The following is a 115,343-nucleotide window of genomic DNA, read 5'->3' on the forward strand; positions in this document are numbered from 1 at the left end:
GGGATGGTCTGGCTATCCCTCGCAGCGTCCCCCTGGTGTTGTGACGATCGTCAAGGGTCTACAACGGTTTGAAGGCATTTTCTTAGGTTGGAAAATGACTTTCCCCTGACTTGTGTGTACACGGTAGCAGCGAGTGGGGAGAGACTGCTTCCCTATCAGCTCAAGTCGTTCCACGATCGGTTTCCATTCAATTGGGTTCCCCAGCGAGTGGGGAGCTAACGCGGTCAATCCCGTTTTCTGTACATCCAGCAACGTTTCCATTCAATTGGGTTCCCCAGCGAGTGGGGAGCAGATACCCAACTGTTGATTTTTTTACCCTTTGTACGTTGGTGTTTCCATTCAATTGGGTTCCCCAGCGAGTGGGGAGTTAAATCCTTTTGATTTTTCTCACATAGTCTTTACCTTGTTTCCATTCAATTGGGTTCCCCAGCGAGTGGGGAGTGGTTTGGCGGTTGGTTGTCAAGGGTGTCCGGTACGCTTGGGTTTCCATTCAATTGGGTTCCCCAGCGAGTGGGGAGGATGCCAACAACAACGTATTACTCGGGGCGTCATTTGCCCTGGTTTCCATTCAATTGGGTTCCCCAGCGAGTGGGGAGCTGAGCAAATCCCTGATCACCTGATCACAACATTGATTGGGTTTCCATTCAATTGGGTTCCCCAGCGAGTGGGGAGGGTACCCCTATTAAACCCAATCTCCATCGGACTTTCAACCCCCATTTGCGAACCTCAGCCAAAATCCCCTCCCAAACCCCGATCGACCCTCCAAAAAAATCCCCGAAACCCTTACCCCACAACCCATCGAAGCTCCCAACACAAAATCAACCTTTCAGCCCCCTTCCCCCCAGCGTCGCAACCCCAACCCCAGACAACGTAAAAAGTTGCATAGCTTCCGCAGCAACTCGAAATACCTTTGCCAAAATCAGCATACCGAACCGCATCACCCAAGCTGCCATGGCAAACCGATCGCAAGGCTTCCTCAAACTCGAATTCTACATCCGCAACGAACACCCCCAACTCCTCCAGGGCCTCGACCTCTGGCTCCAACTCGGCCTCCTCACCGAAGCTCAAATCCATAAATTCGCCCGCAACCAACTCACCTGCGATCGGCCTATCCCCGAACCCCAACCCACCCCCGATCGCAGCCCCATCCCCGCCGCCGATCTACGCGGCGAATTCATCCTCACCCCCTCACCCACCCACCCCCTTACCCCACCCACCCCCAAACCCCCCAGACCCCAAACCGGCCTCAGCCAACTCCTCACCCGCCTCATGGCCGAGATCGCCGTCGTCTGGCTCCTCTTCCTCGGCGTCTTCCTCGTCGTCATCTCCTCCGCCGTCCTCGCCGCCGCCCAATGGCAAAACGTCACCCCGATCGGCCAATACGCCATCCTCTGGGCCTACACGATCGCCTTCGGAGCCGTCGGCTGGTACACCGCCCAAAACCCCAGCCTGCGCCTCACCAGCCGCATGCTCCAAATCACCACCCTCCTAATCATCCCCGTCAACTTCTGGATGATGGACGGCTTCCGACTCTGGAATAGCCCCCCCGGCTGGGCCATGGTGATTTTCTCAGCCATCACCCTCTCGTTATTGCAATTTCAACTCCTCCGCACCAGTCCCCGTCTCACCTGGCTCAACAGCAGCCTCCTCAGTTGGCTCAACTGGGGCTGGGCCATCCCCGGCATCCCCCTCACCGCCACCTACACAGGCATCCTCGGCACCACCGCCCTCCAACTACGCACCCTCCCACCCTCATCACCCCCCTCACCCTCATCACCCTCTACCCCATCCACCCCCGACCTCGGCAAACTCACGATCGCCTTCGCCACCCTCCTCCTGATCGGACGCGCCACCCTCGCCGCCCAGATCCCCCTCAGCCACTTCGGCCTTGGCCTAGGACTCTGCGGCTGGCTGCTGATCCAACAAAACCGCAGCCTCCCCCGACCCCTCTGGGCCCAGGCAGGTGCAGGACTGCTCAGCTTCGGTTGGCTCGTCGCCGTCACCGATGGCCAACTCTGGCAAGCCCTCGGCTGTAGCCTCCTAGGACTCCTCCTGCTCTGGCAACGCCTTGTGCGATCGTGGCGCAACCAAGAAACCGTCGCCCTCATCATCGTCGGCCTGCAAACCTATAGCCTCCTGCGCGTCCTCTTTCCCCCCAGCCTGCGCAGTTCCATCCTCGCCACGATCGCCCGCTGGGCCAACCTCGAACTGGGAGCCTGGGAACTCACCGGCCTCGGCTTCTTCGCCAGCCTCCTCGGCCTGATCGCCTTCGCCCAATACCTCCAACGCCAAAACCAACCCCACCTCGCCCTCCTCACCCAAAAAATCACCCTCGCCTGGGGCATCACCCTCGCCCTCCCCGGCCTCTTCAACCCCCTCATCCGGGCCATCTACTTCACCCTCTCCGCCCTCTGCCTCGGCATTGCACTCTACCTACGATCGCGCCAAACCAGCCCCATCCCCCCCTGGAGAATCCACACCACCCACAGCATCAGCATTCTCGCGGGCCTCTCCTGGATCATCTGGGCCACCCCCAATCTAGACAGCACCGTCTGGGCCACAATCTTCCTCGCAGGCATGGTCGTCGAGTGGGCACTCTGCCTCCGCACCCAAGGCCCCTGGCAAACCAGCACCTGGTACATGGGCCTCGGCTTCGCTACGATCGGGTACGTCTTGCTGAACATTGCCCTTTGGACCGACGCCAGCAACCCCTACTGGAGCCTCAGTTGGCTAGCAGCTCCCATCATGCTCTGGCTCCTGGCCCGATCGCGCCGCTTCCCCCAACCCAGACAAGCCAGCGCCCTCAGCGTCCTCGCCCTCGTCCTAGCACCGGGACTCACCCGCTTCGCCCTCGATCCGTTCCTCCTCTGTACCGCGATCGTCACCCCCTTAATGGCCCTCAACGCCAAAATCCTCCGCAACCTCCTTCCCGTCGCCCTCACCCTCGGCGCAGCCATGACCAGCCTCAGTGCAGGCTTCTTTAAACTGAATATCGTCTGGTTTAACGACTGGCTCTTCGTGTGGTGCACAGCATTGTCGATCGGGCTGTGGCTCCTGCGGCAACTCTGTCTGCGATCGACCAGACGCGATCCCTCCACTAGCACTTCTACTAGCACTTCTACTAGTACTTCCGCCGATAATCCCACTAGCAATCCTAAAAGCACTTCTCCAAACACCATTCTCACCGTTTTCCAAACACCCCCAGGCCAACCCTTACCCGTTCTCTACGCCAGAGCCGCCAACGGTTGGGCGATCGGCATCACCGCCTTTGTCATCCTGATTTTGACCCTACTTGCAGCCTATGCCTTTACTGTGACCTACCCGCAAAGCATTCCCAACCAATTCCTCATTGCAACCGGATTAGTCCTCATCGGCATCGGACTGCGCCTGACCCAAGGCATCACCACCCTGGCTCTCCTGGGGTTGGGCTGGACGATCGAACTCGCGATCGCCTTCCTCGCCGAACTGACCCATGCGCCCCTCGAAATGCGGATTATTGGTAACCTCGCGATCGCCTGGGTCACGCAAATTGCCGGGGATGGAACCCTAGCCCTCCGCCGCGATCGCATTGCCCAACTAGCTTGGCGATCAGCCTTCCATTGGTTCCCCCTCAGCTTTGCCAGCTTTGCCCTGCTCCTTATCCACCTGCAATTCACCGAATTCACCGGACTGTGGACGATCGTGGCCACCATCCCATTCCTCAGCGTGGGTCGTCGCCAATCTTCCCTCAAAGCGCTGAGCTATCTCGGCATCATTGGCTTTTCCGTTGGAGCCTACGAATTACTGCTCTATCAAATCTCCCAAGCCCCTCCCGGCGGCCAAGTCGGAGACGCCGTCATTCTCCTCGCCGGACTCGCCACCACCCTGACGATCGGCTATCGACTCCTACTACGGCCCCTGGTCAACTACAGCCACCTCAGCAGCTCCGAAATCACCGCCCTGATGCATCTCCATTGGGGCCTCGGCACACTGTTGGCCATCCTGGCATTGCCCTTACCCCACAGCGTCACCGCAGGCTACGGCTGGGCTGGACTCATGGCCGCGCTGGCCGTCCAAGCCATCAGCCAAGGGCGACAGGTGCGAGACTGGACCTATCCCGGTGTCCTCCAAGCTTGGGCCGCGATCGGGTATCTTCTCTACCAGTGGTTGCCCGATGCCATCCTGTGGAATTGGGGTGGCGCGATCGCGACCCTCGTCGCGGCTGTGACCTATGCCATTCCCTGGCGGCGCTGGGGCTGGGACGATCGGCCATGGCAACACTGCGCCTTGAGTTTACCCACCGCAGTTCCATTGCTCACTGCGTTAACGATTAACGTGCCCAGCTTGTTAATCACCGGCGGTTTCTATGCCGGATTCGCCGCTGTCACCCAGCAAATTCGCGTGAGTTATCTCGGCTTACTCTTTGCCGTTTGGGGACTGTTTCGACTCTTCATGCAATGGCAATTCCAAGATCCGCTGTGGTACGTGTCCGTTGTGAGTTTGAGCCTGTTGTATATCGTGCAGGTAGACCCCAGCCTCCGATCGCAGGCGGACAAAGAAAAACGCCATTGGATTCGCTGTTTAGCCGTCGGCTTATTCTGTGCAACTGCCTTTTTACAATCGGAACAAAGTTGGCTAGAAGGCTTACTGACGATCGGCCTAGGGCTAGGACTGATCTTCGCCGGACTGGGCTTGCGGGTCAGAGCCTACCTCTACGTGGGAACGGTAATGTTTATGCTAAAAGTCCTGCGGCAACTTTGGCTGTTCATTAGCGACTATTCCCTCCTCCTCTGGGGCTTGGGCATTCTGGTCGGGTTGCTACTAATCTGGATTGCCGCCACCTTCGAAGCCCGTCGCAGCCAAGCGATCGCCTTTGTGCAATACTGGGTCAACGAACTCGATGCCTGGGAGTAGTCCATGATCCCCACCTTGCGTCTCTACGGTTTACTCATTTTTGGGGCAGCTATCACCACCCTATTCGCGCTACTTTGGCCGGGAAAAGGGGGCTTGGGATTGGCGTTACTGTTGCTGCTGCTATACGATGTAGCAATCCTAGCAGCCATGGTGATGGATGGTATTCGCAGTCGATCGCAGCGGGTTGAGGTAATCCGTCAGCCGATCTCCCGGCTCTCGATCGGACGGGATAATCCCATCACCCTAACGGTTTGTGCTAAAAATAGTGGCGCGATCGTGCAAATTCGCGATACCTATCCCCGTCAGCATTTCAGCGTTTCCCAGGCAACCCTAGAAGCCAGCCTCGCTCCCCAGGAAACCCTGGATCTCACCTACCAGGCCAAACCCACCTATCGCGGGTCTTACACCTGGGGCAAAATTGCTGTGCGACAACTGAGCGGCTGGAAATTGCTGTGGATGGATTGGACGGTGGCGGAATCGACCCCGGTGGAGGTCTTCCCAGATCTGATTGGGCTCCGATCTCTCTCAATTCGGCTGGCACTCCAGGCAACGGGCAACCTCCGGCAAAATCGCCGCATCGGCATGGGCACGGAATTTGCAGAACTGCGGGACTATGCCACGGGGGACGATCCCCGGCTCATCGACTGGAAAGCCACCGCACGGCGCGATCGCCCCTTGGTGCGCGTCCTAGAACCGGAGCAGGAACAAACGCTGATTATCCTGCTCGATCGGGGGCGGTTGATGACAGCCCAGGTGAATGGGTTACAACGCTTCGACTGGGGCTTAAATGCCACCCTATCCCTGGCGTTAACGGCCTTGAAACGGGGCGATCGGGTGGGCGTAGGCGTCTTCGATCGGGCCTTGCACACCTGGATTCCGCCGCAACGGGGCGATCGGCAACTCACGCAATTACTCGAACGACTCACCCCCATCCAACCGGATTTCATCGAACCCGATTATCTCGGCACTATCAACACCGTCACCCAACAACAACATCGCCGTGCCCTCGTGGTGATGATTACAGATATTGTCGATGAGATTGCATCAATGGAATTGCTCAATGCCATGGGACGGTTAGCCCCCCGATACTTACCCTTCTGCGTTGCGCTGCGGGATAGCCAAATCGATCGCCAAGCCCACGAATTTAGCAGCGAAGTCGCAGAAAACTATGCCCGTGCCGTCGCATTAGATCTGATCAACCAGCGGCAAGTGGCCTTTGCGAAGTTGAAGCAAAAAGGCGTATTAGTCTTAGACGCCCCAGCGGATCAAATAACCGATCAACTCATCGACCGCTACCTACAACTCAAGCTCCGTAATCAGCTTTAGTGCGATCGTGCTCGGTTGTCCCCGTGGCAAGAACGACACCCAATGACGACAACGTCCATCGCACAATCAAAATTAATCCTTACAATTCCTGCCGGATGGCTTGAAGATCAGAGTCAGTTCTGATATGCATGGATTACCAATTTAAGTGATTGCAGTGATTGCAGGAGTGTAGATCTCCATGAGTACCTTACGTGTCGGAGTTGCAGGCCCCGTCGGTTCCGGAAAAACCGCCCTCGTCGAAGTCCTGTGCAAACGATTGCGCGATCGCTATCAACTCGCCGTCGTCACCAACGATATCTACACCCAAGAAGACGCCCAATTCCTCGTCCGCAGCCAAGCCCTCAACGCCGATCGTATCCTCGGGGTCGAAACCGGGGGTTGTCCCCACACCGCCATCCGCGAAGACGCCTCCATGAACCTCGCCGCGATCGAAGACTTGGAACAACGCTTTCAAACCCTCGACATTATCTTTGTCGAGAGCGGTGGTGACAATTTGGCAGCAACCTTCAGCCCCGAACTGGTTGACCTGACCATTTATGTGATTGATGTCGCGGGTGGTGACAAAATTCCCCGTAAAGGTGGCCCCGGCATTACCAAATCCGATCACCTCGTTATTAATAAAATCGATCTTGCCCCCTACGTCGGCGCTAGCTTGGATGTGATGGATCGCGATGCCCGCCGGATGCGCGGTGACAAACCCTTCAGCTTTACCAACCTCAAAACCCAGGAAGGACTTGATCCCATCATTCAATTTATTACCTCCCACCTCCACCCCCAAGCCCTCTCCCCCACGATCGCGTGACCCGATCGCGGAACCCAAGCACAGAACCCGATCGCGGAACCCGATCGCCCATTGTTGCGGTCTTTCCAGAAATATTGCAGTAAGTCGCAATATTTCAATAAATGCAAAGTAAGGCTAGACAATTAACCGTACTTGCACAGGGGATACAGATCACAAACTCTCCGTGATTTAGGTTGCATTTCATACCAGAAACCTAGGGGTTTGGTGTACCTAGATACATTTTTGCAGGATATGCGGTTCTAGCATGTTGGAGATGCGACCTCGGTCAGTCATGTTCTGCATCTTGATTTCAATCCCCTTGTGAGGAGCAAGTTCAAACAATGACAAAGCAATTTGGGCGGCGTGAGTTTATCCTGTTTAGCTCCGCCACAGCAGGTAGTTTGCTGCTGAAAGCTTGTTCAGCCCCCACCACCACCACAAGCTCTACCACCTCTCCAGGAGCTTCCCCCGCAGCCAGTGGCAGTGGCAACACCATTAAAGTTGGCATCCTTCACTCCCTCAGCGGCACAATGGCCATCTCTGAAAAGAGCGTTGTAGATGCTGAACTGCTCGCGATCGAAGAAATCAACAAAGCCGGTGGTGTGCTCGGTAAGCAAATTGAACCGATCACGGAAGACGGTCAATCCACTTGGCCGACCTTTGCTGAAAAAGCCAAGAAGTTGATCGACCAAGACAAAGTGGCTACGGTCTTTGGCTGCTGGACCTCTGCCAGCCGTAAAGCCGTTCTGCCCGTATTCGAGTCCAAGAAGCACCTGTTGTGGTACCCGGTGCAATACGAAGGACAGGAATGCTCCAATAACGTGTTCTACACCGGAGCTGCCCCCAACCAACAGATCGAACCCTCCGTGGATTGGCTGCTGGAAAACAAGGGTAAAGACTTCTTCCTCGTTGGGTCTGACTACGTCTTCCCCCAAACCGCCAACACGATTATTAAGGCGCAACTGGCGGCTAAGGGTGGCAAGACCGTGGGTGAAGACTACATTCCCCTCGGCAACACCGAAGTCAAGCCTGTAATCGCCAAAATCAAAGCGGCCCTTCCCAATGGGGGCGTGATTTACAACACCCTGAACGGAGACACCAACGTTGCTTTCTTTAAGGAAATGCAAGCCGCAGGCATGGGGCCGGATAAATATCCCACCATGTCCGTCAGTATTGCGGAAGAAGAAGTACAGGCGATCGGGGTGTCCTACCTGAAGGGCCATTACGCTGCCTGGAACTACTTCCAAACCGTAGATACCCCCGCCAGCAAGAAGTTTGTGGAAGCGTTCAAAGCCAAGTACGGTGCAAACCGTGTGGTGAACGATCCCATGGAAGCGGCCTACATCATGGTCTACCTCTGGAAGCAGGCGGTGGAAAAAGCAGGCACCTTTGAAGATCTTGACAAGGTGAAGAAGGCGGCCTACGGTCAAACCTTTGATGCACCGGAAGGGAAGGTAACCCTGGAATCCAACCACCACCTATCGAAGTTTGTGCGGATTGGGGAAGTGGCGGAAGATGGTCTGTTCAAGATCGTCTTCGAAACCAAGGAAGCCGTCAAACCCGTGCCCTGGAACCAGTTCGTTGCGGAAACGAAGGGCTTCTCCTGCGACTGGTCTGATCCAGCGAAGGGTGGCAAATTCAAGGCTGCCTAATCGTCTGATGGGTTAGTCATGTGATGGATTAGTCATATGACAGGTTGAGCGATCGTAGTATTCGCTAAGCAAATGTATTGCAGGCATCTCTGCGATCGCTCAGATCCGTAAACAATAACGACTGATGCCTCTCTCCACTCAATTCCAAGCTAATTCGGAGTTGATATGGGAGGGGCATTCCAGTCTGCATCCAGTTCTTCCGTATCGAGTTCTTCCGTTTTGAGGAGGATAGGCTTTTGTTCTCTGGTTTGCTTGATGCAATTTTTGGTGGACTCAGCAATGGGTCAGTGTTGCTCCTAGCGGCACTGGGCTTAGCGATCGTCTTTGGCTTGATGGGTGTGATTAACATGGCCCACGGCGAATTGATGATGCTGGGAGCCTACACAACTGTGGTGGTTCAAAATGCATTGAAAGGAACCCCCCTATTCGATTTCTACATCTTTCCAGCCATCCTTGCTGCATTCATTGTTACCGCTTTGTTTGGATTGGTCTTGGAACGGGGTGTCGTGCGCTTTCTCTACGGACGACCGTTGGAGACCTTGCTCGCCACCTGGGGGGTCAGCTTGATTTTGCAGCAGTTTGTCCGCAGTGTCAGTTGGCAGTTTGTCATTGGCATTGGTGTCTTCTGCGCCGTTTTCTTTGGCATCCAACTGCTGTTTAGCAAAACTCCCCTCAGCGATCGGATGCTGCAAAATCGCCTGCTGTCGATCGGGGCCTTGGGGCTGGATGCCTTGCTATCTGCCGCCGCTGCGTTTGTGGTGACCCAACTGACGGGCGTCCTTGGGCTTCAGATCCTGCTCGCGATCGGCGTCTTGGTTTTGTTGGGCTATCGCAGCTGGAAAAGTTTGCCGCAACGGAACGAAGATTGGATCGGTGAACGCTTAAGTCGCATTGCCTTCATTGCCGCAGCGGCCTTGGCGTGGAATATTAGTGATTACTGGGGCAAAGTCCAGACCACCTGGGTTCGTCCTTGGTTTGGCAACCAGGGGCAAAACGTGACGGCTCCCACTTGGTTGCGGGGGCGTTGGGATATCCAAATCGGCGATATCCAATCGGGCTTACCCTACCGCGATGCCTTCATCATTGTCCTGTCCCTGGCAGCCTTAACAGCGGTTTATTTATTTCTCAATAAAACCGATTGGGGTTTACGCATTCGATCGGTGACGCAAAATCGGGGCATGAGTGCTTGCTTGGGGATTCCAACCGAGCGGGTGGATGCACTGACCTTTGCCTTGGGATCGGGCTTGGCGGGGATCGCCGGGTGTGCCGTCAGTTTGCTGGGTTCCGTCAGCGCGAACACTGGACAAACCTACATTGTGGATACCTTCATGGTGGTTGTGGTTGGTGGTGTTGGTAAGTTGGTTGGCAGTATTGTGGCGGCACTGGTGCTCGGGGTGTCTAACTACATCATTGGTTCCGGGAGTCTGGTCACGTTGTTTAAACCGATCGCGCCCGTTTCAGGATTCTTTGAGTTTTTCTCAACCATCAGTATGGCGAAAGTATTGGTCTTTGCCTTAATTATTGTCTTTCTGCAAATTCGTCCGGCGGGGCTCTTTCCCCAGAAAGGCCGAACGGTTGATGCTTAGACTGGATACCCAGACTGGATGCCAGACTGGATGCCAGACTGGATGCTTAGACTTCTATTGATGACTTCTTGGATGTAGCCGTGCAAACCATCGTTGAAAAATCACCGAAAACACCTCCTCCTGGCAAGTCTCGATCGCGGCTTTGGGTGGAAGCAGCCATTGTGGCAGGACTTGCGATCGCTGTTTTGGTTTTGATTCCAGGCATTTTAAACATTACGGGTCAGTCCTTCCGGGTGGGATTGCTGGGGCGCTTCATGGCCTTGGCGATCGCGGCACTGGGCATTGACCTGATCTGGGGCTATACCGGCATTCTCAGCTTGGGCCATGGGTTATTTTTTGCCCTAGGGGGCTATGCCCTGGCGATGTATTTGCAGTTGCAAATTCCAGCAGGCCAGTTGCCGGAGTTCATCACGCTCTACGGGGGGACGGAATTACCCCTGTTATGGAAACCGTTTTATTCGTTGCCGTTTACCCTGTTTGCGGTGATGGTGATTCCCGCCTTGTTAGCCGCTGTGTTGGGCTACTTGGTCTTCCGTAACCGGATTCGGGGGGTCTATTTCTCCATCCTGACCCAGGCGGCACTGATTGTTTTCTTCAATTTCTTTAACGGTCAGCAGAAACTGATCAACGGGACTAACGGATTAAAAACGGATACCGCCACGCTTTTTGGCCAAGTGGTCAGTTCCGCTCCGGTGCAAGGGACGTTCTATTTTCTAACCGTCGTCTTTTTAGTCGCTGCCTATGCCCTCTGCCGCTGGCTCACCAGTGGTCGCTTTGGCAAATTGCTCGTGGCGATTCGGGATGATGAGCCTCGGGTGCGCTTTTCGGGCTATAACCCCACGGCCTTTAAGGTCTTGGTCTTTGCGGTATCGGCAGCGTTGGCCGGAATTTCCGGGGCGTTGTATACCGTGCAGTCGGGGATCATTACGCCCAATGCCATGGACATTGGTTTTTCGATCGAAATGGTGATTTGGGTCGCCGTGGGCGGTCGGGCAACCTTAGCGGGCGCAATCCTGGGGACGTTGGTCGTCAACTTTGCCAAGAGCTTGCTCAGTGAACAATTTTCGGCAGTGTGGCAGTTTTTCCAAGGGGCGTTGTTCCTCTTAGTCGTGACGGCTCTGCCCGATGGCATTGTGGGCTGGCTGGTGACCCAAGGGCGCGACGGGTTGCGATCGCTGTTGGGCCGCACGGAAATCATGACCTATCCCAGTTTAGAAACCGATCCGGAAGTGCAATATGAGCGGGAAACTCTTGGAAATCGAAAATCTGACGGTTAGTTTTGATGGCTTCAAAGCCTTGAAAAACCTCAACTTCAGCATGGATGCTGGGGAATTGCGCGTGGTGATCGGGCCGAATGGGGCGGGTAAAACGACCTTTTTGGATGTGATCACGGGCAAGGTGCAACCGACCACGGGCAATGTCCGGTTTAAAGGTCGCGATCTGCGCAAAATGCCGGAATTCGCGATCGCCCAGTTTGGCGTGGGCCGCAAGTTCCAAACCCCACGGGTTTATCTCAACCTGTCCGTGCGGGACAACATGGAACTGGCCTACAACAAGCAAAAAAGCCTCTGGAAAACGCTGTTGGGTAAACCGAAGGTGGGCGATAAGGATGCGATCGCGCAACTGTTGGTAACCGTGGGGTTGCTGGCCAAGGCGAAGAGCCCAGCGGCATTGTTATCCCACGGAGAAAAGCAACGGTTGGAAATTGGCATGTTGGTGGCGCAGTCCCCTGACTTGTTGCTGGTGGATGAGCCGGTTGCAGGGCTGACCGATGAGGAAACGGAAAAGGTCGGTGATCTGCTTTTGGCTCTCTCCGCCCACCATTCCATTTTGGTCATTGAACATGACATGGAATTTGTCCGCCAGATTGCCCGCAAAATCACGGTGCTCCATGAGGGGACGGTGCTTTGTGAGGGGACGATGGATGAGGTGCAGTCCGATCCTCGGGTGATTGAGGTCTACCTGGGGAACCAAGAGGAAGACGAGGACTAGAAAGCCCCAGGACGGGTCAGGTCAAGCGCATTCGATCGCAAAGGAATGCGATCGCACAAGGTTCGATTGCAAGAGGAAACAATCACCATGCAAGCAGAGAGTCAGGTTTTAAGGAATGTGGGTCAGGCGGGGATCCCGCCCACGCTCCAGGTGTCCAATCTGAATGTTTACTATGGCGAAAGTCACATTCTGCGCAATGTGGATATGCGGGTGCAACCGGGCCAAATGGTCTGTCTGATTGGCCGCAATGGGGTGGGCAAAACGACGCTGTTAAAAACGGTGATGGGGGTGCTGAAGGCCCGCAGTGGTTCCGTTCAGTTTAATGGACAGGCCATTGGGCAAGCCTCGCCCGATCGCCGTGCCAGGATGGGCATTGGCTATGTGCCCCAGGGTCGGGAAATTATTCCGAAGTTGACGGTGAAGGAAAATTTGCTGATTGGCTTGGAGGCGTTGGGCGGTCGCTATCCCCGATCGAAGGACATTCCCGATGACATTTTTGAGCTATTTCCTGTGCTGAAGAAGATGTTGGGGCGCATGGGCGGGGACTTGAGTGGGGGCCAACAGCAGCAGTTGGCGATCGCGCGGGCGCTGATGGGTAGGCCGCAACTCCTGGTGCTGGATGAACCGACGGAGGGGATCCAACCCTCGATTATTCTGGATATTGAGGATGCGGTGCGTCGGGTTGTGGAAACGCGGGGGATTTCGGTGCTGTTAGTGGAGCAGCATTTGCACTTTGTCCGTAAGGCGGATTGGTACTACGCCATGCAGAAGGGGGGCATTGTGGCGTCTGGGCCGACCAGTGAACTGAGCAAGGCTGTGATTCAGCAGTTCCTAGCCGTCTAATGGGCCAGGACAGGACTGCTTCGCCCCAGGGGCTACCCTTTTGTATGGGGGGATGGGTTCTTGGGGTGAGCTGTGCTTGGGGTGGCCTGTGCTTGGGGGAAAATATGCTAGCTATCATAAAAAGCAATGGAAGATTTTCCGTACTGCATAACTCACTGGTTGTAGGTAGTAGATGTAGATCGAAGTTTAGATTCAACCTTTATGAAACGTCTCCCTACCCAGTTGTTGGCGCTGCTGTCCTTTGCAGTCATGGCGATTACCGTCAGTGAAGCGGCTTTTGCCCAGTCTAATCGGCCCACTCGCAAGCCGCCCACTCGCCCACCCGTTTCCGTCGATCGCCCGTTTTGTTACATTGAAATTCCGGGGCAGGGGATTCGGAGCCTCGATCGGGAGTGCAAGGTGGAGACTGGGTCGTTAAAGCTGATTGATCTGTCGATCGATCGAAATCAGGATGGCGTTTCGGATGAGCTATTGGCGGAGATGCGCAAGTTTGATCAAGATATGCGGAATGTGAAGTCTCCTGAAGATTTTGAGAGAACGATGCAACGGTTCGAAAGTCGCTTGCCCTATTCCAGCCAAGTGCGGCAGTTACAAGCCCAGCAACGCCAGCTTCAGCAGTATCTTGGAACGGTTCGTAGCGAAACACAAATGCAGTTGGTGTATCGTCAGTTGGAATCGATTCAACAACGCATTTATCAAGATCCGAGTTATACCCGAGTGCAACAGGCAATGAATAAGGTTTATTCTGTAATCCATAAAAGACGTTAATGGATTCAGCAATGGGAATTTATTCGAAGCGCATACACGGGTTTTAGCGATCGGGTTTTAGCGATCGGGTTTTAGGGACAGATAAACTTGGGAGACTGGAAGGCGATCGGGTACGGGTATCATTTGACACCCGATCGATTTTTGTAAATACGGATTGACAGGGGTCTGCTTTCTTCGTAATCTAGCTTTTCATAGCGGTTCCGTGGACATCCTTCTTTCAGTTTGGCTTACGATTGACGGTACGGTATGAAGCACGGGGCCGCTGGGATCCTGAAAATTTAGGGCACTACCCTTTGTTGTGGGAGCAACTCCGGGTAGCTATTCCCCCTCGCTGCGTGAACAGCAAGGAGGCTTGTTGAGAATTTTAACATTCGATCGAGCCACTCTTGTTTGTGATGTCAAACGGGGTGGCTCTAAATTTTTGGGCTTCTTTAGATGCCCTCATCCCCGGTTATTCTCCCGCAGGAGCAGGGAGAATGTGATCGGCTTCCCTCTACCTCTGGGAGGGGGTTAGGGTGAGGGCAAAGACTCACTACAAGGAGAAGCTCAGTTATGGCAAAAGGTTCTAGCGATCGGAGCGATCGTGAAGTTCAACCTGAGAAACAACGCTTGCAGATCCACTTAATTGGTCACAAGGAGTTCGTGCAGGATACGATTAATCAATTCCATGCCCATCGGATCGCCGATCGGATTCATTGGAGTCAACCGATGAAGATTGTGCATTCCGACGGGCAATACATCAGCATATTGAGTCGCGAACGGCTGCGATAACGGTTGCAGCATCAGTGTCCCGCAGGCTCATTAATGATCTAATGGACTGCGGACACCTCGGTCATCTCTCCGTCATTGATCTAAGGTACTTGAGTCAGAAGGTTTCCTAGATGCGATCAAACAGCCTGGGAAAATCAGGCATACATGACGCTAATCAGGAATGAAGTTGACTGGGTAGCACTACCTCTGAATCATAAGGGTGCCCAAAAGTTAGCTGTTAGAAACAGTAAACAGCCGGACAATATACCCGAACCGGAGTTATCTGTCTCGATCTAGGATAATAACATTACCCAGATTGGGGCGAATTAAATTGGATAACAGCTTATTTAGGTAGTTATCCGCTTAGAGCCATATATACTCATACTAGAAGTCCTTGGTAGGGACACAGCCAAAAGCTTGTCCGTCAATGTTTAAATTGAGTAAGCGTGTGATTAGTGAAGATGAATCTTTAAGGTTAGCAATGAAGTGATTGAGCGAGTCCTACTGAAATTATCTGGCACTGCAAAAAAGATACTGACAACGTTAGTGCTACATGGATGTTGGGAATCATAATTGCAGAAAACTTCTGCTATCTAGCAATTATCTGCAAGGCAACTATGGCTAAAAAGACTTATCAAGACAAAGATCGTGATTTGGAAGCTTTATTGAGAGACATTGAAGTCTGGTTCACTGGACAAGGCTATCAGACACAGACAAACAAAACAGACGGAACGTGGTTATTACAAGCTGCAAAAAATGAGACGTGGCGTAAAGCAGTTGGCGCATCCAGAGCATTCAACGTTCTGATTCAAGGGCAACCAAAAGATTTCTCAGTGGAACTCAGCACTGGTGAATGGGCATCGAATCTAACTGCTGGTGGTGTTGCGGCTGTACTGACGGGCGGAGCTACCTTGCTTGTTAGCGGGATTGCGGCAGGCTGGTCCAAGAAGATCGAAATCGATTTGTGGAATTTCATTGACCAGAAGGTCATGTTTGGCGAGAAATCTAAGTCTGTCCAGGAGCTAGCTGTTCTGAAAGCTCAAAGTTCTGCAGAAGAGAAACTCAAGCAGCTTAGTGATGCGTACAGCCAAGGTTTCATCGATGAAATTGCGTATAACGCAAAGAAATTAGAGCTCGAAGGTCAAATGCGGTCTACTCAGCAGGACGCTAAGACTGAGGAAAAATTGATGAAACTCAAAAGCTTGCTTGATGCAGGGATTCTGAGTCAAGGAGAATTTGAGATGAAGAAGTCTGAATTGATGCGAGAGTCTTCTAGTTCAGAATTGAACGCTCAAGTTTCCAAGCTCAATGCTGCCTTTGCTGCAGGAATTCTTACACAGGAGGAATATGAGAGCAAGAAGTCAGCAATTGAGAAAGAAGCCGAACTTACTAGCAGGATCAAACAGCTTGAGAATGCTAGAGATGCTGGTATTATTACCCGTGAGGAGTTTGATAAGAAGAAGCTAGCATTGTTAGTCTAGATGCCAAGGCTAAAATAAGTGTATTTGCGCTTACTCGTTTACTAACAAGTAAGCGCAATTGGATTAAATCCCTTAAAAGAGAATAACTCTGGGTTGTAGAACGCCCACATCTTAGAGGATGTGTTAGACAGAGTAAAACTAAAGAGGAAGCCCTTTCAAACATTAAGGAGGCTATCACAAGTATATTGCCACCTTAAAAGATTGTGCAGTCTCACGACCCTTCTACCGTAAAGGAAGCAATCAGTTGCCCATTCCGATAACCCGCAATTCTATTGATTCGTCCCTTGCGTCGCCCTGATTTGAGCCACTAAACCCGTTACCCAATTAGCCCATAGCCAGCAATACCATACTAGTTTCGCTTATCCATGGATAAGCGTACCATGGTCAAGCAGAGAGCATCTACTAACGTCTTTCCCAATCTACGTCCTAATTTTGCTAGCTTCAGCTTGAATTAATCAAACACTTCACAGACTTGATTTGATAGACTTGAGGCATCAATTAGGCTAAGTTGACCTATGACTATTGCAATTGATCCAGCAATTCAACAGAAGCCACTTAGCTTTGAAGAGTTTCTTGCTCGCTATGGCAGTGATAACCACTACGAGCTGATCGATGGCGAGGTATTTGATTTGGAACCCACAGGACTGCACAAAGAAGTTGCAGCCTTCATCACAACGAAGATCTGAGTCCAAATCGACAATGCAGGTCTACCTGGGTTCGTCCTTCAGCGGGGACTCTTGCGCCCCCATAAATAGGTAGCGCCGCTGACACAGCCCCTCACAATAACCCATCCCCTTCCGGCATCATCATTGCCCACTGGATTTTACAGAATCCTCTTTACTCGCTGGACTAGGACGCCGAAAACTCGCAATCAACAAACAAACAATCCCAATATTGATCATCATATCCGCCACATTAAACACCGGAAAATGAATCAACCGAAAATCTAAAAAATCCACCACATGACCATCAAACGCAAAGCGATCGATGCCATTCCCGATCGCACCACTAAACACCAAACTATAACCCGCCTGCTCCCAACGACTTAACCTCGGGCCAAAAAACGCCAACCCCATCAACCCTAAACTCACCGCCAGCGACAAAAACGGCAACCACCACGCCCCCCTAAAACTACTCCAAGCCGCCCCATCATTCCACACATGGGTCAAGTGAAACACCCCCGGAACGATCTCAATACTATGGCAAAACTCCAACGGCCAACCCTTTGGACATAACGGTAAATGATCCAATATCCACAACTTCGTCAGCCGATCGAGAATCAGACTGGAAATCGCTAGTAGCCAAAAGAACGGATTGCGCATAGGGACAGCCCATCAAAGGTTAGTAAAACACAGAACGGATTAGTAAAAGCACAGGTTAATAAAAGCACAGAGATTAGTAAAACATGGCACGACGAACCGCATAAGCCGCCAGAGCGATCGCGCAAACCACCGCCAACTGCCCCGGCAACAAATTCACCGAATAGGTCACGATTGCCTGCACGAACGGAACCTTACTCGCATCAGCCAACTTCAGACCATACACCGCACTGAGGTATAGCATCCCAGTTGCATGAATCGTTGCCAACCCACTCAAGCAACACACCGCCAACCATTCCAAACGTGGTGCCGCCCGAAACGCGAGATAGCCACAGAGCCAAGCCCCCGGCAGAAACCCCAACAGATATCCAAAGGTGGGTTCTCGCAGGTAACCAATGCCACCCCCATTCATAAAAAAGGGAAATCCCGCCAAGCCCAACCCCAGATAGGCAATTTGAGAAATCACCGCCGCATTCTTACCCCCCAAACAGCCCACCAGCAAAACAGCGCCAATCTGGTAATTCACACCCAAGAAATGCGCCGGAATGCCCTGCAAGCTCCAAGTCCAAGGCAAGCCCACGATCGAAGCCTTCAAAAAGTTACCCCCGATCGTCAGGAGCAACCCAATCAATGCCCATAGTAGTTCAGTCAACGTCACCACGAACCGTCACCACGCTTGTTCGTCCTAGGCTTACCCAAGCCCTCGGCAGGCCGGTAAAGCATTCTGTGCCCGTCCAAGCATTCTTCGCCTGTCAAAGCATTCTGTGAATTGTATCAGGCTAAGGCGGGCATCCGGTGCCCCAGGGGACAGAGTCCCCCCGCTCCCATAGCGGCTATTCCGTGGGCAAACTAGATCGCAAAATAGCCCTCGGAAATTCCTCTCGAGGTGACCCTGTCGCAGGCAATGTCGGGGACGCAGATCTGTATCATTAATTAGATTCATTTGGTACATCCTTTAGCGTCTTTACCTTGAAACCTATGGTTGCTGCTGCATCGTCCAAAACCCTCGATCGGATCCGTCAAATCTATTCCCAACCCTTGCCCGATTTGATGTTCGAGGCCCAGCAGGTCCATCGATCGCACCACGATCCACGGGCGATGCAACTCTGCACCTTAGGCAATATCAAAAGCGGAGCTTGCCCAGAAGATTGCGGCTACTGCTCCCAAAGCGTGCACAACAACTCCGGCCTCAAACCCGAACCACTGATGCACACGGACACCGTCTTGGCAGAGGCCCAGGCCGCTAAAGCCGCCGGAGCCACCCGGTTCTGCATGGGGGCAGCATGGCGGGAAGTGCGAGATGGAGCCCAGTTCGATCGCGTCCTCGACATGGTGCGACAGGTGGCAGCCCTGGATATGGAAGTCTGCTGCACCTTGGGCATGCTGCAACCCCACCAAGCCCAGCAACTCAAGGAAGCGGGCTTAACCGCCTATAACCACAACCTGGACACCTCCCCCAACTACTACGAAAAAATCATTACCACCCGCACCTACCAGGATCGACTCAATACGATTAAAGCGGTCAGTGATGCCGGAATTTCCGTCTGTTGCGGAGGCATTGTCGGCATGGGTGAGTCGGAAACCGATCGCTTGGAATTCCTGGAAGCCTTAACCACCTTGGATCCCACACCGGAGTCCATTCCCATCAACAGCCTGATTCCGATCGCAGGCACCCCCCTGGAAAACGCGCCCCCCGTCGATCCCATTGACCTGGTACGGATGATCGCCACCACGCGCATCCTCTTCCCCAAGGCGATCGTGCGCTTGACCGCAGGCCGTTCCCAGATGAGCGATGAACTACAAGCCCTCTGTTTCCTCGCCGGAGCCAATTCGATCTTCACCGGCCCCGTGTTGCTAACGGCCCCCAATCCTTCCCGCAACCACGACGCTGACCTGCTCGATCGCCTCGGCATGGTGCCTAGAACCCTTTAGATCGCTGTAAATTTAACTGGTCTGCCGATCGTTACGCTCCCGTCACCTGTTCAGCAATCCACTGGAGATAGGGTAGGGAGCCTGCCACGATCGGCAGCGCAATCACTTCCGGCACCTCATAGGGGTGGAGCGATCGCACCATCGCGTCAATCTCACCAAACCGCGCCAGTTCCGTTTTAATCAGCAGTTGCAACTCGCCCTCCTGCTGCACTTCGCCCTGCCAGGTGTAAATCGACGTGACGGGAAACAGACTGACACAGGCCGCCAGTTTCGCTTCTAGCAAGGCATGGGCGATCGTCTCGGCGATCGTTCCATTGGGTACCGTCACCAGAACGGTGCAGTATTGACTCGTCTCAGCCATCGTTCTCTTTCTATACTGAAGCAACTAGTGAATCAACGCTGGTCATCCAAGCTAGTCATCCACGCTGGTCATCCCAAAAATGATTAGCCGATCGAACAGCTTCATATTGCTACCCTTAAACCGAGACTCCTGGCAAGTTCCTATGCTACTTCGATCGATTTTTTTAGCAGTCCTGTGGATCGGTTTCGTTGGGTATGCCTTCCTGCTGGCTCCCCCCGATCGACCGGACACCCTCGACCTCATTCTTCGCCTTTCCACCGGAAAATTTGACGGCATTAATCCGTTGATCGTCAACTTGTTCAACATCATGGGCGTGTTGCCCTTAGCCTACGGCTGCCTGCTCTACAGCGATGGACGCGGCCAAAAACTCCCCGCCTGGGCCTTTTCCGCAGGATCCTTTGCAGTGGGAGCCTTTGCCCTGCTGCCCTACCTGATTTGGCGCAAGGATAACCCGCAATTTGTAGGGCCGAAAAACTGGGTGATTAAACTGTGGGATTCCCGCTGGCTGGCGATCGTCATTGCTCTCGCAGCGGTCACCATGATTTATCTAGGCTTCAGCAAAGGCGATTGGGCGGATTTTGTCCAGCAGTGGCGCACCAGCCGGTTTATCCATGTCATGAGCTTAGATTTCTGTCTCCTCTCGCTGCTCTTTCCCACACTGCTGGGGGACGACCTGGCACGGCGCGGCATCAGCGATCGCCGGATTTTCTGGATCGTCTCCTGCCTTCCCCTCTTCGGCACCTTGGGCTATCTGCTGTGGCGACCCCCCCTGCCGGACAATTCAGCTCCCCCCGCTAGCACTCCAGCCTAGGCGGCAGCGACGATAGCAACGACGATAGCAACGACCATGGCAACCGTACATCTTTGGCAAGCAGGACTCGACTGCGATCGCCGCCAACTGGCCCACTATGCCCAACGCCTGTCACCGGATGAGCAGCAAAGGGCCGATCGCTTCGTCAAACCCCGACACCGCGATCGCTTCATCACAGGGCGGGGCATCCTGCGGGGGCTGCTGGGGCAATGTCTGGGAATTGCGCCAGAGCGCTTGCAATTTTCCTACGGGGCCCACGGCAAGCCTGACCTAGCCTATCCCGCCAATTCTGGCTGGCAGTTCAATCTGGCCCATTCCGAGGATCAATCCCTGATTGCCCTCACCCAGGGGGCCGCGATCGGCGTTGACCTGGAAAAAATCCGTCCCATGCCGCAGTTAGAGCAACTCACGGCCCGCTTCTACGCCCCCGATGAACATGCCCAGATCCTGGCAGCCCCGATCGCCGATCGGGAAATGCTGTTTTTCCGCTATTGGACGTGCAAAGAAGCCTTTCTCAAGGCAACTGGGGAAGGCTTGGGCAAACTCCAGCACCTACAACTCGCCCTCGGTCGATCGGCCCAGGAGGAACCTGTCCGCATCATCACCCTCCCGGAAAGTCCTCCCACTGCATGGCAATTGCGGGAACTGCCGCTGACCAACGGGTTTGTCGGCGCGATCGCCGTGGCCCATGCTGAAGTGGCGATCTCCTTCACCTCTTTCCAAACCGGGGAGTTCCTATGCTAGTATTGTTAACTGCTGTCTAAAACTTAAAGCAAGGAAACGCAATAATCCCATGGCTTTGCTGCAAACTCGTAAGCAAGAAATCATTTCTGATTACCAAACCCACGAAACCGATACCGGATCCGCTGAGGTGCAAGTTGCCATCTTGACGGAGCGCATTAACAAACTGAGTGCGCACCTCAAGACCAACAAAAAAGATCATGCTTCCCGCATGGGGCTGTTGCGCATGATCGGCACCCGTAAGCGTTTGCTGGCCTATATCCAAGGCAAGAGCAATACCCACTACCGTGAACTGATTACTCGTCTGGGTATTCGCGGTTAAGAACCCTATTGGCAGAGTGCTCCCTATGTCGGCTGAACCGCAAAAGTCTAAGCAAGAATCCGCTTCTGAACGCCTTCCCTTTGAACCAGGTGCCTCGAAAAAAAAGGTAGCAAAGCCATCGGAGGCTCGGGCAAGTTCTGAGAACCAGAGTCAACCTGAAAAAGCCGAGCGATCGGCGAGCGCTAAGCCGGGTGGCATGGGGGTTCCTGAAGTTGTCAGTCAACGCATGGCTCGTCGGATGGCTTTCTTCAGCGGAGTTCCTACCTTTTTAGGCATGGCAACCTTTGTGGGCAGTTACCTACTGGTAATTCAACTCCACTACAAAATTCCGAATACAGCAGTTCTGCTCGTAAGTTTAGGGTTCTTTGGCCTCGGAGTTTTGGGCTTATCCTACGGTCTATTCTCTGCATCTTGGGATGAGGCTCGGGTGGGTTCTCTTCTCGGCATTGATGAATTTGGCACCAACACGGGTCGCCTGATTCAAGCCTGGAAGGAAGCCCGCGCCCAACAGTCAAAATCCCCGTCTTCTAAAGACCGATAATTTTTTGCACTCAGCATTCCACCCACTTGATACCGACTTGTGGGCTGGGCACAATCCAAAAGAGGTGTAGATCCTAGGATAATGACTAGGTCTGCGCCTCTAATTTTTTATGCAGAATTTCCCATTCTCGTTACGGCTAGCAGAAGACGCGGATTTACCCACGATCGCCCGTCTAAGCCGCTTTGCCTTTGTGCCCACCCAGTCCGACCAGCAGGTGCAAGAGGGTTGGTTCAGTCAAGGGGTGCAGTTGCCCGATCGACGGCGCTGGGTCGTCACGGAGGCCCAAACCGATCGCGTCGTCGCCACCTATGCGGAACTGGAATTGCAAATTGCCTGTTTAGGCAGCGTGATTCCTGCGATCGGACTAGGCGGAGTAGCCGTTGCGCCGGAATGCCGAGGCCAGTCGATCGCCCACTGGATGCTGACCCAGGCCATCCACCAAGCCCAGGCGCAACAAGTCCCCTTACTCATGCTCTATCCCTTCCAGCATGGCTTCTATCGCAGTTTGGGCTGGGGCTGGGTTGGGCAGGTTTATCAATATCCGATCGCGCCGCAGCACTTACCTAAATACCCACGATCGGGAACTGTCCAGCCCATTACCCCTAGGGAACGCCCTGCCGTCCAAGCCCTCTATCAACAGGTCGCACTGCAAAATAACGGTTGGCTGCTGCGATCCGATCTGCAGTGGGAGGCATGGTTTCAACCGCTTCCAGGCCAGGATTTCTGGGGCTATTGGGAGGGTGAGACACTCTTGGGGTATGTCCTGCTGGGGGTGGAACAACAGGCCATCTATGGCACAAAAGCGATCGCCGTCGTGCGGGAGTGGGTAGCAGTTAACCCAGCAGGGTATCGGGGTATTTTGGCCTTTCTGAGAAGTTTGCGCGATCAGTTTTCCCTCCTGATTTGGCATACCCACAGTGCGGATCCCTTTCCCCATTTACTGCAACAGCAGGATCGCGTCCTCCCCCAAGGGCACGATCGCACCTTGCTCCGGTTCAGCCATCGCCTAGGAGAAATCGGCAGTAGCTTCATGTGGCGTTTAGTAGACTGCCAAGCTGCGCTAACGTCCCGTCCAGTGCAACCCACCGCCCCGTTTAGTTTGGCCTTGCAAGTTCAGGACGCGATTTTAGGGAATTCTCAGTGGTGGGTTGACTGTGCCGATGGCCGCATGACTTGTACCCCGTTACGATCGCGGGCCGCCGCCCCGGCCATCCTCACCCTATCGATCGAACATCTCAGCGTTCTGTTTGCTGGAACCCGTACCGTTGAGGATCTGCTGTGGACCGAGGAAGTTCAATGGCAGGGCGATCGCACAATCCTCACTCACCTGACCCAAGCGTGGCAAGGTCCACCCCCCTTTTGTTGGGATTTTTTCTAGAAATCACCTGGGTTGGGACTGGTCTAGAAATCGACGCTAGGACAGATCCCGCTCTTCCTGTTGCCGCTTCAATTCCTTGAGACGGGTTAACTGATCTTCCACGGATTGGATTAACCGATCTAAATCCAGGCCATTGGTTTTGCCATCGGTGGAAGCGAGGTTAATCCGAGCACGATTGTGTAGCTCAGTAATTTTGTGTTGCAGTTCCTTGGCAATTGTCAACGTATCCCGGCTGAGATTCGTTAACTGTTGCTGCTGGTAGAACTTTAAGGCTGCACCGCGCAACACTTGCAGAGTTGCCTCTTCTCCCGTCGGTTTGGGAATGATGCGCAACCGTAGCAAAATGCGATTACGTTCATACAACCGTTCAATCTCGACCTGTAGAGGTTGATCGATCGGTTTCAACGGCAGACGCATCAAACGCTTGAGTTGAAACAATAGGCCATCAAATAATTCTTTGCTCAGGTTGTCTAGCATGGATTGGACAACGCCATTTTCACTCCAGAGAACGCGGCCTCCCGGAGTTTGACGCTCAAAATATAGCCGTCCAATGCCATTGTCTACAATGCGGCCCAACAGTTCCTGGATCAGTTGCTGGGGCGGCAGATGGCTGAGAATTTCTGGGGAACTGTCGAGGTATTGGGGAGAAATCTTGAGGGACGGTAGTGCGTTCTCTGGCCAAGGAAACGGCGGGACAGCCATGGCTTCCGAGACCCGATCGGGAAGTCTTAAATCCTGCCGAGGTTGGTCTCGATCGCCCTCTGGTTGGGCTAGCAATGCCTCATTAGAGAGTAATGACTCTTGGGATAGCTGAACCGCAGAAACGTCGCCGTTTTCTGGCCGGGGGAATGCCGTTGAATCCAATGCATCCAAGGCCGCTGGGTCGATCGTGCTGAACGGATTCACAGGAGACCCATTCGTGCGGGCCGCATTTGAGTCCAGCGGAGGGAAGGCAGGGTTGGAAAGCGGTTGAATTTCGGTGTGGGTGGCCCCCGATGCAGCGGACAAGTCCTCTTGAAGGCAGGTTTTGCCCTCTTGGGTGGTGGTATTCCGATGGAGCGATGGAATATTCCAGTCCGTTAATAGATCCGGACTTTCCAACACCAAAGTTTCCTTCAGCGATGCTGGATTAGCGGAGGCAGGCCGAGGGGCAGGGGCTTGGGAGCCCGCGTCTAAGCGGTTGAGGCTTGCTGGATCTAAATGTGCTGGCTTTTTGGCCCGGTTTTCCACCAAGTTTAAATAGGCAGACAGAACCTTATGGTGGGTTTCTGAGGTAATGGTTTGGGGGATCAGCGAATAATTGAGAAAAGCCAAAATGCGACGAACATAGTCCAACGCAGCAGCATCCTGTAGATTGACCATGCCCAGCCGCAACTTGCTCCCCTGAATCGAAAGGGGGAGGATTTGGTGGTACAAGCACGCTTCGAAGGGAAGAACTTTCCCAATCAACGTGAAAATGCTATCTAAATCAGTCTCTTGGTTCACCACGGCGGATGCATTGGGAGGGTTAGGGTGGTGGGGCGCTACTGCCGACGCAGAGCTTAATAACGGGTCAGCCTTAGGATCGATCGATCCATTAGACTGCAAAGAAGACTCAGAAGATGAAAAACTGAGTGGAGATGCTATAAACATAGTTCAACCAGAAACCCACTAGGTAGACCTAGTACCCTAGACGAAGGGATTGGTTGAGACTCCGGAAAAAAAAGATCTTTGTCCCCTATTCTATGCGGTTTGAGAAGGGGGATTCGAAAGATAAGCATTGCGGCTTAGTCGAACGCTGCATCTAACACTGAGCCAAACTAAGTTCTGTCAAACCCAGTTCCAGGGTCTTTCTATAGTAGAAGCACACAAGTAGAAGCACACAGGAGCACACCCTCTCTCAGGGAAGAACCTTTTGCAAATCGCCGTCACGATCGCCCAGACTTAGGGGCTAGCGAGTCAAATTCCAACGGTTCTACGACGAGTTGTCTAAATTAGCAATTTTGCCGAAGCGCCTTTTCTCTTGAGTTGACTAGACTGGAGAATAAGCTCTAAATAATAAAAAACCGACAGTCCTCTTAAGAAACCTGTCGGCCAGTCGTGTGTTCCCTGTTGATGACTCGGCTAAAGTTGAGTCCTCTTTATTATGTCTACATCAACCTATTACGCAAGAGATCGAGATCAGTGAAGTGCTGTGATCATGATCACATATAGTGGGTCGCCTTTCAGACTAGAAATGCGGCCAATCAATATTGAATAGTTACAACCGAAATTATACGGGTTCTTCCTACATTTTAGCCCGACATACTCAGTAATTCTACTGTGTTTTTTGAAAATGTAAATCTTTGAATCAGAAGAAATGATCTGAAATTGCGGCGAAGCTGCAAAACGATAAAGTCAAACCCCGTGAAAGTCAAACCCCGTGCTAGTTAGAGGGGGGAACTGAACAAAACGCTTCTACGCAACGAACAAATAATTCTACGCCCAGGGCAAGTGCCGTTTCGTCAAAGTCGAAGCGGGGATGGTGATGGGGATAGTTGAGCCCTTGGGCTGAATTGGCTGAACCCAGAAAGAAGTAGCACCCTGGAACTTCATTTAAAAAGTAAGACATATCTTCTCCCCCCATGGTTTGACAGTTGGGAACAACCCCTAAGGGGGATTCCACAACGGTTTCTGCGATCGAACTCACAAGGGCGGCCATGGTGGCATCGTTGATCACCGGTGGATAGAGCTTGTGGTAATTCAACTCATAGGTTGCGCCATGGCTTTGGCAAATCCCAGCAATCACCTGTTCCACCCGTTGCTCAAAGAAGGAGGCATAGTCTGGATTGAAGTAACGCACTGTCCCACTGAGCCGAGCGGTATCAGCAATGACGTTACAAGCCGTGCCCGCATGGAACTCGCCCACGGTCACGACCGCGGACTCGATCGGATCTACGTTGCGGGCGACGATCGTTTGTAACCCATTGACAATTTGGGCCGCCACAACAATGGAATCGATCGTCTGCTGGGGAATGGCCCCATGGCCCCCTTTGCCAAAAATGGTGCAGCGGAAGGTTTCAACGGCAGCCATCAGTGCACCACTGCGCACCCCCACTGTGCCAATGGGAAGCTGATTCCACAGGTGTAAGCCAATCACCGCATCCACCGTAGGATTTTGTAAAACACCGGCGGCGACCATGGGTGCAGCTCCGCCTGGGCCTTCTTCAGCAGGTTGAAAAATGATTTTGACCGTACCGGAAAAATCTGGATTGCGAGAGAGATAGTAAGCGGTACCGAGGGCGATCGCCACATGGCCATCATGGCCGCAGGCGTGCATTTTACCCTCATGCTGCGATCGATACTCAACTTCGTTTTCTTCTTGGATCGGCAAGGCATCCATATCGGCTCGGATGGCTAAAACCTTACCCGGTTGCTGGCCTACGATCGTGGCAACGATACCCGTTTCGGCAATGCCCGTTTGATGGGGAATGCCCCACTCTTGCAACTGAGTGGCGATGAAAGTGGCCGTTAATTGTTCTTGGAATCCCAGTTCTGGCCGTTGGTGCAGTTGTCGTCGCCAGTGAATGATCTGGGGATGGAGCGATCGAATGCCGAGGCGCACCTGTGAGAGTTGAGGAGAGGAAGAAACCAGTGGGGATGCAACCATACAGCAGTAATGACTTATCTATAGGGAATAACCAAAGGAATAACTAAACAGGGATAACCAAGCAGGAATAACCCATTAGCCCGAGCATTCTTTGATTTTGGCATCCCCAGAAAACTTTCGCTGAGTTCCGGCAGAACATCTCTCCCAAGACAGACTTCGATCAGACGGAATTGAGATAGGACGGACTGGAATTCCTTCAATCTGCATGAGGTGGAATGGGTGCGAAGCTATGGAATCCCTGGCGATTCTAGGCTGAACCGATCGTCAGAATTCCTGCAAGTTATGTACTTTCCTTGACGATCGATTTGGCGCTTTTCTAGGGTGGATACATCTTTTCGCCCGCTGATTGCTTCCTTTCATTGCTTCCCTTGGTTGGATATTTTTAGACCCACTTTACTAGACACACCATGAGCGTTCGATCGTGCCTTCGGGAATGGCCTATCTGGTTAGCAACCTTGACGGCTGGTTTCTTGATTTTGCTGAACTCTTGGCAGGGAAATGCGGTTGCCACCTTGCCTCCCAATTCTCCCATCGCCCAGGTTGGTGGACAGTTCCAAGTTGCCTACAGTCCTGTTAAGAACGCAGAATTCGCTCCCTTTCGGCAAGTGATTCAAGAAAGTCGGTTGTACGAAACGATCGCCGAAGAACTGAATAAAGGGTTGGTTTTGCCCACCGATGTCACGATCGCTTTAGCAGAGTGTGGTACCGAAAATGCGTTTTACAGCGCCGAGCACAAAAGCATTGTGATGTGCGATGAACTGCTGGCGTATTTTGGCAAGTTGTTTGCCCCCACTGCCACTTCGGACACAGACTTGGGAGAGTCTATGCTCTACACCAACTTATTTGTCTTTTTCCATGAACTGGGGCACGGATTAATCGATCTGTACGATTTACCCACGACCGGGCGAGAAGAAGATGCCGTTGATGAGTTTTCTACCATATTGCTCCTGGAAGCAGGCCCAGATGGGGAAAAAGCCGTGCTCAATGCAGCCCATTGGTTTGTCTTACAGAGTCAGCAACAGTCGGAGAATTTAGCCTTTTGGGATGAGCATTCCCTAGATTTACAGCGCTTTTATGGCATTGCTTGTCTGGTTTACGGCAAAGATCCCAACAAGTTTGCCGATCTGGTTAAAGATGGACTCCTCCCGGAAGCCCGTGCCCAGCGCTGTGGTCGTGAGTATACGAAAAAGTCACAAAGTTGGGAGAAGCTCTTGGCTCCCCATGGAAGATCGTAATGGGCGATCGTAACTTGCGATCGTGACATAGCCTGCGATCGTAACTTGCGATCGTGATATGGCCTGCGATTCAGGCTCCATCCCATCTGTTGTTGAGTCGGCGGATGGGATGGATAAAGCAGCTAGATCAGGTTAGGTGATCGAAGGTGATCGAGTCAGTTTAGGCGGAATGCAACGTCTTCCAGTGTTGTTGCAGATCCGCGATCGTAAACACGGCATCAAAGTTCAAGCCTTGCTCCGCATAAAACTCCGCACCGCCCTGTTGCCGATCGACCAAGGAAATCACACGATCGACTTGATAGCCCGCATCCCGTAAGCGATGTACTGCCTTCATTGCCGATTGCCCCGTGGTGACCACATCTTCCAACACCACAACGGGACTCCCCGCTGGTAACGTCGGCCCTTCAATGTAGGCTTGGGTGCCATGGCCTTTGGCTTCTTTGCGCACAATCAAGGCCGTCAGCGATCGACCTTCATAGGCAGCAACGACGCTTGTGGCCGTGACGATCGGGTCTGCCCCTAACGTTAGACCCGCAACCCCAACCGTATCTGCGGGAATGTAGGGTAACAAGATGCGCCCAACGCCCAACGCCCCCTGGGGATGCAGCGTGACTTGCTTGCCATTGATGTAGTAAGTGCTGCGCTGTCCAGACGAGAGTAGAAAATCTCCCTCCTTATAGGCGACTTCGCAAAACAAATCCAAAAGGGCTTGCCGGAGATCGGACAGGTCAGCACTTGCCCAAGCAAAGTTGGATTGAGTCATATTTTCTAGGGTCATCAGGGCAAACTAAAAACATTAATTGTGGGCACGATCGCCACCGAGATCAGTCGGCGTTCGATCAACTGGCAAACGATCAACAGACAAAACAGACCTCTAAACTTGATTCAAATTCACCAAATTCGAAGCTCACACTCAGGCGCTCACTTGAGTCAAACCAGTGCGTGAAACCAGTGCGTGAAACCAGAGTTTAGAACACCCGCTAACACTCGCGATCGCTGCGTGTTGAATCCTCCGAGCATTCCAGCATGGGATCTTGCCAAATTTGATCTTAGTCGGAAATGATCGGCTACCATGAATCGAAAACTTCGAATCACAAACTTCAAGGTCAATTTTTTATGGGCGCAAAGCTAACACATTGGGGTAGCTTGCTGCTAATGGCCACCGTTGGGTTATTCCCTATGGTTGCCGTACAAGCGCAAGAACCCACTGCTACAACAATTTATCGGCCCGATGAAACTATTCCTGATGCCATGGATCGGGAGTTTTTTGATCATGGCAAATCCTATGTGAATAGCCGTGACTTTCCGGCTACACAAAGTTTTCACACCCTTTTTGGCCCCGAATTTCCTGAGAATGCGATTATCAAAGACGCTAAAAGTGTCTATCGCCTCTATCGCTACCTGCAAGAACTGCAAAACGATCAGGATCCTTATCTCCGAACGGCGGATTTGGCCAATCCATTTAATACTTCAGTGCAGTTTTTGCCCAGCCAAACTGGACGGATGGCAGGCAATGAGCTGATTTTTGAGAATAGTGCTCCGGCTCCGGCCCCTGACCCCATGCTGGCTCCGCCGCCCGTGGCAGCGCCCGAACCCGTTGCTGCACCACCTATCCGGCAACCCGTGGAAGCCAAGTTTTAACGATCGCAACCTCCATGGTTGCAGACCGATCGCGTTTGAACAACGATCGCAGAGTTAAAAATTCTGCGATCGTTATTGTGTATGGCTAGCTTTGTGACGAGTGCTTTGTGAATGGATGCTCTGCGGGAGGAAACTTGCGAAAGAGAAGCAGCAAGACCGATCCTCACGGTTCCAAAGCTTTACAGTTCCAAAGCTTTACAGTTCCAAAGCTTTAATGGCAGCTTGCACCCGTTGCACATTGTCCTCTTGTCCTTGCTGCTGGTAGAGCTGATAGGCCCGTTGGAAAGCTTGCAGCGCAGCTTCCCGCTGATTGCGGGCTTGCAGTGCCTGACCTAAACCATAGAAGGCATTGGCGTCCTCCGGATCAAGCTGGGTTGCCTCTTGATAGGACGCGATCGCACTGGCATAGTCCCCCTGCTGAAAGTAACTGTCTGCAATGCCCCGATGGGCTTCGGGCAAGCGACTGTTCAACAAAATGGCTCGCTGGTAAGCCGCGATCGCCGACTCTGTTTCGCCCGCCGCTAACAGGACGCGCCCAATTTGCGCTTGTAGTTTAGCATTGCGAGGATCCAGTTGAGCGGCCCGTTCAAAGGCTTGGAGAGCCGAGGTGCGATCGTTGCGCATCAGGTGGGCAATTCCCAGCCCGAGGGGAATGCGGCTGGACTGGCTGTCAAACTTAGCGGCCCGTTGGAGAACATTGATCGCATCTTCGGGGCGTTCCTGCTCCAGTAGGATGAATCCAATCCCTGTCCGGGCATCGGTATTTTGGCCGTCGATTTTCAGGGCTTGTTGGTAAGCTTGGAGTCCTGCTTCGTACTGGTTTTGGCGGGTTAGCAAAACGCCCAATCCCAAATAGGCATTGAGGTGGCGATTATTCAAGTTGACCGCCGTCCGATAGGCAGTGATCGCCTCATTTTCCCGACCTAAACTCGCCAGATTAAAGCCCAGTGCATAGACAAAGTCAGCATTCTTAGGATCGATCGCGATCGCCTGTTGATAGGCTTGCACCGCTTCCTCGTACCGCCCTTGGGTCGCTTGAAGATAGCCAATGCTAGAGAAGATTCGAGCATTTTTGGGGTCTAGCTGGGCCGCACGCTCAAACAAGGACAAAGCTCTAGCGAAGTTTTTCGCCTCAACTTGATCTCCAGCATCCTTGAGCACCGTTTCAAGTTCTTGCTGTTCCGCCGTAGGCTTACTTTGGGCGTACAGTTCAACGGATTGTGCCATCGATGGCACCCCCGTTAAGGCAATAAGGGTGGTGACGATCGCCCCCAGGATTGACTTACCAAAAGAGTGGGTCATAGTGAGAGTTGTGTGAGGAACGGGCAGAAATGCTACCATCTCTGGGTTCATTTTGCGAGGATAGCCCATGATTTTATCAACAACCGATATTCTTCAAGGAGTAGAAATTGACTCCTATCTTGGATTAGTCACGGCTGAAGTGGTCTATGGCAGTAATGCTTTACGCGATTTTTTTGCCGGAATCCGGGACATTATTGGGGGCCGTACCGCCAGCTATGAACGGGTTTTCCAACAGGGCCAGCAGGCAGCCTTTGCAGAATTGGAGGCCCGCGCGAAGGCCCTGGGAGCCAATGCAGTGATTGGAATTGAAATTGACACCGGAACCATCAATCTCGACCAGTCTGGCGTCATGCTGTTGATTACGGCAGTGGGAACCGCGGTCCGCACTCGCTAACCCGATCCCGCGAAATTCCTGGCATTCTCAAGCCCCTGGCTCTCATATTCCAGGAAAACTTAGGCTCCTTGCCCCAGAAGCTTCTGGATACCTCAAAGCGTGAAAAATAATTAATAAAAAAGAGGTTATCCTAGGATAACCTCTTTTTCGTACGGGCTAGGAGGGATTCGAACCCCCGACACCGTGGTCCGTAGCCACGTGCTCTAGTCCACTGAGCTACAAGCCCTCGCACAAGATTTATATTAACACACCCTTCTCGAAAAATGCAAAACATTTCTGAAGACTCTCTCAATGCCTCATCCCTCAGTCATTTAGACGATCGCGGTCAGGCGCAAATGGTGGATGTGTCCGCAAAACCAATAACCGTGCGGCAGGCGATCGCAGAGGGATTTGTCCGGATGCAGCGATCGACCCTCGATGCCATTTTGGCTGGCAATTTGCCGAAGGGGGATGTTTTGGGAACGGCTCGCCTTGCGGGCATTATGGCTGCGAAGCAAACCGCAAATTTGATTCCCCTATGCCATCCCCTGCCGTTGCAAAAGGTGGAGGTGCAGATCCTTCCCGTGGAAACGTTACCCGGTGTGCGCATCGAAGCCACCGTGAAAACCAAAGCGGAAACGGGGGTGGAAATGGAAGCCCTGACTGCAGTTTCGATCGCAGCCTTGACCCTCTATGACATGGCCAAAGCAGTGGAAAAATCGATTCAGATCGAGGGCATTCAACTCGTCCAAAAAACGGGTGGCAAATCCGGCGATTATCAACGATAACTCCCACCAGCAAGCGAGTCCGTCGCGCTGGCTAGTGGAAATCGGGGAGTGGATTAGGTTTGGGCCAAGCAGACTAGATGCTGGGGCGGAATTCTGGACGCTACACCGGTTCAAACCACGCCACGATCGCAAAAATCAGAAAAAGGACGCCCCCTAAAGCAGTCACCACCCGTTCCGATAACCGCCCTGCAATTAACCGACCACCGATGACGGCAATCAATGCACAAATCGCGTGTCCCAGAATTGCGCCGATCGTGACTGCGATGGGGTTATTGGCGGCAGCCAGGGCAATGGTGGCAAATTGCGTACGATCGCCCCACTCCGCGAGAAATACCAGCATACAGGCTTCTGCCATGATGGCAAAGGGCGCAGCTTTTTTGAGCTTTGTTTCCGCTTCTGCGATGGCTTCAACCGCTTCCTTTTCCGCCTCTGCGCTAGGGGCCAGGGAGGTCATTTGGCTGGCATCGTACAGCAACTTCACCCCAAAGAGGATGAACAGCCCGATCGCCGCATAGTGGGTTACTTGTTTAGGCAGCAGTGCCACAAGCTGACCGAGTGCTACAGACAAAATCGTCATTGCGGCTAAGGCAACGATCGAACCCACAAAGACCCAACGACGTGGGTAACGCATCGCAAGACAAAGGGAGATAAAAAAGGTTTTATCTCCCAGCTCAGAAATGGTAATCAGTAAGAGAGATGCCGTAAAACCAGTCAGCATTACCGGACGGAAGTTTGGGTACAGCGTCCAGCGTACCCGAGCGGCTCACACAAACTGTGAAGATGAAAAAACTATGAGAGCATCTGTTCCCCTGTCTACGGTTTCAGCCGCTGGGTGTGATGCTCTCAATCGCTGTTGGAATTTGTGGAAGTCGTTTTGTAGGACTCGTTTTGGGCCAATCTAAGGCTTATGGGAAACGAGTGTCGCTCCCAGTGCTCTGGAGAGGAAAAACTCGATCGAGTGAATCAAGTACCGCCGATCTTCCTGAGGATCCACCATTGGTTGAACCAAAATCGTATGCATTCCCAAGCGGTTCCCTGCTAGGACATCGGTAAATAATCGATCGCCCACCATGCCGACCTGCTCTGGGGGCAGACCGATCGCTTCCACTGCGCGACGCAATTTACGCCGCGAAGGCTTGGCCGCCCCGGAAATATAGGGAACCTTGAGCGTTTCGGCAATTCGCTTAATCCGAGTTTCACTGATGTTGTTGCTTACTAGCCAAATTTGCGGCGCGACAGTTTTCACCGCTTCCACCCAAGGCAACAACTCCGATGACACCTGCGCCATCGTAATCGGAACGAGGGTTTCATCAACATCCAAGACAAGCCCTCGCAATCCGCGGGCTTGCAGCAGGTCAGGACTCAGGCTCAAAATCGTATCCGATAACAATAGGTCAGGTTGCAGAAGTTTTCCCCAAGACATAGGCAAAAATTTGGGCTAGGAGTTACAAACTAGAAACTTGAAGACTGAGTTTAAAACGATAACGAGAGGTTCTAAGTTAAAGACCTCGGAGTTACAGACATTGTACGGGTAGCATCGATGCAAGAAAGGACAAATTTCGAGAATGCTGTGGGCAAGAGACTGCCAGCGATGTGGGCTCCCCCTGGTTGACTCCCGGCTTTCTGGTTGGCTGGCTTCTTCTAGGGGGCAACTCGATCGATTAAACCCAGAAACCAGACACCTCCTTCACCAGGAACACCCTTCACCAGAGATAAAGATTCCTGCAACACCTGACTGAGACTGGAAATTACGGCTTTTTGCGCTCAGGAGTAGACTGAGGCGATGACGTTGGCGCGGGTGTGGTTTCTGCTTCCACCCGATCGCGGATCTGAGTCTGGGCAGACTCATGCTCTGCTAAGGTGCGGCTAAACACATGCGTCCCATCATAACGTGCAACGAAATAGAGATAGCTCGTCTGCTCTGGTTCCAACGTTGCCTTTAAGCTTGCCAGACCTGGACTCGCGATCGGGGTCGGTGGCAGCCCTGGCGTGATGTACGTGTTGTACGGAGAGGGTGTGCGCACCTGCGCCAGCGTCAGAGGTTGTTCCTTAGTTTGACGAATTCCTAAGCCATATTCCACCGTAGGATCCGAACCCAAGGTCATTCCTTGCTTTAAGCGATTCGTGAATACCCCAGCAATGAGGCGGCGCTCACTGGGAACAACAGCTTCTTTTTCAACAATACTGGCGAGGGTGACCCATTGCAGCAGCGACAATTGCAATGGATTGGTGGACTGTTGGGATTGAGTGTGGGATTGATAGAGGGGAAGAGCCGTTTGCTCAAAGCGATCGAGCATCTGACGAAGCGCTTGCTCAGGGGTTAAGGTTGTTCCTGAAATTTCGTAGGTATCGGGAAAGAGAAATCCTTCTAAAAAAGGAAGATTAGGCGGTAACCAGGGATATTGCTGAGGGGAAATTTTCTGGGCTGCCTGCAGAAAGGCTTCCGCTTTAAAAAATCCTCGCTGCTCAAAATATTCAGCCATTTGGCGGAGTGACCAGCCCTCTGGGATTGTGAACTGATTGCGAACTATGTCCCCAGTCCAAATCTTTAGGGCGATCGCATCCATGGATTCCGTGGGCGAAATTTCGTAGGTTCCGGCCTGAAATCCCCCCGATCGACCTTTGAGTTGTTGGAATCGCGTCCAGATTTGCCACGCTTGCTGAGATTGAATTAAGCCCGCAGCTTGGAGGCTCTGACCAATTTCTTGGGCGGAACTACCTGGAGGCACTTCAAACAGGGTGCCCTGACTGGTCGTTGTTTTCGCGGTCACAGGCGCGATCGATGCTTGCCACCAAGCATACGATCGCACACCTCCCAACCCAAGCAGTATCAGTAGGCTCAATCCAATCCATGGGGCATTACGGACGATTTTCATGCGTTTGTGGAGTCAGGCTTGCTGAGTGAACAACTGACTCGTTACTCTAGCGCATCAAAAAGCTGATCCTCAATCATCGGTAAAAGAGGCTCAATTTTCTCTAATTCGTCTGGAGACAGCAAATTAGGACGACCTTGTTCATCCATCCGCGCCAGAATGAAGTAGGGATCCAAATGAGCATAGGCCGAATACTCTTGATCTTGGTGATAAAAACTCGCTAGGAGTTGCAGTTCCTCCTGCTCATCCTCATCAAACTCACCATCCTCATAGTTTTCGTCTTCTAAGTCCGGTAGATCGCCCTCAACCGTCAAAACTACCGCTGTGCGTTTCAGAATCAAATTTTGCTCACCCAGCACAGCCTTGGCAGTTGGGAAAATACGCTGAATCTCCGCTTCGTCTTCCACTAAGACGGCTTCTTCTTCGTCACTACCATCGCTTTCCCACGTCACAATTTCGATCGTGGAGTCTACAGGCAACAATAGGACGTATTCTTGACCCTCAACACTGAGCGAATGTTCAATGTAGCAGTCTAGCGTCAACCCAGATTCATCGGTTAGGGTGACAGTAGGCGCATCAAAAATTTCTTCATTCATCGGATTTTCCTTATCCCAGCTTGACGGGGCACTTTTCGCGATGCTACCGAGTAGCAATCTAGCTATGCCAGCATAATGTGCAGTGGCAATGCCTTACCCTCAGACAAGTATCGCCTAGAATGCACCCTCTGTACGGGGTTCCTCGGAGAGTTTTTAGGATTCCAATCAGGATCCGATAATGCATCAAACCAGCCATTCCCCAAGCCCCCTGCTGGAGGAATCACCATCGTTACGGCGATCGAGAACTGACTTTCCAGGCTGAGTTGTACAGCCTGTCTTACCAAGAGGCCGTTCGACGGGAATGACCTTTCTGTGGATAATCGCCTTCTCCAGGTTTGCCCTGGAGGTTCCCACTTCCTCGGACTAGCCCCTCCCAAAAGTGACCCGTGGGCATTACAATGCATCCATCATTCGGTCATCTGGCAGTTGTTGCGCTTTTAAGTTTGTAGGTAATCAATCATGGGCGAGTTGGAACGCGTACCAGTCGGCATCGTGGGTGCATCTGGCTATGGCGGTGTGCAGTTGGTGCGGTTGCTTCAAGATCACCCCCATCTGGAATTAACCTATGTGGCGGGAAATAGCACCGTCGGACAGGAATTTTCGGAACTGTATCCCTACCTGTCCAATATTGTTCACCAGAAGATTGAAGCCTACGATGTCGATGTCATTGCCGATCGCTGTCGCATTGTCTTTTTAGCCTTGCCCAACGGACTGGCCTACAAGATGGCTCCAGAACTGCTGGCGCGGGGTTGTAAGGTGTTGGACTTGTCCGCTGACTATCGCTTTACCGATCTCGCTACGTATAAAACTTGGTATGGGATGGAGCGGACTGATGGCGAGATCAATGAACAAGCGGTCTATGGACTCCCGGAACTGTATCGGGATCAGATTGCGGAATCTAATTTAATTGGTTGCCCCGGCTGCTATCCCACCGCGAGTTTGTTGGCCCTAGCTCCGTTGTTGAAGCAAGGATTAGTGGTACCGGAAACCGCCATTATCGATGCTAAATCCGGCACTTCCGGTGGGGGTCGCCATGCCAAGGTCAATATGTTGCTGGCCGAAGCTGATAACGCGATCGCGCCCTACGGCGTAGCCCGCCACCGTCACACTCCGGAAATTGAGCAAGTTTGTAGCGATTTAGCAGGCCGGGAAGTGCTGGTGCAGTTTACGCCGCATTTGGTCCCGATGGTGCGGGGCATTCTGGCCACGGTTTACGCGACTCTGCGGGATCCGGGACTGGTGCGGGAAGATTTATTGACCATTTACGGCGCGTTCTACCGCAATCGCCCTTGGGTCAAGCTGCTACCGGCGGGAACCTACCCCCAAACCAAGTGGGCCTGTGGAACAAACCTCTGCTACATCAGCATTGAAGTGGATCCGAGAACCGATCGAGTGATTGTCATGTCGGTGATTGATAACTTGCTGAAAGGTCAAGCAGGCCAAGCGATCCAATGCGTTAACATCATGATGGGTTGGGAAGAAACCCTAGGCTTACCCAAGCTGGCCTTCTATCCGTAAAATCCTAAAGGGATGGGGGGAAACCTTGTATTCGCGGATTACGTGTCACCGTAGACACGATCGTTGGCCTGACGGCCTTCGGGAGATCGCCTGAGGAAATCTTGGCGGCCTATCCTGATCTAGAGCTAGCTGACATATACGAAGCACTTGCCTATGCCGCCTAGCGAGGGGAGGAATCAACCGCTTACCCTGCACTTGGTGTCGATCCTAAGCGGGCCTTTTAGCCTTTGCTCGATCGGTGGAATTGTGGAATGGAACGATGTAGTTAAAGAAGCGTCAAATGTTTCAAGGTTCACTATTCTAAGAGGAGACTCTTGCTATGACACCTGAAGATGGCAGTTCTAAGCACCGCAGCTTATCCGATGTGATGAAGCAATTTCTACTCGGCATCGCATTTGGGCTGGTGCTGATGCTGATCCCGCTCTCCTACATTTCGCTATCCGCGATCGAATGGCAGTTACTGCACGGAGTTGCCTTAGCCGCTTTGGTTATTTCCTGCGGAATCCTGGCAGCGATCGGAGGCAACAAAGCTTTAAGCCCATTGATGAAGTTCCTGGAATCAATTCCTCCGATTAGTTGAGCGATTCGTCTTCCCCTGGTTTCTAAACCTGGTTCGCTTAGAAGCCAGGGAAAATGAAGCCAGGGGAAAATAAAGCCAGGGAAAAATCTTTGACGACGCCCCACCTGTTCGAAATATCCTCTTGCTATACGTTTTTTGTTAAGGCAGGAGGCCATCTCGATCGATCGCGGAGAAGGATTCCGGAGAAACTAAACCCAACCAGGGATCGGCATCGGGGGTGAGGAACAATTCCCGGTACACCCGTGCGTTGAGCGAATCCACCGATTGAGTAGTACCAAAGGTGTTGCTCAGGAACCAAGCGTGAAGCTGGCTGTGGAGTAAATACTCGTTGCGGACAGTATCGAGGGCGATCGATTTTTCAAAGGATCGCAGGGCAGGTTGCAATTCCGCAGCAGTTTTGACGCCCTTCTTACGTTGCATGAGTTTGCGGCTATTCGTATCCAGCACCGCATCCGGGGCCGATCGCTGAGCCAGTTTTTCCCAAGCAGCTTGATCGGTCACTTCGGCGAGAGCAGTGCGGTTGCGGCCTGCGGCGGAGAGAACAGACAGCACCAACGGACTTTCCACCACCATTTTGGTCATAGCAATGCGGCCTGCGGCGATCGCGTCGGGGTTTTGTCCTGCTCGGCGATCGGGCTCCAGGCTGTCCAACTGGGGCGGCTTGAGGCCCAGGGCTTTGAGATCCGCAGTCCACTGGTTTTGCAAAGCGGTAAGGCGATCGCGGTGATACTGTTGCAAAAACGTATCTCGCTGATCCACTGGAGTTGCTTCATAGGCGGCCACGGCTTTTTCCGCCTGTTGCAACTGCTTGAGAAAAGCACCGGGGCCATAGAGACCGGGCAGGGCTTCGATCGGGCGGCCCTCGGGACTCAGGATGTAGTGAATGCTGTTCCCCGTCAGGGTGCGCTCCAACTTTCGGCCATCACCAAAATCGACGGTTACCTTGGGGGCGGGACGAACCGACTGCCAATGGAGCACAAAGCGATCGCGCAATACCGGGGCAATCTGGGCATTGGGATACAGCGCCACCCGGAAAAATCGACTGTTGGCGCAACTGAGATCCTGATCCAAATGCCCCAGTAGCCGCAGGGACAAAATTGGCTTACCACTGGCTTGGGCTGCAGCTTTGGCCTCTTCTAAATCGGTATACCAAAACAGTTGGGACGCATCACAATCCCGTTGCCGACAGAGCGCATCCAGTTCTGCCCGCCGTTCGGGGGACTTGGCTAACTCCGGCCCATTTTTTTTGACAAATTCTGCGATCGCCGCTGTTCGATCGCCTTTCGCCATTGTTAGTGGGGCAGCAGCAGCTGAACTGATCCCCAGGGTCAGGAACGGAACAACCAAACCCAGCAGCAGTGGAATACGCATGGCAAATTGGAGGGGTGAGGTGAAATCAAGATTAGATGTACCCCGAACCTAGGCAACTTATGCATTACTCTACGCATTTGCTTGGTGCATTAACCGACGCATTCGACTTATGCATTTGACTGTGACTCGCGGCGGAAGAGATGCCCATGCTCTGCATTATAGAGCCGCGATCGCGGACTGCCCTCCGCCAAGGGTCGATTGTTATAGCCATACTCCGCCGGAATGGTGGCACTGGTCAGGGCGGGACTAATCAGATACATCGTGGTGCGAATGAGTTGCTCCCGTTGGGTCACTTCTGCCATCTGATACAAGGGAACGAGCAAAATCTTTTCATCGGGCCAACCAAGGCGAAAACAAATCGCGATCGGCATTTCCGGGGGATAGTGTTGCAGCAATTTGGCCTGGGCTGCTTCCACATGGCGAGCACTGAGATACAGGCAAAGACTGGCCTGGTGGGCCGCCAAGGTCGATAACTCTTCTGCGTCCGGCACTTGAGTCCGGCCACTGATGCGGCTCAGGATAATCGTCTGCACCACATTCGGCACCGTCAGTTCCACCCGAAGTCTGGCTGCTGCCAATTGGTACGCGCTCACCCCCGGCACAATTTCAAAGGGAATCTCGGCTTCCAATAGGGCGGACATTTGCTCTTGCACTGCGCCATAAAAGCAGGGATCACCATCGTGGAGCCGCACAACGGATTGTCCCGATCGCACCCGATCGATCAAAATCGGCACAATTTCTTCTAGGGTCTTGTTCGCTGTGGGGATAATTTCGGCCTCCGATCGGGCCAGTTGCAGAATCTGCTGGGGAACTAGGGAATCGGCATAGAGGATCACATCCGCCTGCTGGATCAAGCGCTGGGCTTTAACGGTCATCAGGTCTGGATCGCCAGGGCCAGCGCCCACGATATAGACCATGGGGGCCAACGGGTTAGCCGGAGGGATTGGAGGGGGGCCAGATTCAGGGGCAGATTGGGGAGAGAAAGCAGATTGGGGAGAGGAAAAGGTCATCGCAAGCTTCAGGAAGGTGATCACCCAGCAAGTTGTGTACCAGTTTTGCCGTCAAACGTTTTGCAGCCGTCAAACGCTTTGCAGCCGTCAAACGTTGTGCAGCCGTTAAATAGTTTGCATCTCAACCATTGCTTCGGGAACTTCTCATTATTGGAACTTCTCATTATTGAAATTGAAACTTCCCATTTTGGAGCTTCCATCCATTTTGTCCGGATGGGAGTGATGGCCCTGGAAGAGTGGAATGGTAGATGCACCCTGACTTATCTCCCCGGAAGCTCTTGTGGCTTCTGGGGTTTTTCCATTTTGGGGCCAGGTGTTGAAAGGACAGGTGTTCTGGATTACTGCAAAGCCCGAGGAGTTGCATCGGGAGCCACCACATCGGGCAGCGATCGCTTCAGGCCATAAAGCCAAGCCAAGCCTGCAATCCCTAGCAGCACGCCTGCCAAACTGACCATTTGCGCCATTTTCAGCGGCCCTAACATCAAACTATCCATCCGTAGTCCTTCAATCCAGACTCGACCCAGGCTGTAGAGAATGGCATAGATGAGAAATAGGCTGCCCGATTTCAGCGTCAGTTTGCCTTGCCGATCGCGAATGACGAGAAGCATCAGGATGCCAAACACCATCACATTCCACAGAGACTCGTAGAGAAAGGTGGGATGGTAATAAGCCACCGTTTCTAGTCCCGGCGGGCGCTGACTCAGGGGAATCAAAAGCTTCCACGGAACATCCGTCGGGGCTCCATAGGCTTCGGAGTTAAAGAAATTGCCCCAACGCCCGATCGCTTGACCTAAAATCAGCGCCGGAGCCACAATATCCGCCAACCGCCAAAAGGAAATATTGCGCACCTTCGCAAAAATCACAGCCGCTAACATGCCCCCTAAAATTGCGCCATGAATGGCAATTCCCCCCTCCCAAATGGCGATCGCCTTACTGGGATTGGCGGCGTAGTCCTTCCATTGGAACAGGACGTAATACAGCCTTGCACAGGGTAAGGCCCCAATCACTAACCAGATGGCTAAATCATTCATCAGTTCAGGATCAATGTTTTGCCGATTGGCGAGCTTTTGGGACAAACTCACTCCCAACAACACCGCCGACGCAATTAATAGCCCATACCAACGCACCACCACTGGCCCTAGGTGAAAGGCGATCGGGCCTGGAGAGGTAAACTCAGCAGCCAAAAGAACAGCGGAACTGACCATGGAAATCCCATTAACAAAACCCTGTCCAATGTAGCGCGATCGCAGAATCCTGTAACGTCTACCCGCCAGAGTCTACTATTCAGGCAGGGCAGCCGCATCAAGACGAAAAATAGGGATTTGAGTGGGACATTTCAGAATGTTGCGGCGATTGGAAGGGGAGAAAAATGGTGAATTGGCTCCCTTTCCCCACTTCCGACTTAAATTCCACACTGCCACAATGCAGTTCAGCCAAGCGACGCGTTAACGCCAAGCCCAGCCCAGTACCCGCCCGTCGCCGATCGATAAAATCATCGACCTGTTGGAACGGATTAAACAACAAGTGCTGTTTTTCTTGGGGAATGCCAATGCCATTATCCCAAACCGTTAAGCCCAGAACTTGGTGATCATGGGTGACCTGAATCCCGATCGTGCCGCCTTCATGGGAAAACTTAATTGCATTGGAAAGAAGGTTCAACAGCATTTGGCGAATCCGGACTTCATCCGCCATCAAAGGGGGCAGATCGTCTGGAATCGCCGTTTGTAGGTTCAGGTTACGCACCTTGGCCTGCTCACTGATGAGCGCAACGGCTTCCTGGCAAATTTGGCTAATAGACAGGGGCATCATTTCCAAGGAAAGTTGTCCCGCTTCAATCTTAGAGAGATCCAAAATATCGTTAATTAACGCCAAGAGATGCTGGCCACTGCGGTGGATTTGCTGAATGTAGAGTTCTTGCTTGGCGGTTAATTCTCCAAAGATTTTTTGCTTCAGAATGGAGGAGAAGCCCAAAATCGAGGTGAGTGGCGTCCGTAGCTCGTGGGACATGTTAGCGAGAAACTCGGACTTTAACTGACTCGATCGGGCTAGGGCCTGATTTTCAACAATCAGTTCTAATTCAGTTCGCTTGTAATTAGTTATATCCCTGATTGTCCATACTAGAATTAACTGATCGGGAATTGACCCTACAGACGCTTCTGCTAGAAACTCATGTCCATCTTTGCGGCAGCAGCGCAGTTCCCCTCGCCATCCGTGGGTGGTCGCTTGTTGCAGCAATTGAGGACTTAAGCCGGATGATCTGCCTTCGTGGCTGAGAGATTGCCCAACCCATCGATCGATCGAATTTTGACAACACAGTTCTTTGAGGGAAGCCCCAAACAGCTGACTCGTCGCTGGATTCGCATACAAAATTTTCCCAGCCCGATCGGTGAGAATGACCCCATCTAGCATTGCTTCGAGGGCTTGCACCAAGAGACCGGGAGGCAGTTTAAGCGATGCAGAAAAGCTATCGCCAGACTCAAAAAAACCAAGGTTCGACATGCTGACTATCAACTTCTAGGCTCGCCAACAAGGAGCAAATAGACTACAACTCTGTCGAGTGACGATCAGGGGTCTTTAGAATTCACCGATATAGAACCGATCAGGCTGCGGACGTCGGGAACCAGGCTTGAGGCACTCAGCTTGAGGCACTCAGTAAGCTTGAGGCACTCAGTAAGCTTGAGACACTCAGCTTAGGGCACTCAGATGAAAACACTAGGCTTGAAATACTAGCAAGCACTAAGCACCATGCATCGCAGGAACCTTAGTGTCACAGGAGTCAGTCAGCTTAGGCTATTAAAGTCCACAAATAAAGTCCACAAAACTGATGAAGTCCGGAAAACGGATGAGCTTGAATTCCCCAACGGTGTGGGATACCCAAACCTTTCAGGGAAAATACTTAGACCCATTGTCCAGCGGATCTATCCAGAGACAAGGGAAATTCTACGCATGAACCCTAGGGTTCATGGGGAATACATCTCAATAATTTAAGTAATTATACGGTTTTACTACCTAGAAATTAAAATATTTGCAAGCTTTTTAGTCGATTTCCCTGAAAGCGTCAGTCTTCCTGCAAGCTAAGCTTCAAATGAAAATCTAATGCACCCATCTACGTCTATCTAACAAGGAACATCCTTAGCTATCCCATAGTTACCATGGGTTGTCAAGGCGCAACATCCCCCCAGGGGGTGACCCTATGAGACAAGGTCCAGGGGATGAGACGAGGTTCAGGGAATAGGAAATTAGCCTTGGGGAAGTCAGGGAGGTTCAGAAATTGGGAAGTGGTGGTTGGAATTTCCAGTAGAGCGGGTTAGAGTATCTGTCTTAGAATCGATCCAGATGCGTAGATTTTTCATAGGCCAGCTCAGCTGCACGATTCCATGACCCTCCCCTCTCCTGCTTCAGCGATCGCTTCAGAACCGTCAGAGCCCAGTCCATCCGTTGTCAACCCGATCGTTGTAGATCAGAATGCCCCGTCTCAGGATGCCCCGTTCATGCTAGATTCCCCTGCCTTGTCCCCCAGTCCGACCCAACCTTTGCTAGGGGCGTCTGCCCAGGACTTAACCGCTTGGGTGCAGGAGCAGCAACAGCCTGCTTACCGAGGGCGGCAGCTCCACCAATGGATTTATCAAAAGGGCATCCGATCGCTGAGTGAGGTTACTGTTTTTCCAAAATCCTGGCGGGAAGCGATGGCGGAATTTCCGATCGGACGATCGCAGATTGTCCATCGGGCCGAGTCGCTGGATGGGACGGTGAAATTTCTGCTGCAATTGCAGGATGGGCAAATTATTGAAGCGGTGGGCATTCCAACATTCAAAGGCGTTCAACCTGGGGCTGCCCTTAAGCCCGGTTCGCAACCAATGCTCGATCGCCTGACGGTCTGCGTCTCTTCCCAAGTGGGCTGTCCCATGGCCTGTGACTTTTGTGCGACGGGGAAGGGCGGCTTCAAGCGCAATCTAGAACGCCACGAAATTGTGGATCAAATTCTGACGGTGCAGGAAGCGGTGGGCCATCGCGTCAGTAATGTGGTGTTCATGGGCATGGGCGAGCCGCTGCTGAATGTTGAGAATGTCGTAGGAGCTGTGCGATCGATCAATCAAGACATCGGTATTGGTCAACGGTTCATCACCATTTCTACGGTGGGCATTCCGGGGCATATTCGCCGCTTGGCCGAGCGTCAACTTCAGGCCACTCTGGCTGTGAGTCTCCATGCCTCCAATCAAGCAGTACGGGAACAACTGATTCCCAGTGCCCGCCAGTACCCGTTGGAAGCGTTGCTTGAAGAATGCCGGGATTATGTCAATTTGACGGGGCGGCGCGTGACGTTTGAATATATCGTGCTAGCGGGTGTCAACGACCAGACCGAGCACGCGATCGAATTGGCCCACCATCTGCGGGGCTTCCAAACCCATGTCAATTTGATTCCCTACAATCCCATTTCAGAAGTCGATTATCAGCGGCCTTCGGAAAAACAACTGCGCCAATTTAGCCAAGCTCTGCGCGATCGCCATATTGCTGTTAGTATTCGACGATCGCGCGGCTTAGAAGCGGATGCAGCCTGTGGACAACTCCGCGCCAACCAACTGCAACGTTGGGCTAAGAGTGCATCCTAGGTGTCCCTAGGACTCACCCCTCATTACCGAGCGGGAACGGTTCGATCGGGCAAAGGGGCTAAAACCTGGGGAGATAGAGCTTGCATGGAGATGCCAGGCGCATAGGCTTCGATCACCTTACCCGTTGTGCGACAGGTAATTAACAAGTAATCACAGGCAGAACATTGGGTACGAATGAGTTTGCCATCGGCAGTGAGCAGGCGTTCCGCTGAATGTCCACAATTTGGGCAAGGCATGGAATAGGTAAGTGGCATGGGGTTCTCTCAAAAAAATTTTGGTGTCAACGGATGTGCTAAACGAGCATAGGAAACGAGTGGGCAAGGCCGATCAGCGATCGCTCTCACCCATCATTCCCATAAATCGGATCAATCAGAATTCATTGTGGGCATCCAGTCAATTGACCGAAGGGAACCCTAGGGCCTTCCTATCGAGATAAGACGGCCCCTCGCCTGATTGATCACTCATCAAAAACATGTCTGTAATGGATTCATGTCAGCAGCCAGCGAGTGGAACAATAGATAAATCCCGAACAGAAAATAAATCTCTAAAGGACGAAGGCTGAGATTCCTAAAAAAGGACCTGTGGGAACCATCATCCGTGAATCCAGTGGACTTCTATACATTCGCAACTCTAGACCTAACCATGAAATAGACTTAACCCATTGAATGAAGCAATTCCATGATCAGTTTGTATGGCATTTGGCCGGGATGGGAGTTGGGTAGACCCACGATCGCAACAGGTACAAAAACCAGCCTAACAGTCTATAGGAAACCTAATAGTCTACAGGAATCTGTCAGAGTCTGCTGAACCCAAGCGCCCCGAAGGCAACCTCATGGATGAATCAATCAGAAAATCTCAGAAAATCAATGTGTGCTTCAGCAATATGCGTACTCTAACAAGATATGTGCTCTAACAAGATGTGTGCTTTAGCAATATGTAGGCTTCAACGATACTGAGCGCTTCAACAGCACTGAGTGAAACTTCATATTCTGAAAAGAGTATTGCAGAATACATAAGGTAACCCTAGTCAAATCACTGATCCCCGTTAGCACTTCTCTATTATTAGAGGACTCCGAATCGATCGCTCCGAAAGTTTATGGATTCTTTGGTTTTACGTTAACCACTGGGATCACTGCCTGGACTAATGATCCCCATTGCTTTCTCTCTATTGGTGATGCGGTTAGGGTTTGACAGGAACCTTGGGAAGCGCTGAAGGGGCTGGCGCTGAATTCTGGGAAACTGGGCTACTGCTGGGACTTGGGGTTGGGGCACCAGTGGGGGAACCCATCGGTGCCGAGGGGCTGGGGGGCGCAGCAGTAGGAGCAGGGCTGGGGGTGATGGCCAGTTTGCAGGTGGCCAGATCGGGGGGCTGGGTGACCACATTCACCGTCTTATAGGCTGGAACTTTCACCAATTGGCTGACTACTAATTTGGCGCGCTCGTTGGCCTGCTTCAAAATGCCTTGCTCACAGGCCGCTGTCGTAATTTTCTCTAGGGCTCGCTGTTGGGCCAAGGTTTGCAGTTGGGGGGCAACATCGGGCCCCAGTCCCAGGGAACCCCGGTTGTAGTCATACACGCTCGATCGGCTGACATCAATCTTGCTATCCAACCGTTGGGCTGGGGGGAGTCGCAGGGTTAACGTCTCGCCATCCGCTTGAATATCCCCAGCTTTGAGCTTGCTCAGGTCTACCCCCGCCCGCACTTCTCCAGCGGCAATGTAGAGCAGCTTGGTGGTTCCAATCACAACTCCCCCGACCGTGGCATCCTGCTGGGTGGGCACCACCGCTTCCATGGAAAAAATTGCAGTCGTTAACTCGCTAGCATCTTGAACTTGCTTAATGACGATCGATCGGACATCGACCTGAGGGGCAGGCTGAGGATCCGTGGCCCAACTCGTGAGCTTACGCCAAAAACTATCCCCCGATTTCCAGAGACTGAAGAGGATAAACACCCCTAGTAAGAAAGACCCACTGGAGAGCAACAGCGCGATGCTTTTCAACAACGAAGCTGGATTTGCAGGTTTTCTAGGAGATTTAGATAGGCGCATGGTTTTGCTGGAACGGCGGTTCTACGGCATTGTACTGGGTTAACCGTCTTTTGGCTGGACGATTTTATTGAGTTCATTGATCGAAGATCGAAATTCGATCGAGCAAGTAGACAACTAACCCTTAGAAATCCTTGACAGACTCCAACTGGGATAAGTTTCCTGAATCTGCTGCCAATGGGTTAAACGATCGTGCTCCTTGCCATCGGGCGTCATGATCACGACCTGGGGAATCCCCCAGCGTCCATCGGGGCGGCGAATGCGTTGAGTTATAGCAAGTAATCGCCCATCCGCAGACCAAGCAGGGGCTGCACAATCACTCCCTGGATCGGTAAGACGCAGCAGCTGACGCGTGTCTTGATTAAGTAGATAAATACTATTTACCCCGTTAGCATTATCCCGATCGGACGTGAATGCCAACCAACGCCCATCCGGTGACCAAGCCGGCGAAGTATCCACTGCGGGATGGTTGGTCAACCGAATGGGTTGAGCCACCCCCAAGGGAAGACTCCCTTGGATCGGGAGGTTATAGATTTCATAGTTGCCATCCCGATCGCTCACAAAGGTAATAAAACGCCCATCCGGTGACCAACTCGGCGCAACTTCCAAGCCCTCGGTACGGGTGAGATAGTAGGACTGACGAGTGGTGATATCGACGACATACAGGTCATGGCTGCCCGCTTGGTTGGACATATAGGCGATCGATCGACTATCCGGCGACCAAGTGGGAAAGAGCTTTAAGCCACCACCATGGGTCAGTTGGGTCAAATTTGCGCCATTGGCATCCATCAGATACAGATTCACTTGGTTATCGTGTTCGGCAATGAATGCAATCCAACGGCCATCGGGTGACCAAGCAGGATCCATATTTGCTGTCAAGCCTTGAGCAGGGAGCGCACGAGTCAGCCACCGTTCTTCTAGGCGATCTAAACTCATCGTGACGATTTGGCTATTTTGTTGCGATTGCGCGGCGGTAAACACCAAGCGATCGCGCCGCAGCGATCGTCCACTTGCAGTCAGTCCTAGCATTAGCCCGCAAAAGAGATAGCACAACAATCGAGCTAGGGAAGCAAGACCCATAGGAAAATTCTCACTGTCAAGGGGTTTGGGCGACTTTCAATTTAGGGCAGAATAGAGCAAGAATATAAAAGAAAGTAGGGGTTTGATCGAGAGTTGTACGATCTTAAGTATGGCTCGTTTGAGAGACACCTCAATTTGTTGTAATGACGATAACCTTTTCTTGAAGTCAGCTATGACAGAACAGCGAAACAGTTGGCAATTGCAGCAAATATCAGCGACTGCGGGAGGCTCCGTTGCGACGCCGGAAGCATCTAGCCAAACGGTGCGCAAGCCTTATCCCAACTACAAAGTGATCGTTCTTAATGACGACTTCAATACTTTTGAACATGTAGTCAATTGCCTAGTGCGATACATTCCTGGAATGGTGAGCGATCGGGCTTGGAATTTGGCTGACCAGATTCACCATGAAGGTCTAGCCACCGTTTGGACTGGCCCATTAGAACAAGCTGAGTTATATCACATGCAACTCACCCTAGAGGGCCTCACCATGGCTCCTTTAGAAACTGCCTAAAATTCCTTTGATTTAAAAACTTGCCTTCAGATAAGGAGCTTTGCCCCATGACCCAAGCCAATGCTCGGCTAGTCCTGAACCATTCCACACACATTCCGGGGCTGATTCCTATTCTCGAAAAACTCTCCCAAGAAACCGGGATTCAAAGCATTACACCGGGGGCGATTTGTCCTGTACGGGCCCACATGCCCCAGCTACGCCTACGGGTCTCTGTACCGATTCGGGGCGGGTATAAGCTGATTGCCCGTGCGGGGAAAATTGCCCAGGAAGTCTTTGTCTTGACCACCCTGGGGCAAAACGATTTAGAGGCCGCGATCGCTAAATTGTTGCAACGTTAGGGGCTACGCTAGGTCACATGATTCGTCAGTGAGCCTTCTGATTGGAGCCTCGATCGGGACATCAAGTTGTCATCAAGCATTATTGTCATCCCATATTGGGTATAGGTGGTTCCTCAGGCAAGCCTGTGCCCAATTTTCTGTCAATTTTCTGTGCTGTATGGTTTCGTGCTTCCAATTTAGTGATGCAATCCAGCCAAGCCATTCAATGGAGCAAAAAAAAGAGAATGTCTGAGCATTCTCCTAAATAGTCCTTGAGATTTAAGTTCTGTAGATGCAAAGCTAACGCAATCCAGCACAACGTCAGATCAATTACAAGGGACTGCAACCATCAGACGCCAGGAACAAGCAAAGCATTATTGAGGATCATCGTTGAACGGCGCTAACAGATTGGGCTACCAAGATTCAGACACTATTCCACCTGCTCCTTGATCGCCATTTGATTTAAGGGCAAACTTAAGGCACAGGAGAAGGTCAGCATTCCCGAAACCACTGCGGTAAACTTTAAACTGAGTAAAACGATCGACCAGTCTGGATTTATCCAGTTTTGCAACGCTGCTGCCAGACAATGCACAATCCAATAGGCAAAGCTCATGGCAAAGAGCATCCATTGGGTTTCATCTAAATCTTCTTGACGAATCGTTGGATGGTTATACAGACAAAATAAACCTAAAACGCTAGCAAAAAAAGAAATTAACAGAATAGATTGATACCAAACGGGATGGGCCATAGCGACTGTCTATTTGGTCTATTACAAGAAGAGTTGTGAAAGTCGTCGATCGAAAATACGGGGCAACTGTTTGGGGCAATTAAAACTGTTTGAGGCAATTAAATTTGTAAAAAGTAGTCTAGGGGATGGTTCGCAGAAATCGCGCAAAACCTTACAAAGAGATATATTTCAGGGCTTTTTGTAACAAATCTCAAAACTATTTTTAGACTGCTTGCTTCTATGGATCTACCGCTGATTTACCACCCTGACTACGTTGTGCCGTTACCCGCAGGGCATCGTTTCCCAATGGCTAAATTTAAAAATCTTTACGACTGCCTATTGCGGGATGGGGTGGCCACGATCGAGCAATTCCATAGACCCGATCGCCCTCCCAATGCCTGGATTGAAGCGATCCATACTCCCAGCTATGTTAACGCCTACTGCACAGGAACCCTGGATGCCAAAGCCCAACGGCGCATTGGACTGCCCTGGAGTCCGGCTCTGGTGAATCGCACCTGCACGGCGGTCGGCGGCACCCTCTTAACGGCCCAACTTGCCCTGAAAACGGGTTTGGCCTGTAATACGGCGGGCGGCACCCACCACGCATTTCCCGATTACGGCTCCGGCTTTTGCATTTTTAATGACTTGGCGATCGCGGCTCGCCATCTCCAGCGGAGCGGCGACGTTCACAAAGTCCTGATTGTGGATTTAGATGTGCACCAAGGGGATGGCACTGCCTTTATTTTCCAAGATGACGACAGCGTCTTTACCTTTTCCATGCACTGTGAAACCAACTTTCCGGGCACCAAGCAGCAAAGTGATTTGGACGTACCGCTCCGGGAAGGCATGGAAGATGAGGAATACTTACAAACCCTCGATCGCTACCTACCCGACCTCCTTACCCAGATCAAACCTGACCTAGTTTTATATGACGCTGGCACCGATCCCCACCTAGACGATCGGCTGGGAAAGCTATGTTTGACCGACACTGGCCTTTATCGCCGGGAAATGCAAGTCCTGAGCACCTGTTTATCCCTAGGCTATCCCGTCGCCTGCGTCATCGGCGGCGGCTACAGCGAGAACATGGATGCTCTGGTATACCGCCATTCGTTGCTGCATCGCGCCGCAAGCAACGTCTATCGTCAGTACCGCCTATAGTGAATTGGATAGAAATTGGCGATTTAGATAGAAATTCGTGATCTGGATAGAAATTGATAATAAAAATTAACCCTAGCTTGCCTGCCCCCTGCCCCTGCCTCTGGATACTGCCCTGGAGTCACGAATGCTATTGAGCTAACGCTCGTTGAACCTTGTTGAACTTAGTTAATGCTCGTTTCCACGGCAGGACTAGTCGTCGGCGATTCAAACTTATAGCCCACCCCTCGTACCGTTTGAATCAAGGCCGGTTGACTGGTATCGAGCTCGATTTTTTTGCGGATCTGGCCAATGTGAACATCCACGACCCGTTGATCCCCGACATATTCGTAATCCCAGACCTGTTGAATCAGATCCGATCGCCGCCAGACTTTACCGGGATGACTGGCCAAGAAATGCAGTAGATCAAATTCCAGCGCGGTTAAAGCAATGAGATCGTCATTAATTTTGACTTCTCGGCGCACTGGATCGATCACCAAGCTATTGAAGATCAAACACTGCTGTTCCGCCGTTGTGACGATGCGTTGTCGCTTGAGAATAGCACCAACCCTAGCCCCCAGTTCACCCAGGCTGAAGGGCTTAGTAATGTAGTCATCTGCCCCTTGGCTAAAGGCCCGAATCTTATCAGCTTCATCCGTGCGACTAGTCAACATCAGCACAAACACGCCCGTCCGACTTTGCATCTCCTGGCAAAGACTGTATCCATTGGCATCGGGCAAATTGACATCCAGAATGACTAAATCTGGATTAAAACTTTCAAACATTGCTAGAGCACTCTTGCCGTCCTCAGCGGACTCCACCTGAAAGTCTTGTTTGCTAAGAAAACGGTGAATAAGATTGCGAACAGCCGATTCGTCATCAACTACCAGAATTTTGGCTTGAGCCATGGCCATAACCTTGCATTTCAAGGACACAACGTGCAATAGAAGCACTCCCTACCTAGGGTAGATTGGGGCTTTCCCATAACCTCCCTCAAATCCTTAGTCCAGTGAGTGACTGAGATCACAGGACGCGATCGCGATTAGCACAAAGAATTCTTCATAAATATCCGCATTATATAAATTTATTATCAGAACTAGTATGCCCTACCTTGTCAATAAGATATCAATGTGCAGAAAGAGAGACACTAATTTAGCGAGTCAGGGGTGCAGCGAGTTGCTAATGCATCACAATAGCCTATAGTCATCGTCAATCCCCATAATCAACGCATAATTAGCTCATAGTCATCATCCTAGTCATAATCCTACACAGTCACCATTTTTAAAGTTTGCCTTGAGAGAGATACTAGAAGTTGCTCATACATCACATTATTTTATACTCTCTGAAGTTTTGTCTGAGGAGTTGTGGAGGAAGGTGACCCTGAGCTACCCTGTAACTTAACTGTGGAGTAGCGGCTAATGAGTGAGCAAAGTCCTTACGAAAAGTTGGGTGTGTCTGAAGGAGCGACTTTTGAAGAAATTCAGGCAACGCGAACTCGTTTGTTAGAGGAATATGCAGACGAACCCCAAAAGGTCGCTCAAGTCGAAGCAGCCTACGATGCTGTCTTGATGCAGCGTCTGAAGTTGCGCCAGGAAGGCAAAATTGCCGTCCCGGATGGTATTCGCTTTGCGGAGCAAGCATCCCCCTCGGTTCAGCAAAAAACAGCTTCGGTGGTCAAGGAATCGGGCCAATGGTTTCAATCCCTCCTAGGCCAAACCGATCGGTGGAGTTGGGCCTTGCCTGCGATCGTTTACTTGGCCCTCGGCACTTGGGTCGGCTTGATGCCCCAACCTCAAGGGGTACAACTGGCGATGATGGTGGCCACAGGAAGCGCTTTATATTTTTTGTATCGCAAGGAAAAACGCATCGGGAGATCGGCCCTGTGGGGGTTTGGCGGGCTGATTGGTGGATTTGTGTTGGGGACAGTAGCCTACACCCTGCTCAAGGCCGTGATTCCCGGTCTCCCTAGCGATACGATCGTGATTAGCTGGACGACTTTCCTCGTGCTCTGGGGCATTGCGAGTTTCTTGAAGTAGCCAGGGTTAGTTCTTGATTTTTTCCCTGCACGGTTTAACCCTTTGAGCTAGCTGAACTTTCTGAGCTAGCCTACCCCTCGATCGCGAGAGAAACACGATCGCCACCAACTTGTCGGAGTTGGCCCAAGATTTGCACCACTTTTTCGTAGGGCAAAGCACGATCGGCTTTTAGTAGCACGACTCCCTGCGGATCCTGTTGTAAATAGGACACCACTTGAGGCCCCAGTTCGGGTAGAGTTGCGGGTACTTTACCCAAGTACAGTCGTCCTTGGGCGTCCAGGGTGACGATCATCGGTTGGGGCGTTTTTTCTTGAGCGGTTCCTGCCTGGGTACTGGGTAGATTTACCTTAACGGCGGCCCCTTTGCCTCGGGTTAAGGTCATGGAGACGATGATAAAAAACGTCAAAATCGTCATCACCACATCCATCATCGGAACCAGGTTGACCTCAGGCATTTGAGATTTTTGGGACTGGCTTTTAAATTTCATAGCGTTTTGCAGGACATCGCATTTTGCAGGAGATCGTGAAAAGGCACAGGACATTCAGGCACAGGACATTGCAGAAAGGGCAGGGATGAACGAGGGGAGCCCAGGCACTGAGCAACCCCAATGGCTAGCCGCAGTCAAGGGCTCAATGAAGACTCAGTCAAGGGCTCAGTCAAGAGCTCAGTCAAGGGCTCAATCACTTGCCTAGTCATCAACGTGAGCTGAGATTCCCCCTGTTCGCCCACCACACTAAAAGAGCGAAGGGCCTGAACTAAAAGGTTTAGGAGGATTGGGTGGCTCCGGGGCTTGAAATTGGGGACCTAACAGATGGCTGTCAGGTTCAGTGGACGGAAAATGGTCGCGATGGAACGGCTCGTACCAGACTTGGCGATAGATTAATTCTAAATCGCTTCCCACCTTAGCAAAGTAGTCCACTTGCTTCGCTTGTAGGGTGATGGACACGCGGAAAATCATCAGAGCCACGATCGCCACAATCATCCCGCCCGCCGTCGTAATCAGAGCTTCCCCAATCCCCGCAGCGGCTTTGCTGAGGTCTACATCGGCTCCGCCGCCTTCCCCGATTTTGAGGTTGAGGAAGGTGGTAATCAAGCCTGTTACGGTTCCTAACAGCCCCAGCAAAGGAGCGACGGCTACGATCGTTTCCAGCAGCTTGTCACCCTTGCGCATTTGGGCAAACTCTTGCTCTCCGGTGGATTCTAGGGCAAGACGAAAGGTTTCGGGGCTGGGCTGTTTGAGCTGGAGGGGGGCTAGGAGAAAGCGACCGATCGGGGTATGGCTAGCGCGTTCAGCCAGTTCCTTGGCTTCGTCCAAACTGTGTTTAGCTGCATCCAGCACTTGATAGACGATCCGTTGTTCCCCTTGAAACACCCGCAGCCAAAACCAAGCACGCTCGAAGGCACAGGCGAAAGCTAGGACGGAAAGCACCACGATCGGCACCATGATGGGGCCGCCCTTGGCCACGAGTTCGTAAACCGATGACGATGACATAAAGACTCTGAATTAACAAAACGAGGTAGAAATCTTTCATCTACCCTACAAGGTCTGAGAACATCTGGCATGTGTTGGGGAACTCAGACTCTCTAAAAATTTAGTCCGGGGAGAATTGAAATCCTGCAACCTTGGTTGGCAAAGGCCCCGCTTCAGAAATGCCCTGCCGCAATGCCCTGTTGAACATGTCCTGCCGCATGCCCTGCTGAATATGCATAAGCGATCGCGACTGGAATCTATCCCTGCCAAGACCAGCACAACATGACCTATAGATACAGCCTACAGACTGATACAGCCTGGAAAACGGCAGAAGGATTCCACCCATACTACAAGATGAAGTCGATGACTTGCGATGCCATCACGTTCAATGACACTTAACCCATAACACTTAACCCATAACACTTAACCCATGACGACTTAGCGAACGCCCCTTAACCAACCACCACTCATCAACGCTAGTCAGCCGATATTTCGGTGCAATTGTGATCATTTACTTGACATTCGTGTAGTACACATACTACAAATAAATCAGTTCAACCTTTTGTCAGCTCTCTTGTCAAGTTCTTTTATCAGGTTCTCGTCAGGCTCTTTTATCAGTTTTTGTTCGTCCCTGAGAGGCTCCCGGATTATGCCCTACGAAAAGCTCAATTTATCGACTCGATCGCCCATTCTGTCCTGGGCTAACCATGATTTAGGTTACGAAGAAATTCAAATGGCGAAGAACGTCGCTTCCTTGCCGTTTATTTTCAAACATGTTTCGTTGATGCCCGATGTGCACCTCGGAAAAGGTGCTTTGGTCGGCTCAGTGATTGCCACCAAAGATGCCATTATTCCCGCCGCGATCGGGGTGGATATTGGCTGTGGCATGTGCGCCATTAAAACGCCCTACACAGCGGATCAGTTAGAGGGCAAACTCAAGAAAATTCGCCAGGACATCGAAGCTCTGATTCCGGTGGGTTTTGATGAAAATAAAGATGTCAATAAAATGGTACTGAACTGGCAGGGCTGGAAATCCTTTAAGGATTTGCATCTAGGCGTGCAGCATTTAGATGGCAAAGCCCTCAAACAAATGGGCTCCCTAGGCGGGGGCAATCATTTTATTGAAGTCTGTGTGGATACTGAAGATTCAGTGTGGTTAATGCTGCACTCCGGTTCCCGCAACATTGGTAACATGTTGGCGAAAAACCATATCCAAACCGGACGGGAATTGGCCAAAATGGCTGGTGAAAAGCTCCCTGACCCGGAATTAGCCTACTTTGTGGAAGGTACCCCAGAATTTGCAGCCTACTGGCGGGATTTGCAATGGGCACAACAGTACGCCCAATTTAATCGCGACGTGATGATGGCGCGGTTTAAGCAAATTATGGAACGCCATTTGGCGGGGGGCAAACCGTTTAAGCCTACCCTCTCGGTGAACTGCCACCATAACTACGCAGAACGGGAAACCCACTACGGCGAAAGGGTCTATGTCACCCGCAAAGGGGCTGTACGGGCTCAGGAAGGGGACTTAGGGATTATTCCCGGTTCCATGGGTGCGAAATCCTATATCGTGCGCGGTAAAGGTTGTGCAGAAAGCTATTGTTCCTGTTCCCACGGGGCGGGACGGTTGCTCTCCCGATCGAAGGCCAAACGCACCTATACCCTAGATGACTTGGTTCAGCAAACCCAAGGGATTGAATGCCGTAAGGATGAAGGCATCATTGATGAAATCCCAGCGGCTTACAAACCGATCGAACAGGTGATGGAAAACCAAAACGATTTGGTGGAAGTGGTTGCAACGCTGAAGCAAGTGGTTTGTGTCAAAGGATAGGAATCATCCAATTTTTCAGCCAGTGAAGGGTCATCCTTCAGCGAGAAACTTCAGAAAGATAATCCAAAAGGGAGGTTATAACCTCCCTTTTTTCTGGAATCCAGTGTTGAGCCTCTCAACAGATCGGAGATCATTCCCTGAGATCACTCCTGGAGATCACTCCTGCTGAATCTGGCTTAACTTACGTGCAGTCTGAGTTCTAACGAATCACGATCGTGATAGTTTTGCTCTGGCGATCGATCGTGAGCGTATCACCCAGCCCGTCACTATTACTGACCTCAGTTTGATTGTTAATTACTGATCCGTGATTGTGGTTAACAGGATTTGCTGTTCCAGCTCCTGCTTGACCACCCCGAATCACCTGACCATTTATCTTGCTACCATTTGCCTCATTCATTGGCGTTTGATTAGGCTGAACATTCATGGCTGTCCGCGCAGAACCCGGTCGCCAGAATGTGTATGACCAGTTAATTGACCAGCGATAACTCCAGCCTTGGCTGGCTGAACCATTAGCCTTGAGTAACAGCGTGTTGAATTTGACATCTTGATTGGTCATCGGATCGAGCATATTGCCGGGATTGGGGCGATACTCGAAGCGATCGATTTCCGTTGACCAATCATCCGTGTGGGATGTCAGCGTTACCGCATCCAATCGCACCGTATTTAAACTGGGATTGAATATCCTGAAACTAACTCGCATAAAGCACTCCTGCCCCGAGCCAATAAATTCTGGCTGGGCATTGAGTTCAAACCAGATGGGACGCATCATTTCCAAGGCTTTCAGACAGTTAATGCGGCCATAGCCATATTCTGGATCACGGCCTGCGGTGCCCAGTTCGTTGGCACTAAGGTGAATAATATCTTCCACTTCCCACGATCGCAGATTGGGATCAGCGGAGAGCATGAGGCCCATCAACCCAGCAACGTGGGGTGTGGCGGAGGAAGTGCCGTTGAAGTTGGGAATGTAGTTGGTTCCCGTATACCCTGCGGCTCCGGTGATATCGGTGGTGTAGATGTGCACCCCCGGTGCAACGACATCCACTTCCGGGCCATAGTTAGATCCCCACCAGTTTTCCCCATCCAAGCTGGTTTTACTCTTGCGTTGATCCCACTCGTTGCTGGCTCCCACCGCGAGCAAACCCGGAATCGTTGGGGACAAATTGGCGGGATAGGCCACCTGATTCAGGTCGGAATTAGCCGTGGCGATCGCGATCGCACAGCCCTTGCCGCCCCGCCCATTGGTTTGCGAATATTGGAACGCGCTAGTAATGGCCGTACTGGGTGCCCCCCCACCCCAGGAGTTGGACAGAACATCCGCACCTCGGTTCACCGCTGTGCGAACACCGTCAGCAATCATGGCGTCACTGGTGACCCAACCGCGCCCGTTGCCATAGGCAATGCGAATCGGCAAAATCTTACAGTTCGGTGCAACCCCCGCTCCGCCGAGACCGTTGTTTGCCTTGGCCGCTACAATCCCTGCGCAGGAGGTTCCATGGCCGTCACGGGGCCGGGGGGAGGGGTTATCACTGCGGGTCACAGCATCATAGCCCGGAAGCTTGTATTCAATATCTTCATGCTGCAAATCGCAGCCTTCATCGATCACCGCGATCGTAATATTGGGGCTCCCCATGGTGATGTTCCAAGCATCCGGGGCTTTAATTTTTTGCAATCCCCATTGGGAACCAAATCCCGGATCGTTAACGGTGGCTTGTACAGTGGGAGTATCGGCACTGGGTGCAGGGGTCGATCGTTTGCCAGGTGCTTTGGGTTGGTTTTTATGGTTACCGGCTTTGGCGGGGGGAGGGGCCATTAAAGAGGCTCCATTCGTCAACCCACGGCTGCTGGGTCGCTGGGTCAGACGCACAAAGTTAGGTTGAGAATATTCGGTGAGTTGACTTTCGTGCAGCGTATTGGCGATCGTAATCGTATCTTCTGGATTTTGCACCCCGACTAAATAGGAATCCGGTTCAGGATAATCGGTTTGTAAAACGGTGATGTGATTATCGCGGAAGAGGCGATCGCGATCGGCGGGGGCAATTCCAGGTTTGAATTTCACCAGAATTTCGCCCACAAGAACTAACCCTTCTTCGGTACCCGCATTCGCAACTTCATAGACCGATGGCCCGAGGGTCATTTCCGGTTGAGCCGTGACGAAGGAGGCAATGTTATGGGCACTGGCAAAGGCGGGGGAGGCGCTCCGTCCTTCATTCACCCGAATAATCGCCAAGTTATATTGGGGTAATTCAAAAACTTCGCTTGTAGGATCGTTTTCAACTAAATTGCTAGCTAGCTGATGCACATCCGCCGATGCATTCATGGAGCTCGCCCGATCGGGCCGCACAGCAATAAAGGTTTGGGAAGGGGCGATCGGAATGCGTTGTCCATCGGCATAGTAAAACGTTTGGGGTGCATCGGGAGCTACCTGAGTGGTCATAGCCATAAACTCCTAGATATTAATTACAAAAATACTGGTGACTCATGAGTTGAATTGCTGGGAGCAATTTCTACCTATGATTAATCTAACGTTCAGGATTAATCGAGAACCAATGAAATACGGAATATCGATCGGGGTTAAATTCAACAACTAATAGAACGGCTTGATCAGTAACAGCCATTCTGAATGTCGATCGAATCAATACAGTGTCTCAATCCGATCGCCTCAATCACAAGAGTCCTGAAAAATCGATAGTCCTGAAAAATCGATCCCGAAATATGCAGCAATCTGCATACTTTTTATTTGAGCTATCAATCAGCGAACAATCAAGTCAGACAAAGGTTTCAGACAAAGGTTCCAGACAAAGGTTTCAGACAAAGGCATCAGACAAAGGTTTCAGACAAAAGTGAACGTCACGCCCACATATCCATCGAACGAGAATGATTTAAACCGGAGTGAAGCGTTACGAACACTACCATTCTGATCGATCTTGAGAAAAATGGAACTTACCCGTTTGGGTAATTTAATATTTGCAAGGTTTGAATATTCTTTGAATATTCAATGTCTCAAGCTTCCCATCCAGCAGGCTTTGGGACTATCAACAAACGCCACTACCACAAATGGGTGATCCATTAGCCCCAATGCTGTAGGCTGCACACGAATTCCTTGGCACCAGATCTGATCGCGCCAAGACGGTGATCAAGCAACGGCTCTGACTCAGTAAAGACTGTAGCTCTCACTCAGCAACGACGTTTACCCAAAAGATTTTTACTCAAACAACGTTTACCCGTAGGACTTCGCCAAGCCCGCCATCAACGTCTGCATGCGATCGATCAAGGTTTGTACGTTCGTCGCAACCTGTGGAGACAACCGGCCATTGGCAGGACTGGAGTAGTCTTTCTTAATATGCTCCAGCATGACGTAAATATCGAGGATTTCTGCCTTCATCCGATCGAGACTCAAAATAACCTCGCGCGGCGTGGACTGGGGTTGAATTTGAGCCACTGCCGATTGCAGCGCAGTCATAGACTGTGTTAGCAAGACTTCCACATCCCCCAGGCAGGATGACCTCTCACCACTGGGATAGGCGGGACTGGGCACCAGTTCTAGCGAAATGTGACCCTGTAGTGACTGCTCAAAGGGCTGATGATTAAAATGCGAGAACATAGCTGAATTCCTCTCACGGGGGCTAAGGGGACTGTAAGATGCTCAGGCTAATATCTACGGTTCTGATCAACTCGACTCGGATTTACCTAACGGATTTGCATCACTCCATATTTGATCAATCGATCGAGCCTCTGGGATTTGTCAAAATATCCATCGGTCACAACATCCATTGGTCAAAATATCCGCTGGTCGAAACATCCACTGGTCAAGCCATCAAAGCAGGCAGTGATTTCACCACTTTCGTCACTCCTCACCTGAATCATGGACAACTTTATTCACGATCAAACGAGTTATCCCACCAAACCACACAGGGAACCAAGCTCAGGACATTCAAGCTCAGGACATTTCGTAGAAACTCACTTCAGAACTCTATTGTTATGCCCTGTCATCTGTCATGACCTAATCAATTGCCATGACCTATCACCAACTTTTCTACTCAGTCATCTTGAGTTAAGTTATTTTTCGTTAAGCCATGATTTTAGAATACTGAAAGATATTGTTGGGTGAATTTATAAAATATTACAAATATTTTGGTTCCTCAATGAAATAAACGTACTCTAACTATTATACATGACTAAATTTTGAGGGAATCCTCAGGTTAAGACAATTGAAAGTTTTTAAGGACAATTTCAGGTCAGCCGGGGAGCATATTCTGTCGGATCATTGGCTGGCACGCAACCGCTACAACTCGCCTGGAGACTGTGGAATTGGTTACGTTCCGCCCACAATGGCCTATGCTATGCTGCCTTTGGCTGCAAACCTGTGAAACGGGAATCTGTGAACGACTATGCTCTCCTACCGCGCCAGTGGCATTTTGCTTCATCCAACCTCCTTTCCCAGTCGCTTCGGGATTGGTGACTTAGGCGCTTCGGCTCGACAATTTATTGATTTTTTGGCGGGAGCTGGGCAGCAGTTCTGGCAAGTTCTGCCCCTAGGCCCCACGAGCTTTGGCAATTCTCCCTACATGTGCTACTCAGCGTTAGCTGGGAATCCGCTGTTGATTAGTCTAGAGATCTTGCAGCAACAGGGTTTGCTGGATGAGCATGATCTGGCCAACTATCCGGAGTTTCCGCTAGATACGGTGGATTTCGATCGCGTCATCGAAGCCAAGTATCCCCTTTACCGCAAAGCTTGGCAGCAATTTCAAACGATCGCGGTGCAGGGGCCGAAACCGGAACCGGTTGTACTCCCGGACGTGGATGTAAATGCTGAAACCGGGAGCGATGAAACGCCAGAACCCGAAGAACCGCCGATCGTCCATTATTGGGTCGATTTTGAAGAGTTTTGCCACGCTAAAGCCTCTTGGTTAGATGACTACGCGCTGTTTATGGCCCTGAAGCTGGCCCACGAGGGTCAGAGTTGGTACGAGTGGCCGAAGGAGATTGCGTGGCGCAAACCGGATGCGGTGATGCAATGGTCGCAAACCCTGCAAGCCGAAATTGCATTCCAGAAATATTTGCAGTTTGAGTTTTTCCGGCAATGGCAAGCCATTAAATCCTATGCCACCGATCGCCGCGTTCAAATCATTGGCGATATTCCAATCTACGTGGCCCATGACAGTGCCGATGTCTGGGCACAACCAAAAAACTTTTCCTTGGATGAAGATACAGGCGTTGTGTCGCAGATGGCAGGCGTCCCACCGGACTATTTCAGTGAAACAGGGCAATTATGGGGAAATCCCGTCTACAACTGGGAATATCTCCAGCAAACGAACTTTGCTTGGTGGATTCAGCGTTTTGAAGGGATGTTGGATCTAGTAGATTGGATCCGAATTGACCATTTTCGTGGGTTTGAAGCCTTTTGGTCGGTGCCAGAAGGGGAAGAGACAGCGATGAATGGGGGCTGGGTAAAGGCTCCTGGGGATGAGTTCTTTACAGTGCTGCGGGAAAAACTGGGTAAGCTACCGATTTTGGCGGAGGATTTGGGGGTGATTACGCCGGAAGTGGAAGCGCTGCGGGATAAGTTCGACTTTCCGGGGATGAAGGTGTTGCATTTTGCCTTTGGTTCGGATCCGGCGAATCCGTTCTTGCCGTTTAACTATCCCCGCAATTGCTTGGTGTACACCGGAACCCACGATAACGACACCACCGTAGGCTGGTTTGAGAAGTTGAACGATTGGGAGCGAGACAATTTGCTGGTGCACATTGGGGCGGTCAGTCCCGAGGGCATTCATTGGGATTTAATCCGGCTTGCCCTCAGTTCTGTGGCAAATTTAGCAATTATTCCGTTCCAGGATTTGTTCGGGCTGGGATCGGATGCACGGATGAACTACCCAGGGAAACCGGAAGGCAATTGGGGATGGTGCTATCGAGAAGAGGCGATTCAAACGGACTGGATTCGCGATCGCCTGCGGCGGATGACTGAGCGGTTTGGCCGGTTGCCCTATTAGCGGTTTGACTGGTTGCCCTATAATTTAGCGGGTTAGCCCACTTGCGAGGCGAGGCAAGACCCATCCAGGCGACTTGGGGAATCTCTTGGGGGATCTCATCCGATCGCCTTTCAGGAAAGGGCTTAGGTTAGGATGTAGTCGAAGCAATTGTGACGCTCTTGCATCCTATGGCCCGCTTTCTCAGTCAATTGGTTGGTTTTGCACTCATCATTGCTGGCGTTTATTTTCTAAGCCAGAATATTATTTTTACGACCCAGACAGCCGGTTACTGGTGGAAGGCGATTCCCGCAACGGGATCGATTCTGACGGTGCTTTCTGGGATTTTTTTCTTGGTGTCGGCCCGATCGAGTAACCGGGAAATTGGCTGGATTCTAGTGGGGCTGGGCATTGTGCTTGCGTTTCTCAGTGGTGGCATTATTGTTAAGCCCACGTCGCTTTGGACGTTTTTTGTGTCTGCGTTAGCGTTTGTGACGGGCTATAAGTTCGTGACAACTGGGCGCTGGCGTTGGTAGCACTTTCGGCATTCCTTCAACCCGTATGTACAAATTACATTGCAAGCCAGGGAATAGGGATCTTTGCTGAAAAATACAATGTAATAGTGTAGAGAAGTATCATGAGCAGGGCAACAATAGAAATCATGTAGTTGCCTTGCTTAAGTTGATATAAATGATCAATAAAAACATTGCCTACAATAACGAAAAGTACAGCAGCAATGAAAATACTGAGACAGGATACGGATGGATGGACGATCGGAGCGATCTGAAATATCAAGTCGAAGAGCTTCCCCATAGCGATCAGCCAGACTAGTAGCCCGATCGGGGTTCCGTAGATAAAACCTGTGGTAATACCAAAGGAACGCAGAAAACCCGGTGAATCTGGATTACTGCCACCCATAATCGCGATGTAAAAGGTGAGGCATAAGGTGAGCGGAGAGAGTAGCAGGTTCAGAATGATCAAGCCTTTCAATAGTTCTGAGACGGCAATCATAGACATTAAAATCTCTTGGATCATGTTGAGTTGGGATCATGGGAGCGGTTCTGGATCGTCTCTACGATATTTCATGCATTTGATTTTCGCCCACCCTCCAGATAAGCGAAGCGATCGCGTCCATCATGCTTAGCGAGGTAGAGAGCTTCGTCGGCAGATTGAAGCAATTGATCAGGCAACATGTGCGGGCTGGGAATGACCCAAGCCACACCCACACTAATCGTCACCCGACCATGAATCGATCCTTCGTGAGGAATGTCTAAAGACCGCACTGCTTGACAGATTATCTCAGCGATCGTGATTGCACCTTCTTTTCCTGTATTGGGTAAAATGATTCCAAATTCCTCGCCTCCATAACGCGCCACAAGATCACCATCTCTTTTTAGACTTTTTTCAATAACGCCTGCTACTTGCTTCAGGCATTGATCTCCTGCTAGATGTCCATAGGTATCATTAAAGCGTTTGAAAAAATCCACGTCGCAAAGTAACACACCTAAAAAGGTATTGGAGCGTCCAAGCTGCTGCCAAAGCCGATCTAAGTGGAGGTCAAATAGTCGTCGATTGGCAATTTGAGTGAGTCCGTCTAGATTCACCAACAAATTCAATCTAGTATTGGTATCCCTTAATATTTCAGCCTGTTGCTCAATAGTACGCCGATTGACAAAATTTGATACTATTGAATCAAACAGAGAAGTTGCAATAATTAAAGCAAAACCTGTGGATAAAGCTCCAGAAAGATAGGCTACTACACAGTTGGCAACAGAGAAATCAACACTAAAAATAGAAATGTAGTATACATAGAACAAGAAATTGAGAAGATAAATGACAAGATTAATCTTAATAGGTCTATAAAAAAGTGAAGCATAAATAAAGAGCCCAACTATATAAGGAGAATTTAATCCTGTATTTGTCCAAGTAATTGCGAACACTCCATCAAAAAGAATAACTAAACTAATCAAATAGATATTGGTTGCTTGAATATTCCTGGGTTGCAAGTCTCCAGGAGATCGCACAGCTTTATTGCTAAACAGTAAATAAGCAGAAACGGCAAAAATTCCAACACCTAATGGGGGCATTAATGCAAGGGCATGGGAAAAACTAGTCTCAGGAATAAAAAAATCTTTAGAAACAATCAGTGGAATGGTAAAAACTGGGTAGATTAGGGTAATCCAAGCCACTGCCCGAGCCCTGAGGTAGCGAATATGGTGCCACTCTGCTAGAAAATCCTGCCGCCATTCCAAGGGTATTGCAGTAGTTGAGCGAAACCATGTTGAAATTTTCATGTTTAAGATTAAAGCGTGAGATACTCACTAATTATTGAGTTGAGATTTATGTCGGCTGTGCAGTTAGACCGCGCCTCACCGATCGTTGCTAAATGGGGTCACAACGCCTCAATCTTAACAGTACCAGCCTCAATGGGATCCACCTGTAATCGAAACCATAGAGTAACGACATTTCAAGTCGTAGCCCTGTGAAATACCCTGAAATAACACCAAAATTTGGATAAGGGGCTAAGAGTAGTACTTTTGTTCAGAATGGAGGTCAAGATTATAGCAGGAACTCGTCGGCAATTTATGGCAGAATTTAAAGCAAAAGTGGTCTTGCAATTGGTGAGCGGGAACAAACCGCCAGTGAGCTTTGTCGAACGCATAAGCTGAATCCAAACGTCCTGAATCGATGGCGCACGGAGATGGTAGAGAAAGCCAGCGTCTCGCAACTTTACGGAAACAGATGAACAGATAGAACAGTTTTGGGAAGACATGTGGAGTTGTTTATCCAATGTGCTGCGCTCAATCGTATGATTGGTATCACCAAATCCGATAGCTACAAGGTTGAAGCCTAATACCAAGACTTTCCAAAGGTGAATCTGACTGTTTTTCTAATCATGCAACAAAGCCAAGACGTTGACATGAAGAGAATGCATTCGTCGTTAGGTTATCTAACACTGGAGGAATACGAAAAGAATCTAATGAACAACAAACAACAGAGGTAGCCATTTGGCAAAAAGGAGAAAAGCTCCTTAGATGTTGCCTTTTCGAGAAGGAAAGAGTCACTTCATGGTGCTGACTTGCTCCTTGCGGCTTTGCCATAGAAGTCACATAATCCCGTTACCCACCGAGTCGAATTAGCCAGAAATAGAAGGTGGTGCAGTCAGTCAATACACCACACCACTACCTAGCACATCTGGAAGATCTTGTTTTACATGCTGATTTAAATCCCGATCGCTTCTGCTTGTCCCAGATTGGTCAGGAACTTCATCGCACTTGCGATCGCGTTAGCACAGTCATAGGGCGAACTTTGGTAGAACGCACTCCAAGCCGATGCCTTGTGCTCATCGTAGGAATGGGCGTGGTGGGGATACTTCTGCAACCAAGCCAGACGCACCGCGTGACCAATCAACACATCCAACACCAGGTACTCTTCAATCTTGAAGTCCGGGTTCTTCTGCGCGATCGCCGCCAACTCCATCAACGCCTCAATATTCACTTGCCGATATTCCGGCGCTTGAATTTTGTTAATCAAGTGTTCCACCCGTAGCGCAAAATTCGTTTCCCCCGGCGTCATTTCACTGATGAGCAATTCACTATCCAAGCGATTTCGCCGCTCTAGCTTGTCGCCAATCACCAACCCCTTACAGTGATTCAACACCTGCCAGACATTGCGGTAGAAGTCCCGAGGAATCGTACCCCGCCCTCCTTCCCGTTGGCGCATCCGTAGCCAATCTTGATCGCTTTCTCGATCGGTTTCCGTTGGCACGATCCAATCAATTTCCTGATCCTGAACCTTTAAGTGCAGTGACTCCTGACTGAATAAAGTCTGATTCAGCGTATCGTAACCTTCCAGAATGTGATGTAGCCGCTTGTAGATATCATAGGGACTCAGTTGCAACAATGCCTCGTAGGCTTCATCCTGCGTCACTTGCAGTTCCCGCGCCAGATCGCTGGTGAGTAGAATAATGAGATACCCCACCCGTGCAGTTAACAAGCCCTTCAACAGTGTCGGCTCCGCTTTAATCAACAGACTGAGATACACCAGAATTTCCTGGGTCAACACGCGATCGCGAATATCTTCCCGACAGAAGTGACGAATTTTATCCAACAGATCATGCAACGGCAACGGTTGCGTAATCACCGCGTCTTCACTGTAAGCACGACCGACCGAAATTTGCTTCTGACGAATCAGAATATCCGTCACCGCATCGGACAGCCCAATATCCACCTTATCCAACAGACCTGCCGCCCGTCGCACAATGCCCCAGTAGGGATTGCCCTGGGCATCGCCCCGGCTCGCCTTATTGTAAATCTCTTCAATCAGACGACCCACCACCACGGGCTGTCCTGGCCCCACCAATCCCGTATCAAAAATAATGCCCTTGAGGCGCAGTAACGTACTGAGAATCTCAATCTGTTCGTAGAGATTTTGGCTCTCCCGTAGCTTTTGCACTAGCAATGTCGTATCCGTTTCCTGCTCCAGCATAAATTCCTGGAAGCTGGATAGGGGCTGGGTTTGCGCCGGATCAAAACTCAGGTATTGCCGAAGGGAATTGAGATCCAAATAGGTCGTATTTTCCAACTCTGGCAAAAAGTCTAGTCTGGCTCGGCTGGCCGTCAACATCAACTGGTTTAAATTGCCCACAGTGACCGTCGCCTCACCACAGCGACCATCTTGCAACTCCTGCATCAGCCCCAACAACGCATCCTGGCCCCGCTCCAGCATGTCATGGGTCAGCAACAGGGTCACGATCGGTCGCCCCAACTGCCGCCAATGCCGATGGATGTAGGACAGTTCGCTCTTAATGTTGGACACCAGGAAGTGATAGTCCAAGGTCAGATAGAATTTCTGTTCATCCAAAAACGCTGGCAGGAAGACCATCACCTGATCCCGCATTTGGAAGACCTTGGAAGTCGTCAAACTGCGCATCAGGCGAAAAGGCCGTCCCGACAAATTCAACTTATCGTTCTTGCCGACTTGAGTATAGGCTAACGATAAATCACGGGCTTGGCGGACTTGGATCGGCTCAATTTGGCTCAGGGTTTGGGTGGGAATGTTGTAGGCTGCTAGGCGATTTTGTAACTCCTCATCCTCCGCCAGTAGGGCAATCTGCACCGTGGCTTTGCGAATGTAGCCCACGCGGGTGTGGATGGCCAGGGGATCGATGTCGCCCACCGATAGCAACCCCTCGTGGAGCAGTTGGGCCAGGTAATACAGGCTTTGCGCCCAAACCAGGGGCACGTTGTCATTGGGCAGACGGGGCTGGCTGCGGGGAGCTTGCTTTTCCGCCTCGATCGCCTCAGCGGGAACGTAGTAGACCTCCGGCAGCAGTTTGATGCCATCCCGATCGACGGCTAAGTCATTGAGTTTTTCTAGATAGAAGGTCGTCTGCTGGCGATCGCCCCGGAACAGGCCATCCAGCGCCAGGTAGGTGAAAAAGAGCGGCCATTCGCACTCGATATGCTCAAACTGCTTCAGTTCCGTCGGTTCGTAGTGCAGGCGGCTGGTGTCTTCAATCACCGTTTGGTGGCCGTCCCGAAGAAAGCGCTTGCAGCCGTAGTTGCCTTGCAGCAGATCGATAATTTTTTGGCGGGTGCGTTCTACAAGATCGGGATCTTCGATCGCGAAGGCCGGAAAACTAATCACGCTCAGCAGCGCCGAATCCACTTCCTTCGACAACGATTCCCGAGGTAGGAGCGACTTCAGGGTAATGCGGCAACGGGCAATTTCATCGGGCAGAACGTGAATGACTGAAACTTTGCTGCCCTTAGTGCCAAACAGGTTGAGGCCGTTCATAGCTTCCAGGGCGGCCTTGGCCATACCGATCGAACTCGCGTTCAGTTCTACGCTACCGTGGTTAATTTTATTGCCCCGCTCCCAAATGCCATAGTCTGGGGTGCGGTAGGCGCGGCCAATGTAGTAGACGAGATTCTGGACAAAATCGACTTCATCCTGGGTGTAAACAATTTCCAAGCCCGAGCTGGTCATCTGCGCCAGCATCAGCAGAAAAATGGAGGTGGCATCTACCTGCAAGTGGCCCCAACCATCATCGGGAACGACAGTATCGCCGCTGGTGGTGCTGTACTTGGCATGGAGGGAATCCATGGGCGATTGGGTCTGTTTGAAGCGTTCGACCTTGTGGCACTGGCGCATCATGGCAAACAGCAAGCCGCGCATCAGCTTGATGACGGCATGTTCCAGTTCGTAGGTGCGGCCTTGGTCGAGATCAATTTTGCGGTAGGACAGCGCCAAGCCCCACACCGCCAGAATGCTGTAGACGTTATCCCGCACCCAGGCATCGGTATAGTCGCCGTGGGCATTGACCGCCGTACTCGCCGGCAGTAGACCCGTGATGGGATTTTGCCGCGAAAGGATAACCGTCTGAATTTCCTGGTAGTAGCGATCGAGACGTGCTTCCAAATCCGAAGATACAAAAACCATGCCAGTAGGGTTGGGGATAGAGAATGGGGGTTAGGGAATTATGAATGGAGAAGGTGTAGTTAAATCTAGAATTCAAACAAACGGTGATTCCGATAAATGGTCATTTAATCGTGTAATGAAACCAGAGGTAAAAGTCCAGAGGCAAAAAAGTGAAATTGCAATCCTCCAAAAGTTACCCTCATTTTTACGTCATGACTAGGGGGCATTGGCGATACTGGATATCCACACTTCCGACTCTCCGGATACATCACAATTTATTGACATTCTATTGACATTGCCAGATTGTTCAGGAGTTCAAAACCCGTTACAGATGGACTGGCTGAGACGATCGTTTAAGTCCCACCCTTCACCATTTACTTCTCCTAAAAAATGAAGAAAAGATTAAGATTGGCTTTTTTATTGTAGATCGAAGCGTGTAGATCCCAGCGATCGAACACCCATCCACCGGAGGTTTTTATGGCACGTCGTTATAATGAACAGCAAGCTCCCCTAGTAAAGATCGTCTATTCCAAAATGATGGTTAAGGGTAGAACAGAATTGATTCCCATGGAACTCTATGCCGACGGTACGGTTAAGCGCAGTATCTATTGAGAAGAACCTGGTCAGTGAGAAGAATTTGAACTGCAAGCTGATGGAATTCCGATAGCATCTTTATAAGGCGCTATGGCCCTAGGGGGTGGGAATGGATTGATTAGGATTCAAATGGGTCTGCTGAATTCGATCGTAGGGCGGTTCGCAGCGCTGGCTGTAGTAGAGTGTTGCATCTCCAAGCAGGAATTGGTTGGCACCCCCGATCGTGTAGGCTGTCGCCACACCATCCCCTAAGCAATCAACGTGGTCATGAATGGTTTCATTGCCTGTGAAGCGATCGAACAAAGGTTGATGAATCGCTGGACGATAGCCAAAAACAAATTGAAAAAATTTCGCAGCATCGGATGTGCTGTAGGTGAATTCCTGAGCATTATTGTTATCATCCATTGTCAAATGAATGGATTGGGCCCGATCGTCTGCAAAAATCACAAAAAACTTGGCTTGGGGATAACTAGAAAAAATGCGACGTAGTTTACTGGGGTTATAGGTATACGTCACACGAGTAATTCCATCGGGATCACGGTGGGTTAATTTTGTCCAGTAGCGCCCAAAGGCTTTTTCGATCGTGGCAGGGGATTGATTCAGCACCGCCCGTCCAGCAAAGGCAGGATCGATCCCGATGGCAAGGCTGCCGGTTAACCCAAGGGCAATGGCGATCCTGAACCAGCATTTTGTGCTTCCTAACTGCATAGAAAGACCTCCTGCTAGTCATCATAGCGGGAGATTCCTGGGATCTGAACCGAGGATTAGGATTTCACCTTTTGCAAGCGCTCCACCATCAACCGAAAGGGGCCACCCGCCGTTTCTCCAAAGGACTGCACGCGGATGATGTATTCCCCAGGTTTGGTAATGCGCATGAAGAGTAACGAGTTCGGCGTTCCGTCGGGGCCATCGTCATTTTCACCAATCTTGCTGCCATCCTGGGTCATCAACACCACCATGGGATCAAAGACATCGGACACGAGGTCGATCGCAATTTGATCCCCAGCCTTCAACACCACCAGATAATCCCGAGCAAATCCGCCCTGCCCCGTGGGAATATCCCGATCGGTTAAGCTATCCCGGATTTCCTGCCCCGGCGTGAGGCGAATGGGAACATAGACCCGATTTTCTGCCAATGCAGGCCGGATTGCAGCGACGCCGATCGCCGCTAGGGACAAACTCGACACGATCGCGCTTTTCAGGAAATGCCGCATAGGGAACCACCGAAACTCAACATCCAACAAACATCCAACAAACATCCAATGAACATCCAACAAACAGAGCCAGTTACTGCCCTTGATTCATTCTCTTTTCAAGTTCAGCCAAGGGAACACCGCCAGAAAAGGCTTGACCATTCATGATGAAGAAGGGCGTGCCATCAATGCCCAACTGATCCCCCAGGGCTTGGTCTTTGGCCACCGCAGCGGCGGCAGCAGCACTGGTACGATCGCGTTCAAATTTGGCCAGATCCAGCTTCAACGACGTGGCAATGGCGGAATAGGTTGCTGAGTTGAGGGATTTCTGTTGGGCGAAGAGGGCGTCGTGGTATTCCCAGAACTTGCCCTGTTGTTGCGCGGCCCAGGAAGCTTTGGCCGCATTGACTGCTTCCGGATGGATGGAGCTGAGGGGGAAATGCTTGTAGACGAGGGTGACTTTGTCGGGATATTTTTTGACAAATTCCTTGAGGGTTGGGATGACACCAGCGCAATAGGGACATTGAAAATCGGAGAACTCAAAGAGCACCACTTTGCCCAAGGGTGCACCCAGGGTTGGGGAGGATCCGATCGCGGCTTTGGGGTTAGTTTTAAGCTGATCGAGCAGGGCTTGTTGGGCTTGTTGGGCCTGCTTGGCCTGATCTTGCTGGTATTTGCGCACGGATTCCAAAATCACTTCAGGATGCTTGCGCAAGACTTCTAGAACCTGCTGCTCGAACTGGGGATCGATTTTGGTTTCAGCTTGGACGGGCACTTTGGAACAACTGAAGAGGGCAATGCAAACTGCTAAAAGTCCCGCGATCGCGGTTTTCCGACTCACCCAGTTCTTTTTGACCCAGCTATTTTTGCCCAACCACGAATTTTTCACCATCGTCTTGTTCTCAAGCAGCTTTTTCAGTATAGGCAACCGGGTATAGGTTGAAAATGAACTTTGCAATTTTGGCGTTGCAATTTCAGCTTTAGGGCTACTTGAGAAGGATGAAACTACTTGAGAACAATGATCCCCGGAGATGGAAGCTGAGGTTTAGGCGATAGGCTCGATGTGGAGGAGGTTTTGCACGTCCCTTAAGGGCAGATGCCAGATCGCCTCCGGTTGCCAATTGCCAACGTCCAAACGGGAGGCATGGCCTCGCTGGTAGGCGGTGCGGAGCCGCTGCTGGAGCTGCTGGGGGGAGGTTTGGAGGGCGCGGCGGTGGTGGTGAATTATCCGCAGGAGGCCCAAACCGATGATGACGTGGGCCAGCCGAAACTGGGCCCCTAGGAGGAAGGCTTGGACTTCGGCTTCGCCGATCGGGTTGGTGCCGTAGCCTGTGAGAACGTGGACAATGTCGTGGAGTTGTTTGCGGCGTGGCCCAGTCGTGAGGGGTTGCAGGTGGTGCTGTTCCAAAAATTCAACGACGCAGTAGCCCAGGGTTCCGGCGGGAAGCTGGCTCAGTTCTTCTAGGCAAATGACGGTGGGAACGTTGATGCCTAAACGATCGCCGATGCGATCGACGCGGTCTAAAAAGGTGGGAACGGAGAAGAGTTTGCCTAAGCCAGCATTGGATAGGGGTGGGAGAGTGGAAGGGTGGGAGGAATCGATCGATTGCATCAGAGGAACCTCGTGATTGGGATTCAGTTCGAGTGGGTTGATGCTGCGATCGTAGGGGATCGGCCAGGGCATAGGCTTGAAGCGAAAGTCCTATTTGGGGCAAGGTTCGGTGGCAGATGACCTAGGACTAAAGTCGGATGGGAATTTCGATGACGAATTTGGAGCCTTGGCCAGGGGTGGAGTCGCACCAAAGTTTCCCCTGATGTTTTTCCGTCACTATTTGGTAGCTGATAGATAACCCAAGACCCGTTCCTTTGCCGATCGGCTTGGTGGTGAAGAAAGGATCAAAAATTCGCGATCGTAGAGCTTCCGGAATTCCTGTACCGTTGTCTTTGATGACAACTTCAACACATTGGTTAGCATTGACTTTTGTAGAGATCCAAATGGTGGGAGATAGGGGGGGTTGACGATTCTTATTTCGTTGTCTTTCCGAGTTTTCTAATGCATCAATTGAGTTACTAATTAAGCTCATAAAGACTTGATTGATTTGTCCTGGATAGCATGCAATCAACGGCAATTCTCCGTAGTCTTTGACCACTTGAATGGCTGTCAAGTTGGGCATCTCCAAGAGGCGATGCTGCAAAATCAGGAGGGTACTATCGATGCCTTGGTGTAAATCTACGGTCTTGAATTCTGCCTCATCTAAACGAGAAAAGTTCCGTAGAGATAATACAATCTGCTGAATTCGTTCCGTTCCCGTCTGCATTGACCGCAGAATTTTGCTGCAATCTTGTTCAACAAATGCGAGATCGATGTCATCCAAATTGGCCTGAAGGACTGCGGGAGGCTCTGGGTAGAAAAGTTGATAGGCTTGTACGACTTCTAGGAGATCTCGTACATAGCGATCGAGATGTTTGATGTTGCCATGGATGAAGCTGACTGGGTTATTGATTTCGTGGGCAATTCCCGCGACCAATTGCCCTAGGGATGTCATTTTTTCGTTTTGAATAATTTGAACTTGCGTCGCGTGCAGTTGTTGCAGTAATGATTCAAGTTCACGATTTTTGAGGCTGAGTTCTTGAGTGCGATCGGCAACTTTTTGTTCGAGCTTTTGATTATATTCCTGGAGTTGTTCTGCTTGGGTTTGCAATTGTTGAGCCGATCGTCGGAGTTCTTGCTCAACGAATTCCCGTTGTTGATTTTCAGTTCTTAAGGGTTTATAGGTAAAGTAGTAGAGCGCAGGGGATATCAGCAGTGATAGGCCAGTTGCATCGACAACCGCTTCGAGCAATCCAGGCATGGAGGGAAGTAGCGTAAAGCCCAGCATGATCAATAGTTCGGCAATAAATACCGACAAGGCAACTGCAATGAAGAAAAATTTAGGGGACTTGCTCTTTGACAACTTAACCCACCATTGAGGCAACCATTGAAACGATAAAAGCGGAAGAGACCCAATTGAACGTTGCTTCATTCTTGCTGACAGCAACCCCTGTGCCACTGACTTGTAAACTTGCTCTGGCTTACTATGCCCTTTTTTTCAGCGGATCTAACGATCGCACTCTACCATTCCAACTGTGCCAGTTATGGGCCAGTCTAGTCTTCCAGAATTTCCATCAGGTCTTCGATCGACACTTCAAAGACCTGCGCAATCTTGTAAACAGTGGATAAGTCAACCGTGTTGAGGGCACCTCGCTGGACATAGCTTTTCAGGGTGCTGTAGTTGACCCCTGCCCGATCGGCGGCTTCTTTGAGCGTCCAGCCTCTTGCGTTTGCGAGTTCCCGAATTCGTAGTCTAACCAGCCCCATGAGCAACTTGACAAAGACGCAGATGCATCTTTTAATAGGTGGTACGTTATCAAACGCGATCGCTCCCTTGCCTGGAAAACTCGTGAGCGATCGCACTTCCTACCCCCGTTACGGGAGTGATTCACCTATGATACCAGTCTCTCAGCCGTTCAACGCGGCCCAGTTTTGCTATGAATTAGCCTCCGATCGAGATGCCCGATCGGGCCAGTCTTACCGTGATTTATTATCACCTTGGTGCATTGTGCAGCATTTACCCAATTGCCAACGCCTCACCGTCGCCCGATTCCGCAAACGCAATGATGCCTCGGAACATTTGAAAGTTTTGCGGAGATTAAATCCCCTAGGGGATTATGAAATCGTCTTTGAAGCACCGATAGGTTGATGAAATTTGCTCAATTCAACGCTCTCAAAATTACTTCAATACATTCCTTCAAACTGGGTAATTCTTGCTCTACAACTAACCAAACAATCTCCAGATCAATTTCAAAATAATTGTGAGCCAGAATATTTCGCATCCCGATCATCTTCGTCCAAGGAACCTCTGGATGCTGATTTCTAATCACCGCAGATAGCGATCGGGCTGCTTCACCAATAATTTGAAGATTTTGAGTAAACCAAACTTGAATCAATTCATTTCGTTCAAATTCCGGTCTTCCCTGCAACGCATAACGATTGATTCGATCGATCGCCTCTAGAATATCTTGCAGCTTCTCGCGATCGTCCCTCATAGCGGCACTGCCTCACTAAGCACCCGATCGCGAATCCTTTCCCGCAACCCCTTTTCCGTCACCACATCCACCGAACACCCCAACAACTCCTGAAGCGCCATCAACAACCCACCCAAATCCAGCAAACTATATCCAGGCTCCACTTCCACCAAAAAATCCACATCACTGTCTGCATCCGCCTCGCCCCGCGCCACCGATCCAAACACCCGGACATTGTACGCCCCATACTGCGCCGCCAACCCCAAAATGGCTTCCCGATTTGCCCAGAGACGCTCCCCAAGCTCCATTTTACCAAGCTCCTCAAAACGATTCCTGTAAGGATTCCTGCAAAGACTACCAGCAATTCTTGCCCCCACATCCCCCATTATAAGATTCTCGTGATCAAGCCCATCAGATACGCTACCCTAGCCTCAGTGCAACCTCCAGGTCTATCTCTAGGTCTATGGCAGTTTCTCCCTCCTCCGCCACCACCGAACTTTTGGAACAGTACCTCAAACACTACTTTGGGTACGATAGCTTCCGTCCCGGCCAACGGGAAATCATCGAAGCCGCCCTCAACGGCCAAGATGTCCTCGTCCTCATCCCCACCGGCGGTGGCAAATCCCTCTGCTTCCAACTGCCTGCCCTCCTCAGCCCCGGCCTAACGATCGTCGTTTCGCCGTTGATCGCCCTCATGCAAGACCAAGTGCAACTGCTGCAAAACAACGGCATCCTCGCCACCTTCCTTAACAGCAGCCTCAGCCCAGACGAAGCCCGATCGCGCACCCAAGACATCCTCAACGGCAAAATCAAACTCCTCTACGTCGCCCCAGAACGCCTCCTCAGCGACGAATTTCTCTTCTCCTTCCTACCCCAAATTCAATCCACGATCGGCATTGCCGCCTTCGCGATCGACGAAGCCCACTGCGTTTCCGAATGGGGCCACGACTTCCGCCCAGAATATCGCCAACTGGCCTACCTGCGATCGACCTACTCCCAAGTCCCCATCTGGGCCCTCACCGCCACCGCCACCGAACGGGTTCGCACCGACATCATGACCCAACTGGGCCTGCGCAACCCCTTTGTTCAAGTCAGCAGCTTCAATCGGCCCAATCTCTACTACGAAGTCCGGCCCAAAAGCCGCAACACCTACGCCGACATGCTAGAACAAATCCGCCAAGCCGAGGGATCGGGCATTGTCTACTGCCTCAGTCGCAAGAACGTCGAAGAAGTGGCTGCCAAACTCTGCAAAGATGGCATTAAAGCACTGCCCTACCACGCAGGACTGAACGCTGAAACTCGAACAAAAAATCAACTTAGCTTCATTCGAGATGACGTACAAGTAATTGTGGCAACCATCGCCTTTGGCATGGGAATCAACAAGCCTGACGTTCGGTTCGTCATTCACTACAGCTTACCCAAAAATATCGAAGGCTATTACCAGGAATCTGGACGGGCAGGCCGGGATGGGGAACCCGCTGTCTGCACGCTCTACTACAGCATGGGCGATGTCAAAACGATCGACTTCATCATCAGCCAAAAATGCGATCCCACAACTGGCGAACCTCTGGAAGAAGAACAACGCATCGCCCAACAACAACTCCGCCGCGTCATCAACTACGCTGAAGCCTTGGAATGTCGGCGCACCGTGCAACTCGGCTACTTTGGCGAAAGTTTTCCTGGCCATTGCGACAACTGTGATAACTGCCGTTTCCCTAAACCGATCGAAGATTGGACGATCGACGCCCAGAAGTTTCTGTCCTGTGTCGCACGGTTTGCCCAACGGGGTCAGCACTACGGCATCAATTACGCGATCGACGTGCTGCGCGGTTCGAAGGAAAAACGCATCTTGCAGAATAACCACGATCAACTCTCCACCTATGGCATCGGCAAAGATAAAACAACCGAGCAATGGAAATTACTGGCCCGTTCGATCGTGCACCAAGGCTTAGTGGACGAAGCCACCGACGGCTACGCTGTGCTGAAATTGAATGATCTGAGTTGGGAAGTCCTGCGCGGTCAGCGACAAGTCATGGTGGCCGTAGAACCGCAGCGATCGGATGTAACGCTTCAACGCAGCGATATGGGCAATGAACAAGTCGAAGAACTCTACGATCGCCTCCGCAAATTGCGCAAACAGATCGCCGATGATGAGGGCAACCCACCCTACGCCGTCTTCTCCAACGCGACCCTGCGGGAAATGGCAGAACAGCAACCCCTCGATCGCAAACAATTTCTGAAACTATCCGGGGTGGGCAATCGCAAATTAGATAAATATGGCGATATTTTTCTTCAAGAGATTAGCGATTTTCGGACAGAACACGGATTAACCACCACGCCCCCTCCATCCCTCTCCCTCGCCACGCCCTCTCAGACATCGTCTAAGTTAATTCCCTTCCCGACAACATCCCGATCGGGAACCCCACCCCCAAAATTCGCCAGCCAGAAGGTTAACCAGCGGAACCCTTCCTCCACGGCCAACGTCAGCTCTACCCACCTACAAACGCTTTCTCTCCATCAAGAGGGATATACACCTGCGGACATTGCAGAAGCCCGAAACCTCCGTTTGGGAACGGTTTGGGAGCATCTCGTGGTGTTATTGGAGCGGGGCCATGGGGTTCAGGTCGATCGCCTCATTGCGGACGATCGGCGAGCCGTCATTGCCCAAGCCATCCAGCAGCTTCGAAGTGAGTCGCTAACGGCCATTCGTGAAGTCGTCGGTGAGACCTATGGGTTTGATGAAATTCGCTTGGTTCGAGCTTGGATGCGATCGCAATCACAGTTCTAACCAAAGTTACATCACAAACTATTCAGGGTGACGTTGGTAGGATATGTTCACTCGGTTAAAAGCTGATATGACAAGTTCTCCTTTCCATCTGCCCGCGACAGCAGTTGCCTGTCTGTTAGCAATTAGTTTCTATCATTTACCCAGTAAAGCGCAAATCTCCGCTCCGGCCAAGCCGACGGTGATTGCAGCGGCCACGTCAGCGGATTTCCAAACGGAACTGTTGCGATTGACCAATGCAGAGCGCAAGAAAGCGGGGCTGGCTCCCCTGAAATTATCGTCACTTCTCAACCAAGCAGCGCAGTCCCATGTGCAAGACATGGTACAAAAGCAGTTCTTCAGCCACAAAGGTTCCAATGGTTCTTCCGTGGCCGATCGCGTCAAAGCAGTAGGCTACAAGTACTCCTATGTCGGTGAGAACATCGCTGCGGGCAATGCCACGGCATCCAGTACTGTTCAACAATGGATGAAGAGTCCTGGACACCGGGCCAATATCCTGAATCGTAACTATAAAGAGATTGGATTTGGCTATGCGAAATCCGATGATCAATATGGTCATTACTGGGTACAGGTTTTCGGAAGTAGTCGCTAGATTCCACAGGATCTAACGCTATCTTTTGAAAACTCTGGCCTCTACAGATGACCGCCTTTAATTAAGACTATTCAATGTTTCAGCAATTTTCATCCCTAAGACAAGGAGTCGATCGACTCCTTTTTTATTGACAACAGAATCCCGACGTTTCTGTATTCCCCCTACAATTTGGGCGCTCTCGAAAAAGTCGGGATTCTGGGCTTTAGTCGCCTTCACTGAATTTCCTACAACTAGCCATCCTGACGTTTCTAGATGTTTGCATCATTCGAACCAGTCGGAAGTCTGGCTAGGCATAACGCTCAGCTAGGGCATTACGGGCCTGTTCCCGATCGTCAAAGTGGATCTTTTCTGTCCCCAGAATTTGGTAATCTTCGTGGCCTTTACCTGCAATCAGTACCCCATCGCCTGGTTGAGCCGACAGAATCGCCTGCCGAATCGCCGCCGCCCGATCGGCCATCACCGTGGGATTCGCCCCTGCATCGATACCCGCCAAAATATCCTGCAAAATTTGCTCTGGATCCTCCGTGCGGGGATTATCGGAAGTCACAACCGCGTGATCCGCTAGCCGAGCTGCAATCCCCCCCATCAAAGGCCGTTTCGTACGATCGCGATCGCCCCCACAGCCAAACACACAGATCATCTGCCCCGCAATAAACGGACGGGATGCCTTTAAGAGATTTTCCAAACTATCCGGCGTGTGGGCATAGTCCACAATCACGCTGATGTCTTGCTCCGGTTGCACCTGAACCCGCTCCATGCGTCCCGGCACGCCGACAAATTCCGGCAGGGCATTCACCATGGTTGGCAAATCCAGCCCCAGCAGTAAACCCGCCCCGATCGCCGCTAGCATATTAGCCAGATTGAACTGTCCTACCAATGGGGAGGTAAAGGGTGCACTGCCCAAGGGCGTATGCACAATCCCGCTCACCCCAGTAGCCGTATACACCACATCACTGAGGTACAGATCCGCTTCGCCTTCCGTGCTGTAAGACCAAGCGCGATCGCCCAGCCGCTCAATCAGTCGCCGACCATAGCTGTCATCACAATTAACGATCGCCCGTCCCCGCAGATATTTCTCGCTAAACAGCAGCGCCTTCGCCTCGAAGTAGTCCTCCATATCCCGGTGGTAGTCGAGGTGATCCTGGGTCAGGTTCGTAAACACCGCCACATCGTACTGACAGCCCAGCACCCGCCCTTGGGCCAAGGCATGGGAACTGACTTCCATCACCGCCTGCTGGCAGCCCGCCGCCACCCCCGTCGCCAATTGCTTTTGCAAATCTACAGGAAACGGCGTGGTGTGCATAGCGACCTCATGGTAGCCCTCCCAGCGCACGTAGAGTGTCCCCATCAGCATCGGTTTCCGCTGCGATCGCTGGAGCAGAAATTCAATCAAATGGGTCGTCGTCGTTTTGCCATTGGTACCCGTGACGCCAACCATTTGCAGCGCTTGGGTGGGGTAGTCATAAAAGGCAGCGGCTAGGTTAGCAGACGCCTGGGCCATATCGATCGCGGGAATGACACACTGCCCCGGTTGCAGATCCGTCTTGGCTTTTTCGGCAGCTTGGGGAGACACGACCGCCGCCACAGCCCCCGCCGCGATCGCGCTCTGCCAAAAATCACCGCCATCCACCCGCGTCCCCGGCATCCCGATGAATAGATCTCCCGACTGGACCTTGTGGGAATTGGTGGTTAATCCTTTGACTTCGGCATTGAGTCCCGGATGATCCACCGCAGCAAGTCCAGCCTTGTCAAATAGCTCTTTTAGCAGCATGTTAAGGTTCCTCCTGGCTATCCAATGGGATGTCGAATGGGTCTGAAGTCCGGTGGGATCGCGAGCGATCGTTCCGGTTAGCGCCCATTGTCAGAGATCTTTAGCAATTTGACGAGATATATTTCTGTAACATCTGCTCCACCTGCGCCACAGAAGCACGGGGAGACAGGCGGGGAATGGGGATAGCCGTTTCGCCTTGGAGCCAGTAAAGGACGGGAATTTCGTACTGGTAGGCTTGGAACCAGTCATCTCGGGTAGTAATGTCGCGAATCTCAATTTGCAGCGGTAGATTGACGATCGATCGCAGTTTTTCTTCCAAGCCTTCGCAGAGGTGACAGCCCGGTTTGCTGTAGAGAATCAAGTGGTGCATAGCTGTGTAGTCGCAGGTTATCGCTGGGGAATCGTAGACGATCGGTCTAAAATGGAATTACCAGCAATGGGATCCTTAGAACCGAGTTTAGTCAGTGTACCGTTTTCAGTCTTGCTCTGGTCGTCGATCGCCGGATTACGATTGCGAGTCTGCAACCCAGTCCATCTGAGTGCTAATTCGAGTACTAATTTAAGTGCCATGACTCTTTCCCTAGAATCGCCCTTAAACATTCCCCGATCGCGCCCCGCCCCCCTTTGGGAAGATTACCTTGCCGTGCGGGATGACCCTGCCTATGGAGATTGCAAGGTTGCGTTTTATCAAGGGTGGTTGTGGGTTGAGATGGGCAAAGAAGGCATTAATCACGCAAGCTTCAGTGATTTGTTAACCATGTTGTTCGGGTTTTGGGCATTTTTACACCCAGAAGAAACCTATGCATCCCTAGGCCGCTGTCTGGTTGAGCAGGTCAACACCCACGCCTGTGCACCGGATTTGGTGGTCTACAAAGGACAGAACATTCCCCAATGGCAGACAGGGGAACCCCGCAAAATCGAAATTCCACGCCATCGCATCCCGGATTTGGTCGGGGAAATTGCCGATACCAGCCTCAGCCAGGATTTAGATGAACAAAAACATCTCTACGCCAGTTTAGGGATCCCTGAATATTGGGTGATTGATGTTAAGGGCTTACGAGTGTTTGCATTTACGTTGCAGGAGTCGGGGGAATATCAACGCTGTACGGAATCCCAAGTATTCACCGGGCTGCCGATCGATCTGATCGAGCAAACGTTAGCCAAGATGACAACGAGTACCAACACCGCTGCTGCCACTTGGTTCATGCAACAGTTGCAAGCTGGCATTCAAGACACAGCCAGTTGATACCGTGTCCCCATACCACTAAGGCTCCAGCAACCAAGGCACCCATCTTAACCAGCAACGATCGCCATGTTGCTCAGTAATCTCTGCACCTAACCGTTGATAAAATTGGAGCCCCCGAAGATTACGAGCATCGGCATTCCAGGCAAGATGACTGCAATCATTGTCTTGGGCAACCTTTGCCAAGTGCTGCATCAAAGCCGTTCCCGCGCCTTGACTACGCTGGGCTTCAACCACATACAAATCATCTAACCAAAGGCTTGGCTGCCCAACGAAGGAAGAATACCGGAATGCATAAAAAGCAAACCCGATCGCCCGCTGTTCCAATTCTGCAAAGAGAACATAGGCAAAGGGGTCACGATTAAACAAAGTTCGGCGAAGTTTAGCTTCAGAAACTTGCAAGGTGCCAGTGAACGCACCGATCGCGCGATCGAAGTCAGCTTTCCGTTGAATAAACGAAAAAATTAATGCAATATCGTTGGATGTAGCAGCTCTAATTTGCATGACGGATAGTAGCCCATGATAGAAAAAACTGGATAGCAACCGACCACACACAAGCGCTCAAGCGGGGTTATCCACTAGACAGGATAGGGCGTTCCATCTTTGTGCAGAAACTGCCATTTACCATCTTGCAGAACCGCCTGTAAATCATCATCGGGATAGGAACCTGCATCACCGGGCGTCCGATCGCCCATTTCCAGGTAAATAACCACTTCCGCTGTTTCATTGATCAAATGGTGGGCATTACCCGTTCCCGCCTTGAACCCTGCACACATTCCCGGAGCCAAGACTGTTCGGCCTGCATCGGTACACAGGGTTGGATGACCTTGCAGGATATAGATCAATTCATCTTGGCGGGTGTGGGCATGGCGCAGGGCAGAAATTGCTTGGGGCGCGAGGCGCGTTAAATTCACCCCGAAATTGCTTAAGCCAAACCAATCCCCCAGCGATCGCTTTTCGCGACCCGCCATTCGTGAGGCAAAGGGTTCGGGATAATTGCTGGGTTTGTTGCGCACAGGGGCATCCAGAGCAGAAATCGCGATCGGGAAATTGTGATCAGTCACAGCAACCTCATTTAGCAATTCGATAATTACAACACTGGAAATGACACGATCGAGAACACATATGAGAAACCCTACAATTTCTAAGAAATCAAAATTCCTCAGAGTCATTGTAGGGTTGACCGATGGATCGAGGTGCAAAATCGCTTGCGAATTTAAGATTCTGCTGCACCTGTCTGAGAAGCCTGGGCGATATTGTCTTCCCATTTGCGGGGCGCACTGGCCCGACGAATGTTCCGCCAAATTTGCGTGGCCGCTAAAGTACCATCAGCCACCGCCACGGAAACCTGGTTTAACCCCTGCTTCAAATCCCCCAAAGCAAAAATGCGAGGATGACTGGTTTGGCACATGTTGTTGGTGACTAAATTCTCGCCGTCGTATTCCAACCCTGCAATGCCTTTGAGGTATTGGTTATGGTAGATCGATCCCATGTTGACTAAGCCCGTCGTCGCTTCCACGATCGTGCCATCGGCCAACTTCACCCCACTCATTTTGTGGTTCTCGCCGAGGAACTCCGCGATCGGTTGCTCGTAGAGAGGATAGCCGTGATCCGCCAGTTTTTGCTTCATTTCATCGCTGACTTGCAGGCCATTGGTCAGCACAGAAATGTAGGGAGTAAACCAATTCAACACAAAGGCTGCATTAATCTGGCCTTCCGTTTTCGCCAACAGAACCGCCTTTTGATCCCACATGTCAAAGCCATCGCAAATCATGCAGACATGCAGGGTATAACCCGCATAGTCAAACACATTTTGCATGTTTTCCAATTCTGGTAATAGGTCAATGATTCCGGTAGCGGCAATGACATATTGACTGCGGAACGTAACACCCGTGGTATCACCTTTACCAACCTTAACTTTCACCGTAAAGGTATCGCCTTCGTCAATCACTTCTTCAACGAAGCCCCGTAGGAAATCCGCACCCCATTCGATCGCTTGATTAGTGGCATGTTGCAAAATCGTGCGTCCGGGGGTGTCAGGATCAAGACCAACGTAATTGCGCAAATCCTGCATCCAGAAGGAGCGGCCCCGACCTTTTTCGATCACCAAGCATTTCAAGCCATAGCGAGCCAGGTAAATGGCAGCGGATAAACCACCCATGCCACCCCCCACAACGATCGCGTCGTACACCGTATCCCGACGAGTGTCTAGATTTTTGCTTGAAAGTTTCATCTTTTCCTACCCAGCCCTACAAGACGTGATCCTCTAACAGCCAATGGGGAACCTAGTTCCCTTCACAAGATTCCCCATTCCTGGCGATTGAGAGACCGCTTCCCAAAGATACCCTAACCTACGAATTCCAGACGAGGGGAAGTAACGCCCTCAGACTGGGTTCCCTTCAAGTACGCCAACATGGTATCGGCATCGGAGACTTCAAAGGGATCGATCGGGCAGTTATCGCCAAAGTCAGGTTCGGTGAAGATTTTTTCGATATTGCCGTCATTGACCAGCATGGAATAGCGCCAGGAACGCATCCCAAACCCGAGGTTGGACTTATCAACGAGCATCCCCATCTTGCGGGTGAACTCACCATTGCCATCGGGTAACAGGAACACATTTTTCGCGCCGATCTGCTTGCCCCATTGGAACATAACAAAGGCATCATTCACAGAGATACAGATAATTTGATCAACGCCTTGGGCTTTGAATTCTTCGTAGAGTTCTTCGTAGCGGGGCAAGTGGTTGGAGGAGCAGGTGGGCGTGAAGGCTCCGGGCAACGAGAAGATAACAACTTTCTTACCGGCGAAGATTTCGTCAGTGGTCAGATCTTGCCAACGGTAGGGGTTAGGCCCAGGCACGGACTCGTCACGGACACGGGTTTTGAAGGTCACACTGGGGACACGATCGATCACAGCCATGAATCTATCCTCTGCTAAACAAATGAACTAAATCAACCGAACAAACGGGCAACCATCGCCAATCCAGTCTGCGAGCTAATCCAGTCTGCGAACCAATCCAGTTTGCGAGCTAATCCAGTTTGCAAGTTTTGCTAGCTGGCAAGCCTTAAGATTGGTCGCCTTAAGATTGGTTGTCGGTTGATATAAGTCAGAATAATTCTAATCTAGTAATTATTCAATAAGTAGAACTACTTAATTAAAGAAATTATTTTGACTTACTGTTGATTCTAGAACTGGAATGATATGCTGGAGATAAAACATTAAGACAAGCAGATCAGAAGAAGGTGGAAGTGCCCATGCGGCAACAAGATGCGATCGTTCAACGACTGAAGGAGAAAGGCCTACGAGTCACGCCGCAGCGGTTTGCGGTTTATGCAAATTTGCTCGATCGCTGCGATCATCCCACAGCGGAACAGGTGCTCCAGGATTTAAATCAACATGCACCGACTTCCTCCCAAGCCACGGTGTACAGTTCCCTGCAAGCGCTGTGTGAAGTGGGACTCGTGCGGGAAGTCTTATTAGAGGAAGGGGTGTGCCGATATGATGCCAATGTGGCCCCGCACCATCATTTCCGGTGTCGTTGCTGTGGCGCGATCGAAGATATTGCCTGGGATGCCTTGCACAGCATCCAGATCGATCGGGTGCGATCGGGATTAAAAGTCGAGTCCTACGAAGTCACCCTGCATGGGGTTTGCGACCACTGCCAACCGGGTTAGATCACAGCTCCTTGAGACCCACTGCCCATCCAGCACAGTCCCCCAGCAGGAGACGGTAGAATTTGCTGTGCCCAGAAATTTTGTGGGAGTGCCATCCGGTTTTTGGGAACGTTGAAGTGTAGTGAGAAGTGTGGATTCGTAACTCACTCAGCAACTATCAGGAACGGATGAGCAGTGATTCAAACTTACAGGGATCACCTCCGTTGTCTTGCGATACGACGTAGGGGCATTTTATGGGCAATGGGGTAAGGCATGGCTGACTTAGTTCTCCCGAAGGCGATCGCGCTTTTTCTACTCATCGTCGTGGGCTATTTGCTCAAGGGAAAATTCTCTGATGCCGCCTCTGTGGCCACCTTTCGGGTCTTTATCCTCACCGTTGCCTTACCCGCCACTATTTTCCTATCAACGATCGATATCAATACGGAACTCAATCTCTGGTTGTTGCCCTCCTTTGCCCTGGGCGTGAACTTGAGCCTGATGCTGGCTGGGACTGGCTTAACCTGGCTCTTGCTGCGATCGCTCAAGAGTCCCAAAGCCCGCGCCTTAATTTTGCTCTTTCCCTCCTTGGCACCGGGGTTAACGGTCTATCCCTTCATTGAACAGTTCCTCGGGCGATCGGGCTTAGCGTGGGTCGCCTTGGCTGATATGGGTAATAAAATCTTCGTGCTCATTGGCCTGTATGCCTTCGCGATTTACTGGTTCCAGCAAGAAGCCCTACTTCCCAACACCAGACCGCCCGCCCAATGGAAAACGATCGGACAGTTTTTGTTTACGGAGCCGGTTAACGCCGCGATCGTCGTGGGTTTGGTATTAGCCAGCTTACACATTGGCACGGCAGATTTGCCGCTAGCGGTTTTAGATGTCTTGCAAAAACTGGCCCTGTGTTCCACACCCTTAATTTTGTTCTATGTCGGTGTGTCGTTGAACTTGAAAAAACTACAGTTTGGCACCTTACTCTTAGCATTGCTGGCCCGGGCAGGTATCGGCTTTTTAATTAGTGCAGCGGCGATCGCGCTCCTCCGACCAAGCACCGTGGAAGAAATTGCACTGTTTACGGCCTTGCCCCAAGCCTCCTGTAGTTTATGGCCATTGCTCCACGCCACAAAAATCAACCAGCAAAATCAGGCGGAATCGGCGGTTCCCTTTTTCGATCTCGATTTTGCAACGGCATTACTAGCATTGTCGTTTCCATTTTCCATTTTGATGTTGTTGATTATCTTTACAGGAGGATCGTTCTTTTATAATCCATTCCATTTAACAGCCAGCGGAACAGGCTTAATTATCCTGTTCTTGGGGTTGTTGATCACGAAGAATACCCTTAAGGCTCGCTATGGTTCCCTACCTGGCACCCTACTGGCCCGTCGGGTTGATCCCTAACTGTCATTCCTCCCTGATTCTATGGTTTCCCTTCCTTGGCAAAAAGCAGCTCAATCTCGCTCAGGTCCTCGCACACGTAACAGTAAAGTGTGGTCTTCCCTAGCCTTGGGAGCCTCGATCGTGACCGTAGGGGCCGTCGCCTTTGGCAGCTATTGGGTCGTGCGCGATTTGATTTTGGATCGCTTAAAAGAGAATGCATTGCTGAAGGTGCAAAAAGCGGAACAGGAAATTGATACTTGGCTCGCCGGACGCTTGGGAGAAGTGACCACCTTAGCCAACAGTCCAGCCAGCCGATCGCAGGATTGGACGATCGCAGAACCCTATTTGCAATTAGAGCAGGATCGGCTGTCGGATTTTTGGATGTTCATTTGGGTCAAGCCCGATGGCAGTTATTACACGACCCGCAACGGTTTTGCGACTGGAAAAAATCTCAGCGATCGGGCCTACTTCCAAACCGCCCTGCAGGGACAAGCCAACGTGTCGGATATGATTATTTCCCGCACAACGGGGAAGCGACAGATTAATATTGCCGCCCCGATTTGGTCTTTCCCCCCCGCCAATTACCAGCAAGTACCCGCCGATCGCCGGGAAAGCCGCGATCGGGCCCTAGCCGCCTATAACTTCCCCACTGAACCAGACCAGAAGCCAACCGTGGTGGGAATTCTGTCAGGTAATATCGCCGTTTCCCATGTAACCAATGTGGTGAATCGCACCCAGGAAGGCAAGGGAAGCTATGCCTTTGCCTTAGATTCCCAGGGGGTTCCCATTGCCCACCCCAATTCAGGCTTACTGAATGGCATCAGTAGTTTACTGGACTCCCCCAATCCCGATCTGGCACGGATTGCCCGAGCCATGGTGAAGAATCAGCAGAACGTAGAATTGATGCAACTGGATGGGCAATGGGTCTATGTGGCCTATTCACCGTTGCAGCAGGCGAAATGGTCAGTGGCGTTGGTCATTCCCCGCGCTAACTTAGAACAGCATTTGCATGCCCTCAATGTGCTGGCAACCATGGTGGGGGGCATGGTGCTGATTGCAACCCTGATTGCGATTCGGCAAATTCGTCTGTTTGAGCAAACCCGCGATCGGGCAGAACAGGAAGCCCTGTTAAATCACCAACTCCAGGAAACCAGCACCCAGCTTCAGGATGCCCTGGCCTATCTGACAGCGATCATTGATAATTTGGCCGATGGCTTGTTGGTGATTGATCGCAATGGCCTAGTCAGTCGTTACAACCCGGCGCTGTGCCAACTGTTTGGCCTCGGTGCGCTGGATATCCAGAACCAAGACAGTCGGAAAATTTTTAATCAAGCCCTGCTGGAGTTAATTCACCAAGCCAATCAGCAGCCCCAACAGGTTGTGACCGCCGAGATTCCCCTGGGGGGCGATCGCCTGGGCAAAGCCGTGATTACCCAGGTGTATAAAGCTAATCAATCAACAGAGCCAACGGACGCGGATGCGATCGCCACGGTAATTCTGATTCGGGATATTACCGCTGAGAAAGAAGTGGATCAGATGAAAACGGATTTCATTTCCACGGTCTCCCACGAACTGCGCACCCCCCTGACCTCAGTCCTAGGCTTTGCCAAATTGATTAAAAAGCGGCTGGATGAGGTGATCTTTCCTGCAGTGCCCCAGGATGAGAAGAAGATGCAACGGGCCGTGCGCCAAGTGGAAGACAACATCGACATCATTGTGGCAGAAGGGTTACGGCTAACGGCACTGATTAACGACGTGCTCGATATTGCCAAGATGGAAGCGGGCAAAGTGGAATGGAAAATGGAAGCGCTCCAGGTTGAAGAGATTGTCGATCGCGCATTGGCAGCGACAGATGCGTTGTTCCAGGCGAAGCAATTGGAATTGCGATCGGTGATTGAGCCCCATTTACCAAGGATTCTAGGCGATCGCGATCGTTTGATTCAGGTCGTGATTAACCTGCTGTCCAATGCAGTGAAATTCACAGACCAAGGTTCAGTCACCTGCGAAGTCACGCGCCAAGGCGATGGGATTACCATTCGAATTATCGATACCGGGAGCGGCATTGCACCGGAAGATCAACAATTCGTGTTTGAAAAATTCAAGCAGGTGGGCAATACGCTAACGGATAAGCCCAAGGGCACGGGGCTAGGCTTGCCCATTTGTAAGCAAATTGTGGAACATCACAGCGGCAGAATTTGGGTGGAGAGTGCATTGGGCCAAGGCAGCACCTTTGCATTTACCCTCCCGATCGCGGCGCAGGACTCCACCCAAGTGCGGGAAATGGATCTGAAAACGCTGGTGCAACAACTCAAAGCCCAAGTGCAACCACAACCAGCAGAAGCGCGATCGCAAAAACAGATTTTAGTAGTGGATGATGAAGCCCCCATTCGGAAACTACTGCGGCAACAGTTTGAAGCAGAAGGGTACCAGGTCATTGAGGCGGAAGATGGCCGCAAGGCGATGCAGCAGGTGAAAACCCAGCGACCAGATCTGATTGTTTTGGATCTGATGATGCCGGATATGAATGGCTTTGATACGGCAGCGGTGCTCAAAAATGATCCGGAAACGATGGGAATTCCGCTAGTCATTCTCTCGATTTTGGCGGAGGAAGAACGGGCCAAACGATTGGGCGATTGTTGCCTGACGAAGCCGATTAACGCGGAATTATTACTACAGGAAGTCGAATCCCTGATTTCCCAAGGGACGTCGCACCGCAAGGTGTTGGTGGTGGATGAAAACGAACATACGGTAAAAACGCTGGTGGAAGTGTTAAAAACGAAGGGATTTACCGTGGTGGAGGCCATTAACGATGCGGAATTGCTGGAAAAAACAGCCACAACGCAGCCGGATATGGTGATTGCCAATGCCCAGTTCTGGCATCATTCCACGGCGGTACAAGCGTTGAAACTGGAAAAGGGACTCGAAAACATTCTCCTGCTGTTGATTGCGGATGACCACCATGCTGCCTCTGAATCTTAAACGTCTCCTCTCTAAAAAAGATACGATCGCGCTGATCCATCAAATGGTTGCGATCGTGCCAACGCCGATCGCGATTTGTGATGCGGCAGGAAACGTGTTAGTCGGCGAGGGGAGTGCTGCATCGGGTCAGAATTATCCAGTTACGGTGGAGGGAACGGAGATCGGCTGCGTGAAGGGTCATCCGCAGGCCCAAGCGATCGCGAATTTACTGAACTACCTGGCCAGTAAGGAACTGGAAAAACGCACCCTGGCCCAGGAAACCCTCGATCGCTACAAAGAAATTACGCTGCTTTACGATCTGTCGGACAAGATCAGTGCCAATTTAGATTTACCGAAGGTGGCGGAGTTGGTGCTGCATGAGGCGCAGCGCTTGATTCCCGGCAGCAGTGGCGCGGTGATTTTAATCCATCCAGAGTCGCAGCAGGTGGAGACGATCGCGGCCTTTGGCTCCTTGCATTTTGCGATGCAGCCCTACCAGGGCATTTTGGGGAAGGTGTTGCATACCCGTAATGGCGAAATTATTAATGATGTGGCGCAGGATGACCGGGCGGATGGCGGCGAAACGAGTTTTAGTTCGTTGATTGTGGCTCCGTTAAATCGACAGGATCAGGCGATCGGGTTGCTGTGCTTGGGCAGCGAGACGCCGATTACCTATACTGCGGCGGATTTGAAGTTGGTGAATGCGTTGGCATCCCAGGCCGCAGCGGCGATCGAAAATGCCTTGTTACAAGAAAACAAGGTCCAGGAAGCCCGGATTAAAAGTAATTTGGAACGCTATGTGCCGACGCAATTGGTACAGGCGATTTTGGATTCCCAGGGGGAGATTTCCCTGGCTCCCGTGCGCAAGAATATTTCCATTTTGTTTTCTGATATTCGCAATTTCACCAGCCAGTGTGAGGAGTTACCCCCGGAAACGATCGTGAATCACTTGAATGAATACTTTACCCACATGGTGGATGTCATTTTCCATCACCAGGGCACGGTCAATAAGTTCGTGGGGGATATGATTGTGGCACTGTTTGGGGCCCCGTCGTTCCCGGAAAATAGCGAAGTACGGGCGATCGAAGCGGCGATCGCGATGCAACGGCGGATTCAAACCCATCCAGTGACTTGGATTCGCGAGCATTTCCATACGGGCATTGGCATTAGTTCGGGCTCGGTGATTGTGGGCAATATCGGTTCGCCGCAGCACATGGACTATACGGCGATCGGAGATCAGGTGAATACAGCGTCGCGGTTGCAATCGTTGGCCAAGGGGGGACAAATTTTGGTCAGTCGCAGTATCTATGAAGCGACGCGCGATCGCTTTGAGTTTAAGGAAATGGGTCAGTTAACGGTGAAGGGTAAACGGAATGCAGTGGATGTGATGGAAGTTATTTATGATATTTAAGGCAACTGCCAATGGGAGAGATCGATTAGTTGAATCATTAAAACTGAACCAGCTTGAATTACAAGAGGATTTTTAAACAAATGTCTACAACAATTTCTACACTAATGTCTAAGAAAATTCTGATTGTGGATGATGAACCCCATATTCGGTTATTGCTGGAGCAAACACTGGAGGAATTGGAAGATGATGATGTCGAGCTTTTGACGGCTTGCAATGGCCAGGAAGCGCTGGAAACCATTCAGACAGAGTCCCCGCAGTTGGTCTTTTTGGATGTGATGATGCCGTTGCTGAATGGGTTTGATGTGTGCCGCACGGTGAAGCGGGAGTTGTCGCTGTCGGAGGTGTACATCATTATGCTGACCGCCAAGGGGCAGGAGTTTGATAAGCAGCAGGGTAATGCAGTGGGGGCGGATTTGTACATGACGAAGCCGTTTGATCCCGATGAGGTGGTGGATAAGGCGCGTCAGGTACTGGGGTTGGTGGAATAGCCGATCGCCCGGTTTGAATCACTCAGAGCGATCGCCATGGGTCGGCTCCTAGAAGACGATACTTTGGCCAATGGCAAGTGAATAGATACTTCCGTGATGAGTGCTTAATGATACCCGATCGATTTTTGTAAATACGGATTGACAGCGAGGGGGTTTGTCCGTAGGCTAGTTTTTCATAGCAGCTCCATGAACATCCTTCTTTCACTTGATGGTTCGGCATGAAGCATGGGTCTGCTGGGATCCTAAAAATTTAGGGCACTACTCGGGATTGCGGTCACAACCCCAAGTAGCTAACCCCCTCGCTGCACTACCAGCAAGGAGGCTTGTTGAGAATTTTAACATTCGATCGAGCCACTCTTGTTTGTGATGTCAAACGGGGTGGCTCTAAATTTTTGGGCTTCTTTAGACCCTCATCCCCAGACCTTCTTCCACAAACAGGAGCAGGGGGAAAGATTGTATCAGGGATGGGGTTCACTACACCAAGGAGAAGCTCACATTATGGCAAAAGGTTCTAGCGATCGCAGCGATCGTGCAGTTCAACCTGAGAAACAACGCTTGCAGATCCACTTGATCGGTCACAAGGAGTTCGTGCAGGATACGATTAATCAATTCCATGCCCATCGGATTGCGGACAGGATTCACTGGAGTCAACCGATGAAGATCGTCCATTCCGACGGGCAATACATCAGCATATTGAGTCGCGAACGGCAACGTTAACGGCTAAAGCATTGGTATCCCGCAGGTTGCGTTGATTGTTGGGCAATCTGTGGGAGCTACAATTAATCAGGAATTCACCCCCGATCGGGGTTCATTGGATTTTCGGAGGCGGAGAACGATCGTGACTTACGTTTGCTCTGCTTGGGATTGTAACTGCTGAACTTGTTCGATCGTGAGACCCGTCAGCCACGAGATTTGTTCTACAGGAAGATTATCCTTCAGCATATTCAGGGCGATCGCGTTGCGCTCATCTTCCCTTGCTTCTTTGTAGACTCTGGTTTCTTCAAGCTTAGTTCCTAGCATCACATTAATTTCCTTTCGCGATAAAGTTGTAAGCCTGTACGTAATAATCGTGATCACTATATCTATTATGACTTGTTTGATAGGTAACCCAGGCTCTTCCTGCGTTACCTGATTAATCAGCATTCTCGCCTTTTCTGGAGCCTCGGAGTCACTCACGATCGTTAACATCATCGCCGCAACCCCTAACGACAAATCCTCCATTTCGCCCAACTCGTTCAAGATCGCTTACAGATCTTCTTTTCTTTGAGCTTATTTCACTCTAACAAAAATGTCATTCTGTATCGATTGCTCATCATAAGTTGTGACTTTACCATCTGGCCTAGTCATGGAATAGTGCCAACGACCAACTTCTAAAACGTATTGTTTTAGAACAGAATGCTCAGGATGCTGCTGAAGTATGTCGAGAGCAGCATCATAAAATAACTTTGATGGAACAGCGTTAGATAGCGAAATACGAGAACTCAATTTTTGAGCGCACACAAACACAGCAGCACGCACGCGAGCATCTAATGGCTTCAGAGACAACAAAGGCAAAATAACGCTACCAACCACCTCTCTCAGTTGATCTTTATCAAGGTTTGGCAGAATAGATAGAACATCATCTAAAGCTTGAGCATTAGTAGGATCATTAGAAAGTTGCTGCAAATTTTGTTCTAGTTGATTTACTAATTGAGCAGCAGCAAGCTTAGCACGTCTTGCATCAGCTTCTCGCTTCTCTTTCTTAGCTTTAGCTTTAACTTCACTCTCTTCTATTGCGGTCTTCCCGGCAGAGGTTTTAGACCATAAAGTAAATACAACACAAGAAAGTAGAAATATTAAAAAGGCCCATATAAAATTCACGAACAGAGCAAGAAGCGCGATAATGATCAGAATGAGCCCTATCCAAAGAAGTAAATCTGCCATAGCTTTGTACCTTAGATCAAATCCAAGACGAATGCATGAGTTAAGTACAACGTAGTACAAAAAACAAGTAAAAGTTAAGTGCAGCGGATTAGAAAACTGTAAAAAACAAACAACTTACTAACAGCGACTTTATCACCTGATACTGTATCAATAAAATTATAAAAATTCATGCAAGTATGCTTATTAATAGTAAATATTATGTATAAATTTATCAAGCAGTTTACTGATAAATTAATCAAAGAAAACTAGCCGAATTTTATCCTTATTAATTTTGTGTCCTAACATAACTATTGTGTACACCATATTTTCTCATCCCCCTAATCATTCTCCGGCTTAACTAACAGAACCGACTTCACTGGCCGACTGGCCGATCGCCCATTTTCATCCAATTTCCCTTCAAACTTCCGGCCTTGAAAATAGAGCGCCGATGACGTGCCCCCATCCAAATTCAACGCCCGATCGGCCCCCAACGATCGCAGCACCTCCGCCAACGATCGCAACGACAAGCCGCCCGCTGGAGCCCCCTGCGCCACCATCACCAACCAGACCCTGCCATCCGCAGCCAACCCGATCGCACTGCGCGCATTCTGAGCCTCAACCCCGATCGGATCGTGAATCACCTGTCCCTGCCGCTCCACCCAAAAGCCTTCTTCCGTCGCCGTCAACTGCGGTAACAACTGCGGCCCCGCCCCGATCGCCTCCACCAGCTCGCACCCTGCCGGAACCGCCGCCCCATGGCGCACAATCTCATAGCGCGTCTCAGCATTGCAGACATAGCGCCGCAACTCACTGCGATCGAGAATTTGCGGCAAATAGGGTTGCAACGCCGGATTCTCCATCAACCGCCGATTCTGCCTCGGATCGGCCACCCACCGCCGACCCCGCATGACAAACGAAGTCGAACCCTGATTCTCCGGATCAAAAAACCCCGCATTAATCGCCGCGATCGCCCCTGGTTGCTGCTTCACAAAATCTTCGATCGGCTGCACCGTCTCCGCCACCGCCGGACTGACCACCCAGCCTCGACCCGCCGGAACCTCCACCACATGCACGATCGCCCCCGCGATCGTCCGTGTAGAATACCGCACGATCGTTGGATCACTCGGCCCAGGAGCACCAGACTTCACCATGGCAGACCTCGGAGCAGCGTCTAATTTGGCCTTGGAGCTAGGCTGTACATCACTAGACTGCATCGAACAGCCCACCAGCCAGCCTAAGACCCCGATCGCCCCCAGCCTAACGAACCCCCGCGATCGCGTCCACACCTGTGGAACTCCCATCCGTCTGTGACTAAAACCCAAAATCATCGAAGGACACATCGGGCAAATTGGGCGGCACCACGGGTAATGAAGCCGACGTTTTATAACTTTCTCGCTTGGTCGCTGTTTCGATCGTAATCGCTTCCAACTGAATCTCCAAACTCCCCAGGGGCACCGTCAACTGTGTCGTCGATTCCAACTCCCCTTGGGCATTGGGCACAAAATCCACCAAATAGCGCGGCCCATCCAACAGCGTCCGGGTCTGCCGATCGTTAATCCACAGCTTGACATACAGTTTCGGTAGCAAATTCGGCAGCTTCACCTTCACTAGCAACGGTTGCCCCGCCACCACTTCCGCCACCGCTTCCACTTCCAACTGCGGCACGGGTACCGCTTCATTTTCCGGCAACTTCAGCGGATTTTCCGGCGTATCCGTGCCCAGGGATGGCACCGCAAAAATCGGCAGGTCATCCATCACCACCGATTCACTCACCGCCTCAGGATTCCCCAGGGATGGCGTCACGAAGGGATTGATCGGGCCGGGGGGTTCCGGGGGGGTAGCCGCTGCATCCTCCGCCCGCGTTTCCTCCGCAAAATTCGACAACCGATTCATAAACCGATCGTCCAAATTCAGCGCTTCAAACTCATCGGGCAAGCGAGCTGCCGTCACCTCGATCGTATTGGCTTCCTCAAAGGCATCCAACTCATCCAGACTGTCAAACCCTTCCAGATGGGTCGCATCCTCCACATCCTCCCAACCCTGGAACGTGCCCCCAAAGGCATCCTCAGCGTCCACCGCTAAAGACTCCGCAAAGGGATGATCAAATGTCACGGCGGCCCCATCCCCCGATCGATCCGCCGGGGCCGTTTGGAACAACTCCTCCGTCAACAGTTGATCCAAATCTTCATCCGGCAACCCTTCTACGCCTGTCGGAGTCCGATCGAACTCCGCAAAAAATTCGGGGGGTGGCGTCACCAATTCCACTTGGGGCACGGCAGAGTCACTCACACCAAAATCGATTTCTTCTTCTGCGTCGATCTCCGTCGTTGCGGTGAAATCGCCCAAATCTCCATCCAAGCCTTCCCCATCAAAGCCTTCTACAGAAAAGGACTCAAAGGATAGGTCATCATCAAAGAGATTCAAAATATCATCGGGTTCCGCCGTCTCAGCAGCAGGGTTCACGGGCTGCGGCAGGGGCGGCAATTCGATCGCTTTGCGTTCACTGGATTCGCGATCGCTGGGTTGCTTGAGTTGGGGCGGCAGGGTTTGTCCCGGACTAGCCGTCAAATCGGGCACCGTTGGCCCCTGATTCACCAAACCCAAAAACGCCAAATCCAAATCCGGCCCGCTGGGTTCCGGCGCGATCGTCGGTTCCAACAGGTCGGGCGTAATTTCCGGGGCGATCGACGCCAGCAGATCTTCTAACGCCGCTGTTACTGTAAAGCTTTGCGTCGCCACGGGCATTTGGCTGGTCCGATCGCGCAACACCACTTCCCCGAGCAACAACTGCGCCGACAAGGACGTTGGCATCGGCACCGTTAACTGGAAATCCTGGGGCACCGTTTCCATGGGCAATGCCGTTGCCCAATTCACCACCGTTTCGCCCGTTTGAGGATCTCGCAGGATCACTTGCGCATCCACCGTCGCCAGCGGGGTCGCCAGCGCGATCGTCTCCGATCGATCGTCGGTCATCGGTTCCGGGAGGATTTGGCCAGCCAGAACCAGACTTTGCCCAGCACTCCTTTCATAGGTATCCGGGTGCAGACGAATTTCCACCTGCGGCAGCGCTGGTACATTGCCCCTATTCGCAGTCTCAGCCATACCAGCCGTAATCTCAGCGGACTCCGCCAAAATCGTACTCTCAGCGATCTCATCGCTAGCAATCTTATCTCCAGCGATCGCGCCCTCAGCGGTCACCGCCGCCGGCCCATCGGCCCACACGTCACTTCCCACATCGTCTAAATCGAAATCCCCCAGATCGAGATCTATCGGTAATTCCAGCCCTGAACTTTCCCCTACGGCCACGGGCTCAAGGGAGGTTCGATCGGGCGTAGCCATCTCGTCTAAGGGCGCAAATTCCAGCTCATCCAGCAAACTTTCTAGATTGGGTTCCGGGCTAACCTCATCCTCAACTTCAGCCCCTAAATCCAGCTCTAATCCCAAATCTGGCTCTAATCCCAAATCCAGTTCCAAGCTAGGCAATTCTGCGGCGATCGCTTGCTCTGCCTCCCAGTCCTCAGCCAACAAATCTGTCCCAGTCTGGCCTAACCGATCGTCAAGATCCTCAACCTCCGGCAAGCCCAATTCCGCCAGCAGCGCCGATTCCTCATCCAGCACCTCATCATCGATCTCATCTCTATCGATCGCAGCCCTATCGATCGCCCCGGACTGCACCTCAGACTGCACCGGAGCCACCGCAGCAGCGGGCCGACTCCAATCCGGTTCCCACTCCCCGCTGACTTCCGATTCCTTCGGCAGCACATGCAACTGGACGGAATACTGACAGGTTGCCCCAATCAAATCCGTCATCAGCCCACTACCGCAATGGAGTTCCCACACCCCCGGTTGCAGCATCGTAAAGGGCATCACCACCATCAGACCATCGGCATTGGTGCGACTCTGACGGCGCTGGGTACGGCGCTTAGGCGGATCCTCCTCCGTTGCTTCGTGGGTAATCCGCAGTTCAATATCAGCATTTTTTAAGCCCGATCGCACCAAGACCCGATAGCGCCCCTCCAGAATCTCTACATCCGGCGATTCCAGGGGTAACCACGATCGATCACCCTCCTGCTGCAACAAAAAGTCCCACTTTATTTCTTGCCCAGCCATAGGTCGTATCCATGCGATAGGGGTAGCTTGGTCTACAGTCTACCGTAGGGAACGAATGTGGGATAAAACAATCAGCTCAGACACCCCCATCTGGCATAAAAATAGAGGTTTGACTTGATGACAAGTCAAACCTCAACACTTTCATCCAATTGACGAGTGGCTTTAGTAGTTCACTACGCCCTTCAGGATGTCATCGATCGTGCCAATGTTGGCCAACAGCAGATAAGCACAGAATGCACCACCCATTGCACCGATGAAGAATCCACCGGAGAACTTACTCCAACCTTGGGCACTTTGCAGTTCACTGGAGCTACCAGAGTCATCATTCTGGAAACGAGCCAACCCATGGGCAGATAGAGCCATCGTGGCAATAATAATGAGACCCATTGCACTCACCAGACCACCAAAAGCAGCCAAATCAGAGTCGCGCAGGGGACCAAGCTTCGTCCAGGGTCCTACGATGAAATAGCCGTGTGCCATCCCAACTTCGAGACCACGCAGCAGCGGAGACAGCCCCTTACGGTAAGCGGGCAGGTTTCCGATAAACGCGCGGGTAAAATCGGAGTCGCTGACGGGCGTGGAGAGGTGCCCAACGAAGGGATCGTCGTTGTAAGCCTTGACAAATTGAGCCATAGCTAGATGATTCCTAACAGTTTTCTGAAAAGGGAGAATGAACTCGCCTTCAATCATACGGGTTGAGCATCGGTAGATTCTCAGGATCGGGGGAATGCTTCAGAAAAGTTCATGGCGAAACGTTATAAAAGTTCACGCTTCTGCAAAACATGTCATTTTGTTAAGCAATGTTGCGCTCTCAGCCTGTTCAATCTCTGTGCCCAATCCCCCCAATCACAATTCGATCCCCCAGGCTCCACCCCCTTAGGACACTTCATAAACAGCCCAACAAACCGGATAAACAGCCCAACAAACCGGGAACTATAGAGAACTGTTCCCTTCTAAACTATCCAATACGGGAAGCTTGATCTGGATAGGAAATCTTGATGCGTGATTCTGCCTTGCCCCAGGAATTTATCATTCGTCCGGCCTGCCGTCGGGATGCGAGATCGATCGGTCAACTCACCCGCGAACTCGCAAACCTCGCCTTCAGCAAACCCGCCAGTTCAACCGCCCGCCCCCCAGTGACCTTTGTCCAAGTTTATAAAGCTTTTCAGCAGATTCACCCCCATCCCCATCCATCATTCCAGGGCAGAGCCTGGTGGGGCTATTTTGGCTGGGGAGTCACGATCGCGATCGGCCTTTACTACCTGCAAACCCTACCTGAACCCACTGGAGTGATCCTAGCTTGGCTGATTTTCGGCCTGAGCCTGGTGATGTTGGCAATCCTTCTGATTCCCTGGATCAACTGGTCAGACTACTGGGTCATTGAATACCAGGGCACTGTGGTGGCCTGCGCCAAACTCTACCTCAATCCAACCCATTCAGAAGTCTACGATGTCTTTGTGCATCCCGATTGGCGCGGTCAGGGGCTGGGGGCTGCGCTGCTGCAAACCCTGATCCAGAAAGCCACAATCCCGATTTACCTTGCCAGTCTGCCCACCACCATTTCGTTTTATCAAAAGCTGGGGTTCGCCCCGATCGAACCTTGGGATTTGGAACCTCAGCTCAGAACCCGTCTCAGCATCAACAATCCCAAGTTTCGCTACCGAGGACTGACTGCCATGGTGCTGACCTGCCGAGGTTAGGCAGCAGGTGATTAGACGGGATGCTTAGACTCGTTACTACTGGACTCTGACACTGGATGATGACACTGGCCCCTGGGCCATCAGTTGCATTGAGCCTTAGGCTATCAGTTACATCGTGCCCTGGGCCATCAGTCGCCGCCAATCGTCACAGTACTGGGCAATATCCGCCTGCTGGATTTCGCTTTGATCGCCCGTGGTCAACCACTTGAGCTGCACGGTGCGCTTCTCCGCTTCCGCATCTCCCAAAATCAGACAGGCCGCTGCCCCCGATCGATCGGCTCGCTTGAACTGTTTGCCAAAGGCACTGCCACTGAGATCCAGTTCCGCCTTAAACCCTGCCTGTCGCAGTTGTTGGGCAATGCGTAACGCCTGCGCCTCCGCCTTTTCCCCTCGGGAGACGAGGTAGAAATCCGTTTTGACGATCGGAGCCGCTTGCACCTTTTGCAGTAGTAAAATCAACCGCTCCAAGCCCATGGCCCAGCCCACCGCTGGCGTTTCTGGGCCGCCCAACTCTGCCACCAGACCGTCATAGCGTCCCCCCGCACAGACCGTAGCCTGGGCTCCCAAATCATCGGACTGGATTTCAAACACCGTGTGGGTGTAGTAGTCCAGACCCCGCACGAGCCGAGGATTGACCTTACAAGCAATGCCCAAATCCGCCAACAGTTGCTGCACCCGATCGAAGCGGGCTTTAGACGCTGGGCTCAGGTGATCCAAAATGCTGGGTGCGCCATCCAGAATGCGCTGGGTGTTTTGATCCTTGGAGTCCAAAATGCGCAGGGGATTGCGGTTCAGGCGATCCTGGGAATCCGGATCCAAGTCAGTTTTGTAGGGCGTTAGATAGTCCACCAGCGCCGATCGAAAGGCTTGACGATCGGTCCCGTCGCCAATGGAATTTAAATCAAACTTCAAATCCTTCAGTCCCAAGGCTTGCAGGATATCGGTCGCGACCGCGATCGCTTCCACATCCGCCCGCTCATCGCCACTACCGAGCAACTCCAAGCCCAGCTGGTGGAACTGCCGCTGCCGTCCAGCCTGGGGTCGTTCGTAGCGGAACATCGGCCCCACATACCACAGCCGTTGCGGGCCACCCTGAGCCTGTAACCCATGCTCAATGTACGATCGCACCGCCCCCGCCGTTCCCTCCGGACGCAGGGTTAACGATCGCTCCCCCCGATCGAGGAAGGTATACATTTCCTTACTGACAACATCGGTGGCTTCTCCCATCCCCCGCGCAAACAAATCCGTCTGCTCAAAAATGGGGGTGCGAATTTCCCGAAAAGCCGCACGGTTGAGAATCTCCCGCGCCGTTGCTTCCACAAACTGCCAAGTGCTGACCTCGTCGGGCAGAATGTCTCGTGTCCCGCGAATTGCCTGAATAGAACCCATGATGTCTCAGTCTCTGATTACCGTGCCGTAAGACGTTATCTAGTCAAAGCTATCTAGGCGAAGCTATCTGGTGATAAGCCGTTTGGTTACAACGAGATGCCCAGCTAGCTGCAACGCTCCCACGCGCCATAGCGATCGCCATAGTACGCCAAAATGTGATCAACCTGGTGTTGAGCCTCCGGTCGATCGGGTAGTTCAATCTGTAAGCCCCCCAATTGGCTTTGCAGATAGTCAAATTGCCGAGACGTTTGGGGCAAACACTGCACCGTTACCCCGTCAACCTGTTCTAGATGCGCCGCAATTTCTCGGTAAACCGCGAGAGGAACCGAATCATTCTTCACAGAAAACACTATCATGCCTACAACTAAGCCCCTTCTCCCTGTTTATAGGCTGGTAACGTGCAGCAGTTCACCTCATCTAGACAAACTTTGCCCCATTGCAATGCCCACCGAACCAAAGCAACTCGGTTCTCGGTCTCGGTTTTTGTCAGAATATTGCTAATGTGGTTGTCTACGGTGCGCTTGCTGATATCCAGCTTTTCAGCAATCTCCTGATTGGTCAAACCAGCCGCTACCAGCTCAATGACCTGAAGTTCTCGATCGGATAGCGGGGCTTGAGCTTGAGAATCACTTTCTGCCATAGAGGTCTCAACACCAAATGCGTACATATGCTTATGCTCATTGTAGTTCTAGGAAGCGATAGGCGAAACTGACTGTTAACGCTTTGAAGTTTCTTTTTGAAAAGTTTCTGTTCACGCGATCGCATCAACCATGGCCAAAGACGCTTCCATCCAATGTCCCAACCCATTCTGTAAAGCGCCCAACCCAGATGATCACGTCTTCTGCGATCGCTGTCAGACGTTTATTCCTCAACACTATCTTTGGGCGACGGGGGGCGGAGCGGAACATTTGGCCGTGGGAACGTTAGTTGCGGATCGCTATCGTGTCCTTGCCCCTCAGGTTTTACTGGACACGACCCCCGGACTGCTGCCAGATCTGCCCCTGGAAATTTCCCTCAAACTGGAAACCTATTTACGACTGCTGGCCCATCGGCCCAGAACCCCCCAAGTCTACGGTATTATCCGCAACCATGACACAGAACCGATTATTCTGCTGGAAGAGGGAGGGGTCTATGGTGCACACACCTTGAGCACCACGGGAGAATCCTTAGCGGGATGCGTCATGCCAGAACTGATTGAGCGCTGGGAAACCGCATCCCATTTACAACAAGTGAATTGGATCCTCCAGTTGGCAGAACTCTGGAAACCCCTCTCTTTAGTCAAAGCTTCGGCTACGCTGTTGCAACCAGAACTGATCAGAATTAACGGGGGAATGGTTCACCTGTTAGAAGTGCTGTACCAGCCCAATCTAGAAGTGACCCTGCCCCACCTGGGAGAATTTTGGCGAGAGCTTGCTGATACCAGTGCCAATCCTAAGTTTTGGATTAGTCTCAGCGATCGTTTGATCCAGAAGGAGATTAGTGAATTTGATCAATTAATTAATCTTCTGGATCACGAGATTAGTCAAACTTCCCAGTCAGGGGGACGTGTTTTCATCACTACCCAAACCGATCAAGGGCCTAATCGCCAACGCAATGAAGATTCCTGCTATCCCGTTCCTGGAACATTTACTGAGTTGCCTTTGACGAATTCTGCCCAATCTTTGGTCTTGGTTTGTGACGGAATTGGTGGCCATGAAGGCGGCAATGTTGCATCCAATTTGGCGATCGAAACGGCTCTAGAAACGGTCAGTAAGAAAACAATTTCCAGTTTTGACGGGGCGAGACGGGCGCTGGCCAAGGCTATCCGCCAAGCCAATGATGCCATCTGTGCTCGGAATGACCAGGAAGAACGGACAGAACGCCAACGCATGGGAACGACGATCGTGGCGGGCTTGATCTATGGCAACCAGCTTTGTATTGCCCACATTGGGGATAGTCGTGCCTATCGGATTACGCGCCAAGGCTGCTACCAAGTCACGATCGATGATGACATTGCATCGCGGGATGTGCGCCAGGGGTATACGCTCTACCGGGAAGCGATTCAACATTCCAGCTCGGGGGCTCTGACCCAAGCCCTTGGCATGGTTCCTTCTTCGCTGCTGTATCCCCACACGAAGCGGTTTGTGTTTGACGAGGATTGTATCTATCTTCTTTGTTCCGATGGGTTAAGTGATTTCGATCGCATTGAAGAAGCTTGGGCGCTGGAGTTACTGCCGGTGCTGGACGGCAAAGCCGACTTGACTGAAGCTTGTCAGCGGTTGCTAGAAATTGCTAATGTTCGCAATGGCCACGACAACGTGACGATAGCGCTACTACAGTATCAAGCTGCCAATCAACCGATAACGGAGCCTCTCACCCAACCCCCTAAGGCAGAATCGATTGCCGATCAGGATACCGCAGAGTTACGATCGACCAGGGTCAGTTCTCGGTTGAGAACCCGGCTAGTCAAGCCTTCTAGCCCCTCCCCTCGCCCTTGGGTGCTCTGGTTTTTGTTTCTGAGTCTAACGCTGTCGGCGGTAGGCGTAGCCTGGGTTTTGCTGGGGGGTAATACAGGACTGTTTTCCCGATCGTCCTCAGCCCCTCGTCCTGACTCTTCCCTGCGGGAATTTTCCCTAGGACAATTGATTAAGGTAAAACCGGATGCCCGATCGCCCCAGGGTCTGTCGCTCTTGCCCCAACCTACTAAACAGACCGCTGGGGGGATTCCCCTGAAAGTTGGGGAGGTAGGAGCGGGATCAATCCTCCAAGTGTTACAGGTTGAAACTTCCAGTGATGCCTCGGTCGAACCGTGGGTTAAGTTAAAGCTCTGTTCAGGGCCAGGGACACCGAATCCCACCAGTTCGGGTTCTCCCAGCCCCTCAACTTCTCCCAGTCCCACGGCCAAAGCTTCGCCTGCATCGATCGCGCCGTCCCAGCAACCCCCATCTCAAACCTCTGCTCCCGCTCCGCCAGCCGAGTCAGTGTTAGCTGGGGTGGAGGGTTGGCAGCAGGCGGGGCTGCTGAGTCGTGCTACGGAGTCCCTGCCGGTGATGCCCAACGCCTCGATCGGCGCTTGTACCCTGCCGCCTTCGTCACCTCTGCCGCCTAGCCCTCAATAGTCTCTAGTAAGTCTCTAAGTAGGCAGTTGTGGGGGGCGGATAGTTCAGTTCAGTCGTTCGGAACAAGATTTAGGAACAAGTTAGCATGGGTTCTTCGGACATTCCCTGTCTCAATTTGGCCATCGATCGTCTGCGGGCGACGGGGGCAAATCACTTTGCGATCCATGTTATCCATGCCCCCTACCGGGCGGGATACGTTTTGCATGATGGTCTGTGGTCGGAGTCGCTTTCCCAGGTTTGGACTTCTTGGCAGGAAATGTTTGCGGTGCGATCGGTGCCGACGGTGCCCTTCGTCTCGGAAGCGGGACTGCCCCCCTCCAAACCCCCAGTCATGGAAACGGGGACGGCACCCTCTGGACAGGCGGTTCCCTATAGTGTGCGATTGATGCAAACTTTAGGGATTAATCTATGGCAATGGCTGTTTACTGGGCCGATCCAGACTTGTCTCAGTCAGAGTCAAGGGATTGCCATGGGCCAAAATAAGCCGTTACGGCTGCGGTTGGATATTCGGGATCCCGATTTGATTGCGGTGCCCTGGGAAATTATGCAAAGTCAGGCGGGTAAGCCCGCGATTTCCCTTGGCCAACAGGTTTTGTTCAGCCGGACAACCAGTGATGTGGAAGATTTGCCGCTGCTGCGAACGGAGCAGATGCTGAATGTGTTGCTGGTGTTGGGCCAAGATTCTGCGCCTAATCTTGATCTGAATCCTGGATCAGCGTTTAGTGACGTGACGCAGCAACATCTGGAACCCGACGATCGCCTGAAGTTGGATCAAGAGGCAGAAGCCCTCTCGCGGGTGTTGCGTAACTCGAGTCGCTTTGGCAATGCGGCACTCTGTAATGTGGATGTGTTGGTGCAACCGTCGCCCGCAGAATTGATTGCCCGCTTGGAAACGCAGCAATACAATGTTCTGTTCTATGCAGGCCATGGGATTCCGGCTCCCGATGGGGGACTCTTGTTCCTGCGATCGGATATGGCGATGAATGGTACGGAATTGGCGCAGGTATTGCGACGGGGGCGGGTCAAGCTGGCGGTGTTTAATGCTTGCTGGGGTGCGCAACCCGATCACCAGGGGGGCCAGACGATCCCCCGCAGCAGTTTGGCGGAGGTGTTGCTGCACCATGGAGTTCCGGCTGTACTCGCGATGCGGGATTCGATTACGGATCAGGAAGCGTTGGCATTTATTCAAGCATTTTCCCAGGCGTTGGCGGAACGGTTGTCGATCGACCAGGCGATGGCGGTGGCGCGGCAGAATTTGCTGACGTTGTTTAAGTTTAATCAGCAGGCTTGGACGTTGCCGGTGCTCTACATGCATCCGGAGTTTGATGGGGAGTTGATTAAACCCTTAGATGAAAGTTTGACGCAAATCCCTAGTAATCCGAGCCAATTTGGTCGCAAGATGCCGATCGCCTCACTGCGATCGTTAATCACCTCGCGGATGTGGACGATTCGGGGTGGGCTGATGCGGGTGGGCATTAGCGAAGATAATGATCTGGTACTGCGGGGAGAACCGGGGGTGTCTCGAAAACATGCCGAAATTTTCTGCCGCAATGCCTTTAATGGAGATGAAGCGCTGACCTATCATTTGCGGGATTTTTCGCGCTATGGCACTTGGGTCTTGGGATCGCAGGGCTGGCAAAAGATTAATCACCAAGAGGTGCAGCTTTACCCTGGAACGCAACTCAAGTTTGGGGGATCGCAAAATTCAGTCTTGGAGTTTGTCGTGACCGATCCGGAGGGGGCTGAGTGGACGTACTAGCCCCAGCAATTCACTGAATGAATCTCTATGAATCTCTATGAATCCCTATGAATCCACCTATGGGCTACATAAATGATTTGGGGCAAAGCCGATCAATATTCGTAAACCAACGGAGAGAGCTTGAAGATGTCAGGGTTGGAGCAGTGGATTGTACGGAATGCGGGTTGATGCAACTTGGGCTAGGTTAAAATCTGCGCAATCTGGGCTAAGTCTAAATCTGGGCTAGGTTAGAATCTGGGCTAGGTTAAATCTGGGCTTAGCTTGGGATGCGTGACTGTTTTTCAGTGGTGTTTTTCCAGTTAGGATGGAGCGATGGTGAAGTTACTTGCAGGGCTATTGATCCTAGGCGCGTTGGGATTGTTGGTCTATTCTGTTTTGCAGGATCGCCGCCGATCGGGGAGTGGTCGGGGCTTGAGCGGCAAGATTGATAGCAAATTGTTGAAAGCGACGAAGGGCGATCGGGCTTTGGCAGAACGATTGCTCCGGGGGGCACAGTTGAAGTATCCTGGCAAATCCGATCGGTGGTATGTGGAAAAAGTCCTCTATGACTTACAACGAGATGGAGCAGGCCCGGTGCGTTAGAACGGATCATGCCGGAGAACGGATCAGCCATAGTCTTTTCTGGACAAGCAATAGAAAATCAACGTTTGTTGAATAAATAAACAATTGCTTCAAACAATACACAATTGTTAAATCCAGGGGGAAAGTTAAGAAACTGTCCTGACAATGGGAAGTGAAGCATTCAAGTCTTAGGCTATGCCGTATCTCTGTGAATTAAATAACGGGCAACGAATTTATCTCGAGAATCATGGTCAGCAGACGACCATGACGATCGCTGCTTCCCAGCCCGGTCAGCAACAGCAATCGGGGACTAGTTTTACCACCGGAGCCTGGGTCGCGCCGCCGGAAGCGTTTCAATTCTCGAATGGCGTGGTGATTAAACTGCGGACAGAGCAGGGCGAACTCGCGATCCAAGTGCAGGGATCGAGTGCAGCTATGGTGCAAGGTTTTCCGGCGGGTAGCCAGGGGCAGGCGCTGCAAATGCAACAGACCGCAACTATGCCGGGAATGCAGCCCATGCCAGAAATGAAATCTATGCCAGAAATGAAATCTATGCCAGAAATGAAATCTATGCAACCGATGCAGCCCCTGCGGATGGGGGATATGCAGATGAGCCTGAATCCGATGGAAATGCGAATGGGGAATATGGAAATGAAAATGGGCACTCCAACTGTGTCTTCGGCAGCGGCTTCTAGTGTTGCTTCTAGCAATGTATCAAATGTAAGTTCTAACGTTAGTTCTAATGTTAGTTCTAATGTTGTTTCTGGTAGTAATTCTACCGTGGTTCCTAATGCTAGGCGATTTTGTACACAGTGTGGGAATGCGGTTCAAGCCACCGATCGCTTCTGTGCCAGTTGTGGTCATCAGTTGAGCTAGGGGTGGCTGAATGGTTGACTGCTGGACTGACGATCGCTGGGCGAGCGGCTGCAAAGATGATCAGGAGGCTTAACGGATTTTGATAAACTTGCCTGGTTCCGCTTGAGAGAGGGTGATCGGTTCGGCTAGTTGGATTAATTGACCAGTAAAGGATTCGATCGAGCCGCTGCCGTTGTCCGTTGTTGTTGCTTCTTAGCCTGCCAATCTGCCTGGGTAAACGACTCATGGTAAGACCGCTCCGTGTTCACCTCCCACAGGTCATGGGATTCGCCAAACAGGTTCCGCGCCGCCAACACCGCCGTCAGCATGGAATGATCCTGATTGTTGTAACGGTGCATGCCATTGCGCCCGATCGTTTGCAGATTTTCGATCGTGCCGAGAAAGTTTTGAATCACCTGCAAATGCTGGCGATAGTCGCGATCGTAGACCGGATACGCCTTCGGTTGCCGGATCACCGTTCCATCCTCCACCGCTTCCACCGGAGCCAAGCCCAACGCTGCCACCTCACGGGTCGCCAAATCCAGCAACTCCGTGTCGGACATTTCCCACAGAGCATCGCCCTCAGAACAGAAATACTCCATGCCCAAACAGGTCTTACTCGGATCGGGCACCATTGCCGGACTCCAATTTTTAAAATTCTGAATCCGCCCCACCTTCACCTGCGGGCTGTGGATATAAATCCAGTTATCCGGGAACAGATCCGCCCGATCGATCACGATCGGAACAATAATAAAAGCACGGTAGTTCAGCGATCGAGCCGCTTCCAACACCTCCGGTGGCGCAGGCGGATTCAACCGCTGCACCAAGGCCGTCACTGGCATACTGGAAATAAACTGTTCCGCCGGAATCTCCAGCGTTTCCCCAGCTTGGCGCGTCGTAATGCTGCAAATGCGATTACCCTTACGGTTGATCTGCACGACCCCCGTATTCATCGCCACCTGGCCACCCCGCGCTTCGATCGCCTGCTGGAAGCGCTCCCACATTTGCCCCGGCCCCAAGCGAGGATAATCAAATTCCTTAATCAAGGTCTTCGTATTATTGACCTTGAAAATGGCATTCATCACCGCCGTACGCAAAGATAGCCCCTTAATCCGTTGCGCTGCCCAATCCGCCTCAATTTTGTCGCATTCAATGCCCCACACTTTTTCCGTATAGGTTTTAAAAAACGTGCGGAATAACCGACGCCCAAAGCGGTTGGTGACCCAATCTTCCAACGTCGCTTCCGCCTTAATCGGACGGGCTTTCACTTTGAGATAACTCAGCAGAATTTTGGCACTCTCACGAATCCCTAAATTGCCCAACGTATCCAACAATTCCAAGGGATAGTTAAAAAAGTCGCCATTGTAGTAAATCCGCGACAGACGGGGCACCTTGATGAACTCATCCCCCATGACCTCTTGCCACAGTTGATTGACCACATCCACCTTCGTAAAAAAGCGATGGCCGCCAATATCAAAGCGATAGCCCTTGTAAACCTCCGTGCGGGCAATCCCACCCACCTGATCCGATCGCTCCAGTACCAACGGCTTCACACCGTTTTTCACCAATTCATAGGCCGCAGTCAGCCCAGCGGGGCCAGCCCCAATCACCACCACAGGATGTTGCTTCACCGTTCATACCTCCACGATGGAAATCGCTGATTATTTTTGCGTCATAAGACGAGAACTAGGCTGAGCAACCGCAAAACGGCGACTCCGATCGGCCCCACTTTCAGACCGTATCCAATAATTCACAGTTCCCAGCACAAAGGCAATCCCACTGTAGGCATAGTAGAGCCAGTGCCAAGGGATAACTTGTAGGGCAAAGGGTAGACTCCGCTTATGGAGAAAGAAACGGTAGACCGACGCATTCAACAATAGCAAAAATATGCTACAGAAAATCACACCATTAACGGCCCAAATACTGAAAGGAATACAGGCAAGACAAGCGACCAAACTATAAACTGCAATAACACTAAGACGGCTGTTGGTATCTAGATTTAAGTCATTCACCAACCTCCGATCGCGCCAAATCAGTTCCGTCCAAGGCAGGGCGCGGTAAAAGAAATCCGCCTTCAGCAGGGAGCGCACCCCCCAGCGCTTCAAATGCGTCACCTGTACTTGCTTACACAGGCCAATGGAATAGTGGTGCTGCTTGAGCCGATAACCCAGTTCAATGTCTTCGATCGACGGATAGCGATAGACTTCATCAAATCCGCCAACATCAAAGAAAACGGATTTACGAATCGCACCACAAGCCCCCCAAAACGTAGAGGCTTCCTCGCGGGAAATTTGGTGGGTGTAGTGGTGCAATAAATTTTTGTATTGCGATAGGAAGTTCGCAGCTCCCGGCGTATCGTCGTAGGACCCAATCAACGCATCCAGCGTCGGATTAGCCTCAAAGGCTAGGGCAACCTGGGTCAGCGTATCCCAGCGAATGGCCACATCTGCATCCACAAAAAAGAGGAGCTCACCCTTAGCCGCCTGGGCCCCCGAATTACGTGCATAGGCTGGCCCCCGGTTACGATCGAGGCGAATCACCTTCGCGCCAAACGATCGGGCCGCTTGTTCACAGGCATCACTGCCCCCGTCAATCACGACAATCACTTCTACCGTGGGGGGGACAAATTGTTCCAGACTGGCTAAACAGCGGCGAAAACTTTCACCCCCGTTGTAAACCGGAATGATGATGGAAATCTCTGACAGTAAAATCGAATGCGGGGCAAGCCTTTCGACCACCGCAGTGGAAGCAGTACGGTTCATAGCAGGACAATCTGATCTGAATCTGAACAGGATCTGAGTAGAACCGAATCCACCCGCAACGGCCCCCAATCATGCTCCTTGTCCCTGGACGATCCCGATCTCCTTCCTAGGAAGTTAACTCAGAAAATAGGGGAAGTGACAACCAACACTCCCGTTAAGTTAGAAGCTTGATTGCACAACAGATCAAGAAGAATGGAAGCTAGCGCATTACTGAGGTGAACCGGACAGTAGTGTAGATGTGACAGAAAGCACCACGTTATCGGAAATCACTTAAGCAATTCAACTGATGTATTCTGCACCCCTTATATGCATCGCATAGTATTAGATCTGCCAGAACCTAAGCTACCGCCAATCATTGCTCTTCATTGACTCTTTGTAGGAATCCGAATTTTCCCCCAGAAATTACAAGTAAGTGTGAAGAATCCTGAATAGAGAGTGCGCTTTCTACGAGTTATCTAGGATTTTCAGGCTTTCCATGGGTTATAGATAGCACGATCGCCAACTCCCTATTTCGGGTGATAGGCTGCATCGGGTGATACGGCTGCAATGGCTAGTGCAATGGCTAGAAGAGCAATTTCGAAGAGCAACTTCGGTGAAGCCTTGGTTCATTCCTGGATTCACGAAATAGAATCAATCAGGTGAAAACCCGCACTCGATTTGAATCTTTTGCAAATCTTTGATAAAACTCCCATGAATTCAGCGTTCTAGACATTTACATCCCAGGATATGTCATCAGTATATTGACTAGGGCAGGATTGGTAAAACCATGACAATTGCCAACATGTTCTTCCCGGTCTACATCAAAATTTGACACAGTCCATTTCAGTACATTCTTGTGTAATACATTCAAATGAATAATTATTTGTGATTTGACAATTTAATTGGGAGATTCAAACCTCTTTGACTTGGGACTGATTAATTCTTTGTTCCAACTGCTTGATCTTCAGCATTGACGAGTCAATCTGATGAGTCCATCTTCCGTAGATTTCTCTCTCGATGCATTCAATCCCTAGACTGCCACCCTTGCGCCGATGTGAACGCTAGTTTTCCGACTGTTCCTAGTTTTTCTGTAATTGTGCCGACCTACAATCGTCCCAGATTATTGCAGGCTTGTTTACAGGCGATCGCGCAGATGGATTATCCCCGCGATCGCTTGGAAGTGATTGTGGTGGATGATGGGGGTAGCCAGCCCTTGGACGAGATCGTGCAACCCTTCATCACGCCCCTCTCCCTGAAGCTGCTTCGGCAAGCCAACGCTGGCCCCGGAGCCGCCCGCAACCACGGCGCAACCGAGGCCCGAGGCGATTATTTGGCCTTTACCGACGATGATTGCCAACCCGATCGTCAGTGGTTACGAGCCTTGGCTAGCCAAGCGCAAACTCAGCCCACTGCCATGCTGGGGGGCGCGATTCACAATCAGCTGCACCGCAATCCCTTTGCCGAAGCCAGCCAACTGATCATCAGTTACCTCTATCAACACTTTGCAGACCATCCCCAAGCCCCTCGTTTTTTTACCTCCAACAATCTAGCGGTCCCGCGCGATCGCTTCCTGGCTCTGGGCGGGTTTGATCAAGCTTTTCGCATTGCCTCGGAGGATCGGGAACTGTGCGATCGCTGGAGTCAGCAACCCGCAGCCTTGATCTATTGCCCAGCGGCACAGGTCTTCCACAGCCATGATCTCAATCTATTCAGCTTCTGGAAACAGCACTTTAACTATGGCCGAGGCGGTTTTGGGTTCCATCGCTTGCACGCCCAGCGCCAGACCCCGCAAATTAGCTCTGCCCCCGCCCCTTCCCCCCCTCGCCCCGATCGGCATCTCGATCGCCTGCGCTTCTACCGCAACTTGCTGAGCTATCCCTATCGCACCGTTGCCCCCAAAACCCTCCGGACGCGCCTCTGGGCCACGGGGCTAATGTTATTGATCCTGCTGGCTCAGGTGGCGACGGCCAGCGGCATGATTTTTGAATGGGGCCGATCGCGGCAGGAGGCAAGTAACACACCATGAACCTAGAGCCTTCGATCGATCTACCTGCAACCCAACCCCGTTTCGAGATTCAGCCCATCGACCCGCCCTTGCCTAAGGACATTGCGGTGTCGATCGTAGTGGCCACCTACGATCGGCCCCAGGATTTGGCCGCCTGCCTGACGGGACTAGTGCAGCAAAACAGCGATCGCCCCGTGGAAATCATCGTAGTGGACAACCATCCGGCCTCGGGTATCACCCCCGCGATCGTGCAGCAGTTTCCCCAGGTGAAGCTAGTCCAGGAACCACGCCAGGGCAGTTCCTATGCCCGCAATGCCGGAATTTTGGTGAGTCGAGGGGCGATTATTGCCATGGTGGATGATGATGTGCGGGTGCCACCGGATTGGCTGGAGTCGTTACTGGCCCCCTTTAGCCGTCCAGAGGTGATCGCGGTAACCGGACACATTCTGCCGATCGAACTGGAAACCCGTGCCCAGAAACTGTTTGAACATCACTATGGCGGGTTGGGGCGGGGCTGGAACCGTCGGGAAGCCGATCGCCACTGGTTCCAGCAAACCCGCTGGTTTTCGCCCCCCACCTGGGAACTGGGAGCCACCGCCAATGCGGCCTTTCGGGCGACCTTATTCAACCATCCCCAAGTCGGGTTATTGAGCGAATTTCTGGGGGCCGGACTGCCGATCGGGGGCGGGGAGGACACCTATTTTCTCTATCGAGTCCTGCGATCGGGCGGCACGTTGGTCTACGAACCGAGTGCTTGGGTGTGGCATTGCCATCGCCGGGACATGACAGCCCTCTGCCGACAGGTGTATAACTATCGCAAAGGTCATGTGGGGCATCACTTAACAGCATTGTTGCAAACCGGAGAATGGCGAGGGTTGATGAATTTGCTCGTGGGCATTAATGTGCATGACGCGCGGCGGATTTACCATCGCTTGCGGGGCTGGAGCGCCTATCCGATTCGGTTAGTCCTCTGGGAAATGCTGGGCACTTGGGTGGGGCCTTGGGCCTTGGGGCGATCGTACCTGCGGGTCAAGCGGCTCGGCTTCAGTCGTCAACCGCCGGTTAGCAAAGGCCGATCGTTAAGCGCTAGAGACTCGATCCCCCCTAGCCCGCCTTAATAAGGGAACTAGATTGAATGCCTTTCTGTTGTCTTCGTTCATCATCTTCCGTTCACAGCTCCCCTTAATAGGGGGAGTTTAGGGGAATCCTTACTCAGATCCGACACCATGTCCTACCGCCAAAAGTTTATTGACATCGAACTGAGCCAGCCTTTACCCACGCTGACAGGTTTGGGTAGCTATCACCAGGTGCAGGGTTTGGTACGCCTGAAAGGAGAAGTGCTGGGCTGGGTTTGGATTCCGGTGCAGAGTGGCGTCTGTTCCGCCGCCGCGATCGCCGAGGCCATCTTTCCCAAATACGCCCGTCTCGTGAGTCAAAAACTGCTGGCATGGCGGTTGCTCCAGCCTGATCTGACCAGTTGGCGCATCCAGGATTGGTTTGATCTACTGTCCCACGATCGCAGTCTGCCCGATCGATCGTCAACGGCTCTGCCCACCGGGCCATCGTTAACGGTCGTCGTCCCCGTTCTGCCGACGGAGGCCGATCGCGCCATAGAGGGATTACACGAAGGATTACAGGCACTCCAGCAGGCGGTTCAGCAGGCATTCTCGACAATGCCCACGGTACCGCTAGAGGTTCTCGTCGTCGAAATCACCCCCAGCCACGATCGGCTACAAACCCTGCTCCGCACCGAATATCCCAGCTTCCGCTACCACTCCACCCCCAGTCCCAGCGTCAACGCCGCACGGAATTTAGGGATTCAGAAAAGCCAAGGGGAAATTGTCGCTTTTACAACCCCGTTGGCGCAAGTCGATCGGACTTGGTTGACGACGATCGCCCAAACCTTTGTCCAGCATCCAAACCTCGCCCTGCTGACTGGCTTAGTTGTTCCCCTGACTGTCGAACGGGAGCGGCAACGGCGCTATGAAGTGGGTTACAGCTTGGAGCGGGGCCACGAACGGCACTGGTTCCACTGGTCGGATAATCCCCCTTGGCCGGAGTTGGGCCGGATGCAGATGGCCGCTCCTATGAATTTTGCAGCTCGTCGATCGGCCTTGAGCGCGATCGGAGCCTTTGATCCGGCTTTGGATCTGCCTCAACTCACTGGGTTGGGCAGTGGCGTCTGGGAATTGTTCTGTCGGGGCCTATTGGCGGGACAAACGGGACTGTATGATCCGGCGCTGCTGGTGCGGCATTCCTTACCAGAAACCCGGCGGGAGATGGCCCGATCGGCCCAGCAATTTGGACGGACTTTTTTCAGCTATGTCAGCGTGGGTCGTCGCCGCTATCCGGATCTGAAGGGACGGTTTTTCCTGTTGGGCTGCTGGAAGTTGACTTGGATCCTCATGTTGATTGTTGGGGGACGTTATATTCCACGGTTGTGGAAGTGGGCGGAACTGCGGGGGGCGATCGGCAGTTGGGGCAGCTATGGCAAAGCACTGAATCAAGTTGCCGCGCTGCCGCCCACCCCGTTGGCCTTGCAAGCGCCTGCGTTAACGCTGACCATGGCCGTGCGGGAATTGGATCTGGCCAACCCCTTACCCAAAGTCCTGGAAGCACCGGAGGCCAAGACTGTCCGCATTTTTATCAAATTGGGGCGTCGCTTAATGGGTTCCATTGACATTGCCCACGATGGCCAGCCAATTTCCCAGGCTCGATTGGCAACCGCGATCGCCGACCAGCTCACCCTGGAGTTACTGGCCTTACCCTACCAATCCGACACAGCCCAGGCTTGGAACAAAACCCAACAGGCGATCGCTGAGCACTGGACACCCAAGGGAATGACGCAAATTCCCCAGACTGGCACGCGCTATGACCGACTGCCGCAGTCCGTGACGGTGAGTGTCATCATTCCCACCTGCGATCGGCCCCAGGATCTAGTTCGCTGTTTGCAACATGTATTGGCGCAAAATACCGATCGGCCCTTTGAAGTGATCGTGGTGGATAATCGCCCCCAGTCCGGCATCACTGCCCCGATCGTCGCCCAATTCCCCAGCATCAAATACATTCCCGAGACCCGCACAGGCAGTTCCTACGCCAGAAATACCGCCATTACCGCTAGCAGCGGGGAGATTGTAGCGATGGTGGATGATGATGTGGTGGTGCCACCTGATTGGTTGGAAATGTTGATTGCACCTATGGCACGGCCTGAGGTCATGGTCGTGACGGGGAATGTTTTGCCCCTGGAATTGGCGACGCCAGCCCAAGTGATGTTTGAAGATATGAAAGGGGGACTTAGCCCCGGATTTGTGCCCTTCGAAGTGGATAAAAGCTGGCTCGATTCGTTTGAAGGGTGTGCACCGCCGGTATGGGAGTTGGGTGTCTCGGCCAATGCGGCCTTTCGATCGACGATTTTTTCCCATCCGACGATCGGGCTGATGGATGAAGTCCTTGGCCCTGGAACCCCCGCCTTGGGCGGCGAAGAGAACCATTTAATTTACAAAGTGCTGCGATCGGGGTTTACCCTGGTTTACGAACCCGATGCCTACGCTTGGCACCACCACCGTCAGAGCATCGCGAGCCTCTATCGCCAAACGGTGGGGCACATGCGCGGGGGGATGTGTTATCACATTTTGATGTGGCGGCAGGAACGAGATCGGCGGGGATTTCTGCAACTGTTTAAGGAAATGCCCCGGTATTTAACGGAACGAATCCGCGATCGTATTCTAGGACGGCACAAAACTCCGTGGGGCCTATTACGCAGCGAAATTTGGGGTTATCTATCTTCGTTTTGGAGCTATTACCAAAGCCAAAAACGGGTGAAGCGCATCGGTCGGAGCCAACCCTATATTCCCAAGGATCAGCGATCGACCCAGTTGGAAGCAGATCCCGCAATTCCAGTTCAGTCTACGCAATTGCTATCAAGTCAGCCCCCCCTTCCCGAAGCCCCACCGGGATAAGTTCAGGATCCCGCTCTGCTGAATTCATCACCGATTACATGTTGTATTTATGCGTAGATTTCGATCTTTCCCAAGGAATCGATCCCCCCTAGCCCCCCTTAAAAAGGGGGGGATTGGATTGCAAGTTTATTTTTTGCAATTGATGCACGATCGATTAGTGCACGATCGACTATTCAAAGTCCCCCTTTTGAAGGGGGATTTAGGGGGATCGGCTTTTAGTTGGTGGATTCGATCCCCCCTAGCCCCCCTTAAAAAGGGGGGGATTAGATTGCAAGTTGATTCTTTGCAATTGATGCACGATCGATTAGTGCACGATCGACAGTTCAAAGTCCCCCTTTTGAAGGGGGATTTAGGGGGATCGGCTTTTAGTTCATCCCGACAATTCATTTATGCATGATCTTCAATTACCCCCACCCTTAACCAAGGGAAGAATCAGATTGCGACGACGACAGTTAATCTATTACCGAGATCTACTGTGGGAATTGGTTGTTCGCGATCTCAAACTGCTCTACAAGCGATCGCTGCTGGGGGTCGCTTGGACATTATTGAATCCACTCCTTCAACTGGTTGTCTTTTCCTTCGTTTTTCGGGC

General features: G+C 51.8%; 103 protein-coding genes, 1 tRNA gene, 3 pseudogenes and 1 CRISPR repeat array (1 of these 108 running past the window's edge). Of the genes and pseudogenes, 55 read left to right on the plus strand and 52 right to left on the minus strand.

The genetic code is table 11. The features are described 5' to 3' along the window. The first annotated feature begins 105 nt into the window (after positions 1–105). Positions 106–672: direct repeats of the CRISPR family, unit length 36 nt; unit sequence GTTTCCATTCAATTGGGTTCCCCAGCGAGTGGGGAG. A 279-nt stretch (positions 673–951) separates the two neighbouring features. From H6G21_RS08045 to H6G21_RS08100, 13 genes and pseudogenes are all read left to right on the plus strand, one after another. Beyond that, on the plus strand, positions 952–4,893 hold the full coding sequence (locus H6G21_RS08045) for a hypothetical protein (protein ID WP_190572503.1): 3,942 nt from the start codon (positions 952–954) through the stop codon (positions 4,891–4,893). Between the two features lie 3 nt (positions 4,894–4,896). Further along, positions 4,897–6,219 (plus strand): DUF58 domain-containing protein, encoded by a 1,323-nt coding sequence (locus H6G21_RS08050; protein ID WP_190572505.1) that lies wholly within the window; start codon positions 4,897–4,899, stop codon positions 6,217–6,219. A gap of 178 nt (positions 6,220–6,397) precedes the next feature. Then, positions 6,398–7,021, plus strand: a complete 624-nt coding sequence (gene ureG / locus H6G21_RS08055; protein ID WP_190572507.1) for an urease accessory protein UreG — start codon at positions 6,398–6,400, stop codon at positions 7,019–7,021. 320 nt (positions 7,022–7,341) lie between these two features. After that, positions 7,342–8,652: an urea ABC transporter substrate-binding protein gene (gene urtA, locus H6G21_RS08060; protein WP_190572509.1), complete on the plus strand. Its 1,311-nt coding sequence runs from the start codon at positions 7,342–7,344 to the stop codon at positions 8,650–8,652. Between the two features lie 236 nt (positions 8,653–8,888). Further along, a complete protein-coding gene (locus H6G21_RS08065) occupies positions 8,889–10,238 on the plus strand; it encodes a branched-chain amino acid ABC transporter permease (protein ID WP_190572511.1) in 1,350 nt (449 codons plus the stop codon). A gap of 89 nt (positions 10,239–10,327) precedes the next feature. Further along, complete coding sequence (gene urtC, locus H6G21_RS08070) at positions 10,328–11,515, plus strand: urea ABC transporter permease subunit UrtC (RefSeq protein WP_190572857.1); 1,188 nt, start codon at positions 10,328–10,330, stop codon at positions 11,513–11,515. Then, entirely contained in the window at positions 11,475–12,230 is a 756-nt protein-coding gene (gene urtD / locus H6G21_RS08075) for an urea ABC transporter ATP-binding protein UrtD (RefSeq protein ID WP_190572513.1), read from the plus strand. Before urtC ends, urtD begins: the two co-directional genes overlap by 41 nt. An 87-nt stretch (positions 12,231–12,317) precedes the next feature. Then, positions 12,318–13,073 carry an urea ABC transporter ATP-binding subunit UrtE gene (urtE, locus tag H6G21_RS08080; RefSeq protein ID WP_190572515.1) on the plus strand — a complete coding sequence of 252 codons (756 nt, stop codon included), beginning with the start codon at positions 12,318–12,320 and terminating at the stop codon, positions 13,071–13,073. A 201-nt stretch (positions 13,074–13,274) separates the two neighbouring features. Continuing rightward, positions 13,275–13,841 (plus strand): hypothetical protein, encoded by a 567-nt coding sequence (locus H6G21_RS08085; RefSeq protein ID WP_190572517.1) that lies wholly within the window; start codon positions 13,275–13,277, stop codon positions 13,839–13,841. Between the two features lie 552 nt (positions 13,842–14,393). Further along, positions 14,394–14,612: a hypothetical protein gene (locus H6G21_RS08090; protein WP_190570254.1), complete on the plus strand. Its 219-nt coding sequence runs from the start codon at positions 14,394–14,396 to the stop codon at positions 14,610–14,612. A 596-nt stretch (positions 14,613–15,208) separates the two neighbouring features. Beyond that, positions 15,209–16,072 (plus strand): SHOCT domain-containing protein, encoded by an 864-nt coding sequence (locus H6G21_RS08095; RefSeq protein ID WP_190572519.1) that lies wholly within the window; start codon positions 15,209–15,211, stop codon positions 16,070–16,072. Between the two features lie 89 nt (positions 16,073–16,161). Beyond that, positions 16,162–16,370: pseudogene (locus H6G21_RS26175) on the plus strand (type II toxin-antitoxin system HicB family antitoxin); the annotation flags it as partial. 217 nt (positions 16,371–16,587) lie between these two features. Next, positions 16,588–16,818, plus strand: a pseudogene (locus tag H6G21_RS08100) (Uma2 family endonuclease); the annotation flags it as partial. Between the two features lie 60 nt (positions 16,819–16,878). On the opposite strand, the gene lspA reads toward H6G21_RS08100, so the two are convergent. Beyond that, positions 16,879–17,394 carry a signal peptidase II gene (gene lspA, locus H6G21_RS08105; protein WP_190572521.1) on the minus strand — a complete coding sequence of 172 codons (516 nt, stop codon included), beginning with the start codon at positions 17,392–17,394 and terminating at the stop codon, positions 16,879–16,881. 73 nt (positions 17,395–17,467) lie between these two features. Further along, the gene (locus tag H6G21_RS08110) at positions 17,468–18,049 is read right to left on the minus strand and encodes a biotin transporter BioY (protein WP_190572859.1); all 582 of its coding nucleotides are present in this window, start codon (positions 18,047–18,049) and stop codon (positions 17,468–17,470) included. A gap of 320 nt (positions 18,050–18,369) precedes the next feature. Here H6G21_RS08110 and bioB point away from each other — a divergent pair, with 320 nt between their 5' ends. After that, positions 18,370–19,323: a biotin synthase BioB gene (gene bioB, locus H6G21_RS08115; RefSeq protein WP_190572523.1), complete on the plus strand. Its 954-nt coding sequence runs from the start codon at positions 18,370–18,372 to the stop codon at positions 19,321–19,323. Between the two features lie 31 nt (positions 19,324–19,354). On the opposite strand, the gene cutA is transcribed toward bioB, so the two are convergent. Continuing rightward, the gene (gene cutA, locus H6G21_RS08120) at positions 19,355–19,684 is read right to left on the minus strand and encodes a divalent-cation tolerance protein CutA (RefSeq protein ID WP_190572525.1); all 330 of its coding nucleotides are present in this window, start codon (positions 19,682–19,684) and stop codon (positions 19,355–19,357) included. Positions 19,685–19,826: 142 nt separating this feature from the next. Between cutA and H6G21_RS08125 the strand changes: the two genes are divergently transcribed. The 5 genes from H6G21_RS08125 to H6G21_RS08145 all read left to right on the plus strand — a co-directional run bounded on the left by H6G21_RS08125 (position 19,827) and on the right by H6G21_RS08145 (position 23,477). Continuing rightward, on the plus strand, positions 19,827–20,495 hold the full coding sequence (locus H6G21_RS08125; RefSeq protein WP_190572527.1) for a DUF2834 domain-containing protein: 669 nt from the start codon (positions 19,827–19,829) through the stop codon (positions 20,493–20,495). Positions 20,496–20,531: 36 nt separating this feature from the next. After that, positions 20,532–21,239 (plus strand): 4'-phosphopantetheinyl transferase superfamily protein, encoded by a 708-nt coding sequence (locus tag H6G21_RS08130; protein ID WP_190572529.1) that lies wholly within the window; start codon positions 20,532–20,534, stop codon positions 21,237–21,239. 49 nt (positions 21,240–21,288) lie between these two features. After that, positions 21,289–21,558, plus strand: a complete 270-nt coding sequence (gene rpsO, locus H6G21_RS08135) for a 30S ribosomal protein S15 (protein ID WP_190572536.1) — start codon at positions 21,289–21,291, stop codon at positions 21,556–21,558. Between the two features lie 25 nt (positions 21,559–21,583). Then, positions 21,584–22,099, plus strand: a complete 516-nt coding sequence (locus H6G21_RS08140) for a PAM68 family protein (protein ID WP_190572539.1) — start codon at positions 21,584–21,586, stop codon at positions 22,097–22,099. 109 nt (positions 22,100–22,208) lie between these two features. Then, the gene (locus tag H6G21_RS08145) at positions 22,209–23,477 is read left to right on the plus strand and encodes a GNAT family N-acetyltransferase (RefSeq protein ID WP_190572540.1); all 1,269 of its coding nucleotides are present in this window, start codon (positions 22,209–22,211) and stop codon (positions 23,475–23,477) included. 36 nt (positions 23,478–23,513) lie between these two features. Here the strand turns inward: H6G21_RS08145 and H6G21_RS25390 are convergent, their stop codons facing one another. Together H6G21_RS25390 and H6G21_RS08155 are read right to left on the minus strand one after the other, a co-directional pair. Continuing rightward, complete coding sequence (locus tag H6G21_RS25390) at positions 23,514–25,064, minus strand: hypothetical protein (protein WP_199307100.1); 1,551 nt, start codon at positions 25,062–25,064, stop codon at positions 23,514–23,516. 817 nt (positions 25,065–25,881) lie between these two features. After that, a complete protein-coding gene (locus tag H6G21_RS08155) occupies positions 25,882–27,105 on the minus strand; it encodes a M20 family metallopeptidase (protein WP_190572542.1) in 1,224 nt (407 codons plus the stop codon). A 407-nt stretch (positions 27,106–27,512) separates the two neighbouring features. Between H6G21_RS08155 and H6G21_RS08160 the strand changes: the two genes are divergently transcribed. Continuing rightward, entirely contained in the window at positions 27,513–28,340 is an 828-nt protein-coding gene (locus tag H6G21_RS08160; RefSeq protein WP_190572544.1) for a DUF4344 domain-containing metallopeptidase, read from the plus strand. Positions 28,341–28,500: 160 nt separating this feature from the next. On the opposite strand, the gene pyrE is transcribed toward H6G21_RS08160, so the two are convergent. Next, positions 28,501–29,118 (minus strand): orotate phosphoribosyltransferase, encoded by a 618-nt coding sequence (gene pyrE, locus H6G21_RS08165; RefSeq protein WP_190572546.1) that lies wholly within the window; start codon positions 29,116–29,118, stop codon positions 28,501–28,503. Between the two features lie 401 nt (positions 29,119–29,519). On the opposite strand from pyrE, the gene H6G21_RS08170 reads away from it, so the two are divergent. After that, positions 29,520–29,981, plus strand: a complete 462-nt coding sequence (locus tag H6G21_RS08170) for a hypothetical protein (protein WP_190572548.1) — start codon at positions 29,520–29,522, stop codon at positions 29,979–29,981. 195 nt (positions 29,982–30,176) lie between these two features. Here the strand turns inward: H6G21_RS08170 and H6G21_RS08175 are convergent, their stop codons facing one another. Further along, entirely contained in the window at positions 30,177–31,283 is a 1,107-nt protein-coding gene (locus H6G21_RS08175) for a tetratricopeptide repeat protein (protein WP_190572550.1), read from the minus strand. Between the two features lie 67 nt (positions 31,284–31,350). On the opposite strand from H6G21_RS08175, the gene H6G21_RS08180 reads away from it, so the two are divergent. Beyond that, positions 31,351–31,677, plus strand: coding sequence for a YbjQ family protein (locus tag H6G21_RS08180; RefSeq protein WP_190572552.1), 327 nt, complete (start codon positions 31,351–31,353; stop codon positions 31,675–31,677). A gap of 152 nt (positions 31,678–31,829) precedes the next feature. Here the strand turns inward: H6G21_RS08180 and H6G21_RS08185 are convergent. Continuing rightward, positions 31,830–31,903: transfer RNA gene (locus H6G21_RS08185), tRNA-Arg, on the minus strand. 37 nt (positions 31,904–31,940) lie between these two features. Between H6G21_RS08185 and moaC the strand changes: the two genes are divergently transcribed. Then, positions 31,941–32,444 carry a cyclic pyranopterin monophosphate synthase MoaC gene (moaC, locus tag H6G21_RS08190; protein WP_190572553.1) on the plus strand — a complete coding sequence of 168 codons (504 nt, stop codon included), beginning with the start codon at positions 31,941–31,943 and terminating at the stop codon, positions 32,442–32,444. A gap of 100 nt (positions 32,445–32,544) precedes the next feature. On the opposite strand, the gene H6G21_RS08195 is transcribed toward moaC, so the two are convergent. The 4 genes from H6G21_RS08195 to H6G21_RS08210 all read right to left on the minus strand — a co-directional run bounded on the left by H6G21_RS08195 (position 32,545) and on the right by H6G21_RS08210 (position 35,913). Beyond that, on the minus strand, positions 32,545–33,162 hold the full coding sequence (locus tag H6G21_RS08195) for a TMEM165/GDT1 family protein (RefSeq protein WP_190572555.1): 618 nt from the start codon (positions 33,160–33,162) through the stop codon (positions 32,545–32,547). Between the two features lie 180 nt (positions 33,163–33,342). After that, positions 33,343–33,867 (minus strand): YqeG family HAD IIIA-type phosphatase, encoded by a 525-nt coding sequence (locus H6G21_RS08200; RefSeq protein WP_190572557.1) that lies wholly within the window; start codon positions 33,865–33,867, stop codon positions 33,343–33,345. A gap of 325 nt (positions 33,868–34,192) precedes the next feature. After that, the gene (mltG, locus tag H6G21_RS08205; RefSeq protein WP_190572559.1) at positions 34,193–35,320 is read right to left on the minus strand and encodes an endolytic transglycosylase MltG; all 1,128 of its coding nucleotides are present in this window, start codon (positions 35,318–35,320) and stop codon (positions 34,193–34,195) included. Positions 35,321–35,361: 41 nt separating this feature from the next. Continuing rightward, complete coding sequence (locus H6G21_RS08210; RefSeq protein ID WP_190572561.1) at positions 35,362–35,913, minus strand: DUF3727 domain-containing protein; 552 nt, start codon at positions 35,911–35,913, stop codon at positions 35,362–35,364. A gap of 459 nt (positions 35,914–36,372) precedes the next feature. On the opposite strand from H6G21_RS08210, the gene argC reads away from it, so the two are divergent. The 3 genes and pseudogenes from argC to H6G21_RS08225 all read left to right on the plus strand — a co-directional run bounded on the left by argC (position 36,373) and on the right by H6G21_RS08225 (position 38,011). After that, positions 36,373–37,431, plus strand: a complete 1,059-nt coding sequence (gene argC, locus H6G21_RS08215) for an N-acetyl-gamma-glutamyl-phosphate reductase (protein ID WP_190572563.1) — start codon at positions 36,373–36,375, stop codon at positions 37,429–37,431. Positions 37,432–37,445: 14 nt separating this feature from the next. Then, a pseudogene (locus H6G21_RS25990) lies at positions 37,446–37,595 on the plus strand (DUF433 domain-containing protein); the annotation flags it as partial. A 155-nt stretch (positions 37,596–37,750) separates the two neighbouring features. Next, a complete protein-coding gene (locus H6G21_RS08225) occupies positions 37,751–38,011 on the plus strand; it encodes a hypothetical protein (RefSeq protein WP_190572565.1) in 261 nt (86 codons plus the stop codon). A gap of 138 nt (positions 38,012–38,149) precedes the next feature. On the opposite strand, the gene H6G21_RS08230 is transcribed toward H6G21_RS08225, so the two are convergent. The 4 genes from H6G21_RS08230 to H6G21_RS08245 form a co-directional block, all read right to left on the minus strand. Next, a complete protein-coding gene (locus H6G21_RS08230) occupies positions 38,150–39,382 on the minus strand; it encodes a hypothetical protein (RefSeq protein WP_190572567.1) in 1,233 nt (410 codons plus the stop codon). 107 nt (positions 39,383–39,489) lie between these two features. Next, complete coding sequence (cobM, locus tag H6G21_RS08235) at positions 39,490–40,299, minus strand: precorrin-4 C(11)-methyltransferase (RefSeq protein ID WP_190572863.1); 810 nt, start codon at positions 40,297–40,299, stop codon at positions 39,490–39,492. A gap of 431 nt (positions 40,300–40,730) precedes the next feature. Further along, a complete protein-coding gene (gene lgt, locus H6G21_RS08240; RefSeq protein WP_190572865.1) occupies positions 40,731–41,603 on the minus strand; it encodes a prolipoprotein diacylglyceryl transferase in 873 nt (290 codons plus the stop codon). Between the two features lie 91 nt (positions 41,604–41,694). Then, positions 41,695–42,891: a PAS domain-containing sensor histidine kinase gene (locus H6G21_RS08245; protein WP_190572569.1), complete on the minus strand. Its 1,197-nt coding sequence runs from the start codon at positions 42,889–42,891 to the stop codon at positions 41,695–41,697. 992 nt (positions 42,892–43,883) lie between these two features. Between H6G21_RS08245 and rlmN the strand changes: the two genes are divergently transcribed. Next, entirely contained in the window at positions 43,884–45,002 is a 1,119-nt protein-coding gene (rlmN, locus tag H6G21_RS08250) for a 23S rRNA (adenine(2503)-C(2))-methyltransferase RlmN (protein ID WP_190572867.1), read from the plus strand. A gap of 23 nt (positions 45,003–45,025) precedes the next feature. Here rlmN and H6G21_RS08255 read toward each other — a convergent pair whose 3' ends face one another. The 3 genes from H6G21_RS08255 to H6G21_RS08265 form a co-directional block, all read right to left on the minus strand. Next, positions 45,026–45,256 carry a replication restart DNA helicase PriA gene (locus tag H6G21_RS08255; RefSeq protein WP_190572571.1) on the minus strand — a complete coding sequence of 77 codons (231 nt, stop codon included), beginning with the start codon at positions 45,254–45,256 and terminating at the stop codon, positions 45,026–45,028. Between the two features lie 926 nt (positions 45,257–46,182). Continuing rightward, a complete protein-coding gene (locus H6G21_RS08260; RefSeq protein ID WP_190572573.1) occupies positions 46,183–47,049 on the minus strand; it encodes a DUF4230 domain-containing protein in 867 nt (288 codons plus the stop codon). A 114-nt stretch (positions 47,050–47,163) separates the two neighbouring features. Next, on the minus strand, positions 47,164–48,126 hold the full coding sequence (locus H6G21_RS08265; RefSeq protein WP_190572576.1) for a DPP IV N-terminal domain-containing protein: 963 nt from the start codon (positions 48,124–48,126) through the stop codon (positions 47,164–47,166). A gap of 172 nt (positions 48,127–48,298) precedes the next feature. Here H6G21_RS08265 and clpS point away from each other — a divergent pair, with 172 nt between their 5' ends. Further along, positions 48,299–48,637, plus strand: coding sequence for an ATP-dependent Clp protease adapter ClpS (gene clpS / locus H6G21_RS08270; RefSeq protein WP_242041717.1), 339 nt, complete (start codon positions 48,299–48,301; stop codon positions 48,635–48,637). A 47-nt stretch (positions 48,638–48,684) separates the two neighbouring features. After that, the gene (locus H6G21_RS08275; protein WP_190572580.1) at positions 48,685–48,975 is read left to right on the plus strand and encodes a DUF2103 domain-containing protein; all 291 of its coding nucleotides are present in this window, start codon (positions 48,685–48,687) and stop codon (positions 48,973–48,975) included. Positions 48,976–49,384: 409 nt separating this feature from the next. On the opposite strand, the gene H6G21_RS08280 is transcribed toward H6G21_RS08275, so the two are convergent. Then, on the minus strand, positions 49,385–49,702 hold the full coding sequence (locus H6G21_RS08280) for a hypothetical protein (RefSeq protein WP_190572582.1): 318 nt from the start codon (positions 49,700–49,702) through the stop codon (positions 49,385–49,387). A 219-nt stretch (positions 49,703–49,921) separates the two neighbouring features. Between H6G21_RS08280 and H6G21_RS08285 the strand changes: the two genes are divergently transcribed. Next, entirely contained in the window at positions 49,922–50,839 is a 918-nt protein-coding gene (locus H6G21_RS08285; protein WP_190572585.1) for a histone deacetylase, read from the plus strand. 161 nt (positions 50,840–51,000) lie between these two features. Here H6G21_RS08285 and H6G21_RS08290 read toward each other — a convergent pair whose 3' ends face one another. After that, positions 51,001–51,723, minus strand: coding sequence for a response regulator transcription factor (locus H6G21_RS08290; RefSeq protein ID WP_190572587.1), 723 nt, complete (start codon positions 51,721–51,723; stop codon positions 51,001–51,003). A 510-nt stretch (positions 51,724–52,233) separates the two neighbouring features. Between H6G21_RS08290 and H6G21_RS08295 the strand changes: the two genes are divergently transcribed. Further along, a complete protein-coding gene (locus tag H6G21_RS08295; protein ID WP_190572589.1) occupies positions 52,234–52,851 on the plus strand; it encodes a CPP1-like family protein in 618 nt (205 codons plus the stop codon). Positions 52,852–52,921: 70 nt separating this feature from the next. Here the strand turns inward: H6G21_RS08295 and H6G21_RS08300 are convergent, their stop codons facing one another. Both H6G21_RS08300 and H6G21_RS08305 read right to left on the minus strand, forming a co-directional pair. After that, positions 52,922–53,338, minus strand: coding sequence for a biopolymer transporter ExbD (locus H6G21_RS08300; RefSeq protein ID WP_190572591.1), 417 nt, complete (start codon positions 53,336–53,338; stop codon positions 52,922–52,924). A gap of 246 nt (positions 53,339–53,584) precedes the next feature. Next, positions 53,585–54,343 (minus strand): MotA/TolQ/ExbB proton channel family protein, encoded by a 759-nt coding sequence (locus tag H6G21_RS08305; RefSeq protein ID WP_347277995.1) that lies wholly within the window; start codon positions 54,341–54,343, stop codon positions 53,585–53,587. Between the two features lie 628 nt (positions 54,344–54,971). On the opposite strand from H6G21_RS08305, the gene H6G21_RS08310 reads away from it, so the two are divergent. Beyond that, the gene (locus tag H6G21_RS08310; RefSeq protein WP_190572593.1) at positions 54,972–56,153 is read left to right on the plus strand and encodes an RtcB family protein; all 1,182 of its coding nucleotides are present in this window, start codon (positions 54,972–54,974) and stop codon (positions 56,151–56,153) included. 199 nt (positions 56,154–56,352) lie between these two features. Here the strand turns inward: H6G21_RS08310 and H6G21_RS08315 are convergent, their stop codons facing one another. Together H6G21_RS08315 and H6G21_RS08320 are read right to left on the minus strand one after the other, a co-directional pair. Next, positions 56,353–58,587: a S8 family serine peptidase gene (locus H6G21_RS08315; protein ID WP_190572595.1), complete on the minus strand. Its 2,235-nt coding sequence runs from the start codon at positions 58,585–58,587 to the stop codon at positions 56,353–56,355. Between the two features lie 783 nt (positions 58,588–59,370). Then, positions 59,371–59,754 carry a hypothetical protein gene (locus H6G21_RS08320; protein ID WP_190572596.1) on the minus strand — a complete coding sequence of 128 codons (384 nt, stop codon included), beginning with the start codon at positions 59,752–59,754 and terminating at the stop codon, positions 59,371–59,373. Between the two features lie 787 nt (positions 59,755–60,541). Here H6G21_RS08320 and malQ point away from each other — a divergent pair. Then, positions 60,542–62,143 (plus strand): 4-alpha-glucanotransferase, encoded by a 1,602-nt coding sequence (gene malQ, locus H6G21_RS08325; RefSeq protein ID WP_190572598.1) that lies wholly within the window; start codon positions 60,542–60,544, stop codon positions 62,141–62,143. Between the two features lie 167 nt (positions 62,144–62,310). After that, entirely contained in the window at positions 62,311–62,655 is a 345-nt protein-coding gene (locus tag H6G21_RS08330; protein WP_190572600.1) for a hypothetical protein, read from the plus strand. A 34-nt stretch (positions 62,656–62,689) separates the two neighbouring features. On the opposite strand, the gene H6G21_RS08335 is transcribed toward H6G21_RS08330, so the two are convergent. From H6G21_RS08335 to H6G21_RS08345, 3 genes are all read right to left on the minus strand, one after another. Next, on the minus strand, positions 62,690–63,136 hold the full coding sequence (locus H6G21_RS08335; RefSeq protein WP_190572602.1) for a hypothetical protein: 447 nt from the start codon (positions 63,134–63,136) through the stop codon (positions 62,690–62,692). 65 nt (positions 63,137–63,201) lie between these two features. Next, complete coding sequence (locus tag H6G21_RS08340) at positions 63,202–64,413, minus strand: diguanylate cyclase (protein WP_190572604.1); 1,212 nt, start codon at positions 64,411–64,413, stop codon at positions 63,202–63,204. Between the two features lie 928 nt (positions 64,414–65,341). Continuing rightward, positions 65,342–68,563: a glycoside hydrolase family 15 protein gene (locus H6G21_RS08345; RefSeq protein ID WP_190572606.1), complete on the minus strand. Its 3,222-nt coding sequence runs from the start codon at positions 68,561–68,563 to the stop codon at positions 65,342–65,344. 456 nt (positions 68,564–69,019) lie between these two features. Between H6G21_RS08345 and H6G21_RS25995 the strand changes: the two genes are divergently transcribed. Then, on the plus strand, positions 69,020–69,154 hold the full coding sequence (locus H6G21_RS25995; protein ID WP_277875267.1) for a hypothetical protein: 135 nt from the start codon (positions 69,020–69,022) through the stop codon (positions 69,152–69,154). A gap of 78 nt (positions 69,155–69,232) precedes the next feature. Here the strand turns inward: H6G21_RS25995 and H6G21_RS08350 are convergent, their stop codons facing one another. The 6 genes from H6G21_RS08350 to H6G21_RS08375 form a co-directional block, all read right to left on the minus strand. After that, the gene (locus H6G21_RS08350) at positions 69,233–69,844 is read right to left on the minus strand and encodes a hypothetical protein (RefSeq protein WP_190572608.1); all 612 of its coding nucleotides are present in this window, start codon (positions 69,842–69,844) and stop codon (positions 69,233–69,235) included. A gap of 56 nt (positions 69,845–69,900) precedes the next feature. Then, positions 69,901–70,395 (minus strand): PPC domain-containing protein, encoded by a 495-nt coding sequence (locus tag H6G21_RS08355; RefSeq protein ID WP_242041718.1) that lies wholly within the window; start codon positions 70,393–70,395, stop codon positions 69,901–69,903. Positions 70,396–70,423: 28 nt separating this feature from the next. Continuing rightward, positions 70,424–71,221 (minus strand): thioredoxin domain-containing protein, encoded by a 798-nt coding sequence (locus H6G21_RS08360; protein ID WP_190572630.1) that lies wholly within the window; start codon positions 71,219–71,221, stop codon positions 70,424–70,426. 153 nt (positions 71,222–71,374) lie between these two features. Next, complete coding sequence (locus H6G21_RS08365) at positions 71,375–72,013, minus strand: Coq4 family protein (protein ID WP_199307104.1); 639 nt, start codon at positions 72,011–72,013, stop codon at positions 71,375–71,377. A gap of 55 nt (positions 72,014–72,068) precedes the next feature. Then, positions 72,069–73,283 (minus strand): ATP-binding protein, encoded by a 1,215-nt coding sequence (locus H6G21_RS08370; protein WP_242041719.1) that lies wholly within the window; start codon positions 73,281–73,283, stop codon positions 72,069–72,071. 191 nt (positions 73,284–73,474) lie between these two features. Further along, positions 73,475–73,687 carry a helix-turn-helix transcriptional regulator gene (locus H6G21_RS08375; RefSeq protein WP_190572875.1) on the minus strand — a complete coding sequence of 71 codons (213 nt, stop codon included), beginning with the start codon at positions 73,685–73,687 and terminating at the stop codon, positions 73,475–73,477. Positions 73,688–73,814: 127 nt separating this feature from the next. On the opposite strand from H6G21_RS08375, the gene H6G21_RS08380 reads away from it, so the two are divergent. Further along, positions 73,815–74,069 carry a hypothetical protein gene (locus H6G21_RS08380; RefSeq protein ID WP_190572888.1) on the plus strand — a complete coding sequence of 85 codons (255 nt, stop codon included), beginning with the start codon at positions 73,815–73,817 and terminating at the stop codon, positions 74,067–74,069. Between the two features lie 10 nt (positions 74,070–74,079). On the opposite strand, the gene H6G21_RS08385 is transcribed toward H6G21_RS08380, so the two are convergent. Next, a complete protein-coding gene (locus H6G21_RS08385) occupies positions 74,080–74,415 on the minus strand; it encodes a DUF86 domain-containing protein (RefSeq protein WP_190572634.1) in 336 nt (111 codons plus the stop codon). After that, positions 74,412–74,702 (minus strand): nucleotidyltransferase family protein, encoded by a 291-nt coding sequence (locus tag H6G21_RS08390; RefSeq protein ID WP_190572637.1) that lies wholly within the window; start codon positions 74,700–74,702, stop codon positions 74,412–74,414. The genes H6G21_RS08385 and H6G21_RS08390 overlap by 4 nt, the downstream gene beginning before the upstream one ends. Before the next feature lie 155 nt (positions 74,703–74,857). On the opposite strand from H6G21_RS08390, the gene recQ reads away from it, so the two are divergent. Then, entirely contained in the window at positions 74,858–77,182 is a 2,325-nt protein-coding gene (recQ, locus tag H6G21_RS08395; RefSeq protein ID WP_190572639.1) for a DNA helicase RecQ, read from the plus strand. 67 nt (positions 77,183–77,249) lie between these two features. Next, complete coding sequence (locus H6G21_RS08400; RefSeq protein ID WP_199307105.1) at positions 77,250–77,771, plus strand: CAP domain-containing protein; 522 nt, start codon at positions 77,250–77,252, stop codon at positions 77,769–77,771. A gap of 286 nt (positions 77,772–78,057) precedes the next feature. Here H6G21_RS08400 and H6G21_RS08405 read toward each other — a convergent pair whose 3' ends face one another. Next, positions 78,058–79,542, minus strand: a complete 1,485-nt coding sequence (locus H6G21_RS08405) for a UDP-N-acetylmuramoyl-L-alanyl-D-glutamate--2,6-diaminopimelate ligase (RefSeq protein WP_190572643.1) — start codon at positions 79,540–79,542, stop codon at positions 78,058–78,060. A 100-nt stretch (positions 79,543–79,642) separates the two neighbouring features. Then, entirely contained in the window at positions 79,643–79,912 is a 270-nt protein-coding gene (locus H6G21_RS08410) for a glutaredoxin family protein (RefSeq protein ID WP_190572645.1), read from the minus strand. 198 nt (positions 79,913–80,110) lie between these two features. On the opposite strand from H6G21_RS08410, the gene H6G21_RS08415 reads away from it, so the two are divergent. Beyond that, a complete protein-coding gene (locus tag H6G21_RS08415; protein WP_190572877.1) occupies positions 80,111–80,788 on the plus strand; it encodes a Uma2 family endonuclease in 678 nt (225 codons plus the stop codon). Positions 80,789–80,806: 18 nt separating this feature from the next. On the opposite strand, the gene H6G21_RS08420 is transcribed toward H6G21_RS08415, so the two are convergent. The 4 genes from H6G21_RS08420 to H6G21_RS08435 all read right to left on the minus strand — a co-directional run bounded on the left by H6G21_RS08420 (position 80,807) and on the right by H6G21_RS08435 (position 83,704). Further along, a complete protein-coding gene (locus tag H6G21_RS08420) occupies positions 80,807–81,289 on the minus strand; it encodes a GNAT family N-acetyltransferase (RefSeq protein ID WP_190572647.1) in 483 nt (160 codons plus the stop codon). Positions 81,290–81,363: 74 nt separating this feature from the next. Continuing rightward, positions 81,364–81,849, minus strand: coding sequence for a cupin domain-containing protein (locus H6G21_RS08425; RefSeq protein ID WP_347277996.1), 486 nt, complete (start codon positions 81,847–81,849; stop codon positions 81,364–81,366). A 152-nt stretch (positions 81,850–82,001) separates the two neighbouring features. After that, the gene (locus H6G21_RS08430) at positions 82,002–83,018 is read right to left on the minus strand and encodes an NAD(P)/FAD-dependent oxidoreductase (RefSeq protein WP_190572650.1); all 1,017 of its coding nucleotides are present in this window, start codon (positions 83,016–83,018) and stop codon (positions 82,002–82,004) included. A 113-nt stretch (positions 83,019–83,131) separates the two neighbouring features. Further along, entirely contained in the window at positions 83,132–83,704 is a 573-nt protein-coding gene (locus H6G21_RS08435; RefSeq protein WP_190572652.1) for a peroxiredoxin, read from the minus strand. 335 nt (positions 83,705–84,039) lie between these two features. On the opposite strand from H6G21_RS08435, the gene H6G21_RS08440 reads away from it, so the two are divergent. The 6 genes from H6G21_RS08440 (at position 84,040) to H6G21_RS08465 (ending at position 91,389) form a co-directional block, all read left to right on the plus strand. Next, positions 84,040–84,459: a Fur family transcriptional regulator gene (locus H6G21_RS08440; RefSeq protein WP_190572654.1), complete on the plus strand. Its 420-nt coding sequence runs from the start codon at positions 84,040–84,042 to the stop codon at positions 84,457–84,459. Between the two features lie 252 nt (positions 84,460–84,711). Next, positions 84,712–85,836: a hypothetical protein gene (locus H6G21_RS08445; RefSeq protein ID WP_190572656.1), complete on the plus strand. Its 1,125-nt coding sequence runs from the start codon at positions 84,712–84,714 to the stop codon at positions 85,834–85,836. Positions 85,837–85,923: 87 nt separating this feature from the next. Further along, a complete protein-coding gene (locus H6G21_RS08450) occupies positions 85,924–88,794 on the plus strand; it encodes an ATP-binding protein (RefSeq protein WP_190572659.1) in 2,871 nt (956 codons plus the stop codon). Beyond that, positions 88,775–90,184 carry an adenylate/guanylate cyclase domain-containing protein gene (locus H6G21_RS08455; RefSeq protein WP_190572661.1) on the plus strand — a complete coding sequence of 470 codons (1,410 nt, stop codon included), beginning with the start codon at positions 88,775–88,777 and terminating at the stop codon, positions 90,182–90,184. The genes H6G21_RS08450 and H6G21_RS08455 overlap by 20 nt, the downstream gene beginning before the upstream one ends. A 104-nt stretch (positions 90,185–90,288) precedes the next feature. Then, positions 90,289–90,672, plus strand: coding sequence for a response regulator (locus H6G21_RS08460; protein WP_190572879.1), 384 nt, complete (start codon positions 90,289–90,291; stop codon positions 90,670–90,672). A 498-nt stretch (positions 90,673–91,170) separates the two neighbouring features. Further along, complete coding sequence (locus tag H6G21_RS08465; RefSeq protein ID WP_190569479.1) at positions 91,171–91,389, plus strand: hypothetical protein; 219 nt, start codon at positions 91,171–91,173, stop codon at positions 91,387–91,389. A 126-nt stretch (positions 91,390–91,515) separates the two neighbouring features. Here H6G21_RS08465 and H6G21_RS08470 read toward each other — a convergent pair whose 3' ends face one another. From H6G21_RS08470 to H6G21_RS08480, 3 genes are all read right to left on the minus strand, one after another. After that, a complete protein-coding gene (locus H6G21_RS08470; RefSeq protein WP_347277997.1) occupies positions 91,516–91,911 on the minus strand; it encodes a DUF2887 domain-containing protein in 396 nt (131 codons plus the stop codon). A 30-nt stretch (positions 91,912–91,941) separates the two neighbouring features. Continuing rightward, entirely contained in the window at positions 91,942–92,595 is a 654-nt protein-coding gene (locus H6G21_RS08475) for a hypothetical protein (protein ID WP_190572665.1), read from the minus strand. 317 nt (positions 92,596–92,912) lie between these two features. Further along, a complete protein-coding gene (locus H6G21_RS08480; RefSeq protein ID WP_190572667.1) occupies positions 92,913–93,725 on the minus strand; it encodes a phosphodiester glycosidase family protein in 813 nt (270 codons plus the stop codon). Here H6G21_RS08480 and H6G21_RS08485 point away from each other — a divergent pair. After that, entirely contained in the window at positions 93,724–93,885 is a 162-nt protein-coding gene (locus H6G21_RS08485; protein ID WP_190572669.1) for a hypothetical protein, read from the plus strand. The two genes, H6G21_RS08480 and H6G21_RS08485, sit on opposite strands and share 2 nt — an antisense overlap. On the opposite strand, the gene H6G21_RS08490 is transcribed toward H6G21_RS08485, so the two are convergent. After that, positions 93,886–96,684 carry a hypothetical protein gene (locus H6G21_RS08490; RefSeq protein ID WP_190572671.1) on the minus strand — a complete coding sequence of 933 codons (2,799 nt, stop codon included), beginning with the start codon at positions 96,682–96,684 and terminating at the stop codon, positions 93,886–93,888. It abuts the gene before it with no gap. A 162-nt stretch (positions 96,685–96,846) separates the two neighbouring features. After that, positions 96,847–97,317 (minus strand): photosystem I reaction center protein subunit XI, encoded by a 471-nt coding sequence (locus tag H6G21_RS08495; protein WP_190572674.1) that lies wholly within the window; start codon positions 97,315–97,317, stop codon positions 96,847–96,849. A gap of 365 nt (positions 97,318–97,682) precedes the next feature. Between H6G21_RS08495 and H6G21_RS08500 the strand changes: the two genes are divergently transcribed. Continuing rightward, the gene (locus H6G21_RS08500; RefSeq protein ID WP_190572676.1) at positions 97,683–98,384 is read left to right on the plus strand and encodes a GNAT family N-acetyltransferase; all 702 of its coding nucleotides are present in this window, start codon (positions 97,683–97,685) and stop codon (positions 98,382–98,384) included. Between the two features lie 108 nt (positions 98,385–98,492). On the opposite strand, the gene hisS is transcribed toward H6G21_RS08500, so the two are convergent. The 3 genes from hisS to H6G21_RS08515 all read right to left on the minus strand — a co-directional run bounded on the left by hisS (position 98,493) and on the right by H6G21_RS08515 (position 100,413). Further along, positions 98,493–99,773, minus strand: a complete 1,281-nt coding sequence (gene hisS, locus H6G21_RS08505) for a histidine--tRNA ligase (protein ID WP_190572679.1) — start codon at positions 99,771–99,773, stop codon at positions 98,493–98,495. 104 nt (positions 99,774–99,877) lie between these two features. After that, a complete protein-coding gene (locus H6G21_RS08510) occupies positions 99,878–100,129 on the minus strand; it encodes a hypothetical protein (protein WP_190572681.1) in 252 nt (83 codons plus the stop codon). 8 nt (positions 100,130–100,137) lie between these two features. Further along, a complete protein-coding gene (locus H6G21_RS08515) occupies positions 100,138–100,413 on the minus strand; it encodes a response regulator transcription factor (protein ID WP_190572683.1) in 276 nt (91 codons plus the stop codon). Between the two features lie 130 nt (positions 100,414–100,543). On the opposite strand from H6G21_RS08515, the gene H6G21_RS08520 reads away from it, so the two are divergent. The 4 genes from H6G21_RS08520 to H6G21_RS08535 all read left to right on the plus strand — a co-directional run bounded on the left by H6G21_RS08520 (position 100,544) and on the right by H6G21_RS08535 (position 106,067). Next, complete coding sequence (locus tag H6G21_RS08520) at positions 100,544–102,871, plus strand: protein phosphatase 2C domain-containing protein (RefSeq protein WP_190572684.1); 2,328 nt, start codon at positions 100,544–100,546, stop codon at positions 102,869–102,871. Between the two features lie 85 nt (positions 102,872–102,956). Next, a complete protein-coding gene (locus tag H6G21_RS08525; RefSeq protein ID WP_190572686.1) occupies positions 102,957–104,630 on the plus strand; it encodes a CHAT domain-containing protein in 1,674 nt (557 codons plus the stop codon). A gap of 312 nt (positions 104,631–104,942) precedes the next feature. Then, positions 104,943–105,212 (plus strand): hypothetical protein, encoded by a 270-nt coding sequence (locus tag H6G21_RS08530; protein WP_190572688.1) that lies wholly within the window; start codon positions 104,943–104,945, stop codon positions 105,210–105,212. A 174-nt stretch (positions 105,213–105,386) separates the two neighbouring features. Next, positions 105,387–106,067: a zinc ribbon domain-containing protein gene (locus H6G21_RS08535; protein ID WP_190572690.1), complete on the plus strand. Its 681-nt coding sequence runs from the start codon at positions 105,387–105,389 to the stop codon at positions 106,065–106,067. A gap of 134 nt (positions 106,068–106,201) precedes the next feature. Here H6G21_RS08535 and H6G21_RS08540 read toward each other — a convergent pair whose 3' ends face one another. After that, entirely contained in the window at positions 106,202–107,677 is a 1,476-nt protein-coding gene (locus H6G21_RS08540; RefSeq protein ID WP_190572692.1) for an FAD-dependent oxidoreductase, read from the minus strand. A gap of 30 nt (positions 107,678–107,707) precedes the next feature. Then, positions 107,708–108,808: a glycosyltransferase gene (locus H6G21_RS08545; protein WP_190572694.1), complete on the minus strand. Its 1,101-nt coding sequence runs from the start codon at positions 108,806–108,808 to the stop codon at positions 107,708–107,710. A 1,033-nt stretch (positions 108,809–109,841) separates the two neighbouring features. Here H6G21_RS08545 and H6G21_RS08550 point away from each other — a divergent pair. The 4 genes from H6G21_RS08550 to H6G21_RS08565 all read left to right on the plus strand — a co-directional run. Continuing rightward, on the plus strand, positions 109,842–110,813 hold the full coding sequence (locus H6G21_RS08550) for a glycosyltransferase (RefSeq protein ID WP_190572696.1): 972 nt from the start codon (positions 109,842–109,844) through the stop codon (positions 110,811–110,813). Beyond that, positions 110,810–111,910, plus strand: coding sequence for a glycosyltransferase (locus H6G21_RS08555; RefSeq protein ID WP_190572698.1), 1,101 nt, complete (start codon positions 110,810–110,812; stop codon positions 111,908–111,910). Before H6G21_RS08550 ends, H6G21_RS08555 begins: the two co-directional genes overlap by 4 nt. A gap of 108 nt (positions 111,911–112,018) precedes the next feature. Next, entirely contained in the window at positions 112,019–114,751 is a 2,733-nt protein-coding gene (locus tag H6G21_RS08560; protein WP_190572699.1) for a glycosyltransferase, read from the plus strand. A gap of 437 nt (positions 114,752–115,188) precedes the next feature. Further along, positions 115,189–115,343 carry the 5' end (the start) of an ABC transporter permease gene (locus H6G21_RS08565; RefSeq protein WP_242041722.1) on the plus strand. It continues 619 nt past the right edge of the window, so the window shows 155 of its 774 coding nt (coding positions 1–155); the start codon lies at positions 115,189–115,191; the stop codon falls past the right edge of the window.

It is taken from the genome of Alkalinema sp. FACHB-956 (genome assembly GCF_014697025.1).
Taxonomy (GTDB): Bacteria; Cyanobacteriota; Cyanobacteriia; order Leptolyngbyales; family Leptolyngbyaceae; genus Alkalinema.

Excerpts from the sequence above, each read along its gene's own strand:
- H6G21_RS08045 (WP_190572503.1), top strand. The coding sequence starts at position 952 with ATGGCAAACCGATCGCAAGGCTTCCTCAAACTCGAATTCTACATCCGC.
- H6G21_RS08050 (WP_190572505.1), top strand. The coding sequence starts at position 4,897 with ATGATCCCCACCTTGCGTCTCTACGGTTTACTCATTTTTGGGGCAGCT.
- ureG (WP_190572507.1), top strand. The coding sequence starts at position 6,398 with ATGAGTACCTTACGTGTCGGAGTTGCAGGCCCCGTCGGTTCCGGAAAA.
- urtA (WP_190572509.1), top strand. The coding sequence starts at position 7,342 with ATGACAAAGCAATTTGGGCGGCGTGAGTTTATCCTGTTTAGCTCCGCC.
- urtD (WP_190572513.1), top strand. The coding sequence starts at position 11,475 with ATGAGCGGGAAACTCTTGGAAATCGAAAATCTGACGGTTAGTTTTGAT.
- urtE (WP_190572515.1), top strand. The coding sequence starts at position 12,318 with ATGCAAGCAGAGAGTCAGGTTTTAAGGAATGTGGGTCAGGCGGGGATC.
- H6G21_RS08085 (WP_190572517.1), top strand. The coding sequence starts at position 13,275 with ATGAAACGTCTCCCTACCCAGTTGTTGGCGCTGCTGTCCTTTGCAGTC.
- H6G21_RS08090 (WP_190570254.1), top strand. The coding sequence starts at position 14,394 with ATGGCAAAAGGTTCTAGCGATCGGAGCGATCGTGAAGTTCAACCTGAG.
- H6G21_RS08095 (WP_190572519.1), top strand. The coding sequence starts at position 15,209 with ATGGCTAAAAAGACTTATCAAGACAAAGATCGTGATTTGGAAGCTTTA.
- lspA (WP_190572521.1), bottom strand. The coding sequence starts at position 17,394 with ATGCGCAATCCGTTCTTTTGGCTACTAGCGATTTCCAGTCTGATTCTC.
- bioB (WP_190572523.1), top strand. The coding sequence starts at position 18,370 with ATGGTTGCTGCTGCATCGTCCAAAACCCTCGATCGGATCCGTCAAATC.
- cutA (WP_190572525.1), bottom strand. The coding sequence starts at position 19,684 with ATGGCTGAGACGAGTCAATACTGCACCGTTCTGGTGACGGTACCCAAT.
- H6G21_RS08125 (WP_190572527.1), top strand. The coding sequence starts at position 19,827 with ATGCTACTTCGATCGATTTTTTTAGCAGTCCTGTGGATCGGTTTCGTT.
- H6G21_RS08130 (WP_190572529.1), top strand. The coding sequence starts at position 20,532 with ATGGCAACCGTACATCTTTGGCAAGCAGGACTCGACTGCGATCGCCGC.
- rpsO (WP_190572536.1), top strand. The coding sequence starts at position 21,289 with ATGGCTTTGCTGCAAACTCGTAAGCAAGAAATCATTTCTGATTACCAA.
- H6G21_RS08140 (WP_190572539.1), top strand. The coding sequence starts at position 21,584 with ATGTCGGCTGAACCGCAAAAGTCTAAGCAAGAATCCGCTTCTGAACGC.
- H6G21_RS08145 (WP_190572540.1), top strand. The coding sequence starts at position 22,209 with ATGCAGAATTTCCCATTCTCGTTACGGCTAGCAGAAGACGCGGATTTA.
- H6G21_RS08155 (WP_190572542.1), bottom strand. The coding sequence starts at position 27,105 with ATGGTTGCATCCCCACTGGTTTCTTCCTCTCCTCAACTCTCACAGGTG.
- H6G21_RS08160 (WP_190572544.1), top strand. The coding sequence starts at position 27,513 with ATGAGCGTTCGATCGTGCCTTCGGGAATGGCCTATCTGGTTAGCAACC.
- pyrE (WP_190572546.1), bottom strand. The coding sequence starts at position 29,118 with ATGACCCTAGAAAATATGACTCAATCCAACTTTGCTTGGGCAAGTGCT.
- H6G21_RS08170 (WP_190572548.1), top strand. The coding sequence starts at position 29,520 with ATGGTTGCCGTACAAGCGCAAGAACCCACTGCTACAACAATTTATCGG.
- H6G21_RS08175 (WP_190572550.1), bottom strand. The coding sequence starts at position 31,283 with ATGACCCACTCTTTTGGTAAGTCAATCCTGGGGGCGATCGTCACCACC.
- H6G21_RS08180 (WP_190572552.1), top strand. The coding sequence starts at position 31,351 with ATGATTTTATCAACAACCGATATTCTTCAAGGAGTAGAAATTGACTCC.
- moaC (WP_190572553.1), top strand. The coding sequence starts at position 31,941 with ATGCAAAACATTTCTGAAGACTCTCTCAATGCCTCATCCCTCAGTCAT.
- H6G21_RS08195 (WP_190572555.1), bottom strand. The coding sequence starts at position 33,162 with ATGCTGACTGGTTTTACGGCATCTCTCTTACTGATTACCATTTCTGAG.
- H6G21_RS08200 (WP_190572557.1), bottom strand. The coding sequence starts at position 33,867 with ATGTCTTGGGGAAAACTTCTGCAACCTGACCTATTGTTATCGGATACG.
- mltG (WP_190572559.1), bottom strand. The coding sequence starts at position 35,320 with ATGAAAATCGTCCGTAATGCCCCATGGATTGGATTGAGCCTACTGATA.
- H6G21_RS08210 (WP_190572561.1), bottom strand. The coding sequence starts at position 35,913 with ATGAATGAAGAAATTTTTGATGCGCCTACTGTCACCCTAACCGATGAA.
- argC (WP_190572563.1), top strand. The coding sequence starts at position 36,373 with ATGGGCGAGTTGGAACGCGTACCAGTCGGCATCGTGGGTGCATCTGGC.
- H6G21_RS08225 (WP_190572565.1), top strand. The coding sequence starts at position 37,751 with ATGACACCTGAAGATGGCAGTTCTAAGCACCGCAGCTTATCCGATGTG.
- H6G21_RS08230 (WP_190572567.1), bottom strand. The coding sequence starts at position 39,382 with ATGCGTATTCCACTGCTGCTGGGTTTGGTTGTTCCGTTCCTGACCCTG.
- cobM (WP_190572863.1), bottom strand. The coding sequence starts at position 40,299 with ATGGTCTATATCGTGGGCGCTGGCCCTGGCGATCCAGACCTGATGACC.
- H6G21_RS08245 (WP_190572569.1), bottom strand. The coding sequence starts at position 42,891 with ATGTCGAACCTTGGTTTTTTTGAGTCTGGCGATAGCTTTTCTGCATCG.
- rlmN (WP_190572867.1), top strand. The coding sequence starts at position 43,884 with ATGCTAGATTCCCCTGCCTTGTCCCCCAGTCCGACCCAACCTTTGCTA.
- H6G21_RS08255 (WP_190572571.1), bottom strand. The coding sequence starts at position 45,256 with ATGCCACTTACCTATTCCATGCCTTGCCCAAATTGTGGACATTCAGCG.
- H6G21_RS08260 (WP_190572573.1), bottom strand. The coding sequence starts at position 47,049 with ATGCGCCTATCTAAATCTCCTAGAAAACCTGCAAATCCAGCTTCGTTG.
- H6G21_RS08265 (WP_190572576.1), bottom strand. The coding sequence starts at position 48,126 with ATGGGTCTTGCTTCCCTAGCTCGATTGTTGTGCTATCTCTTTTGCGGG.
- clpS (WP_242041717.1), top strand. The coding sequence starts at position 48,299 with ATGACAGAACAGCGAAACAGTTGGCAATTGCAGCAAATATCAGCGACT.
- H6G21_RS08275 (WP_190572580.1), top strand. The coding sequence starts at position 48,685 with ATGACCCAAGCCAATGCTCGGCTAGTCCTGAACCATTCCACACACATT.
- H6G21_RS08280 (WP_190572582.1), bottom strand. The coding sequence starts at position 49,702 with ATGGCCCATCCCGTTTGGTATCAATCTATTCTGTTAATTTCTTTTTTT.
- H6G21_RS08285 (WP_190572585.1), top strand. The coding sequence starts at position 49,922 with ATGGATCTACCGCTGATTTACCACCCTGACTACGTTGTGCCGTTACCC.
- H6G21_RS08290 (WP_190572587.1), bottom strand. The coding sequence starts at position 51,723 with ATGGCTCAAGCCAAAATTCTGGTAGTTGATGACGAATCGGCTGTTCGC.
- H6G21_RS08295 (WP_190572589.1), top strand. The coding sequence starts at position 52,234 with ATGAGTGAGCAAAGTCCTTACGAAAAGTTGGGTGTGTCTGAAGGAGCG.
- H6G21_RS08300 (WP_190572591.1), bottom strand. The coding sequence starts at position 53,338 with ATGAAATTTAAAAGCCAGTCCCAAAAATCTCAAATGCCTGAGGTCAAC.
- H6G21_RS08305 (WP_347277995.1), bottom strand. The coding sequence starts at position 54,343 with ATGTCATCGTCATCGGTTTACGAACTCGTGGCCAAGGGCGGCCCCATC.
- H6G21_RS08310 (WP_190572593.1), top strand. The coding sequence starts at position 54,972 with ATGCCCTACGAAAAGCTCAATTTATCGACTCGATCGCCCATTCTGTCC.
- H6G21_RS08315 (WP_190572595.1), bottom strand. The coding sequence starts at position 58,587 with ATGACCACTCAGGTAGCTCCCGATGCACCCCAAACGTTTTACTATGCC.
- H6G21_RS08320 (WP_190572596.1), bottom strand. The coding sequence starts at position 59,754 with ATGTTCTCGCATTTTAATCATCAGCCCTTTGAGCAGTCACTACAGGGT.
- malQ (WP_190572598.1), top strand. The coding sequence starts at position 60,542 with ATGCTCTCCTACCGCGCCAGTGGCATTTTGCTTCATCCAACCTCCTTT.
- H6G21_RS08330 (WP_190572600.1), top strand. The coding sequence starts at position 62,311 with ATGGCCCGCTTTCTCAGTCAATTGGTTGGTTTTGCACTCATCATTGCT.
- H6G21_RS08335 (WP_190572602.1), bottom strand. The coding sequence starts at position 63,136 with ATGTCTATGATTGCCGTCTCAGAACTATTGAAAGGCTTGATCATTCTG.
- H6G21_RS08340 (WP_190572604.1), bottom strand. The coding sequence starts at position 64,413 with ATGAAAATTTCAACATGGTTTCGCTCAACTACTGCAATACCCTTGGAA.
- H6G21_RS08345 (WP_190572606.1), bottom strand. The coding sequence starts at position 68,563 with ATGGTTTTTGTATCTTCGGATTTGGAAGCACGTCTCGATCGCTACTAC.
- H6G21_RS25995 (WP_277875267.1), top strand. The coding sequence starts at position 69,020 with ATGGCACGTCGTTATAATGAACAGCAAGCTCCCCTAGTAAAGATCGTC.
- H6G21_RS08350 (WP_190572608.1), bottom strand. The coding sequence starts at position 69,844 with ATGCAGTTAGGAAGCACAAAATGCTGGTTCAGGATCGCCATTGCCCTT.
- H6G21_RS08355 (WP_242041718.1), bottom strand. The coding sequence starts at position 70,395 with ATGTTTGTTGGATGTTTGTTGGATGTTGAGTTTCGGTGGTTCCCTATG.
- H6G21_RS08360 (WP_190572630.1), bottom strand. The coding sequence starts at position 71,221 with ATGGTGAAAAATTCGTGGTTGGGCAAAAATAGCTGGGTCAAAAAGAAC.
- H6G21_RS08365 (WP_199307104.1), bottom strand. The coding sequence starts at position 72,013 with ATGCCCTGGCCGATCCCCTACGATCGCAGCATCAACCCACTCGAACTG.
- H6G21_RS08375 (WP_190572875.1), bottom strand. The coding sequence starts at position 73,687 with ATGGGGCTGGTTAGACTACGAATTCGGGAACTCGCAAACGCAAGAGGC.
- H6G21_RS08380 (WP_190572888.1), top strand. The coding sequence starts at position 73,815 with ATGATACCAGTCTCTCAGCCGTTCAACGCGGCCCAGTTTTGCTATGAA.
- H6G21_RS08385 (WP_190572634.1), bottom strand. The coding sequence starts at position 74,415 with ATGAGGGACGATCGCGAGAAGCTGCAAGATATTCTAGAGGCGATCGAT.
- H6G21_RS08390 (WP_190572637.1), bottom strand. The coding sequence starts at position 74,702 with ATGGAGCTTGGGGAGCGTCTCTGGGCAAATCGGGAAGCCATTTTGGGG.
- recQ (WP_190572639.1), top strand. The coding sequence starts at position 74,858 with ATGGCAGTTTCTCCCTCCTCCGCCACCACCGAACTTTTGGAACAGTAC.
- H6G21_RS08400 (WP_199307105.1), top strand. The coding sequence starts at position 77,250 with ATGACAAGTTCTCCTTTCCATCTGCCCGCGACAGCAGTTGCCTGTCTG.
- H6G21_RS08405 (WP_190572643.1), bottom strand. The coding sequence starts at position 79,542 with ATGCTGCTAAAAGAGCTATTTGACAAGGCTGGACTTGCTGCGGTGGAT.
- H6G21_RS08410 (WP_190572645.1), bottom strand. The coding sequence starts at position 79,912 with ATGCACCACTTGATTCTCTACAGCAAACCGGGCTGTCACCTCTGCGAA.
- H6G21_RS08415 (WP_190572877.1), top strand. The coding sequence starts at position 80,111 with ATGACTCTTTCCCTAGAATCGCCCTTAAACATTCCCCGATCGCGCCCC.
- H6G21_RS08420 (WP_190572647.1), bottom strand. The coding sequence starts at position 81,289 with ATGCAAATTAGAGCTGCTACATCCAACGATATTGCATTAATTTTTTCG.
- H6G21_RS08430 (WP_190572650.1), bottom strand. The coding sequence starts at position 83,018 with ATGAAACTTTCAAGCAAAAATCTAGACACTCGTCGGGATACGGTGTAC.
- H6G21_RS08435 (WP_190572652.1), bottom strand. The coding sequence starts at position 83,704 with ATGGCTGTGATCGATCGTGTCCCCAGTGTGACCTTCAAAACCCGTGTC.
- H6G21_RS08440 (WP_190572654.1), top strand. The coding sequence starts at position 84,040 with ATGCGGCAACAAGATGCGATCGTTCAACGACTGAAGGAGAAAGGCCTA.
- H6G21_RS08445 (WP_190572656.1), top strand. The coding sequence starts at position 84,712 with ATGGCTGACTTAGTTCTCCCGAAGGCGATCGCGCTTTTTCTACTCATC.
- H6G21_RS08455 (WP_190572661.1), top strand. The coding sequence starts at position 88,775 with ATGCTGCCTCTGAATCTTAAACGTCTCCTCTCTAAAAAAGATACGATC.
- H6G21_RS08460 (WP_190572879.1), top strand. The coding sequence starts at position 90,289 with ATGTCTAAGAAAATTCTGATTGTGGATGATGAACCCCATATTCGGTTA.
- H6G21_RS08465 (WP_190569479.1), top strand. The coding sequence starts at position 91,171 with ATGGCAAAAGGTTCTAGCGATCGCAGCGATCGTGCAGTTCAACCTGAG.
- H6G21_RS08475 (WP_190572665.1), bottom strand. The coding sequence starts at position 92,595 with ATGGCAGATTTACTTCTTTGGATAGGGCTCATTCTGATCATTATCGCG.
- H6G21_RS08485 (WP_190572669.1), top strand. The coding sequence starts at position 93,724 with ATGGCAGACCTCGGAGCAGCGTCTAATTTGGCCTTGGAGCTAGGCTGT.
- H6G21_RS08480 (WP_190572667.1), bottom strand. The coding sequence starts at position 93,725 with ATGGTGAAGTCTGGTGCTCCTGGGCCGAGTGATCCAACGATCGTGCGG.
- H6G21_RS08490 (WP_190572671.1), bottom strand. The coding sequence starts at position 96,684 with ATGGCTGGGCAAGAAATAAAGTGGGACTTTTTGTTGCAGCAGGAGGGT.
- H6G21_RS08495 (WP_190572674.1), bottom strand. The coding sequence starts at position 97,317 with ATGGCTCAATTTGTCAAGGCTTACAACGACGATCCCTTCGTTGGGCAC.
- H6G21_RS08500 (WP_190572676.1), top strand. The coding sequence starts at position 97,683 with ATGCGTGATTCTGCCTTGCCCCAGGAATTTATCATTCGTCCGGCCTGC.
- hisS (WP_190572679.1), bottom strand. The coding sequence starts at position 99,773 with ATGGGTTCTATTCAGGCAATTCGCGGGACACGAGACATTCTGCCCGAC.
- H6G21_RS08510 (WP_190572681.1), bottom strand. The coding sequence starts at position 100,129 with ATGATAGTGTTTTCTGTGAAGAATGATTCGGTTCCTCTCGCGGTTTAC.
- H6G21_RS08515 (WP_190572683.1), bottom strand. The coding sequence starts at position 100,413 with ATGGCAGAAAGTGATTCTCAAGCTCAAGCCCCGCTATCCGATCGAGAA.
- H6G21_RS08520 (WP_190572684.1), top strand. The coding sequence starts at position 100,544 with ATGGCCAAAGACGCTTCCATCCAATGTCCCAACCCATTCTGTAAAGCG.
- H6G21_RS08525 (WP_190572686.1), top strand. The coding sequence starts at position 102,957 with ATGGGTTCTTCGGACATTCCCTGTCTCAATTTGGCCATCGATCGTCTG.
- H6G21_RS08530 (WP_190572688.1), top strand. The coding sequence starts at position 104,943 with ATGGTGAAGTTACTTGCAGGGCTATTGATCCTAGGCGCGTTGGGATTG.
- H6G21_RS08535 (WP_190572690.1), top strand. The coding sequence starts at position 105,387 with ATGCCGTATCTCTGTGAATTAAATAACGGGCAACGAATTTATCTCGAG.
- H6G21_RS08545 (WP_190572694.1), bottom strand. The coding sequence starts at position 108,808 with ATGAACCGTACTGCTTCCACTGCGGTGGTCGAAAGGCTTGCCCCGCAT.
- H6G21_RS08555 (WP_190572698.1), top strand. The coding sequence starts at position 110,810 with ATGAACCTAGAGCCTTCGATCGATCTACCTGCAACCCAACCCCGTTTC.
- H6G21_RS08560 (WP_190572699.1), top strand. The coding sequence starts at position 112,019 with ATGTCCTACCGCCAAAAGTTTATTGACATCGAACTGAGCCAGCCTTTA.